The sequence below is a fragment of the Nocardioides humilatus genome (assembly GCF_008373755.1).
Classification (GTDB): domain Bacteria; phylum Actinomycetota; class Actinomycetes; order Propionibacteriales; family Nocardioidaceae; genus Nocardioides; species Nocardioides humilatus.
In genome coordinates this window covers 568744-683845 of the sequence record NZ_VUJV01000003.1, presented here as the reverse complement: position 1 = coordinate 683845, position 115102 = coordinate 568744, and the positions used below count along the sequence as shown (strand labels likewise).

The following is a 115102-nucleotide window of genomic DNA, read 5'->3' as shown; positions in this document are numbered from 1 at the left end:
GCGGACTCGACCGTCCCACGGATCGCCTCGAGCGTCTCGCGCATGCCCGCGCGCTGGATCTCGGTGTAGCTGTCGACGCCGCCCATGAAGCCCTCGGACAGCTCGTAGGAGAGGTCGGAGATCCCGTCGGGGACCTCGCGGCGCTGGGTCAGCAGGGTGCGACCGTCGGGCAGGGGAGCGAGGGCGAAGCTCCAGATCACCCAGTTGTCCTCGATGCGGAAGGCCATCTCCTTCTCGACCTCGAACCGGACGACCTTCGCGCGCGTGGTCCACTCCAGCTCGCCGTACTTGTTGCGGTTGGTGAACTCGGTGCCGAGCTCGACGACCTCGGCCCCGTGGCGGAGCCGGACCGAGGTGACCTGGGGGCTCCACTCGGGCATCCGGCGCGGATCGCTCACGGCCGCCCACACCGTCGATGGCGGAGCGTCGAGCTCGATGGAGTCCTCCAGCGCAGCAGCGGTGTGCATCGACATCTCCATCTATGCGTTCGATCGGTCGTGAATATGGCGACCTTAGAGGGCCGTGACAAGCGTGTCCAGGGCCCTACTCTGTGCGGGTGCCCCAGCGGATCCAGGTCGGCGGGTTGAGCGTCGCCGCAGAGCTGCACGCGTTCGTGCGTGACGAAGCGCTGCCCGGATCCGGCATCGACGAGGGCGCGTTCTGGGCCGGTTTCGAGGCGATCCTGGCCGACCTCGCCCCGCGCAACCGCGCCCTGCTCGCGCGTCGTGACGAGCTCCAGCAGCAGCTCGACCAGTGGCACACCGACCACCCCGGTCCCATCGCTGACCAGGCGGCCTACGTCGCCATGCTCCGCGACATCGGCTACCTCGTCGACGCGCCCGACCCGTTCGCGATCGCGACCACCGACGTCGATGCCGAGGTGGCGCTGCAGGCGGGCCCGCAGCTCGTCGTACCAGTGCTGAACCCGCGCTTCGCCGTCAACGCCGCCAATGCCCGTTGGGGCTCGCTCTACGACGCGCTCTACGGGACCGACGTGATCCCCGAGGCCGACGGCCGGGAGCGCGGCACGACCTACAACCCGACGCGGGGCGCCGAGGTCATCAGGCGGGCGCGACGGTTCCTCGACGACCACTTCCCGCTGGCCGTGGGCAGCCACGCTGACGCGCGGCAGTACGCCGTCGAGGATGCCGCGCTGGTCGTGACGACCTCGGGCGGGCGGACGACCTTGGCCGATGCCGGCGCCTACGTCGGGCACCGCGGCGACCCCGCCGATCCCGAGGCGGTGCTGCTCGTCCACCACGGCCTGCACGTCGAGATCCAGGTCGACCGCGCGCACGCCATCGGCAAGGACGACCCGGCCGGGGTGAAGGACCTCCTGGTCGAGTCTGCGATCTCCACGATCATGGACCTCGAGGACTCCATCGCCGCTGTCGACACCGCCGACAAGGTCGCCGCCTACCGCAACTGGCTCCTCCTCAACCGCGGCACGCTCAGTGCCGAGGTGGCCAAGGGCGGGCGCACCTTCACCCGCACTCTCGCGCCCGACCGCACTTACACGATCGACCGCGGCGAGCTCGTGCTCCCCGGCCGATCCCTCCTCTTCGTCCGCCAGGTGGGTCACCTGATGACCACCGATGCCGTGCTCGACGCGGCGGGCGAGGAGATCCCCGAAGGCATCCTCGATGCGGTCGTCACGGCCCTCGGCAGTCTCGTGGACCTCCAGGGTCGCGGCGACCTGGGCAACTCGCGGACCGGATCGATGTATGCCGTGAAGCCGAAGATGCACGGCCCCGACGAGGTCGCCTTCACCGACGACCTCTTCGCGCGCTGCGAGGACCTCCTCGGGTTGGCCCGCGGCACCATCAAACTCGGCATCATGGACGAGGAGCGGCGTACCTCGGCCAACCTCGCGGCTTGCATCCACGCCGCCCGCGGCCGGGTCGCCTTCATCAACACCGGCTTCCTCGACCGCACCGGCGACGAGCTGCACACCTCGATGCTCGGCGGCCCGATGGTCCGCAAGGGGGCGATGAAGACCCAGCCGTGGATCCAGGCCTACGAAGACCGGTCCGTGGTGATCGGCCTGGCCTGCGGCCTGCGCGGGCGCGCGCAGATCGGCAAGGGCATGTGGGCGATGCCCGACGAGATGGCGGCGATGCTCGAGCAGAAGATCGGCCATCCGCGCGCCGGCGCCTCGTGCGCCTGGGTGCCCTCGCCGACCGCGGCGACCCTGCATGCGATCCACTACCACCAGGTCGACGTCGCGGCCCGCCAGGAGGAGCTCACCGGTGTTGCCCCCACGCCTGTGGAGCAGCTTCTCGCGGTGCCCTTCGCCGACGATCCGCGCTGGTCCGACGACGAACGTCGCGCCGAGCTCGACAACAACGTGCAGGGCATCTTGGGCTACGTGAAGCGGTGGATCGACGAGGGCATCGGCTGCTCCAAGGTGCCCGACGTCACCGGCACCGAGCTGATGGAGGACCGCGCCACGTGCCGCATCTCCAGCCAGCACGTCGCCAACTGGCTGCGCCACGGCATCGTCACCGCCGCGGAGGTCGAGGAGGCGCTGCGGCGGATGGCCGATGTGGTCGACACGCAGCAGGCGGGCCCGGGCTACGAGCCGATGGCTCCGTCCTACGACGGCCAGGCCTTCGGGGCCGCCCGCGACCTGATCTTCGAAGGCCTCGCGCAGCCATCGGGCTACACCGAACCGATCCTCCACCGGCGCAGGCGGGCCAAGAAGCTCGAGCAGGCCCCGTGACGACCCCCGAGGACCTCGCAGGTCAGCTGCTCGGCGCGCTCGACGAACGACTGGCGCCGGTCGACGCCGAGCTGGCTGCCGACTACCCCGGCGACCGGCCCGGTCGCCAGCCGGTGCACACGGTCTACGTGCCGGCCGACCGCTACCGCGCCGACCTCGTGCCTGCCTACGGCGCGGCCGCCCTCGCGCTGATCGACGAGCACCCCGACCGCTTCCGACGCATCGTCGGCACCGGCGACCTCGTCGCCCGGGTGCGCGCCAAGCTCGCCGCCGAACCGGTCGAGGACCTCCGCATCGACTTCGAGGACGGCTACGTCGGGCACACCGATGCCGACGAGGACGCCGACGTCGCGCGAGCGGCGGGTGCGCTCGCGAAGAGCCAGCGGACCGGGAGCGCGGCGCCCTACGGCGGCATCCGCGTCAAGTGCTTCGAGGCCGCGACCCGGAGCCGGTCGGCGCGCACCCTGACCACCTTCGTCGCGACGCTGCTCGACGACGGCGGCTCGCTCGAGGGCTGGGTCGTGACCCTGCCCAAGGTCACCCGGGTCGAGCAGGTCGAGGCGATGGTCGAGGCGTGCGGGACCCTCGAGGAGGGGCTCGGCCTGCCGGGCGGGGCGCTCGCCTTCGAGGTCCAGATCGAGACGCCGCAGTCGATCCTCGGCGCCGACGGTGCGGCGACCGTCGCTCGGATCATCCACGCCGGCGGTGACCGGCTCACCGGCCTGCACTACGGCACCTACGACTACTCGGCGGCGGCGGGGATCGCGGCCGAGCAGCAGTCGCTCGAGCACCCCGTGGCCGACCACGCCAAGCTGGTCATGCAGGCGGCTGCGGCGGGCACCGGCGTACGCCTGAGCGACGGCTCGACCAACGTCCTGCCCGTCGGGAGCGCCGACGAGATCGACGCGGCCTGGGCGCTGCACCATCGGCTCGTCACGCGATCCCTCGAGCGCGGCCTCTACCAGGGCTGGGACCTGCACCCCGGGCAGCTGCCGACCCGCTACGCCGCCACCTTCGCGTTCTACCGCGGCGGCCTGGCCCGCGCGCTCACCCGGCTCTCCGACTACACCCAGCAGCAGATGGGCGGGATCGCGGATGAGCCCGCCACGGCTCGAGCGTTGGCCGGCTACCTGCTGCGCGGCGTGCAGAGCGGCGCGGTCGACGCGACCGAGGTCGAGGCGGGCGCCGGCCTCGACCTGGAGCAGCTCACCGCCCTGGCCAGCCCCCGGCGCAGCTGATGGCTGCTGCGACTCAGCTCGACGTGGTCCTGCGGGCTCGTGGCGCCATCATCGGCGGCGCCGAGGTCGCCGCGTGCGTCGGTGTGCTGGGGGAGCGGATCGCGGTCATCACGCCCTACGACGATCCGCCCGCGGCGGTCCGCACCGTCGACCTGGCCGACGACGAGGTGCTGCTCCCGGGCCTGGTCGACACCCACGTGCACGTCAACGAGCCCGGCCGCACCGAGTGGGAGGGCTTCGCCAGCGCCACCACCGCCGCTGCGGCCGGCGGAGTCACGACCCTCCTCGACATGCCGCTCAACTCGATCCCGCCGACGACCACCGTCGAGCACCTCGACGTCAAGCGCCGGGCTGCCGAGGGTCAGGTCCGGATCGACGTCGGCTTCTGGGGCGGCGCGGTCCCGGGCAACGTGCCCGACCTCGGCCCGCTCCACGAGGCCGGGGTCTTCGGCTTCAAGTGCTTCCTGCTCGACTCGGGGGTGCCGGAGTTCGGCGCCCTGGAGGGGGAGGCGTTCACGGCCGCGATGGCGCAGACGGCTCGCCTCGGTGCCCTGATGATCGTGCACGCCGAGGCAGCCGAGCTGCTCGACGAAGGTGCCCTCGACGGTCGCCGGTACGCCGGCTTCCTCGCCTCGCGCCCGCGCGCCGCCGAGGACGCCGCCATCGCCGCGGTCGTCGAGGCCGCCAGGGGGAGCGGAGCGCGGGCGCACATCGTGCACCTGAGCAGCTCCGACGCCGTACCCCTGTTGCGCGCAGCGCGCGCCGACGGCGTCGACATCTCTGTCGAGACGTGCCCGCACTACCTGACCTTCGCGGCCGAGGAGATCGCTGACGGGGCAACGGCGCTGAAGTGCTGCCCGCCGATCCGGGAGGCCGCCAACCGTGAGCTGCTCTGGGCTGCCCTGGTCGACGGCGACATCGACTTCGTCGTGTCCGACCACTCGCCCTGCACGCCCGATCTCAAGGAACGTGGGGGCGGTGACTTCGGCGCGGCCTGGGGTGGCATCGCGTCGGTGCAGCTGGGACTCCCGGCCGTCTGGACGGGCGCCCGGGCGCGCGGCCTCGGACTGGCCGACGTGGTGCGCTGGATGGCGACGGCTCCCGCCGATCGGGTCGGCCTCGCCCACAAGGGCCGGATCGAGGTCGGGGCGGACGCCGACCTGGTGCGCTTCGCGCCGGAGGAGGAGCTGACCGTCGACGTCGCGCACCTCCACCATCGCAACCCGGTCTCCGCCTACGCGGGTCGACGGCTGCGGGGCGTCGTCAGGGAAACCTGGCTTCGGGGTACGCCAGTTGGCCCGGGGGTGCAGGATGCTCCGCGAGGACGACTGCTGAGGAGAGGCGAGCGATGAGCTACCACGTGCCGCGGGGCGGACTGCCCCCGCAGACGGCGCTCACCACTGACCGCGCCCGTTTCACCGAGGCCTACGCGGTCATCCCCGCGCGCACCCTGAGCGACATCACCGCCTCCGCCCTGCCGCACTGGCAACGCACCCGGTTGTGGGTGCTCGCCCGACCGCTCTCGGGCTTCGCCGAGACCTTCAGCCAGTACGTCGTCGAGGTCGCCCCCGGTGGTGGCTCCGAGCGTCCGGACGACACCCCCGACGCCGAGGCGGTGCTGTTCGTCGTCGACGGGTCGCTGATCCTGACCGTCGAGGGGGCCGAGCACCCGTTGACCGGCGGCTCCTACGTCTACCTGCCGCCGGGCGCCGGGTGGGGACTGCGCAACGTCAGCGACGCGACCGCGACCTTCCACTGGATCCGCAAGGCCTACCAGCGCGTCGACGGCGTCGAGGTGCCCGAGGTCGTCATCACCCGCGACCAGGACGTCGCGCCCCAGCCGATGCCCGACACCGGCGGCGCCTGGTCGACCACGCGGTTCGTCGACCCGACCGACGTGCGCCACGACATGCACGTCAACATCGTCACCTTCGAGCCCGGCGGCACGATCCCCTTCCCGGAGACCCACGTCATGGAGCACGGGCTCTACGTGCTCGAGGGGAAGGCCGTCTACCTCCTCAACCAGGACTGGGTCGAGGTCGAGGCCGGCGACTTCATGTGGCTGCGGGCCTTCTGCCCCCAGGCCTGCTACGCCGGCGGGCCCGGGCGGTTCCGCTACCTGCTCTACAAGGACGTCAACCGGCACCCGAGGCTGACCGTCTAGCCCGGTTGTTACCGATCCGTAACCTACGTCACATCCAGGTCGTTTGCCCTGCGTGCGTCACCTACGGCTGCCTGCCCTCTTCGCGTTCCTGCTGACCCTCGTCGCCCTGGTCCCGACCGGCGCGAGCACCGCGGCAGCCGATCCGACCTACACGGTCACGACGTTGCACTTCAAGACCGTCGTCGGCCCCAAGGACAAGGTGTGCGACGTCGTCGGCGACCTCTACGTGCCGACCACGGCGTCCTCGACCGACCGGGTGCCGGCCGTGCTGACGACCAACGGCTTCGGCGGCTCGAAGGACGACCAGGCCGGGATGGGCAAGGCCTTCGCGGCGCGTGGCTACGTGGTGCTGTCCTACTCCGGCCTCGGGTTCGGCGGCTCCGGCTGCAAGATCACCCTCGACGACCCCGACTGGGACGGCCGGGCGGCGAGCCAGCTGGTCAGCTACCTCGGCGGCGACCCGGGCATCGCGTTTCTCGACGCTGACCACACCCAGCCCGCCCCGACGTTGGACGTGGTCCAGCTCGACGACCGCGATCACGACGGCCAGGCCCGCTCGAACGACCCGCGGGTCGGCACCCTCGGCGGGTCCTACGGCGGCGGCTTCCAGTTCGCGGTCGCTTCCGTCGACGCGCGGGTCGACACGCTCGTCCCGCTCATCACCTGGAACGACCTCAGCTACAGCCTCGACCCCAACAACACCGACCAGGCCTCCGGTGTCTCGTCGGTCCGTCCGGGTGCGGCCAAGACCAACTGGGCGCTCGGCTTCTCCCTGCTCGGCCTGACCGGCGATGCCCAGAACCAGCAGGTGCCGCCCGATGCGACGCCCTGCCCCAACTTCGCCGACTTCGTGTGCCCCGCCCTGGTCTATGCGGGTGCCACCGGCTACCTCTCGCCCCAGCACGTCGCGAAGCTGCGGCACGCCTCAGTCGGGTCCTACCTCGACAAGATCAAGGTGCCCGTCCTGCTGATCCAGGGCGAGAACGACACCCTCTTCAACCTCAACGAGGCGATCGCCACCTACAAGGCGCTCCAGCGTCGCCACGTCGAGACCAAGATGATCTGGCAGTCGTGGGGCCACTCCGGCGGCGCCGCCCCGGGAGAGATCGACCTGGGCAACCCCGACCCCACGCAGCAGTACGAGACCGGCCGGATTCTCGACTGGCTCGACCACTACCTGCTGGACTCGCCGGTCAGCACCGGCCCCGAGTTCGCCTACTACCGCCACTGGAGCACCTACAGCGGCAATGCCGCTCCTGCCTACGCGACCTCGACGAGCTTCCCGGTCGGGGCCAAGAAGGTGTTCCGGCTCTCCGGCGCGGGCGACCTGGTCACCGGTCTGATCACGACGGCGGGCTCGCAGTCGTTCGTCACCCCGCCTGCAGGGGCGCCTACGGAGATCGACACGCTCGACGTGCTGGGCGGCTACGTCGGCGAGCCGGTCAGCGAGGTCTCCGACGTGCCTGGGACCTTCGCCACCTGGCAGACGCCGATCCTGTCGAGCAAGCTCGACGTCGTCGGCCAGCCCGTGGTCAAGGTCAAGGTCGACGCCCCGACCGCGGCGGTCACGCAGAAGTCGGGTCCCGCCGGGATGCTCGTCCTCTTCGTCAAGGTCGCCGACGTCGGCCCCGACGGCAAGGCCCACCTGATCAACGGGCTCGAGGCGCCCGTGCGCATCCCCGATGTGACCAAGCCGTTCACGGTGACACTCCCGGCGATCGTGCATCGCTTCGACCAGGGTCACCGGCTCCGGCTCATCGTCTCCGGCGGCTCGATCAACTACCGCGGCGGGCTCACGCCGGTCCCGGTCACGATCGCCTCGGGCACGGCCCAGAAGCTCACCCTGCCCGTCACGCCCTGATCTCCCCGCCTGATCTCCCGGCGCGTGCAACCAACCGGTCTGCCCGCGCGTCATAGGGGTATTGGGGGGTGCACTGGGGAAGTCATCTCGGCTCAGGAGGTCCCGGTGACCAAGTCGTCGGATTCGCATCACGGGTTGCTGGACCACGTCCACCACGTCAAGGTCCTCATCGCGTGGATGACGCGGAGGCTGGCTCGACTCTGAGTGCGCTTTCCGGGTGCCGACAGGTGCTGTGCGACGTACTCTCCACCGTATGGATCTGCCGCAGGCCACCGTCAACGGTGAGACCCGCAGCCTCTCGGGTGCCGCACCTCCGACGACGGCCCTCGACTGGTTGCGCGGCCTCGGTCTGACCGGCGCCAAGGAGGGCTGCGCGGAGGGCGAGTGCGGTGCCTGCTCCGTGCTCCTCGCCCGTCCGGGCGTCGACTCCCCGACCGAGTGGACCGCGGTCAACGCCTGCCTGCTCCCGGCAGCCGCGCTGTCCGGCCAGGAGGTCGTGACCGCCGAGGGGCTCGGCGACCCCGATGCGCTGCACCCCGTCCAGCAGGAGATGGCCCAGCGCGGCGGGTCGCAGTGCGGCTACTGCACGCCGGGGTTCGTCTGCAGCATGGCGGCCGAGTACTACCGCGCCGGCCGCTGCGCGGACGGCGAGTTCGACCTCCACGCTCTGTCCGGCAACCTGTGCCGCTGCACCGGCTACCGCCCGATCGTCGAGGCAGCGCAGGCGCTCGGCGCGCCGCCGGCCGGCGACCACCTCTCCCTCCGTACGACGGCGCCCCCGCCCTCCGCGACCGCGACCCGGCTGCCGGGCTACCTGCGCCCGGCCGACCTGGCCGAGGCGCTCGCCGCGCTCGCCGAGCCCGGCGCCGTGCCGCTCGCGGGCTCGACCGACCTCGGGGTGGAAGCCAACCTGCGCGGGTCGCGCCCCGAACTGCTCGTGGCCATCGACCACCTCGACGAGCTGCGCACGCTGAGCATCGGGAGCGACGTGATCGAGGTCGGCGCCGCGCTGTCGCTGACCGAGATCGAGCGACGTCTGGCAGGGGCGGTGCCGCTGCTCGAGGACGCCCTTCCGCAGTTCGCCTCGCGCCTGATCCGCAACGGCGCGACCATCGGCGGCAACCTCGGCACCGCATCGCCGATCGGTGACCTGCCGCCGGCGCTGCTGGCACTCGACGCCTCGGTGGTGCTGGTGTCGGCAGCGGGCGAGCGCACGGTCCCGCTGGTCGACTACTTCACCGGCTACCGCGAGACCGTCCTCGCCGAGGGCGAGCTGATCGCCCGGGTGCGGATCCCGCTGCCCCTCGCTCCGGTCACCGCCTTCCACAAGATCGCGAAGCGGCGTTTCGACGACATCTCCTCGGTCGCCGTGGCGTTCGCCCTCGAGATCACCGACGGTGTCGTCGCTCGTGCGGGCATCGGGCTCGGCGGGGTGGCGGCGACGCCGATCCGCGCGACCGCCGCCGAGGCGGCGCTCGTCGGCCAGCCCTGGACCGCCGAGGTGGTCGCTGCGGCCGCCGAGGTGCTCGCCAGCACCGGCACCCCGATCGACGACCACCGGGCGAGCGCGGACTACCGGCGCGCGACCCTCGGCACGTCCCTCGAGAAGCTCTTCGCCGAGGTCGGTGCCTCATGAGTCGCCTCAGCGAACGTCCGGTGCCCGCCGACGTGGGGGTCGCGCGGCCGCACGAGTCGGCCGGCCTCCACGTGACCGGTCGCGCGCTCTACACCGACGACGTCGCGGCACGCACGCCCGGCGTCCTCCACGCGCACCCGGTCTGCGCCCCGCACGCCCACGCGTTGGTGACCCGGCTCGACCCGAAGCCGGCCTACGACGTCGACGGGGTCGTGCGGGTGCTCACGGCCGACGACGTGCCGGGCGTCAACGACGCGGGCACCAAGCACGACGAGCCGCTCTTCCCGGGCGAGGTGATGTTCCACGGCCACGCGGTCGCGTGGGTGCTCGGGGAGACCCTCGAGGCCGCCCGCATCGGCGCGGCAGCCGTCGAGGTCGACTACGAGCCGCTGCCGGCGATCCTCACCGTGGTCGAGGCGATCGAGCAGGAGAGCTTCCAGGGAGCTCAGCCGCGGATGGAGCGCGGTGACGTCGCCACCGGCTTTGCCGCCGCGACGCACGCCTTCGAGGGCGAGATCGACTTCGCCGGCCAGGAGCACTTCTACCTCGAGACCCACGCCTCGCTCGCGCACATCGACGACGACGGCCAGGTCTTCGTGCAGTGCAGCACCCAGCACCCGACCGAGACCCAGGACATCGTCGCCCACGTGCTGGGGCTGGCGAGCCACCAGGTCACGGTCCAGTGCCTGCGGATGGGTGGCGGCTTCGGTGGCAAGGAGATGCAGCCGCACGGCTTCGCGGCGGTCGCCGCCCTCGGGGCGCGACTGACCGGGCGACCGGTCCGGGTGCGGCTCACCCGCCAGCAGGACATGACGATGAGCGGCAAGCGGCACGGCTTCCACGCGACCTGGCGGGTCGGCTTCGACGATGACGGCCTGCTGCAGGCGCTCGAGGCGACGCTGACCTCGGACGGCGGCTGGAGTCTCGACCTCTCCGAGCCGGTGCTCTCGCGCGCCCTGTGCCACATCGACAACGCCTACTGGATCCCGCACTTCCGCGTCGACGGCCGGGTCGCCCGCACCCACAAGACCTCGCAGACCGCCTTCCGTGGGTTCGGTGGTCCCCAGGGGATGCTCGTGATCGAGGACGTCCTGGGCCGCTGCGCTCCGCTCCTCGGCATCGACCCCGTGGAGCTGCGGCGACGCAACTTCTACGTGGAGGGTCAGGCGACGCCGTACGGACAACCGGTGCGGCACGCCGAGCGGCTCACCCGGGCCTGGGACCAGGTGGTCACGACGGGCGACGTCGTGGAGCGGCGCGCGGAGATCGCGCTGGCCAACGCCGCCGACCCCGACCGCAAGCGGGGCCTGGCGATCACGCCGGTGAAGTTCGGGATCTCCTTCAACTTCACCTCGTTCAACCAGGCCGGTGCGCTCGTGCACGTCTACAAGGACGGCTCGGTGCTCATCAACCACGGTGGCACCGAGATGGGCCAGGGGCTGCACACGAAGATGCTGCAGGTCGCGGCGACGGCGCTGGGGCTGCCGATCGAGCGGGTCCGCCTCGCCCCGACGCGCACCGACAAGGTGCCCAACACCTCGGCGACCGCGGCCAGCTCGGGCGCCGACCTCAATGGCGCCGCGGTCAAGGACGCGTGCGACCAGATCCTGGCTCGCCTGCTGCCGGTGCGCGAGCAACTCGGACCGACGGCGATGTGGGACGACGTCGTGCGGACGGCGTACTTCGACCGCATCCAGCTCTGGGCCGCCGGGTTCTACAAGACCGAGGGGCTCTTCTGGGACGGGCGCGCGATGCGCGGCGAGCCGTTCAAGTACTTCGCCTACGGCGTCGCCGCTGCCGAGGTCTCCGTCGACCGTTTCACCGGGGCCTACGAGGTCGACCGGGTCGACATCGTGCACGACGTGGGCGACAGCCTCTCGCCGCTGGTCGACATCGGCCAGATCGAGGGCGGCTTCCTCCAGGGAGTCGGCTGGCTGACCCTGGAGGACCTGCGGTGGGACACCTCCGACGGACCGGGCCGCGGTCGGCTCGCGACCCAGGCGGCATCGACCTACAAGCTGCCCAGCCTCTCGGAGATGCCGGCCGACCTTCGGGTCGCGCTGCTCGAGCGGGCCACCGAGGACGGCGCCGTCTACGGCTCGAAGGCCGTCGGCGAACCGCCCCTCATGCTCGCCTTCGCCGTGCGCGAGGCGCTCCGCGACGCGGTGGCCGCCTTCCGGCCCGCGGGGGAGTCGGTCGAGCTCGCCTCGCCGGCCACGCCGGAGGCCGTCTTCTGGGCGATCCGAGGAGGTCGGGGCTGATGGACTGGCTGCAGGCGCTTCAGCACTGCCGGGAGCGGCGCATCGCGTGTGTGCTGGTGACCGTGACGGACGTGCGCGGTCACGCGCCGCGCGAGGCCGGCGCCAAGCTCGTCGTCACCGAGGACGAGACGTGGGGGAGCGTGGGCGGCGGCAACCTCGAGGAGGCGGCCGTACGACGGGCCCGGGGCCTGCTGCGCGGGCTCGCCCTCACCGGTGCAGCTGCTCCGGTCACCGAGCACCACACGCTCTCGGACAAGGCGCCCGCCGAGCACGGGGTGCAGTGCTGCGGCGGTGAGGTGACCCTGCTGCTCGAGCCGCTCCCGGTGCGGCCGTCCGTCGCGATCTTCGGGATGGGTCATGTCGGCCTGGAGATCGCGCTGCTGCTGAGCCGCCACGAGGTCGAGCTGCACCTGGTCGACTCCCGTGCCGACCAGCTGGAGGCCACCCGGTTGGCGCCGGTGCTTGCCGGACCCGCTTCGGTCGCGGTGCACCAGGTGCCTGTCCTCCCGGAGCTGGTGGTCGCCGAGCTGCCCGCCGGCACCCACGTCCTTGTCCTCACCCACGACCACGCCGAGGACCTCGCGATCCTCGACGCGCTGCTGCGCTCCGAGGTGCCCGCCTCGATCGGCCTCATCGGGTCGAGCGCGAAGTGGACCCGTTTCCAGGCCAAGCTCGCCGACCTGGGTCACGCTCCCGAGGCGGTCGCGCGGGTGCGCACGCCGATCGGTGATCCGGCGCTGACCGGGGTGCCCGGCAAGCAGCCGGCCGCGATTGCGGTGTCCGTCACAGTCGAGGTCCTGAGCCTGATCGGGGCGACTTCGGTCAGTACGCTCGAGCGGTGACTTCTGGCCTCACCGCTACCCGTCCCGACTCCGAGTTCGACCGCGACATCGCGGTCGCGCGCTCCGGCGACGGCTTCGCGGGCACCTTCTCGGACGGCTGGCGGGTCGGCGGCGGCATCAACGGCGGCTTCCAGCTCTCCCTGCTCGGCAACGCCATCCGCGCCGCGCTGCCGGCCCATCCCGACCCGATCGCAGTCAGCGCCTACTACATCACCCCTGCCGTGGCCGGACCGGTCACGGTCGCCGTACGCCCGCAACGGGTGGGGGGTCGCACGGCCACTGTCGCGGCCGACCTCGTGCAGGGCGAGGACACCCGACTGACGGTGCTGGCGACCTACGGCGACCTCGACGCGTTCCCCACCGACGACGTCCGTACGACGGCCGAGCCGATCGACCTCCCGCCGCGCGACCAGTGCGTGCCCAACACGATGGCGCCCGACGAGGTCAAGCAGATGGCGCCCTTTACGCAGCGCTTCGAGATGCTCTTCCACCCCGACGAGGTCGGCTGGGCCGTCGGCAAGCCGAGCGGCATCGGCCAGATCAGCGCCTGGTTCCGGCTCGCCGACGGCCGCGAGCCCGACCCGCTCGCCCTGCTCATGGCCGTCGACGCGCTGCCGCCGGTCACCTTCGACCTCGGCCTGCCGGGCTGGGCGCCGACCGTCGAGCTCAGCGCCCACGTGCGCGCCAAGCCCGCCCCCGGCTGGCTGCGCCTGCGCCACCGCACCCGCAACGTCGCCGGCGGGATGTTCGAGGAGGACTGCGAGGTCTGGGACTCCACCGACCGCCTCGTCGCCCAGTCCCGCCAACTGGCCCTGCTGCCGCGCTGACGCGGGCCGTCAGACGGCGACGGTGTTGATGCCGGGCGTCTCGTCGGCGCGGGTGAACTCGACGAACTCCGCGTCCTCGTCGATGCGGACGTTGTGTCCGGGGCGGATGTAGTAGGCCTCGCCGGCTGCGATCGTCTCGTCGGGGCCGTCGTTGTAGCGCACGGTGACGCTGCCCTGGAGGCAGTAGCCCCAGTGCGGCTCGCTGCACGCGCCGCCGGGCAGGTCGGCGAACATCGGGCCGGTGTCGAGACCGGCCTTCCACTGCTCGAGAGCGACGTACATGCCGCCCGCTTCAGCGCGGTGCTGGTGGCCGAGCCCGTCGAGCTCGATCGCCAGGTCGGTGTTGTCCCGGGTGAAGCTGCCCATGGTCCTTCTCCTTGCTCGCCGGACCGCTGGTCGGTCCGCTGAACGGGGAACGTAGGCCTTGAACCGCAGTGCAATGTCAAGCACTTGACCTTGCACCCGGGTTCAAGGTCTACCGTGGGCAGATGCGGATCTCCGCGCTCGCCGACCAGGTCGGGGTGGCCACCTCCACGGTGCGCTACTACGAGCGGATCGGCCTGCTCACCGGCCCGTCCCGGACCGCCTCGGGCTACCGCGACTACAGCGACGACGACGCGGCCCGGCTGCTCTTCGTGACCCGGGCCCGGCGGATGGGTCTGAGCTGCGACCAGATCAGCTCGCTGCTCGGCATCTGGGCCGGCACCCAGTGCGCCACCGCGGCCGTGCGGGTCGGTGAGCTGATCGAGGAGAAGCAGGTGGAGATCGCCGAGCGGATCGCGGAGCTCCAGCGCTTCGCCGCTCAGCTCGGCGAGGTGCAGGCCACGCTGCTCGCCGAGCCGTCACCGGAGGCCTGCCGTGCCGACCTGAGCTGCTGTGTGCCCGAGTCGCCCGGCCAGGTCGTCATCGACCTGGTGCCGCGCCCGCACTTCGCCTAGCAGGACAGGGCTCAGTAGCGGATGCGGTCGTCCTTGCTGAGCCACGCCTGGAACGGCGCGAAGCCGTCGGGAAGCGGGTGGGCAGTGACCGTCATCGCCCACTCGGAACGAGGGGTGCTGAAGAGCTCGTAGAACGCCCGGTCATCGAATCCACCGCGAGCGGCGTCGTCGCGGTCGGCGGCGAACACCACGCGGTCCAGGCGCGCCCAGAGGGCCGCGGAGACACAGAGGGGGCAGGGTTCGCACGAGGTGAAGAGAGTGCAGCCGGCGAGGGAGAAGTCGCCGATCGAGGCGCAGGCCGCGCGGATCGCGACGACCTCGGCGTGGGCGGTGGGGTCGATGTCGCGGGTGACCCTGTTCTGGCCGCTGGAGACCAGCTCGTCGCCGCGCACGATGACCGCACCGAAGGGCCCGCCGCCGCTGGCCACGTTAGCGGTGGCGAGCTCCACGGCTCGGGCGAGCCAAGCGTCGTCGCCGGCGTTCTGGGGGTCGCTCATCACTCCACCTCGCCCATCCGCTCGTAGGTCTCGGAGATCGTGCGCACCCGGCGGCTGCCGGCGCGGCCACAGGCGCCGAGTACGGCGTCGGCCAGCACGCTGACGAGCGCCATCGGGGCCGCGTAGCTGTCGAACGCCAGGGAGTGCTGCAGCGGGCACTCCAGCCAGATCGAGGCCGCCGAGGCGTGCGCCACTGCGGTCGGGTCACCGACGAGGATGACCGAGGCGCCCGTGGTGCCGGCCTCGGCGAGGAAGTCAGCGAAGCCCTTCGGGCGGCGGCGGAAGCCCACCACGACGACCACGTCGTCGGGTCCCAGCCCGGCGAGCTCCTCACCCAGCGTCTGTCCGGCCACGGGGCCGATCGTGACGTCGGCCCGGGCCTGGACGAGCTGTTCGCGGAGGTGGAGCGCGACCGGATAGCTGTTGCGCCAACCGATGACGAGCACCCGTCGCGCCATCGCAATCAGGCCGGCGACCTCGGGGATGCGCGGGTGCTCGATCGCTCGCAGGATCGCGGTCTGCTCGATCGCGGCGAGCGCCTCGGCGTTGGGTGCACCGTCGACGCGGCGGGGCTCGCCCGCGCTGCGCAGCGCGCGGAGGTGCTCGCGGACCTCGTCGAAGTCCTCGAAGCCGAGGCTCCGGAAGAGCCGACTCATCGTGGCGCGGCTGACTCCCGCAAGGTCGGCGAGCTCGGCGGCGCGATAGGTCGCCAGGTCGTCGAGGTGCTCGAGCAGGGTCGCTGCGGCCCGTCGTTCCTGCGGCGTCAGCGCGTCGTGGCGGTCAGCGATCCGCTCGTCGATCCTCATGCTCATGCCCCGATCCCGGCCCAGGCGCGCGGATCGACAGGTGCGTCGCCGCGGCCGACGGTCGCCGAGATCAGTCCGTAAGGCCGATCAGCGGCGAAGAAGACCTCGCCGGGGTTGTCGAGACCGAGCGGCTCGAGGTCCACGAGGAAGTGGTGCTTGTTGGGGCAGGCGACCTTGATCTCGGCGATCTCGGGCACCGCGTCGAGGGCGGCCGTGGCCATCGCGTGGATCGTCTGCTGCAGGGCGAGGCTGTGCGTGGTCGCGAAGGCACCGGTCATCGCCGCGTGCACCGCCGCGTAGGCCGCGTCGTGGTCGACGTCGAGGCCGGCATAACGCCAGGTCGCCGTCACGCTGGTGGCGAGGATCCGGTCGTGGGTCTCGGCCAGGGTCGTGAAGCGGTCGCGCGGGAACCCGTGGAACTCGCTTCCCGTGCTCTTCAGCACGACGAGGTCGGTGAGGCCGGCGAGGACGAAGGTCTCGTCGCCGTACGTCTGGACCCAGGCGGTGCGGGTCTCCTGGCCGGACCGGACGAACGAGTGCCCGTTGGCGGGCAGCCGCTCCCAGCGATAGCTCTCGGCTGCGAACCAGGTGCCGGTCACCCAGGGCTGTGCGCGCCAGTGCTCCGCGAGCACGAGCAGGAACGCCTCGGGGGACCGCACGCCGTGCTCCCTGGCCAGCGCGTAGACCGAGTTCTTCTGGGTGTCGGTCGCATGGACGTGGCTGTTGTCGCCCTCGGTGTAGGCCGTCGCGAAGTCGCCTCGCAGCTGCGTGGTGACGTTGAGGTCGTGGAGCACGTGGGTGTCGGTCGAGCGGTCCACGTTGACCAGGCGCACCTCCGCCTTGCCGTGCTGCAGGTCGGAGAGCGTGTAGTCAGCCATCAGGAGCCCCGGTAGGTGGTGTAGGCGAACGGGCTGAGCAACAGCGCCACGTGGTAGTGCGGCTCGTCGTCGGCGACCGAGAAGGAGAGGTTGACGGCGGGGAAGAAGGTCTCGCGACCCTGCTCCTCGAACCACTGGCCGGTGCCGAAGAGGAGCTCGTGGTGGCCGGCCGGCACGTCGACCTCGAACCGCGCGCGGCCGTCGACGCCGGTGGACGCCGCGCCGAGCTGGGCCCCGTCGGCCCCGCGCAGGATCACGACCACGCCGGCTGCGGGTTGTCCCAGCGCAGCGTCGAGGACGTGAGTGGAAACGGTGCTCATGCGAACAGATCCTTCACCCGCAGGACCGCGATGTCCTGGAGTTGGCCCACCATGACGTCGTATTCCTCTTCGGGGTCGTTCTGGAGGCGCTCCCGGAGGAGTGCGAGCAGCTGCGGCCCGGTGCGTCCTTTGGCGCGCACCAGGTAGATCCGCCCGAACTTCTCCTCGTAGGCCACGTTGCCCTCGCGCAGTGCCTCGGCGAGCGCGGTGTCTGCCGGATCGACGCCAGCCTGCTCGCGGCTGGACGCGCCAGCACCGGCCTCGCTGCCGGTCGGTCGCTCCCCGATCCGAGGGTGATGGGAGAGCGCCTGGTCGACGTCGACCGGGCTCCAGTCGGCGGCGAGGAGCTCGGCCGCGGCGATCACGGCACCCGAGTCCGGGTAGGGGCGGCCGCCGACGACCGACGCGACCCAGGGGTCGATGTCGGCGCAGGCGCGCAGCAGCGCGTCGGCCTCGGCCAGGGGCAGCGCGTTGAACGCCTCGATGTCCACGGCTCAGATATACCGCGTCGCCCGCAACAGGCGGGTCCGATCCATGCCGAAGACCCACCGCAGGCCGGGGTGCTCGCTCACCGACCAGACCAGGTCCTGCGCGGGCCAGTGGACCAGGTCCTCGGGTCCGGGTGGCGTCGCCCACTTCCGGGTGCGGAACTCGCCGGGTCGTCCGACGTGCATCCAGCCGTAGCGATGGGGGCCGTGCGACGACGTCACGAAGGCCGTGCCGTCGACCACCGCGATGCCCTGCATCCGGGTCAGGCCGTCCTCGTCGTCGAGGATCGGCCGCGAGATGCCGTCCTCGCCCGTCGCGAGCAGGCCGGTGGCGGGGTCAGTCGCGAACCGCGCTATTCGCCGGGTCTGCTTGCTGTTGCCGTATTCACCGACAACCAGGCTCGGCGGCTCGGTGCCGCGGTCGAGCGTCATGAAGGAGTAGCGCAGCCGCTGCAGGCCTTCGTCGGTCGTCGCGCGGTAGGCGAAGCGCACCGGCAGCACGTAGTCGTGGCCGTAGGTCTCCATCCCGGCGGCCGCGGGCACGCGCAGCAGGTCGTCGGTGCGGCAGGTGAAGAACCCGCGGCCGGTGGCGCCGATGTGCAGGTAGGGACCGTGCCAGACGATTCCGCCGGCGTGGGCTCGCAGCGGGGTGAGGCCGGGGACCCCGTCGGTGACGGTCGGCTCGACCAAGAGCACGTGGCGGTAGCGCAGGGCCTCCAGGTCGATGAAGCTGACGCGGCAGCCCTCCTCCTTCTTCTTGGAGTACCACGACGTCACGATCACGTCGCGCTCCACGTCGGTCTGCACCGACGTACTGATGCCCTGCGGCCACCACCGGATGTCCCGGCGGTCGCGGCGCTCCCAGGTCAGCGCCCGGTCGACGGCGAAGCCGAGCATCCGCGGGTGAGGAGCAAACGTACGGCGCATCCGCCGATCCAGGTCGCCGAGCAGTCCGGCCATCCCGACCCGCCCGCCGGCGTACTGCCCCAGCACGCCGGCGAGGGCGTCGATCTCGGCGACGTTCTCCTCGCTGCGGGTGAGGTGCACGCCGTACGGCGGAGAAGGCGTCTGATCCACGACGAACACCGTAACGGGCTACCAGGCCTCCACGGTCAGTCCGTCGACCCGGCTGAACTCGCGAACGTTGCGCGTCACGAGCACGTCGCCGCCCCAGAGAGGAACCGCGATGGCGAGCAGCGATTTCGGCAATTGCAGGCTTAAAGGGGAAGACGTTCCTGAGCGTCCGGCTGCTCGCGGTCTGTCATGAAGTCGTCGGTGACGCCGACCCTGTGGATCAAGAAATGGTCGATCCTGTGATCTCTGGCTGCCATGTCGCCTCCCTTTACCCACGCTCAGGATATTCGGCTGGGTGCGCGATCATGGAAACGTGAGGGGCATCTTCTTCGGCGAGGACGACGCGCGGGCGGCCGCGCTGGCGCTGACGCGCGGCGGGTTCGAGGCGACGGTCAGCCGGGAGCGGCTGGCGGGCGAGGATGACGATGAGGACCACCCGTGGGCGCTCGTCACCGACGCGCCGATGATCCAGCTAGAGATGCTCGTCGAGACCTACGACGGATGGCTGGACCTCGACGACGAGAGCCCCGCGCCGACGGTCGTACCGCCCCTCCCGCTGCCCGACCAGCCGAAGCGGATCAAGCGCGAACCCTAGGACTCCTCCGGGCCGCATACGCCCGGGCCGCCACCGCGGCGCTCGGCGCGGATCGCGACGGCTGCGCTGCCCTCGAGGTCCTCGTCGATCACCACGCGGTCGTCGTCCTGCTCGAGGTCGTAGTCGCCGAGCTCGTCGTAGGGCTTGCGGGTCACCGGGTCGATGCCGTCGTCGAGGAGCATCTCCCGTGCGTCGAGGTCGTCCTTCGCGTCATCCTCGCTCGCGAACTGCAGCGCGAGGCGTACGTCGGCATCGTCGGACACGAACAGGGCGCGGGCCTCGGGCCGACCGAGGTCGGCGTAGGCACTGCGCTGGTCCTGCGGCACACCCCGATCGTTGGTCAGGCAGACGGCGAACCCGGCGCGCGTGAGCCAGGCGACCTCAGGGTCGTCGTCAGCAGCGTCGAGCAGGTCGTCGAACCCGCCGTCGTCAGCGAGCGAGTCGTCATCGTCGCCGATGACCGCCGCGACGTCCTCGAGCGAGGCGGCGTCGGGAGCGCCCGCGACGACCTGTTCGTCCTCGTCGATCAAGACGTTGAGCAGGAGCGGCACCGGGTAGGGGCTGTCCTCGGCGACCGAGGAGGGCTCGATCGAGAAGAGGTCGCGACCGTCGACCCGGTCCTTGGTGTAGCCGTGCGCCTCGAGGTCGTCGGCCAAGGCGTCCAGGTCGGTGTCGTCCTCGACCTTCCAGACCGCAGCCGTCTGCTCGGAGTCGCCCGGCTCGCCCCAGGCCGCCCACGCCTCCCACTCCACGTCGCCCTGGTTGAACCGGGCGTCCTCCATCGTCTCGGCGTAGCGACCGAGCTCGCTGGGGTCGAGGTCATCGGCGACGTCGGCGTCGGTGAACAGCACCTGGAAGGTGTCGGCAGGGAGGTACTCGAACGACTTCTCGATGCTCGACTCGCCGCCGAGGAGGTCGATGAGAGCGCATCCGCTGAGCAGCGGCGCCACCGCCACGGTCAGCGCGAGCGCACTGTGACGAAGCCGACGACCGAGGAGCATGGGCACCATCATTACGCTGCTCGGTATGAGTGAGAACGCGGCCCACCGACTGCTGCTCGTCCACGCCCACCCGGACGACGAGTCGATCGGCCAGGGCGCGACCATGGCCAAGTACGTCGCCGAGGGGCGCGGGGTCACGCTGGTGACCTGTACGGCGGGTGAGATGGGCGAGATCCTGGTGCCCGAGCTCGAGCACCTGGCCGCCGACAAGGAGGACGGCCTCGGCGAGCACCGCCGCGGCGAGCTCGACGCGGCGATGCGTGAGCTGGGCGTGACCGACCACCGCTTCCTCGGCGGCTTCGGCACCTACCGCGACTCCGGCATGAAGTGGCACGACGACGGTCACGCGATCGCCGCCGACGAGATCCACGACAACGCGTTCTGGCACGCCGACCTGACCCAGGCGGCCGACCACCTGATCGCGGTCATCCGCGAGGTGCGGCCCCAGGTGATGGTCACCTACGACGAGTTCGGCGGCTACGGCCACCCCGACCACATCCAGGCCCACCGCGTCGCGATGTACGCCGCCCAGCTGGCTGCGGCGCCGTCGTACCGTCGCGACCTCGGGGAGGCCTGGGACATCGCGAAGATCTACTGGGGTGCGATGTCGGAGAGCCGGATCCGCGAGGGCCTGCGCCGGCTGCGCGACGAGGGCGACACGACGACGTTCGAGGGCATGGACCCCGACGGCCAGCTGCCGCCCTTCTTCCGGCCCGACGAGGACATCACCGCCGAGGTCGACGCCGGTGCCTACCTCGAGCAGAAGATGGCCGCCCTCAAGGCGCACGCCACCCAGATCACCGCCGACGGTCCGTTCTTCGCGCTCGCCAACAACGAGGGCCAGCTGGTCTGGGGCCGTGAGCTCTACCGACTCGTCAAGGGTGTCCCCGGCGAGGTCGGTGACCACGGGTGGGAGACCGACCTGTTCGCGGGAGTCCCGGCCGGGTGAGCCGAGCTCGAGCGGGACGGCTCGCCGTCGCGGCGGCCGCCCTCGTCGGGGGTGCGCTCGCGGCGACGGCGACTGTGCTGCTCCACTCCTACGCCTGGGGCCTCGCGCTCGGGGTCGCCACGGCCGTGGCGCTCCTCGCTGCGATCCCTGGTGGGTGGTGGCGTCGGCTGCCGTTTGCGGTCGGGTGGTGCCTGACGGTTATCTACTTCACCAGCGAGCGCCCGGAGGGCGACCTGCTGATCCAGGCCGACCTCGAGGGCTACCTGCTGCTCGGCGGGGCCGTCGTCGTACTGTGCGGCGGGGTGGTCGGGCTGGTCGATCGACGGGCCTCGAGCGGCGTTGTGGCCGAAAGCGAAGCACCTACTTCTTAGGATGGCGCGCGTGACGTTGATCGACGGGGCCGATACGGGCAAGACCAAGCGCGAACGCGCGGGCGGCTGGTTCGTGCTGCTCGTGCTCGTGGTGCTCGCGGTGCTGGGTGGTGCGGGCTATGCCGCAGCCCACCAGGTCGCCGGCGACAAGGTGCCGCTCGGCACGTCGGTCTCCGGGATCGACATCGGCGGCCTGACCCGCTCCGAGGCCATCTCCGAGCTCCGTGAGGAGTTCGAGGCGCGGGCGGCGAAGCCGATCCACGTGAAGGTCGCGGGCGGTCGCAGCGTCGACGTGCGTCCCGACGAGATCGGGGTGACGATCGACTACGCCGGCACGGTCGACGCGGCCGGGGCCGAGGACAGCTGGCGCCCCGACCGGCAGTGGGACTACTTCACCGGCGGCGACGACGTCGACGCCCTGGTCCACGTCGACGAGACGCTCCTCTCCGACCAGCTCGCCGACCTCACTGAGGGCCTCGGCGTGCCGCCGAAGGACGGAGAGGTCCACTTCGCCAAGGACGGCGTCTCCGTCGTCAACCCGGTGGCCGGAGAGGCGGTCGATCCTGAGGCCGCCCAGGAGGCGATCACCGCTGCCTTCCTCGAGCAGGACGACGAGGTCGAGCTGACGGTCACGACGGCCGAGCCCGACATCGACGACGCCGACATCCAGCAGGCCCTCGACGACTTCGCCAACCCGGCGATGTCGGCGTCGGTGACGCTGGTCTTCGGTGAGTCCGACGTGCACCTCCAGCCGCGGCAGTATGCGACGGCGCTGTCGATGGTGCCTGAGGACGGCGTCTTGGTGCCCCAGGTCGACGAGCGCCGGATCACCCGTCTGGTCAAGGACGCGACGACGAGCGGCAAGCCGGTCGACGCGCGGATCGAGCTGGTCGACGGCAAGCCGAAGGTGATCCCGGCCAAGCCGGGGGTGAAGTTCGAGCCGGCCACGGTCGTCGCGGCGTTCACCGACCTGCTCGTCGCGCCCGAGGGCGAGCGCGAGGGCGACGTCGAGGCGACGGTGCGCGAGGCCGCCTTCTCCACGGCCGACGCTCGAGCCCTCGGCATCAAGAAGAAGGTCTCGGAGTTCGTGACCTACTTCCCCTACGCCGAATACCGCAACGTCAACATCGGCCGTGCCGCCGAGCTCATCGACGGCACCGTGCTCAAGCCGGGGGAGGTCTTCTCGCTCAACGACACCGTCGGTGAGCGGACCGCCGAGAACGGTTTCACCATCGGCTACATCATCTCGAACGGCGTGCTCGTGAAGGACTACGGCGGCGGCGTCTCGCAGATGGCGACGACCACCTTCAACGCGATGTTCTTCGCCGGGCTGGAGGACATCGAGCACAAGCCGCACTCGTTCTTCATCGACCGCTACCCGGAGGGCCGCGAGGCCACCGTGGCCTGGCCGACCGTCGACCTGAGCTTCCGCAACGACACCGACTACGGCGTGCTCATCCACGCCGACGTGCAGCCGGGCAGCTACTCCGCCCAGGGAGTCGTCACCGTGCAGATGTTCTCCACGAAGGTCTGGGACATCGAGTCCGAGACCAGCGGTCGCTACAACTACCGAGCCCCCGCCACCCGGCACCTCCAGACACCGGACTGCGAGCCGTTCACGGGCTACTCGGGGTTCGACGTCGACGTGGCCCGGATCTTCCGGGTCCACGGCGAGGACGAGGTCGACCACACCGAGGAGTTCCACACCTCCTACACCGCGGCGGACAGCGTGGTGTGCGGCCCGCCGCCGAAGCAGGACCAGCCCTAGGACTAAGGGCCCGACCGATCCCGTACCGCTCAACCTGGCGCTCTCGCAGCCGATTTTCATGTTCATCGGCTGAGCCATGGAGGGCTGCCATGTTGATCCGCGCTGCAATCGTGCCCCCGGAGGAGGCTCTGGAGGAGCTGTGGGTCGCCACGCGCGCGCTCCGCATGGTTCCGGGGGTGGACGCTGTGCCCACCGACAAGCTGGACATTCCGATCACCTCGTTCGGCAACCTGATCCCGCCCGACTGCGTCCGGTTGGCGGACAAGCTGCGAGGAGCGGTCGAGGGCGCGATGGGGCCGATGGTGTGGTTCCAGGGCCTGCGGCTGGAGGAGAACGCCACGATCGTGCTGGGCCTCGCCGGCGACGTCGATCCGATCGCCGACCTCGCGCGCTACGTCCCGGAGGCAGCAGAGACGTTGGGGCTCTACGTGGATCGCCGGCGGTTCCGTCCTCAGATCAAGTTCGCGTCGGTCGATCCCGAAATGCAGGTAGCGATGCTGCGACCGGCCTGGGGGGCGGTTGCGGACTGGACCGGGACGCCTTGGGCGGTTCCGGGCCTGTCGCTGCTGCGGACGCGGTGGTCGGGGTCGCAGAGCTTCCCGGAGGAGTACGACCTGATCGAGATGGCCTGGCCCGATCAGGCCGACGCGAGCGCGTAGACCGCCACACCGAGGAAGGCGCCGACCGCCAGCAGTACCGCGTCGGTCAGCCACCACCAGAGGCTCGTGGTGCGCCCCTCCTTGCGGAACGCCACCCATATCGCGACCCAGGCCGGTGCTGCCATGCCCCAGAACATGATCCCGCAGACGATGAACCCGACGTTGACGTCGCCGCCGAAGCCGAACTCGAGGAAGTTCCAGCCCAGCGAGGTGAAGAGCAGCGCCCACAGGGGGAGGATCAGCGCGGGAGCGCCGATGCTCGACCCGACGCCGGCGCCCACGAACATGGCGATCAGCATCGCCGGGATCGCGATCGCGATCAGCCACGACCCGTCGGGACAGGGAGTGACCACCGCGTAGGTGTTGCTGCTCCCACAACTGCCGCCGACCCCCGCGACCGCGCGCATGGCGAGGAAGGCCCACGCCAGGCCCATCCCGATGACGAGCGCGCACACGAAGGTCACCGCGATGCCGACGTACGGCGTCTTCTGTTCGAGCCTGGACTCCGACCGTGCTTCCACGGCGCTCACCGTAGAGCCGGCAGGAGCGCGATGCCGGTCGTTCCGGTAGAGTGAGAACACGTTCTAGTTTTCCTCGAAGGGGCGCGGATGACGACCTCCACTCCGGTGATCGCCGGCTGGTTCACGACCGGCGACGACCCGCGACTCCTCGCGTCGCGGTGCACGACCTGCGGCACGCTCGTCTTCCCGCCGCCCCCGGCGGACGCGGCGAGCTTCTGCCGCAACCCGGTGTGCGACGGCGACGACCACGAGCCGGCCGAGCTGTCCCGGACGGGCCGCGTGTGGTCCTACACCGACGCGCAGTACCAACCGCCGGCGCCGTACGTCCCGGCCACCGACCCGTTCGAGCCCTTCGCGCTCGCCGCCGTCGAGCTGCCCGAGGGCCTGGTGATCCTCGGCCAGGTCGCCGACGGCTACGGCGTGGGTGACCTGAGCGTCGGCGCCGAGGTGGAGCTGGTCGTCGAGGCGCTGCACACCGACGAGTCGGGTGACCGGACCATCTGGCGCTGGAAACCTGTGATCGAGCTGGGCGAGGAGACCGAGCAGTGAGCTCCAACGACAAGGCGATCGCCGTTGCTGGTGTCGGCATGCACCCCTGGGGCAAGTGGGGCAAGCCCTTCGTCGAGTACGGCGTCCACGCCGCCCGCGCCGCGCTGAGCGACGCCGGTGTCGCGTGGTCCGACGTCGACTTCGTCGTCGGTGGCGAGACCGTGCGCAACGGCTATGCCGGCTACGTCGCGGGCTCGACCTTCGCCTCCGCGCTCGGGTGGAACGGCGCGCGGATCGCGACGTCGTACGCCGCCTGCGCCACCGGCGCCCAGGCGCTCGACACCGCCCGCGCGCGCATCCTCGCCGGGTTGTCCGAGGTCGCCCTCGTCGTCGGCGCCGACACCACGCCGAAGGGCTTCCTTGCGCCGAATGCGGGGGAGCGCTGGACCGACCCCGACTGGCTGCGCTTCAAGCTGCTCGGGATGACCAACCCGGCCTACTTCGCGCTGTACGCCCGTCGCCGCATGGACCTCTACGGCGCGACCAGCGAGGACTTCGCGAAGGTCAAGGTCAAGAACGCCCGGCACGGCCTCGAGAACCCCTACGCGCGGTTCCGCAAGGAGGCCACGGTGGCCGATGTCCTGGCGTCGCCGATCGTGTCCGACCCGCTGCACCTCCTCGACATCTGCGCGACCTCCGATGGTGCTGCCGCCGTCGTGCTGACCTCGGTCGATTACGCCCGCAAGCACGGCCTCGGCGGTGCCGGAGGCCCGGTGCGTGTGGAGGCGGTGTCGACCGTGACGCCGACCTTCCCCAACACCGTCATCGACATGCCGCTGCTGGCGACCGACCACGCTGCGGCCGGTGCACCGGAGCGGACCTTCAAGGAGTCGATCGCCCACGCCGCCTACGAGGAGGCGGGCATCAGCCCCGAGGACGTCGACGTGGCCGAGGTCTACGACCTGTCGACCGCGCTCGAGCTGGACTGGATCGAGGACCTCGGGCTGTGCAAGCGCGGCGAGGCCGAGGTCCTGCTCCGCGCCGGCGACACCACCCTCGGCGGCCGGATCCCGGTCAACCCGTCCGGTGGCCTGGCCTGCTTCGGCGAGGCCGTGCCCGCCCAGGCGCTGGCTCAGGTCTGTGAGCTCACCTGGCAGCTCCGTGGCCAGGCGACGGGTCGCCAGGTCGAGGGCGCCAAGGTCGGCATCACCGCCAACCAGGGCCTCTTCGGCCACGGCTCGTCGGTGCTGCTCGCCCGCTGACCCGTCAGGAGACCGGCGGGACGACCCGCCACACGACGTAGCGGCCGGGGAGACCCTTGAGCTCCAGCGGCTCGGTGGGGTCGACGAGGGAGACCGACGCGTCGTCCTCCAGGTGGTCGCGTACGGCGTCGCTGCACAGCACCTCGCCGCCCGACGCGAGGTCGGCGACCCGGGCTGCCAGGGCGACGTTCTCGCCGAAGTAGTCGCCGTCCTTGGCGACCACCTGCCCGGTGTGGATGCCGATCCGGACGCGGACCTTGCCGTGGCGGCGCAGGAGCTCCGAGGGGCGACGAAGGTCGCTCTGGATGGCGACGGCGGCCCGGCAGGCGGCCTCGGCGTCGCGGAAGGCGACCATGAAGCCGTCACCGGCGGTCTTCACGACCTGGCCGCGGTACTGCGTGATCCGGCCCCGCAGCACCTGGTCGTGCGCCTCGAGCACCCGGACCCAGTCCTTGTCGCCCATGCGGGCGTTGAGCTGGGTGGAGTTCTCGATGTCGGAGAAGAAGATCGTGACCGTGCCGTCGGGGGCGGCCATGTGGACGATCTCGGCCTGCTCCTCGTTGGCCCAGGCGCTGAGGTCCTCGATGGTGCTCTGGATCATGCCGGTGATGCCCTGCTCGCGGACCTTGCTCGCCGTACGGATCATCCGGCTGATCGCGCGCTCGGTCGTGTTCTGGGCCGGCGGCGGGCGCAGGGCGGTCGCCAGGTCGGCCTCGAGCTGCTCCACGTGCTCGAGGTGCCCGGCGATCTCGGCGTCCTTGCGGCGCAGGGCAGCCACCAGCGCGACCACGACGCAGGCCAAGATCGCGCAGAGAACCCCCAAGACGATCGCCACGTCCGCCACTTTAGGGGGTGCTGAGGGTTGGCACGCTGAGTAACTTGGCCGTGTGACCTCTCTCTCCTCCGCGTCGCCCGCACCGTCGGGCAGCCCCTCCCTCAGCACCGTCGGGGAGCTGCGGGCGTCCGGCCATGTGCACAAGTCGCTGCGCACCGAGATCCGTGACAACCTGCTCGCCCGGCTCGCCGCGGGGGAGGACCCCTGGCCAGGCCTGCACGGCTTCCAGGACACCGTCATCCCGCAGCTGGAGCGGGCGTTGCTCGCCGGCCACGACGTCGTGCTGCTCGGCGAGCGCGGGCAGGGCAAGACCCGGCTGCTCCGCACGATGGTCGGCCTGCTCGACGAGTGGACGCCGGTCATCAGCGGGTCCGAGCTCGGCGAGCACCCCTTCGAACCGATCACCCACGCGTCCAAGGCGGCGGCGGCGACCTACGGCGACGACCTGCGGATCTCGTGGCAGCACCGGTCCGAGCGCTACGCAGAGAAGCTCGCCACGCCCGACACCTCGGTCGCCGACCTCATCGGTGACGTCGACCCGATGAAGGTCGCGGAGGGCCGGTCGCTCGGTGATCCCGAGACCATCCACTTCGGCCTGATCCCGCGCAGCCACCGCGGCATCGTGGCGATCAACGAGCTGCCCGACCTCGCCGAGCGCATCCAGGTCGCGATGCTCAACGTGATGGAGGAGCGCGACATCCAGATCCGCGGCTACGTCCTGCGGCTGCCCCTCGACGTGCTCGTCGTCGCGTCGGCCAACCCCGAGGACTACACCAACCGCGGCCGCATCATCACGCCGCTGAAGGACCGCTTCGGCGCCGAGATCCGCACCCATTACCCCTCGGAGCTGGCAGCCGAGATGGCGGTGGTCCGTCAGGAAGCGCATCTCGTTGCCGACGTACCGGAGCCGCTCCTGGAGGTGCTCGCCCGCTTCACCCGCAACCTGCGCGAGTCCACTGCGGTCGACCAGCGCTCGGGCGTCTCGGCACGGTTCGCGATCGCCGGGGCCGAGACCATCGCAGCCTCGGCCCTGCGCCGCGCGACGATCCTCGGTGAGGACGCCGCGGTCGCCCGGGTCGTCGATCTCGAGACGGCCGTCGACGTGCTCGGCGGGAAGATCGAGTTCGAGTCGGGGGAGGAGGGCCGGGAGGCCGAGATCCTCACCCACCTGGTGCGCACCGCGACCGCCGAGACGGTCCGCGAGCACTTCCGCGGCCTCGACTTCGCGCTGCTCGTCGAGGCGATCGAGGAGGGCTCGACCGTGACGACCGGCGCTGCGGTGTCGGCGCGCGACGTGCTGGCCGGCCTGCCGGTGCTGGGGGAGTCCGAGCTCTACGACCAGGTCTGCGAGCGCCTGTACGGCGAGGGTGGCGGCGATTCCGACGGCCAGCGCGCCTGCGCCATCGAGCTCGCCCTGGAGGGCCTCTTCCTCGCCCGCAAGATCGGCAAGGACACCGATGGCTCGGAGACGATCTATGGGTAGGTCCGCATGAGCCGCTACCGCCGCTACGACGGCGGCGACCCGCTCGCTCCGCCGGTCGACATCGCCGAGGCCCTCGACGCCATCGGCGAGGACGTCATGGCCGGCTACAGCCCCGAGCGCGCGATGCAGGAGTTCCTGCGGCGGGGTGGCAAGGACGGGGACGGTCTCGACGACCTCGCCCGCCGGGTGGCCGAGCGGCGGCGCGAGATCCTGCAGCGGCACAACCTCGACGGCACGTTGCAAGAGGTGCGCGAGCTCCTCGACAAAGCGGTGCTCGAGGAGCGCAAGCAGCTCGCGCGTGACGCGATGATGGACGACGGCGACCGCGCGTTCCGTGAGATGCGGCTCGACAACCTCTCGCCCTCGACCGCTGCCGCGGTCACCGAGCTGTCCGACTACGACTGGCAGTCCCCCGAGGCTGCGGCCGCCTACGAGCAGATCAAGGACCTGCTCGGGCGCGAGCTGCTCGACCAGCGTTTCGCGGGCATGAAGCAGGCGCTCGAGGGTGCGACCGACGAGGACCGCGCGGCGATCCAGGAGATGCTGTCCGACCTCAACGAGCTGCTCGAGAAGCACGCCGCGGGTGCGGACACTCCTGAGGACTTCCAGCAGTTCATGGACAAGCACGGCGACTTCTTCCCGGAGAACCCGCAGAACATCGACGAGCTCATCGACGCGATGGCGCAACGGTCGGCTGCCGCGCAGCGGATGCTCAACTCGATGACCCCCGAGCAGCGCGCGGAGCTCATGCAGCTCTCGGCGCAGGCCTTCGGCTCACCCCAGCTCATGGAGCAGCTCGCCCGTCTCGACGGCAACCTGCAGTCCATGCGTCCGGGCGAGGACTGGGGCGGCTCGGAGCGGTTCCAGGGCGACCAGGGAGTCGGTCTCGGCGATGGCACCGGCATGCTCCAGGACCTCGCCGACCTCGACTCGCTCGCCGACCAGCTCTCCCAGTCTTACGGAGGCGCCCGGCTCGACGACGTCGACCTCGACAAGCTGGCCCGCCAGCTCGGTGACCAGGCCGCGGTCGACGCGCGTCGGCTGCAGGAGCTCGAACGAGCACTGCGCAAGACCGGGACGATGGAGCGCGGCTTCGACGGCGAGCTCCGGCTGACGCCGAAGGCGATGCGTCAGCTCGGCAAGGCCCTGCTTCGTGATGTCGCCCAGCGGCTCTCCGGCCGGCAGGGCCAGCGCGAGCTGCGTCAGGCCGGCGCGGCCGGCGACCTGTCGGGTGCCACGCGGCAGTGGGAGTTCGGCGACACCGAGCCGTGGGACATCCCGCGCACGATCCTCAACGGCGTGCTGCGTCGGTCCGGGGACCCGTCGGGGCCGCGGCTCTCGATCGAGGACGTCGAGGTCGCCGAGACCGAGGCGCGAACCCAGGCGGCGGTCGCCCTCTGCGTCGACACGTCGTTCTCGATGGCGATGGACGGGCGATGGGTGCCGATGAAGCGCACCGCCCTCGCGCTCCACACCCTGATCGGCACCCGCTTCCGCGGCGACTCGCTCGAGCTGATCGGCTTCGGTCGGCATGCCGAGGTGATGGAGATCGAGCAGCTCACCGCCCTCGATGCGCGATGGGCGAAGGGCACCAACCTCCACCACGCCCTGCTGCTCGCCAACCGGCACTTCCGCAAGCACCCCAACGCCCAGCCGGTCTTGCTGATCGTCACCGACGGCGAGCCGACCTCCCACCTCGAGCCCGACGGTCAGGTCTACTTCAACTACCCGCCCCACCCGATGACGATCGCGCTCGCCGTACGAGAGCTCGACAACGCCCGTCGCCTCGGCGCCCAGACCACCTTCTTCCGCCTCGGCGACGACCCCGGCCTGGCCCGCTTCATCGACTCGATGGCCCACCGCGCCGACGGCACGGTCATCGCCCCCGAGACCGACGACCTCGGCGCCGCCGTCGTCGGCTCCTACCTCGGCTCGCGGTCCCGCTTCAGCCGCGGCTCCTACGGCGACTGGTTCGGTGGCCGGGGGTTCTGGGTCGGCTGACGCCGCTAACGCTGCGGTCGTCATTGCCAGCGAGGTCCATAGCCCGCGCTGGCAATGACGACCTCGGGGCCTGTGGAGGGCTTCGTCGTCGCCCCGTCGATTTCGGCACGCTGTCAGGGTGCGTGACGAGAGATGGCGGGGGCTTGCGGCCCAGCAGGCAGGCCTCGTCACGCGTGCTCAGCTACGGGAGCTCGGGATTGAGCGGTGGACGGTCAACCATCGGATCGCTACGGAGCGCTGGGCCGAACCGAGTTCGACGGTCGTCGCAACGACGACGGGGGCGCTTACGCGACGACAACTGATGTGGCTCGGGGTCCTTCACGCCGGAGGGGAGTCGTTGGTCGGCGACTTGAGCGCGGCTGAGGTGCACGGGCTGAGGAATTGGCATCGCGACGATGTCGTCGTCTGGACCCGCCGTGGGCTCGACGTCGGCGATGAGCCGTTGCCTGGGATCAGGTTCGTCGAGACCCGCCGCCCGTTGCACCTCATGCGAAATCGGCAGTCGGTGCTGCCGTTGGCCCGGTTGGAGCCGGCTGTCCTGCGTTTCGCTGCCTACCAGCGCTCGACGCGCACCGCCGAAGGAGTTCTTGCGGCAGTGGTCCAGCAGCAACTGACCAACCCGGCGGCGCTCCTCGACTGGGTGGATCTCATGCAGCCGCTGCGGTGGTCGAAACGCTTCAAGCGTGCCCTCGGCGAGATCGCCGGCGGGGCGCAGTCGACGGCCGAGATCGATGTGCGGCGCATGTGTCGCTCGTTCGGCCTCGCGATGCCGGTGCGGCAGACCAAGAGACGCGATGCGTCTGGCCGGTGGCGATATACGGACAACGATTGGAAGCGGCCTGACGGCCGCACGGTCGTGCTCGAGGTCGACGGCGCGTTCCATATGGACGTCGATCATTGGGAGGACGACCTGGCTCGTCAGCGCGCGCTGACGACGCCAGATCGCATGATCGTTCGGTGCACCGCGCGAGAGCTGCGAGATGAGCCCTGGGCCGTTGCTCGCGACCTCAAGGCTCTCGGGGTCCCGGCAGCCGCCTGACAATGGGGTCGTCATTGCCAGCGGGGCCGATAGACCGCGGTGGCAATGACGACCGCGATCGTCAGGGGTGGAGCACGGCCGCGAGCTCCTCGATGCCGTCGATGAGCCGGGTGCCGGGGCGGGCCCAGGAGGCGTTGGCGTCCACGGCGTGCACCCGTACGCCGGCAGGGAGCAACCCGCGTCCGACGAGCTCGTCCGCCAGCCCCTGCGAGGCGGCGCGGTCGTAGCCGCAGGGGGCGACGACGACCAGGTCGGGGCGAGCGGCGGTGACGTCGTCCCAGGTGACGCGGACCGACTTCTCGCCGGCGGTGCCGAGGACGCACTCGCCGCCGGCGAGCTCGATCATCTCGGGGATCCAGTGGCCGGGGGCGAACGGCGGGTCGGTCCACTCGAGCAGCACGACCCGAGGACGCGGCCGGTCCGCGACCCGCGCGACGACGGCGGCGAGGCGCTCGCGCTGATCGCCGACCAGCGCGACGGCTTCGGCCTCGCGGCCGGTCGCTCGTCCGAGCACCTCGATCGACTCGAGCACCTCGTCCAGGGTGTGCGGGTCGCAGGTGAGCACCTCGGCGGAGCAGCCCAGGTGGGCGAGCGCGTCGTCCACGACGGAGACGTCGACGGCGCAGACGGCGCAGAGGTCCTGGGTGACGACCAGGTCGGCGTCCAGTCCGCTGAGCGCGCCGGCGTCGAGGTGGTAGAGGTCGTCGCCCCGGTGCATCGCCTCCACGACGTATGCGTCGATCTCCGGCGGCGTCAGGCCCTCCGGCATCGCCGACGTCGAGACGATGCGGCGTTCGCGCGCCTCGGCGGGGTGGTCGCACTCGAACGTCACCCCGACGACGTCGTCGCCGGCGCCGATCGCGAAGAGGATCTCCGTGGTGGAGGGGAGCAACGAGACGATCCGCACGACCCTGACAATAGGCGCGATGTCCGATCCGTCCGTGACCGTCCTCCTGCTGCTGGGACTCGCCGCCCTGGCCGCGGGCTTCGTCGACGCCGTGGTCGGCGGGGGCGGGCTGATCCAGCTCCCCGCGCTGCTCATCGGACTCCCGGGCGCGACGCCGGTCCAGATCCTCGCGACCAACAAGACAGCGTCGATCTGCGGCACCTCGGCCGCCGCGACGACCTACTACCGCCGGGTCCGGCCCGATCCCCGAACCTTCGGCCCGCTCATGGTCTGTGCCCTCGTCGGGTCGTTCCTGGGCGCGCTGGTCGCCTCGCACATCCCGCGCGAGGCGTTCGAGCCGATCGTGCTGGTGGTCCTCGTGGTCCTGGGGGCGTACGTCGTCCTGCAGCCCGAGCTCGGCGAGGAGACCCTGCTGCGGTTCGCCGGGCGCCAGCACCTGGTCGCAGCGATGGGGGTCGGGGGAGTGATCGGCTTCTACGACGGAGCGCTCGGCCCCGGCACGGGCAGCTTCCTCGTCTTCGCCCTGGTCGGGCTGCTCGGCTACGACTTCCTCGAGGCCTCAGCCAAGGCCCGGCTGGCCAACTGGGCCACCAACCTCGGCGCCCTGCTGCTCTTCATCCCGACCGGCGCCGTGCTCTGGAAGGTGGGTCTCCTGATGGGCGCCTGCAACCTCGCGGGCGGCTACCTCGGGGCCCGGACCGCCGTCGAGAAGGGCTCGAGGTTCGTCCGGGCGTTCTTCATCGTCGTCGTTTCGGCATTCATCGTCCGGATCGGCGGCGACGTCATCGGGGTCTGGTAGCGCCTATCGTGACGGGGTGAGCATCCCCGTCGAGATCGGTGACCTGGCGAGTGCCCTCGACCGGTGCGGCAGCGGCTACCTGCTGACGACCTCGGACGGGCGGGTGAAGGTGGTCATCGTGCATCCGGTCGCCGCAGACGGCGTCCTCGAGCTCGCTTCGCCGGGGACGGGCACGCTGGCCAACCTCGCGGTCAACCCGATCGTGACGCTCGTCTTCCCGCCGCTCGAGCAGGGCGGTCACAGCCTCTTGGTCGACGGCACTGCCACGGTCCGGGGCGACGACGTGGTGGTCGAGCCGAGCAGCGCCGTGCTCCACCGGCGGGCCCCATGAGCCAGATGAGCCCGTCCTGGATCACCGTGTTCCTGGACTTCGCGTCCGACGGCTTCGAGGAGGGCGTCGGGTTCTGGGCGGCCGTGACCGGCTACGACGTCAGTGCGTCTCGCGGCGACACCGACCAGTTCGCGACGCTTCTCCCCGCCAACGGCGACGCGTTCTTGCGCGTGCAGCGGCTCGACGAGGGCACCGACCGGATCCACCTCGACCTGCACACGCCCGACCCGCGTGCGGCGGCCGATGCGGCGGCGGGACTCGGCGCGAGCGTCGTGGCAGAGGAGGGCCTCGGCTACGTCGTGCTCCGCTCGCCCGGCGGCCTCACGTTCTGCTTCGTGCCCCACGCGGCGGCCACCCGCCCAGGTCCGACCGCCTGGCCGGGTGGGCAGTCGTCGTTGATCGACCAGGTGTGCATCGACGTGCCGTCGTCGTCGTACGAGCGGGAGTGTGAGTTCTGGCGTGACCTCACCGGCTGGGAGCCGCGGGCCTCGGCGGTCTCGACCGACTTCTCGTCCTTGCTCCGCCCCGACGGTCAGCCGTTCCGGATCCTGCTCCAGCGGCTCGGCGAGGAGGCCGGACCGACGCGCGCCCACCTGGACTGGGCGACGACCGATCGCGCGGCCGAGACCGAGCGGCACGTCGCCCTCGGGGCGCGGGTGGTCGACACTCGTCCGGTGTGGACGGTCCTCGCCGACCCCAACGGTCGCGCCTACTGCCTGACCGACCGCGACCCCGAAACCGGGATGCTCGGCTGAGGTCGGCCCGCTACGGTCGCGGCATGGATCCCGACGGTCGTAACCACCCCCCGCTCGCCGGCGACGAGGTCACCACTCTCCGCGCCTTCCTCGACTACCACCGCGACACCCTGCGCTGGAAGGTCGAGGGACTCACCCAGGCCCAGCAGGCGCAACGCCTCGAGCCGAGCACGATGACGCTCGGCGGGATGATGAAGCACCTCGCGCTGGTCGAGTCGAGCTGGTTCGAGGTGGTGCTCGGCGGCGGCGACTACATGCCGCCCTTCGACGGCATCGACTGGGAGAAGGACCAGGACTGGGACTGGGACAGTGCCGTCGAGGACACCCCCGAGCAGCTGCGCGCGCTCTTCGACGAGGCCGTCACCCGCGCCGACCGGGTGATCGACGAGGCGGTAGCGAGCCCGAGTGGCCTCGACACGCTCTCGGCTCGGCCGAGCCGCCGGAGCGGCAACCCCTACAGCCTGCGCTGGATCCTGCTCCACATGATCGAGGAGTACGCACGCCACAACGGTCACGCCGACCTGATCCGCGAGTCGATCGACGGTCTCACCGGCGACTGACGCTGTCAGTCTCCGCTGTAGGTGAAGGCGACCTCACGGGTGTCGCCCGCGTTGATGGTGCCGAGGTTGTAGGTCGCCTTCGCCATCATGTCCTCCGGGCCGGTGACCGACACCCCGGCAAGGGGGGCGCACGAGTCGTGGTTGTCCGGGAAGAAGCCGACCGACGTCACGACCGGGCGGCCACGGGACGTGCCGGTCAAGGTCAGTGCGCTGCCCGGGTTGTCGAAGACGATGGCCGAGCGTCGGGTGCTGAGCCCGAAGTCGTTGTGGATGTCGAAGACCTCGCCGATGAGGTCGATGTCGCCGAGGCGGGACAGCTTGACGCCAGCGAGATCCCCGCCGCTCGTGTTTGTCACCGACATGGTGATCGTGACGATCCGCGATGCCGACGCGCTGAACTTCTGCTTCAGGCTGAAGCGCCCGTCGGTGGTCGTGCGCGTGATGGTGAGGGGGAAGGTGTTGGCGCCACCGGGTTGCGCGATGGTCGGATCGTTGAACCCCGTCTCGCCCAGGACCGAGGCGTCGAAGCCACTCACTCCGCCGGCCGTGCTGCAGAGGGCATATCCCTCGACGAAGGCGCCGCTGCGGATCAGCTCGAACGGCCCGCCCCCGACCACGCCTACCTTGAACTCGACCATGTTGCCGTCGGACGTGAAGCAGGTCTCGAACAAGGTGCTGCCCGAGCTGAAGGTGTGCGTCGACGAGCACGCGCCACCGCTGTCGATCGACGGTCCGCCCTGGTCGGTGCCACCGCCGCCGCCTCCCGGGTCGAGCACGGGCACGGCTCGGGCTCCGGAGGGCGCCGCCGCGGGCGTGAAGACCAGCGCGGCCACGGCCAGCGCGGGGATGAGGATTCGTCGCAACATGGTGCCTCCTCGGGGAGCGCGAGGTTTTACAGACCTCCCGCCACGGTCCTCCGGGGGCCAGCGAGCGTCAATCCGCCGAACGGATGATCAGACGCCCGCGAACCCTGGGAGGAACTCCTCCATGATCGCCCGGAACGGCGCCTCCGCCTCAAGTTGGCTCATGACACCGACGCCGCCCAGCCAGGTGCGGTGGATGAGGAGGTACGACGGCGGCAGGTTGAGCTTGATCGAGACCGTGTAGGTCGGGTCCTTGGGGTTGTTGAGGCGCTGGAACTGCTCGCGCATCCACGCCCGCGAGAAGCGGAACCGCTCGGTCTGCGTCGGCTCGACGAAGGGCGAGAGGTAGTCCATGAGGATCTGCGGGTCCATCCGGATCTTGTCCTTGAGGAAGCCCTCCTCGCGCAGGCCGGCAATCAGGCCGTCGCCGTCGCCAGCGGCGCAGAGCCGGACGAAGCGGCCGAGCGGTGCGGGGAGTCCGCCCTCGGGCAGCCGCGCGACCGCGCCGTAGTCGAGGACGCCGAGCCGGCCTGGTGAGCCGTCGGCGTTGGGGATGATCCGGTAGTTGCCCGGGTGCGGGTCAGCGTGGAGCAGGCCGGTGCGAGCCGGCCCGGAGAAGAGGAACCGGACGTAGAGCTCGCCGTAGTGGTCGCGCTCCTCCGCGGTGCCCTCGGTGATGATCGTCGCCAGGGATGACGCCGACTCCAGCCACTCGGTGACGAGCACGCGGGGGCCGACGGCGACCACCTCGGGCACCACGATGTCGGGGTCGTCGCGGAAGGCCTCCGCGAAGGTCCGCTGCGCGTCCGCTTCGAGGGGATAGTCGAGCTCCTCCTTCGCGCGTGCCTGGATCTCCTCGATCAGCGGCTTGATGTCGACGCCGGGGATCAGGGGAGCCAGCGTGCGGGCCGCGCGAGCCAGGGTCTTCAGGTCGGACTCGAGGGCGGCGCCGGCGTCGGGGTACTGCACCTTCACCGCGACCTCCCGCGACTGACCCGTCTCCGGGTCGTGCCAGCGGCCCTTGTGGACCTGGCCGATGGACGCGGCCGCGGTCGGCCCGCCGTCGAGCCACACCAGCTTGGTCTTCCAGTCGGCGCCGAGGTCGGCGGCAATGACGTCGCGCACCGTCTGGGTCGGCATCGGCGGCGCCGAGTCCTGCAGCTTCGTGAGGTTCTCGCGGTAGGGCGCGGCCATCTCCTCGGGCAGCGCCGCCTCGAGGATCGAGAGGGCCTGGCCGAACTTCATCGCTCCGCCCTTGAGCTCGCCCAACGTGCGGAAGAGCTGCTCGGCCGTGCGCTGCTGGATCTCGCTCATCACCGTCTCGGCGGGCTTGCCGCCGAGACGCTTGCCGAAGCCGAGCGCGGTGCGCCCGGCGTAGCCCAGCGGGAGTGCAGCGAGTCGCGCCGTGCGTGCGGCGGCGGTCCGTGGGAGATCGGCCATGGCTCTATTGTCCCCCGCTCAGCTCAGGCACAGACAGAACGGGTGCCCGGCAGGGTCGAGGAACACCCGGAACGACGTGCCCGGCTGGGTCTCGGAAAGGGTGGCGCCGAGCTCGACCACCGCCGCCCCGCCGGTGTCGAGGTCGTCGACCACCACGTCGAGGTGCATCTGCTGCGGTGAGTCCTGCCCGGGCCAGATCGGCGCTCGGTAGCCGTCGACCGTTTGGAACGAGATGCAACCCGAGCCGTCAGCCGGCTTGATGTCGACCCAGTCCTGGTCGGCATCGGCTGACTGCACCTCCCAGCCGAGCAGCGCTGCGTAGAAGTCGGCGAGCGCCGCGGCGTCGGGGCAGTCGATGACGAAGGTCGGGAAGCGTGCAATGGCCATGCCCACGACGCTAGGCGACGCCTCCGACACGGCATCGCTGGTCAGGCGAGGATGCACGCGCCGCCCGTCTCGCAGTCGACGATGATCAGCGCGAAGAGGCCCAGGTAGAGCCACAGCAGGACGCCCACCAGCAGTCCGGCGAGGTTCGCCAGCCAACCCCACGTCGTCCGGGTGCGGAACAGCAGGACGACCAGGCCGATCAGCCCGACCGTCAGGAATCCGTGCAGCCAGATGAGGCTGGCGGTCACCGATGAGGCCCAGAGGAGGAACGCTGTGACGGCGCCGAGGGCCGCAGCCAGCGGAAGGGAGTACGCGCGCACGCTCGCCACACCGCACACAACAGCGATGCCGAGCGGGGTCCACCACAGGTCCTCGGAGGATCCGAGGAGCGGCAGCGACGCGAGCCCGTAGGCGAACAGGACGGGGACGGCCATGAGCGCCCACGCCGCCCACCCGTCACGGGCCCGGCCCTCGTCCTGCCAGAAGGGTGCACGTCCGCAGAATCCAGCGACCACCAGGCAGAGCAGCCCGAGAGCCACAAGCGCCAGGAGCAGGAGGTAGACCGCGTCGGGCGGGAAATCATCACCGGTCAATGCCGTGGTGACGGCATAGATCAGACCGGAGGCGACGACGAGACTGGTGCCTGACCTCGTGATCGTTCGGACGAACGGGCGGATCGGCTCGGATGCCACGGCAGGACCGCTCATCGGTAGGGCGTGACCGAGCCGACCACGGCCCGCTCCTCCTGCTGGTCGCGCACGCACTTGGCGAGCGCGAAGGAGGAGTTGACGAGGAACAGGGCGCCGAGCCCGAGGAACGCTCGAACCCAGGGATCGGCCGGGATGAAGTAGATCCCGCCGATCATGAACAGCATGGCCGCGCCGAACGAGATCGCCGACTGCAGGTAGAACGCGTAGGTCATCTTGGTCATGACCCCAGGGTCAGACCTGCGCGCGACGGGCGCCTGAGTCGCCGTACTCAGCTGGTGGGGAACGGGATACCCGTGTTGGCGTGGCAGCGGTAGCCGTAGGGGTTCTTGTGGAGGTACTGCTGGTGGTGCGGCTCGGCGTACCAGTAGTCCCCGGCCGGCTCGATCTCGGTGGTGATCTCGCCATAGCCACGGCGGGTGATCTCGTCGCCGTAGATCTTCGTCAGCTCGCGCGCAGTCTGCTCCTGCTCAGGTGAGGTGAAGTAGATCGCGGAGCGGTACTGCGTGCCGACGTCGTTGCCCTGGCGCATGCCCTGGGTCGGGTCGTGGACCTCGAAGAACTGCTTGACCAGGTCGGCGAAGGAGACCCGGTCGGGGTCGAAGACGATGCGGACGGCCTCGGTGTGGCCGGTGCGGCCGCTGCAGACCTCTTCGTACGTCGGGTGGGGGGTCACGCCGCCCGCGTAGCCCACCGACGTCGACCACACACCCGGGATCTGCCAGTAGATCTCCTCGGCACCCCAGAAGCAGCCGAGTCCGAAGACGGCGACCTCGAGGCCGTCGGGGACGTCGTCGGTGACCAGCGGTGCGTTGAGCACCTCGTGCTTCTCGGGAAGCGGGAAGGCGGGGGTGGAGCGGCCGGCGAGCGCCTCGGCGGGGTCGACCATCTCGGTCTTGCGGCGGGAGAACATGCCTACCAGTCTGCCCAGGGGCGCAAGCGTTACACCGCTCCGTGCGCGGCGCACCAGGCGTCGCGCTTCTCGGGGTGAGGCGTGGTGAAGAACTGCCGGATCCCGAGCGCCTGCAGCGCGGCGTAGGTCTCGATCTGCTTCTCGACGAGGTTGCGCTGGGCGCCTGTCCGCGCGAGGGACAACAGCTCCGCGTGACGCCACACCATCTCCCGCCACCCGCGCATGATCACACCGGCGATGGTCTCCTCGACGGTGCCCGCGTCGATGTCGTCGAAGGACGGGTCGAAGCGCGCGGCCTCCTCGGCGAAGACGGGCATGTAGAGCGAGTCGAGTCGTTGGTTGTAGCGGTTGTGGTCGGCCTTGTGGCTGGTGCCGTCGGGCGCGGTCAGGCCCACCTTTGCCAGCACGTAGGGGAAGTCGCGGTTGATGTGGGCGTTCATCGACAGCAGGAAGTTGCCGAGCCCTGTCATGGCGTGGTCGTCCTCGGCCTTGAGGGCGATCTTCCACGCGGCCGGGATCTTGGGGCGGCGGCCGGCCTCCCAGTCGCTGGTGGTCTTGAAGTAGAGGTCGGCGAAGACGGTGTCGACGCGGTTGAGCCACTTCGCGTCGGCGAAGTAGCCGGACCGCACCGCGTTGCTGACGTTCTCGGTGACCCGGAGGTAGGCGAGGGAGAAGATCGCGCTGTGGGAGCAGGTGGCCACGAGGCCGTCGAGCCGCGTGCGCATCCGGGCCATCACCTCGTCGATGCAGGTGCTGCTGCCCGACTTGCAGAGGTCGCCGGCGTAGTCGGCGCCCGGGATGGGCAGCGGCGGTAGCAGCCCGATCAGGATGTCCAGCGGCGGGAGGACCAGACCGCGGATCGGATCGGGATCGGGCACCGGGTCGTCGGCCGCTGCCGGTCGGAGTGGTGAGACCGCCAGCACGAGGGCGAGCAGGAGTCCGAGAGCGGCGCGGGCCAAGGTGATCACATCTGTATTCAACGTGACGAGGTGCCGTCGCGCTACGGCCCTCACAGGGATCGCACAGCAGCGCGCGAGACCGATCACAGCCGACCTCGGTGTCATCGGTGGCATGGTGGACCGCATGCACGACGACCCGTTCGACCGCGGCTTCGCCGCTGACCTCGATGCCCTCCGCGCACAGCGAGGACGCCGAGCCGTGCTCGGCCTGGTGGGTGGGGGAGCGGCGGTCGCCGGGGGCGCCGTACTCCTCGGAGGTGGCGGGGCAAGTGCTGTGGCCCGTGCCGCGCTCGGCGCCTGCGCGGCCGAGATCCCCGCGGAGACCGGCGGTCCCTTCCCGGCCGACGGCACCAACGGGCCCAACGTGCTCGACGACGAAGGCGTCGTACGGCGCGACATCCGCGGCAGCTTCGCCGGCGCGACCGGCCGCGCCCGAGGCGTCCCGCTCCGGCTGGTGCTGACGCTCCAGGACACCGCGACCTGCGCGCCGGTCTCCGGGCTGGCGGTCTACGCCTGGCACTGCGACCAGCTCGGCCGCTACTCGGTCTACAGCGACGGTGCGACGGAGGCGAACTTCCTGCGCGGGGTGCAGGTCAGCAACGATCGCGGCCGGTTGCGCTTCCGCACGATCTTTCCCGGCTGCTACCCGGGCCGCTGGCCGCACGTGCACTTCGAGGTCTACTCCAGCCTCGCCGACGCCACCGGCGGCAGCGACCCGGTGGTGACCTCCCAGCTCGCCTTCCCGCGCCGGCAGTCGATGCGCGTCTACCGCAACGACGACCGCTACGTCGGCTCGGAGGCCAACCTCAACCGGATCTCGATCGGCACCGACGGGGTCTTCGGCGAGGACGACGGCGAGCGCCAACTGGCGACCATGTCCGGCAACCTCTCCGACGGTCTGACCGCGCGACTCGTAGTGCCCGTCGACGTGTGACGAGGTCTAATCGACGAGCACCTCAACCAGCCGGTCGTCCTCGATGTAGAACAGCGGTGGGCAGGGCGGAACCCTCCGACCTCCGTCGGATCTCGCGACAGCGTTGTAGAGAAGTTGTCCAAGCCTCAGTTCTGGATTCCGCTGCCATGCACTTCGAATCGTATCCAGGACCAGGTCCATCTGATCAGTGTTCCGCATGAAACAATGGTAGTTCGGGGCGTCCGGATCGAACGATTGGATTTCGCTGAGTAGGCTCGCCGGGGTGAGCCAAGAGCATCGCCAGAAGAGTGGTTTCGAGACCCGCGCCATCCATGCGGGCTACGAGCCGGACCCCACGACCGGGGCGGTCATCCCGCCCATCTATGCGACCTCCACCTACAAGCAGGACGGGGTGGGAGGCCTGCGCGGCGGCTATGAGTACAGCCGCAGCGCCAACCCCACCCGCACCGCGCTCGAGGGCGCGATCGCGGCGCTGGAGGAGGGGGAGCGCGGCTTCGCGTTCTCCTCCGGCCTCGCCGCTGAGGACACCCTTCTCCGGGCGCTGTGCCGACCCGGAGACCACGCGGTCATCCCCGACGACGCCTACGGCGGCACCTTCCGCCTCTTCGACAAGGTCGCGGTGCCGTGGGGCCTGACCCACAGCCCCGCGCCGGTCGACGACCTCGACGCCGTCCGCGCCGCGATCCGTCCCGGCGTCACCAAGCTGGTCTGGATCGAGACCCCGACCAACCCGATGCTCTCCATCGGTGACATCGAGGCCCTCGCGGCCGTCGCCCACGAGGGCGGAGCGCTGCTCGTCGTCGACAACACGTTCGCGTCGCCGTACCTCCAGCAGCCGCTCACCCTTGGCGCCGACGTTGTCGTGCACAGCACGACCAAGTACGTCGGCGGGCACTCCGACGTCGTTGGCGGGGCCCTCGTCGTGCGGGACCAGGAGGTCGCCGAGAAGGTCGGCTTCCACCAGAACGCGATGGGTGCGGTGCCGGGGCCGTTCGACTGCTTCCTGACCCACCGCGGCATCAAGACGCTCGCGGTGCGCATGGACCGCCACTGCGACAACGCCGAGCGCGTCGCTGACTTCCTGACCAGCCACCCGAAGGTCGGCACGGTCATCTATCCGGGCCTGGAGACCCACCCGGGACACGAGGTCGCGCAGCGCCAGATGAAGCGCTTCGGCGGCATGATCTCCTTCCGCTGCACCGACGGCGAGGCAGCGGCGCTGAAGGTGTGCGAGCGAGCCGAGGTCTTCACCCTCGGCGAGTCGCTGGGCGGGGTCGAGTCGTTGATCGAGCACCCCGGCCGGATGACCCACGCCAGCGTCGCGGGCACCGACCTCGAGGTGCCGGCCGACCTGGTCCGGCTCAGCGTGGGCATCGAGAGCGTCGACGACCTGATCGCGGACCTGGAGCAGGCACTTGACTGAAGGTGGCTCCGGCCCCTCGGACACCGTGATCTGCGTCGACGTCGGCTCCACCTTCACCAAGGCCCTCCTGGTCGACCTCGGGTCGGCCGAGGTGCTGGCGACGGCGCAGCGGCCTTCGCTGGCGACCGGTGACGTGATGGACGCGGTCGACGGCTGCCGGGCCGACCTCGCCGAGATCGACGCCCGGGCGGTGGACGCGGACGTGCTCGCCTGCTCGAGCGCCGGGGGCGGGCTGCGCGTCGCGGTGGTCGGGCACGAGGCGTTGGTGACCGCGGAGGCGGGCCGACGGGTGGCCCTGTCGAGCGGCGGCAAGGTAGTCGGGGTCATCCCCACCGCGGGCGAGTCTGCGGAGGGGGTTTCGAGGCTCCTCGCTGCGCTCGTCGCACCTCAACCACCGGAGTCGCCGCCGGATCTGATCCTTCTGGCGGGCGGCACCGACGGTGGGAACCGCGAGGCCGTCGTCGCGGCGGCCCGAGCCATCGCTGCGTCCGACTTCACGGGCCCCGTCGTGGTCGCCGGCAACGTCGATGCCCACGCCGAGATCGCCGAGATCCTGGCTGGCCAGCCGCACGTGCTCGCCGACAACGCGGTGCCGCGCATCGGCGTGCTCGCGCCGGAGAGCGCGCGGGCCGCCGTACGGGCGCAGTTTCTCCAGCACGTGATCGCGGGCAAGGGGTTGAGTGCGCGGTCCGAGCAGTTCGCGCGACTCGTCCAGGGGCCGACCCCCGACATCGTGCTCGCCGGTGTCGAGCTGCTCGCTCACGGCATCGATGACGAGCGGCCGGGCATCGGCGACGTCGTGGTCGTCGACATCGGCGGCGCGACCACCGACGTCTACTCGGTGGTCACCCTCGACGCCGAGCGCTCTGACGACGGGCTCGCGCACGAGGTCGTCGCCCCGACCTCGGCCACGCGCACCGTCGAGGCCGACCTCGGCATGCGCGAGTCGGCCGGCCTGCCGCCGTCCTACGTCCCGAGCACCGACGCGGAGTTCGCCGCTGACGAGGAGATCGCGCGCGCGGCCGCCGCGTCCGCCTCCCGACGGCACGCCGGTCGCTCGCGCGTCGTCCTCTCGCCTGACGGGCGCGTGGTCGAGCGCACAGGGGTCGACTTGCGCGAGGTGGCGCTGGTCGTCGGCAGCGGCGGCGTCCTCCGGCACGGGCGGCCCGGGGTCGCCCAACGGGTGCTCGGCGACCTCGTGACGACGGCCGACCCGGAGGGGTGGCAGCTGCCCGAGCGGGCGCGGATCGTGGTCGACCAGGACTATCTGCTGGCCGCAGTCGGCCTGCTCTCCGGCGCCCACCCCAACGTCGCCTATCGACTTGCCACCGCGCTCGCTACGGTGACGACGTGACCGACGACGTGAGGGACGACGAGGCACCGAAGGAGCTCGGGGAGGAGCTCGCCGGGGACCACGAGGAGGGCCACGAGGAGGACCACCGGCACCGCCCGAGGTTCACCCGCCGCCGCCGAGTCGACGAGGGCGAGGATCCTGACGAGGACGCCGTCGCGACCGTGCTCCAGCGGTTCGCCCACCAGTGGGCGCTCGCGCGTGAGGAGCGCCGCGGTGGTCCGGCGCCGCTGCTGACCGGCCCGTCGCGCACCGGCCGCGCCGAGGTCCCCTGGGGGCTCGACCTGGCCGCAGCCTGGGCCTGGCGACTGCTCATCATCGCCGCGGCCGGTTACCTGGTCATGTGGCTCGCCGGCTACTTCGCCGTCGTCACGATCCCTATCGCGGTGGCGCTGCTGTTCAGCGCGCTCTCCTGGCCGATGGTGCACCTGCTGATCCGGCTGAAGATCCCGAAGGGCCTGGCGGCCGGGCTCGTGGTCCTCGGTGGCATCACCGCCGTCGCCGCCCTGCTGACGTTCGCCGGTCAGCAGGTCGCCACGGGGGCCGAGGACCTCGCTGACCAGACGGTGAAGGGGCTCGAGGAGATCCGGACGTGGCTGCGCGACGGCCCGGTCAACGCGAGCGACTCCCAGATCAACGACTGGATCAAGAGCGCGCAGGACATGATCACCGAGCGCTCGAAGGACGGGGAGGTCCTGGGGCGGGTGACCGAGGTCGGCTCCGCGCTCGGCCACGTCGTCGCCGGCTTCTTCATCACCCTCTTCGCGACCTACTTCTTCCTCGCCGACGGCGACCGCATCTGGGCCTGGATCGTCCGGCTCGCCCCCCGCGGCGCGCGCGAGCGGGTCGACAGCTCCGGCAAGGTCGCGTGGCTGTCGCTGGTGCAGTTCGTGCGGGCCACGGTGATCGTCGCGGCCGTCGATGCGATCGGCATCATGATCGGCGCCGCCATCCTCAAGGTCCCGTTCGTGCTGGCCATCGGCGTGCTGGTCTTCTTGGGCGCGTTCGTCCCGGTGATCGGTGCCACCATCGCCGGCTCGGTGGCCGTGCTGGTCGCGCTCGTCGACCAGGGACCGGTGACCGCACTGATCATGGCGGGGGTCCTGATCGGCGTGCAGCAGCTCGAGGGCCACGTGCTCCAGCCGTTCCTCCTCGGCCGCTGGGTCCAGCTCCACCCGCTGGGCGTGATCCTGGCGATCGCAGGCGGCGTGCTCGTCGCAGGCGTGGTGGGCGCGCTGGTCGCCGTACCTCTCGCCGCCGCGGCCAACGCCGTCGTCCTCCACCTCGCCGAGCTGTCGCAGATGTCGCTCGCCGAGGCCGAGGAGGCGCTCGATGACGACATCATCCATCCAGAGGGAGCGACGCATGACTGAGCCGACGGACGCGAAGGCGCCGACCGTCACGCTGGCTGACATCGAGGACGCGCGGCCGCTGGTCGACGCGGTGGCCGTGCCGACGCCCATGCTCGAGTCGCGATGGCTCTCCGGGGTGGCAGGGGTGCCCGTCTACCTCAAGTGCGAGAACCTTCAGCGCACCGGCTCCTTCAAGGTCCGCGGCGCCGCGGTCCGCATCGCTCGGCTGTCCGACGACGAGCGGGCCCGAGGCGTCGTCGCCGCGTCGGCCGGCAACCACGCGCAGGGAGTGGCGCTCGCCGCCCAGCAGCACGGCATCCCGGCGACCGTCTTCATGCCCGATGGCGCCCCGATCCCGAAGGTCCGCGCGACGGAGGGTTACGGCGCCGAGGTGCGCTTCGTGAAGGGTGTCCTCGAGGACGCGCTCGCCGCCGCGCGGGAGTTCGAGGCGGAGACCGGGGCGGTGCTGATCCACCCCTTCGACCACACCGACATCGTCGCGGGCCAGGGCACCCTCGGCCTGGAGATCCTCGAGCAGATCCCCGAGGCAGCGACGGTCATCGTGCCGACCGGTGGTGGCGGGCTGCTGTGCGGCGTCGCGATCGCGGTCAAGGCCGCGCGCCCCGACGTACGGGTCGTGGGGGTGCAGGCGGCTGGCGCCGCAGCGTTCCCGCCCTCCCTCGCCGAGGGCCGTCCGATCCGGCTCCCGCAGATGGCCACGATGGCCGACGGCATCGCGGTCGGCCTGCCGGGCGACCTCACCTTCCGCCTGGTCCAGGAGTACGTCGACGAGCTGATCACCGTCTCCGAGGAAGCCCTGTCACGGGCCCTCCTCGCCCTCGTCGAGCGCGAGAAGCTGGTCGTCGAGCCCGCCGGCGCGGCCGCGGCGGCCGCCCTGTGCGAGGAGCCGGGCCGCTTCACCGGGCCCGTGGTCGTCGTGTTGTCGGGCGGCAACATCGACCCGCTCCTGCTCGGCAAGGTGATCCGGCACGGCATGGCTGCCGGGCGGCGCTACCTCAACCTGCAAGTCACGCTCGCCGACATTCCGGGCGGTCTCGCCCAGCTGCTCACCCAGATCGGTGAGGCGGGGGCCAACGTCATCGAGGTCGCTCACGAGCGGATCTCGCCGAGCCTGCTGCTCGACGAGGTCGACGTGCACCTCCAGCTGGAGACGCGGGGCGAGCCGCACGCCGAGGCGGTCATCGACCGCCTCCGCGAGCACGGCTACACGGTCATCGACCGCGGCTGAGCCTGCTCAGCCGACGTAGGGCTTGGCGTCGAGGATGACGACCGTCTGCGGCTTGCCGTTGACCTCGTAGGTCACCGTCTCGCCCTTCGAGTGACCGTTGATCGCCGCGCCGAGGGGCGACTGCGGGGTGTAGACCTTGAGGCCGTCCGGCTCGACGTCACGCGCGCCGAGCAGCAGGAAGGTCACCGCCTCGTCGTCGTCATCGCCCTCGAACTTGAAGGTGACGACCATGCCGGGCTCGACCACGCCGTCGTCGGGAGGGGTCTCGCCGACCTCGGCCTTGCGCAGCATGTCCTCGAGCTGACGGATCCGGAGCTCGATGCGACCCTGCTCGTCCTTGGCCGCGTGGTAGCCGCCGTTCTCCTTGAGGTCGCCCTCGTCCCGCGCCGCACTGATCTTGGCGACGATGTCCGCGCGCTGGGGCCCCTTGAGGTCCTCGAGCTCTGCCTGGAGCTTGTCGTAGGCATCCTGGGTCAGCCAGATCGTCTGGTCGGTCTGCGTCATCGGGTACTCCTGGATAAACGGATATGCGGAACTTCTGATGGTCGTGCTGCCGTGGTCCGGATCGTCTCGCCCGCTCTGGCGCCCCGGCTCGTCCGGTCGGGCGCCGGCGCGAGGCCGGACAGGCCTACGAGTTTACCCACTCGGGCCGGTTTCGGCGGATTTCCTGCAGGTGACTAGCGCGGACGCAGTTGGCCCTCGGCGGTGCAGCCGACGCTTTCCACGGCGGTCGCCCGGCGCTCGGTCCGGATCGTCACGGTGGTGTCGATGCTGTCACCGGAGCCGTCCTGGGAGGGCTCGAAGGTCTCCTCGCCGACGACGGTCTTGTCGTGCGCGATCGCCCGCACCGTGCAGTGCGCCTCGACCGGGTCGTCGCCCCACTTCACCCGGATCACGGCGGTCGCCTCGTGGTCGTCGACGATCTCGGAGGTGATGAGCTCCGAGGACACCGTCGGGTCGGACTGGGCGAGGGTGATCCAGGTCCACAGGACGGCCAGGCTGCCCACCACGACGACCACGACGCCGAGCAGGAAGTACTTCCGCCAGACCGGGGGAGCGCCGTACCGCTCGGCCATGGAACCGGCCGGGGAACCGGCTGGGGAATGGTGCGGAGCGCTCACCGGTTCATGCTCCCATGGCCCTCAGTCCTACGATCTCGGGCATGCCTGTGGCACCTCGAAGCGGCCTGCGTCTGATGCACGTCCACGCTCACCCTGACGACGAGTCGAGCAAGGGAGCCGCGTCGACGGCCCGCTACGTCGCGGAGGGTGTCGACGTCCACGTCGTGACCTGCACCGGAGGCGAGCGCGGCTCGATCCTCAACCCCAAGATGGACCGGCCCGGGATCCTCGAGAACATCCACGAGATCCGCCGTCAGGAGATGGAGCGGGCGCGCGACATCCTGGGCGTCACCCAGGACTGGCTCGGCTTCATCGACTCCGGCTGGCCCGAGGGCGACCCCAAGCCGCCGCTGCCCGAGGGCTGCTTCGGGCTGGTGCCGATCGACGAGGCGGCCGCGCCGCTGATCCGGCTGGTGCGCAGCTTCAAGCCGCAGGTGATGACGACCTACGACGAGAACGGCGGCTACCCGCACCCCGACCACATCAAGTGCCACGAGATCTCGGTCTATGCGTTCGAGAAGGCCGCGGATCCGACCTACGCCCCTGAGCTGGGTGAGGCCTGGCAGGTCAGCAAGCTCTACTACCACCACACCTTCAGCTACGGCCGGATCAAGGCGCTGCACGACGCGATGCTCGAGCACGACCTCGAGTCCCCGTGGACCGAGCGCCTCGAGAACTGGTCGCGCGACCCCGAGTGGGAGAAGCGGGTGACCACGAAGGTCCCGTGCGGCGACTACTTCGGCGTACGCGACCAGGCGCTGCTTGCCCACGCGACCCAGATCGACCCCGACGGCTTCTGGTTCGCGATCCCGCGCGAGCTCCAGGTGAGTGTGTGGCCGACCGAGGACTACGAGCTGGTCACCAGCCACGTGCCGACCGAGCTCCCTGAGGACGACCTCTTCGCGGGCGTCGAGGGGTGAGTGGGACACTGGTCCCATGACTGCCGCTTGGATCCTGGCCGCGCCCGACGACAACGACGTCGTGGCGGGTCCCATCGGATTCGTCGTCTTCATCGCGCTGCTGATCGCGGTCGCGCTGCTCGGCTGGAGCCTCACCAAGCACCTCAAGAAGGTGCACCAGGCCGCTGAGGAGGGCGTCTACGGCGAGCCCGAGGCTGCTGCCTCCGAGGTGGCGGCTTCAGAGGCTGCCGAGACCGAGGGTCACGACAGCAAGTAGCCGGCGATCAGCGCGACCATCTCGTCGAGGAGCTGGTCGCGGGTGAGGTCGGGCCGGTCGAGCACCCAGCGCACAGCGAGGTTCTCGATCGCCAGCACCATGATCCACGCGGCGGCGGCTGCGTCAGGCCGGTGGTTGATCTCGGGGCGCGCCCCGAGATAGGCGGCCGCGAGGTGGCGCACCTGGCGCTCGACCTGGGTCAGCCGCGCGTGGGTGCGGCCGAGGGGCAGCTCCTCGTAGACCACGCGGAGCAGCGCGGGGTCGCGCTCGAGCGCCGCCAGCAGCGCGTCGGCGGTGTCGCGCACCATCGCGGGTCCGAGCTCGGTGATGCGGTCGCTGAGGGCGGCGGCGACGAGCTCGGAGGTCTCGTCGACGTAGCGGTCGACGACGACCGCGACGATCGAGGCCTTGTCGGGGAAGTACTGGTAGAGCGAGCCCGGGCTCACGTCCGCCGCGGCAGCGACCCGGTTGGTCGAGAAGGTGTCGTAGCCGTCCTCGACCAGCACCTGGCGGCCCGCTTCGACGATGCGCTCGACCATCTGTCGGGAGCGTTCCTGGCGCGGCTGTTTCCTCATGATGCGAATGGTATGCGAGCCCTGGCTCGCGTTAAGATCGAGCATGACCGCACAGCAGATCGACCCCGCGTCGACGGGCCCGATCGGGGCCTATCCGCAGCGCTACCGCGAGGCCGAGGCGCGCGGCGTGCGCCTGGGTCGCCCGCTCCGCCTGATGGGGCGGGTGCGCGACGTCGACGAGGAGCTGATGGATCGCGTCGGTCGCGCGTTCGGTGAGCGCGACGAGCCCGGCGCGCTGCTCGCTGACGCGATCCGGATGCGAGCGGGGCAGCCGGGGCGGGTCACCATGCAGCAGTTCCGGACCGCGCTCGCCGAGGGGATCGCCGCCGTACCCGATGCGCCGCAGGCGCTCACCTCCTTCTTCGCCGAGGTCGGCGACACCCCCGACTGGGTCGACTTCGCGTTGGTCGACCAGGGCGCCGCGGTGGCGCGGCGGTTCGGCCAGAACGCCGCCGACGTCCTCACCCAGCTGGCCCTCATCGGCGGCTACCGCTTCGGCGGCCCGGCCGACCTGTTGGTGGCGACCGGCGGCCTGGTCGGCGACAGCACCCGCCGTCGTCTCGGGGAGACCCAGAAGTGGGTCGTCGAGCTGTTCCGCGACGGAGCCCTGCGCCCGCCGGTGGACGGCGGTCCGGGCAGCGAGGCCTGGCGGCTGACCGTCCACGTGCGAGCGATGCACGCGTTGGTCAACGCGACCTTCGAGCCGACCTGGGACTCGGCGCGCTGGGGACTGCCGATCAACCAGGCCGATCAGGCCTCGACGCTGATGCTCTTCGACGGCGTACTCATCGTCGGTTGCCGCGGCCTCGGCGTCAGGGTCACGCGCAAGGAGTCGCGGGCCCTCATGCACCTGTGGAAGTACGTCGGCTGGCTGATGGGCGTCGACGCCGACTTCCTCGTCGACAGCGAGTGGGAGCGGCACCGACAGGCCTACCACGTGCTGCTCGCGCAGGCCGACATCTCCGAGGCCGGCCCGCAGCTCGCGCAGGCGATCGTGCACGCCCAGCGCGAGCGCCACTACCGCGGCTGGCCGCAGCGGCTGCAGTGGCTGCGCGCCCGCTACGAGACCGAGCGGCTGCTGAGCATGCTCACGACCTTCCTCGGCCCGACCAGCATGCGCGAGCTCGGTCTACCGATGCGACCCCCGTGGGCGCACGCCTACCTCTTCGGCCTCAACACCTTCCGCTACCGCGTCCTCGCCCGCAGCGCGTGGGGTCGCGACCGCCTCGAGGCGTGGGGTGACCGGGTGAGCCAAGACCTCCTCGACAGCTACTTCCGCACCGAGCGCCAGAGCGTGGGCGAGCTCAAGACCTGACTTCGCGGGATGTCGGTGGGGTGTGGCAGATTTCGGGCCGTGCCTGAGCGTCCCGATGTGCCCCTTGCGTGGGTCGAGCGTCTGCGGGAGGTGCTCGACGTGTTTCCCGAGTGCCACGAGGAGACGGCGTGGACGGGGGTGCGGTGGCGGGTCGGGCAGGCCACCGTGGCGCACATCTTCGGCGGGGAGGACCAGCTCTTCCGCATCACGTTCCGGGCCGAGCCCGACGAGGTGATGGCGTTCCAGCACCTCGGGGCGCCCTACTTCAAGGGCGAGTGGGGTGGCAACGTCGTCGGGATGCTCGTCGACGACGACACCGACTGGGACGAGCTGGCCGAGCTACTCACCGACTCCTACTGCATCCAGGCGCCGCAGCGCCTCGCGGAGACGGTCGAGCGCCCGTCGGCCTGAGGCCTACGAGTAGGTGTAGAAGCCGCGCCCGGTCTTCCGGCCGAGCAGTCCGGCCGACACCATCCGCTGCAGCAGCGGCGGGGGAGCGTAGAGCGGCTCCTTGAACTCCTCGTAGAGCGACTCCGCGACGGCCTTGGTCGTGTCGAGGCCGATCAGGTCGGCGAGGGCGAGCGGCCCCTGCGGGTGGGCGGCGCCGAGGACGAGGCCGTGGTCGATGTCCTCCGCGGTGGCAAAACCCGACTCCATCATCCGGATCGCGGAGAGGATGAACGGGATCAGCAGTGCGTTGACGACGAAGCCCGCCCGGTCCTGGCAGAGGATCGCCTGCTTGTTGAGCCCCTCCTCGACGAAGGCGCGCGACCGGGCGGTCGTCTCTTCAGAGGTCATCAGGCTCGGGACCAGCTCGACGAGCTTGAGCACCGGCACCGGGTTGAAGAAGTGGATGCCGAGCACCTGCTGCGGCCGCGACGTCGCGACGGCGAGCTTCATGATCGGGATCGAGGAGGTGTTGGACGCCAGGATCGTGTCGGCGTTGACGATCTTGTCGAGCTTGGCGAACAGCTCGACCTTGGCCTCTTCGGCCTCGATGATCGCCTCGATCACCAGGTCGCGGTCGGCGAGCGCCTCGAGGTCGGTCACGAACCGCACCCGAGCGAGTACGGCGTCGGGGTTGTCGAGCTTGCCCCGCTCGGCCGCGCGTCGCAGCGACTTCTCGATCCGGGTGCGCGCCGCCTCGGCGGCGGGCTCATTGGCCTCCGCCACGATCACGTCGCGCCCTGCGCGGGCACACACCTCCGCGATGCCCGATCCCATCAGGCCGCCACCGACCACACCGATCCGTTCCATGCGCTTCCTTCTCTCTTTCGCTCCGTCCCCGTTCGTCACGCTAGGCGCTCGGGTCGGTCGGCGCATGGCTGGTTCCTACAGAAGTTGAGGCGAATTCCTGACTCCACCCGCTTGTCTTACGCCGAGCCTCCAGGTCATCAACCATTCCCTCACTTTCTGGAGGATCCGATGAACGTCTGGAGCTCGAACCGCTTCCAACTCGCTCTGACTTGCGGTGCTGCGCTGTGGGAGCTGCCGGACGCGCCGCTCGTGGAGCCTCAAGCCGCCGAGATCGAGCTCGACGTCGTGGCCGAGGCCGAGCAGGGATGAGCGTCGGCGTCGTCCTCGAACAGGGCGGCGCCGAACTGCGTGCGGGACTCGGCCTGGCCTGGGACGATCCCCCCATGGCTCGAGTGCGCAGCCGGCAGATGGTCGGGCGCGACCGCGACCTCGCGACCCTGCTTGACCTAGCCGAGGCTGTCCGCACCGGTGAGCCGCGGCTCGCGCTGGTCATGGGCGAGGCCGGCATCGGCAAGACTCGGCTGACGCAGGAGTTCGCGGAGCGCCTCAGTGACGCGCTCGTGCTGACAGGTCATGGCGTCGACCTCGCGACCGGTGAGCTGCCGTTCGGGGTGGTGGCAGACACGCTGGCGGACCTCGTGCGGCAGCGCGGCGTCGAGGCGCTCACGGCCGACGAGCGGGCTTTGCTCGGGCCGTTGCTTCCGGGAGCCGTCCCTGCGGCGACGGACCCGGCGCGGGTCCTGGCGGGCGCCGTTTCCCTCTTCAACCGGCTCGCCGGAGCCGGTCTTGTGTGTTGGGTCGTCGAAGATCTCCAGTGGTCCGACGAAGCCTCCCGTGACCTGGTCAGCGTGCTCGGCCGCCGCGAGTCGGGGCAGCTGTTGGTGATCGCAACCGTGCGCACCGGCGGGCTGGCCGATCAACGTCCCGGGTCGGGGTTCGCGGCGTACCTCGATGGACTGACCCGGCTGCCTGCCGCCGAGACGGTGACGCTGGAGCGGCTCGGAGCCGACGACGTACGGCGTCAGCTTGCCGACCTCGTGGATGACCTGCTGCCGCCAGATGCCGTACGGCTGATCCTCGACGTGGGGGACGGTGTGCCGTTCGTCGTCGAGGAGCTCGCCGCGGCGCGCGGCCGGCCCGGCCTGACCAACGTGGCCGCCGTGGCAGAGGCGCGCCTCGGTGCGCTGTCGAGCGGTGCGCGTCGGCTCGTCGAGGCGGCCGCAGTCGGCGACGGTCAGCTCGTCTGGCCGCTTCTCGAGGCGGTGGTCGAACTCGCTCCGGAGGAGCTGGACGAGGCGCTGCTCGGTGCTGTCAGGGCGGGCATCCTCGAGGAGACACCAGGACGGGAGGGTGTCCGATTCCGGCACGCGCTCCTGCGCGACGCTGCCGACCGTGCCATCCCGCCGGCCGCGCGCCGCGGGTGGCACCGGCGCTGGGCGGAGGCCCTCGGCGCCGGGCCCGGCATCATCCCGGGTGATGCGGCTCTGATGGCCGTGGCAAACCACTGGCGCAGTGCCGGCGAGCCGGAACAGGAGGCACTCGCAGCCTTTGCTGCAACCGAGTCGGCACGGTGGACCGGAGGCGGCGTGCAGGAGCTCGGGTACTGGGAGCGGGTCGTTGAGCTCTGGCCGCAGGCGGGGGTGGCGCTGGAGGCGGCCGGTTGCACTCGCCACCTCGCCGTGGCCTGGGTGCTCCGACTCGCTACGTCCCTGGAAGGGGCGCGGGCCATCGAGCTTCTCGACCGGCTGGAGCGGTCGGCGGGTGACGAGCTGGAGAGGCACGCCGTCGCGATGAGGCGACACACCGCCGTGCGGGCGAAGACCTTCGATGCCCTGGCCGGCACCCCGCAGCGACACAGTGAACTGGCGCGGACCTTTCGAGAGGCGCTTCCCGATCCGCTCGCCATCGACTCCCTGTCGGTGTTGGCGCACTTCACCCCTGCTGATGATTCGTGGGGCAGCGAGGTTCTGCAGGAGATGCGCGACCTCTCACACGCCCGTGGTGACGACCGTTCGGCTCTCATCAATGCCGGACGTCAGGCGTGGCGGTTCTTCAGCAACGGAGAGGCCGACAGGGCGGTCGAGCACATCGAAGCCGCTATCGAATCGGCCCGCGATGTCAGCACGACCGAGCAGTGGGCCGTCGACGGCAACCTCATCTGGACCTTGATCTCCGCGGGTCGCTACGCAGAGGCTGAGTCGGCGATCGCGCGTGCGATCGGGCGGGTGCCCGATCCCGTCGCCGCGGGGGTGAACTTCGAGCACATCGTCGAGAACGCAGCGTCGTGCTGGATCAACACGGGCCAGTGGACACGAGCCGAAGCCCTCATCCGGCGTGCGCGACCGTACTGGGGCACAGGCCCGCGTTCCTCGGAGGTGCGGCTGGCTGAGCTCGAGCTGCTCAGAGCCGGACGTCTGACCGATCCGGAGGGGTGGCTGGCCGCTATCGACCAGCCACCAGTGCCGTCCGGGGCGTCTCCGCGTTGGATCGCCGAGACCGTCGCATGGCACGCGGCGGCTGAGGGCGACTTTCTCCGATTTCGCGAGTTGCTCGCTCCTACCTGGCGCGACGCTGTTGCCGAGGCCTCCGACGAGCTGTGGAGCCCGTCGCTCGCGGCCCTGCGGATCGAGGTAGACGCCGTGGCGAGGCGCGGGGGCGTGGCGGACCGAGCAGCCGTTGAGCACGTCGCAGCGATCTCGACGGTTCTGAAGAAGCTCTATCGTTTCGGTGACCTCGGGACCGCCTGGGACGCGGAGGTGAACGCACAGCTCGCTCGTTTCCGGGGTGAACCGTCTCGGTTCCACTTCGAGGCTGCGGTCCGCGCATGGGACCAGGTGGGCCATCCCTACGACGGAGCGGTCGCCCGCCTGGGCCTTGCCGAAGCCGAGGTCGCCGACGATCGTGAGGCTGCTCGGAGGCACGCCGAGGAGGCGCTCGCGGCGGCCCGCGAGCTCGGCGCCGGACCGCTCCGGGACGATGCCGAGGCGTTCCTCAAGCGCTATCGCCTCGCGAGCAGGACGGTGGAGACGCCGGGCAAGCCGGGCGCGTTGACCGCGCGCGAACTGGAGGTCCTGGAGGTGCTGGCCGAGGGGCGCACTAACGAGCAGATCGCGAGCATGCTCTACATGTCGCCGAAGACTGCGAGCGTCCATGTCTCACGGATCCTGGCCAAGCTCGGGGCGGAGAACCGCACTGAGGCGGTCGCGGTCGCACGTCGCATCGGCCTGCTCTGACCCTGCCGCAAGATCGGGCGAATTGCTGACGCCGTCAGCACCTCTTACGTCGACCGTCGGGTTCATCAGCACTTCCCACTCCCTGGAGGACCCCGATGAACACGATGAAGAAGCTCGCCGCGATCAGCCTGGTCACCGCCGCGCTTGCCGCTCCCGCAGACCTGACCGCATCCGCGCGACCGGCTCGCGCGACAGGCCTGCCTGCTGCCGCAAAGGGCTGTGTGCCGGCGATGATCGACAACTTCATGACCGGCGCCTATCGCTCGCCCGACCTGACGACGGGCTCGGTCACCAACACCGAGTCGGGCGCGATGCTGGGCGGTCGGCGTACGACCAGGTTCCAGGTCGCCGGCAATCCCTTCGGGTTCCCGTCGACGGCGGTGGTCGCGCCCGGCGACAAGTCCCTGCTCGCCGTCTCGTCCGGCTACAAGGGGCCGACCGCGTTGGCCGTCTTCTACGGTCTGAGGTCGGAGGCACACCCGGAGGTACTGCGGGCCGACCTCTCCTGCTTCAAGCGGTTCGAGGTCAACTTCGTGGCCAACGACCTGCCCCTCAACATCAATGTCGAGGTGAAGTCCGCCAGCAGCCCGACGGTCTACCAGTGCGGAGTCAACACCGAGGCTGGGCAGACCAACGGCTTCCGTCTCGAGTTCCCGTTCGACTGCTTCGTGACCAATGACCCGGCGCACCCGCCGGTGGACTGGACCCGGATCGACCGGGTGCTGCTCCTCATCCAGAGCGCCAGCGCCATGGCCGCCAACGACTACGCGATCAACTTCTTCCGGTTGGCCTCCTGACGCGGGCTGTCGAGGCAGCGCCCCGGGACTTGCACACCGTCCCGGGGCGTTGCACAATCATTACCGACCGATAGGTCAGTAATGCGGGAAGGATCCCTGGTGACGGCGGCAGCGGACGAAGATCTTGCGGCGGGCTTCGACGCCACCATTGCCGCCGGCGACCGGATCGAGCCACGCGACTGGATGCCTGAGGGCTACCGGAAGACGCTCGTACGTCAGATCGCCCAGCACGCGCACTCCGAGATCATCGGCATGCAGCCGGAGGGCAACTGGATCACCCGCGCTCCGTCCCTGCGACGCAAGGCGATCCTGCTCGCGAAGGTCCAGGACGAGGCCGGCCACGGGCTCTACCTCTACTCGGCGTGCGAGACCCTCGGCGTCTCCCGGCGCGACCTGATGGAGCAACTGATCAGCGGTGCGCAGAAGTACTCCTCGATCTTCAACTACCCGACGCTGAGCTATGCCGACGTCGGCACCATCGGCTGGCTCGTCGACGGCGCCGCGATCTGCAACCAGGTGCCGTTGTGCCGCACCTCCTACGGCCCCTACGGCCGCGCGATGATCCGGATCTGCAAGGAGGAGTCCTTCCACCAGCGCCAGGGCTATGAGCTCTTGGCGACGATGATGCGCGGCACCGACGAGCAGCGGGCGATGGTGCAGGAGTCGGTCGATCGGTTCTGGAAGCCGGCGCTGATGATGTTCGGCCCGCCTGATGCCGACTCGCCCAACACCCAGCAGTCGATGGACTGGGGCATCAAGCGCCACACCAACGACGAGCTCCGCGCGCGGTTCATCGAGATGTCGGCTCCGCAGGCCGCGGCGCTCGGCGTGACGCTGCCGGGCAACGACCTGGACTGGGACGAGTTCTGGCGGATCGTGAAGGGCGGCGGACCGTGCAACGCGCAGCGGATCGCCCACCGGAAGAAGGCCCACGACGACGGTGCCTGGGTCAGGGAAGCAGCGACGGCGTATGCGAGGAGCCCGCGATGACCAACAGTGACTGGCCGCTCTACGAGGTCTTCGTGCGCAGCAAGCGCGGCCTCAACCACGTGCACGTGGGCTCGCTCCACGCGCCCGACGACGCGATGGCGCTGCGTCACGCGCGCGACGTCTACACGCGCCGCAGCGAGGGCGTGAGCATCTGGGTCGTGCGCTCCGACACGATCACCGCGTCGAGCCCGGGGGAGAAGGACCCGCTCTTCGCGCCGAGCGGCGACAAGGTCTACCGCCACCCGACCTTCTACGACATCCCCGACAACGTCCCCCACATGTGATGAACGACGACCACGATTCCGCCTACGCCGGCCTGCTCGTCGATGACGCCCACTGGGCCTTCGGCGAGGCGGCCCACGACGACCCGCTGGCGGGCATGGACACGAGCATCCCCGCGGGGGTGGACGCGACCGAGCTGGCGTCGTACTGCCTCGAGCTCGGCGACGACGCCCTCGTCCTCGCCCACCGCCTCTCGGAGTGGTGCGGTCGCGCGCCGGACCTGGAGGAGGACATCGCGCTCTCCAACATCGCGCTCGACCTGCTCGGCCAGGCGCGGCTGCTGCTGACCCGAGCGGCGACGGCCGACCCCTCCGTGGTGCCGCCGCTGCCGGACGGCTCGCCCGTGCCGCCGGAGGACGCTCTGGCGTTCTTCCGCGACGACCACCAGTTCCGCAACACCAACCTGGTCGAGCTGCCCAACGGGGACTTCGCCGAGACGATCTGCCGGGTGTTGGTGTGGGCCACCTACCGGCTCGCGCTGTTCGAGCGGCTCGCAGCCCACCCTGACGGCGTGGTGCGCGCGGTCGCCGCGAAGGGGGTCAAGGAGCTGGCCTATCACCGCGACTTCGCCGCCCAGTGGTTCGTCACGCTCGCCCGCGGCACCGAGGAGTCGCGCCGCCGGCTCCACACCGGACTGGCCCAGGTCTGGGGCTACCGCCACCAGCGTGGGGAGGATGCCGTGGCCGAGGCGGTGCTCGCCGAGGTGCTCGCCGCTGCAGGCGTCGCGGCTCCAGACGTAGGTCCGGTCGCAACCTCGTCGCACACCGAGCACCTCAGCCGGATGCTCGCCGAGATGCAGGTCGTCGCCCGTGCTCACCCGAGGGGCCGGTGGTGAGGGCCGCGGCGGAGGTCGCGGCCGAGGTCGTCGACCCGGAGCTGCCGATGTTGACCCTTGCCGACCTCGGGGTGCTGCGCTCGGTCGAGACCGAGGGCGACGCGGTGGTCGTGACCATCACCCCGACCTACTCCGGCTGCCCGGCGACCGCCGCCATGCGCGACGACCTGGTGCACCGCCTCCGGCGGGAGGGGTACGACGACGTGCGGGTCGCCATCGCCCTGCATCCCGCGTGGACGACCGACTGGATCACCGAGGGCGGTCGGCGTGCGCTCGCCGCGGCCGGCATCTCGCCCCCGGGGCCTGCGCGCACCGGACCGGTGCCGCTCACCGTCACGCCGGTCCGCCGGCAGCTGACCTGCACCCGCTGCGCCAGCAGTGACGTCGAGCTCACCTCCGAGTTCGGTCCGACGGCCTGCACCGCGCTCTACCGCTGTCGGTCGTGCGGCGAGCCGTTCGAGCACGTGAAGGAGATCTGAGTGAGCGCCGGGGCAACGCAGGTCGCGGAGGCGCGCACCACCTTCCACCCGCTCGCGGTGGCAGCGGTGGAGCGGCTGACCGACGATGCCGCGGCGGTGTCGTTCGTCGTACCTCCCGAGCTAGCCGAGGCCTACGCCTTCGCGCCCGGCCAAGCGGTGGTGCTGCGCCGCACGATCGAGGGGGTCGAGCACCGGCGGCACTACTCGATCTGCGCGCCGGCCGGCGCGCCGCTCCGTATCGGCGTGCGCGAGGTGCCGGACGGCCTCTTCTCGCGGTGGCTCGTGCACGACCTGCGACCCGGCGACCTGGTCGAGGTGGCGACGCCGACGGGAAGCTTCCACGCAGACCCGGAGGAGGGCGGGCGGCACCTCTGCATCGCGGCCGGTTCGGGTATCACCCCGATGCTGTCGATCGCGACCTCGGTGCTGGCCACGCCGAGCAGCCAGGTGACGCTGCTCTACGGCAACCGCACCACGTCGACGGTGATGTTCGCCGACGAGCTCTCGGACCTGAAGAACGTCCACCCGGCGCGCTTCGAGCTGGTCCACGTGTTGTCGCGGGAGCCGCGCGACGTCGAGCTCTTCACGGGCCGGCTCGACGCCGAGCGGCTGCGTCGCATCCTGACGACACTGGTGCCGATCGACGTCGACCACGTCTGGCTGTGCGGGCCGTTCGCGATGCTGGCCGACGCCCGAGCCGTGCTTGGCGAGCTCGGGATCCCGGCCGACCGCGTGCACGTCGAGCTCTTCTACGTCGACGAACCGCCGCCGCCCGTCCACCACGCCGACCGCGTCGTGGAGGGGATCACGAGCGAGGTGGCGGTCATGCTCGACGGTCGGCTCACCACGACCGCCGTACCTCGCGACCGACGCATCCTCGACGCCGTCCAGGAGGTGCGCAGCGACCTGCCGTTCGCCTGCAAGGGCGGCGTCTGCGGCACCTGCCGCGCCCGCGTGGTCGAGGGCGAGGTCGAGATGGTGCGCAACTACGCGCTCGAGCCCGACGAGGTCGAGCGCGGTTTCGTGCTCACCTGCCAGAGCCTGCCGGTCAGCGATCGCGTGGGTGTCGACTTCGATGCGTGACGGATCAGCGCAACAGGCCCTCGAAGGCCAGCGCCGCCAACGCGTCGGCGAGGTGCTCGGCGCTCTCGTCGTGTCCGGGGCGCACCCACTCGACGAGCGAGTTGACCATGCCGAAGAGCAACCGGCTCAGCAGGTCGGGAGCGATGTCGTCGCGCAGCTCCCCGTCGGCCGCGGCCGCGCGGACCATCGCCGCCAGTCGGTCGTCGAGCGCGCGGCGTCGCGCCAACGCGTCCTGCTCCGCGGCGCTGTTGCCGTGCACCCGCAGCAGCAGCGTGACGGCCGGAAGGTGCTCGACGAGCACGACGACGCTCGTCCGCACCGCCGTGCGCAACCGCTCCGTCGCGGTCAGGCCGCTCGCGGCCTCGATCCGGTCGAGTGCCTCGGTCAGGGCGCCGAGCGCCTCGTCGAGGGCCTGCTGGAGGAGGTGCTCCTTGCTCGGCACGTGGTGGTAGATCGCCGACTTCGACAGGCCGAGCTCGCTGGCCAGGTCGCCGATGCTCGTGCCGTCGTAGCCCTTCTGGTTGAAGAGCTCGATCGCCCGGCGCAGCACGGTGGCCTGGTCATAGCCTGGCCGTCCGCGCCGCGGCGCAGCCTGCTCGTCCAACGGTGCCCCCCATCTGTGCCCGTCCACCCGCACACATTCCCACGACCCCCAGGGAGTCAGCCATGACCGACGCACCGGTGTTGATCGATCGCTTGGCCGACAGCACAGGCGCGGTCGCGATCGTGACCCTCAACCGGCCCGACCGCCGCAACGCGCTCACCGTCGACCTGAAGGAGGCGCTGGTCGCCGCCCTCGCCGAGGTCGCGGGCGATGAGAGCGTGCGCGCGGTGGTGCTCGCCGGTTCGGGCCCGGCCTTCTGCGTCGGCCAGGACCTGGGCGAGCACGCGGCCGCACTCGACGCGGACGCGACCACCGCCTTCGACACGGTTGCCGCGCACTACGCGCCGATCGTCACGTCGCTGGCGACGATGCCGAAGCCGGTAGTGGCGGCGGTCAACGGCACGTGCGTGGGAGCCGGGCTGGGCTTCGCCCTCGCGTGCGACCTGCGGGTCTTCGCGGCCGGCACGACGCTCGGTACGGCGTTCTCGGCGATCGGCCTCACCTGCGACTCCGGCCTCGCCGGCACGCTCCCGCGGGCGGTGGGCGAGGCCAAGGCGCGCGAGCTCGTGCTGCTCGGTCGCAACTTCACCCCCGAGGAGGCCGTCGGCTGGGGGATCAGCGGCGAGATCGTCCCCGCTGAAGAGGTGCTCGCGGCCGCGACCAAGATCGCCACCCGGCTGGCCGCCGGGCCCACCCTCGCCTACGCCGAGTCGAAGCGGCTGCTCGCCTCCGGTATCGACCGTCCCCTTGCCGACACCCTGGCCGCCGAGGGCGACGCCCAGGCCCGGTGCGGTCGGACGCAGGACCACGCGGGCGCCGTACGGGCGTTCCTCGACCGGGACCGGCCGACCTTCTCCGGCCGCTAGCGCTAGTCCTTCGGGACTAGTCGGGACCGCACGCTCTCCCGTTGGGGGCGCCTGCGCAGTTGACTACCTTCGAGGAAGACCTACCCCCCGAGGTCGCCACGACGGTCGATCCGTCGATGCAACGACGGACGGGAGGCCGGCGCCATGACCATTGCACTCGAGGCACCCTCGGACCTGATGGCCGTGCTGCGGCCGCGCACGCGGGGCTGGGTCCACGCGGGGCTCACCCCGGTCGTCGCCATCGTCGGTCTCGTCCTCGTCCTGGCGGCCGACGGCGGTTCAGAGCGCGCAGCGATCGCCGTCTTCGGCGGGTCGTCCCTGCTCCTCTTCGCCGTCTCGGCGGTCTACAACCTCAAGCCGTGGGAAGGTGCGCTCGGCACCTGGCTGCAGCGGCTCGACCACGCCAACATCTACGTGCTCATCGCCGGCTCCTATACGCCTTTCGCCGTGCTGCTGCTGTCCGGAGCGGCGAGCGTGACCATGCTCGTCCTGGCTTGGTCGGGCGCCACGATCGGAGCGGTGTTCCGGCTCGGCTTCCCCCGCGCGCCGCGGTGGGCGACGACCGGTTCTTACCTCGCGCTCGGGTGGGTCGCGATCGCCTTCACGCCCCAGCTCCTCGGCTCGGGCCGGCCGGCAGCACTGGCGCTGCTGCTGGCCGGCGGGGTCCTCTACTCCGTCGGAGCCGTCGTCTACGCCCGTCGCCGGCCGGACCCGTGGCCGGCCTGGTTCGGCTTCCACGAGGTCTTCCACTGCTTCACCGCCGCAGGATTCGTCGCCCACTGCGCCGGGGTGTTCCTGCTCCACGGCGCGTGATCGGGCACCATGCCAACGTGACGACCGACGTGAACAAGACGCTGCTGCGCCCCTGGCCGACCGTGACCGACGGCGCCCTGGACGTGGCCGGCCGGCCGGTACGGGTGCTGCGCGCGCCCGGCCGGGGACCGTCGGCCGACCGCCCGCAACTGCTCGTGCACGGGCTGGGCGGCTCGTCCGTGACCTGGATCGAGGTGATCGAGGGCCTTGCCGAGCAGGGCCCGGTGGTCGCGCTCGACCTCCCCGGCTTCGGCCGTACGCCCGCCGGTGAGGACGCGATCACCATCGACGGCTACGTCGCCTTCGTGCTCGCGGTCGCCGACACGCTCGGCTGGGACTCGTTCACCCTCCACGGCAACTCGATGGGCGGCCTGATCTCCACCCTCCTCGCGGCCGAGCATCCCGACCGCGTCGACCAGCTGGTCCTGGTCTCACCTGCGCTGCCGCCGCGGACGCCGCTCGGCTTCCTCTGCCCGAGTCGCCCCACCATCGACCAGATGGTGCCGATCGCCCTGTCCTCGCTCAGCGCGCTCGCGCTCGGCGTCGTCGGTCTGGCCGGCCCCGGCCTCACTGCGCGTCGCAACCGCGCGATGCTCGGGCTGATCTACTCCGATCCCGAGGGCATCGACCGCGCCGTGCTCGACCTGATGGCGGCCGACTTCGCTGAGGACATCGAGGGGGTGGATCGCCGGCGCACACTCCTGGCCGCGACCCGCTCGATCTCCGCGCTGTGGGCCGATCCGCGCAGGGTCTGGCGAGCGGTCCACGCCGTCGAGGCGCCCACGCTGCTGCTCGGCGGCACCCACGATGCGCTCGTGCCCGCGAAGGTCCTGCGCTCGGTCCTCGCAGCGCGCCGCGATTGGGTGGGCCACGTCCTCGACGACCGGCGCCACGCGCTGATGATGGAGGATGCCGAGACCTACCTGAGGCTGTTCGACGGCTGGTCGGCCGACGCCGCGGCGTAGCGCCTGAACCCACCGACTGGCCCGGACGGACTATTTTCCCGGCCCGCCGCGCGCCCCTAGTCTCGATGGTCCGTGCTCCCGTCTCGGCACAGCAGACTAGGTCCACTCGATGTCGGTTCTTGCCCCTTCATCCCTGCGAGGCCGGGCTGCGGTCGCGCTCGCCGGAGTCCTCGCCACGACCGGCGTCGTCGCCCTCGACGTCGTCTCGGCCGCGGCCGAGCTGCCACCTCAGTGCCAGCAAGTCGTCGCGGAGGTGACCTGCACCTTCACCGGGGCACCGGGCAGCACCTTCACGCTGCCCGTCCCCGATGAGGTGACGAGCATCCACGTGCACGCCGTCGGTGAGGTCGGCGAAGCGAGCGTGGACCAGAGCGGTCTGACCGACTCCAGGCCCGGCGGGCGCCCGGCCGTGATCGACGCTGACATCCCGACCGCGGTCGGCGACAGCTTCTCCATCGAGTTCCGCGACGACGGGGGAGCGGCGACCGGCGGTGGCGGGGACGGCGGCGGCTCGACCGTCGTCACGCAGGTCGGTGGCGGGCCCGTTCTTCTCCAGGCCGCTGGTGGTGGCGGCGCAGGCGGCTTCTTCACCAGTCAGGGAGCCGCTGGTTCGCGCGGCGGCCACGCCGGAGCGGCCGGAGCGTCGTCGGCGGGCAACGACGGCCCCGGCCAGGCACAGGGCGGTCGGCCCGGTGGGAGCTCGAGCGGCGGCGCCGGGGGCATGGGCGGAACGGTGACATGCACCTTCGTGCCCGACGAGAGCTTCGGCCCCGGGTCTCCCGGAGGGGCCACGGGAGGTGACGGTGCGGACTCGACGTACGGCGGCGGCGGTGGTGGCGGTGGCTACTTCGGTGGTGGCGGTGGGGGCGGCGGCGGCCGGCACAGCGCATGTCCCAACCGGATGAATGCTGGCGGCGGTGGCGGCGGCTCCAGCATCGTCCCCGCGGGCGGCACGTTGACGGTCCCGGCGACCGTCGATTCCAGGCTCGTCGTGATCACCTACACACTCGAGCCGCGCGCCGAGCACGACCCGGCTGCGCTCGTCTTCGGCACCGAGGACGTCGGTCGGACCGGCACCAGCCAGACCGTGGTCGTGACCAACGACGGCGTAGGGCCGCTGGCCTTCGGCGGGGCCGCGATCACCGGCCCGGGAGCCTCGAGCTTCGCGACCACGAGCGACGCCTGCAGCCACCAGCAGGTGCCCGTCGGCGAGTCCTGCTCGGTGGTGGTCCAGTTCCGGCCGCAGGCCCTGGGGGCGCTGTCAGCGACCCTCACGCTCCCGGACAACGCTTCCGCGACACCCGACGACGTGAGCCTGTCCGGCACGGGTCGGGCTCCCGCCGACCTGAAGATCCTCGGTGCGGGGTCGGTCTACACCGGGCAGGGCCATCTCGTCACCCGCGGCGTCACCGAGTCCGGGAAGCTGCGGACCTACAAGGTGGGCATCCTCAACGAGGACACCGTGGCCCGCTCCTTCAAGGTGCGCCTGACCCAGTCGGGTGCGACGGCGACGGCCAGCCTCTGGACGACCGGGGCGGGCGCGCACGAGCTGCCGGTCGACGGCGGGGACTACGTGACCCCGGCCATCGCTCCCGGGAAGGCGGGGGCCTACCTGCTCAAGGTCACGCCCACCGCCGTCGGCCAGACGACCTCGAGGGTCGACGTGGACCTGCTCACCGACCTCGGCGTCCTCATCGAGGGCATCGACACCGAGACGAACACGGCTGCACCTTCTGCCGGAACCACGGGCTACGAGCTCTTCGTCAAGAACGGGTCCCAGCCCTCCATCGGCGGGCCCGTGTCGGGACAGACGATGACGGGGCCGGCGCTCAAGGTCGGGCAGAAGGCCACCTACAGCCTCCGACTGCAAAACGACGGCGCCGGTTCGGGACCGATCGGCCTGCACGTCTGGGACCTGTCGGCCTGTCCCGCGTTCACGACGACCGTGAAGGTCGGCAGCACCGACATCACAGCCGCCGCGATGGCAGGGACCTATTACACGCCGGTGCTGGCCCCGAGCAAGCACAAGACGGTCGTGGTCACCGTGAAGCGCGTCAGCATCGGTTGTGGTGCGACGAACCTCCTGGCCCGGTCCCTCGACAGCGGAGGGCCGGTGCGGTCGTCGTACCTGCTCACCAACGCGGCCTACGACGCAGCGACCGACTGAGCGGGATCGGCGCCGCGGCGGAGCGCCGGTCCGAGCCATCGCCGGACGAGGGCCCGCAGCTGATCCTCTGACCGTGGCGGGTCTGCGGGGTACTGCAGGAAGGACCCGAACAACCGCATCAGGATCTCGGCGAGGTCCTCGAGCTCGTCGTCGACGACGCCGATCTCGGTCCAGTCGACGGGGATCCGGCGCAGGATCCCGGCGCCGACCTCGACGGCCATCGGCGAGGTGACGTCGCGGCTGAAGACCTCGGTCTCCCCGGCCATGAAGAGAGCCCCGATGTGGGGTTCCTCCGGGATCGCCTGCAGGGCGAAGACGATCGACTCGATCGCCGCCTCCGCGGGAGTGCTGAAGGTCGCGAGGTGTCGCTCCATCCGGTCGACGAAGTCCTCGAGCCCTGCCTGGGCCACGGCGCCGAGGAGCTCGGCCAGGTTGGCGTAATAGCGGTAGACGGTCTGGCGCGTGACGCCGAGCTCGCTCGCCACGTCGGACAGCGTCGTCTTGGCGGGCCCGAACCTCGCCAGGCACGCCTCTGCGGCCGCGACGATCCGCTCGCGCGCCTCGTCCTCGGTCCGTGGCGGCCTGCCTTGCCAACCGTGATGACCCACCGCGCTCAGCCCACCTCGACCGTTCGCGGGGTGGAGGTCCGGCGCCGTACGCCGTGCAGTGCGCCCAGGACGGCGGCGGCGCCGAGGAAGCAGGCGATCGTGTAGAGCCCGCTGCCGATCGGGGTGCCGTCACTCGTGATGCCACCGTCGGCGTCGAAGAACGCCGGGAGTGCCGTCAGCCAGAGTGCCGCCATCCCGGCAAGGTAGACGACCGGGTAGATCCGCGCGAAGGCGGTCATCGGCTCGGGTGTCGCCGAGCCCCGTCGCCGGACGTGGTCGACGAGGATCCACGCTCCCGCTGCCCAGACCAGGGCGAGCTCGATCCCGAGGACCCAGGCCTGGGCGGTGATGTTGGGGGTCTCGCCGCCGAACACGCCCGACGGAATGCCGAAGAGCGCCATCGACGGCGGGGTGAGTACGCCGGCCACCGCGATCCGCCACCCGAGCGACCACCCGCGCCGCGGGCCGCCGTCCGGGGCGCGGGAACCCACCAGCTTGATCGCGAGGAAGGTCATCACACCGAACGAGACCGATGCGAAGAGCAGCATGCTCGTCATCGGCACGGATGCCAGCGTGGGGTGGTTGACGTCGATGTTGGCGTCGTTCCACCCCCACCACTTCAGCTGTGGCCCGAGCTGGTCGAAGATCTCGTAGAAGACCTGGCAGACGAAGGCGACCAGGATCGACCCGACGAGTGCGCCGCGGTCACGGAACACCCCCATCACGCGAACGACCTCGTAGACGAGCTGGCTGAGGGCCGGGTAGATCGCGATGATGTAGAGCGGGAGCCGGTCCCACATGAACTGCACCGTGAAGATGTTGTGGGCGAAGATGAAGCCGTACTGCTTGTCCAGCCCGAACCACTCCGGGAAGTAGAGCGGTGGCTCGGTGACGAAGAGGTAGATCAGCGACGCGCACCAGATCGCGATGTTGATCGGGTCGCCCGCGCGCAGCCGTCGCAGGGCGTGCACCAGGGCGAACACCGCGCCGCCGATGATGACCAGCTCGAGGACCGGCATGGTCCCGTTGGCGAGGTCGAACGGGTTGTGGAAGGAGACGACCGGGCTCACGTCGTGGCAGTCGAACCCGAGGGCCTTCGTGACCTGCTCCGCGGCCTTCTCGCACGACGTGCTCATCGGGTGCCTGCCATCTCGATCGGGTGGTCCACGGCCTCGGGCGTCCAGTCGGTGTCCGGAGGATCCTGCTGCGCGTCGAAGCCGAACGGGACGGTGCGGCGGCCGAGCATCGTTCTCACCTGGTGGCGCACCAGTCCGCCCAGAACTCGGGGATTCTTCATCATGTCGGCCATCGACTCGTCGAGGTTGAAGACGCGCCCGAAGTGCTCGTCGATGACCGCGTCCTCGCGGGCTGCGCCCGTGATGAGGTTGAACGCCTGCCAGGCCATCGCTGCAACGATCTTGCGCTGCCAGGCCGGCAGCGTCTCGGTGCCGGTGGCGCACTCGTAGCCTCGGTCGCGGGCCATGGCCATGCCCCACGGGACCTTGAGCCCCTTGCGCTGCTCGGCGAGGAACCGCTTGAAGAACCGCTGGTCCAGAGGCTGCCCGGAGGCTGCGGCCTCGTCGAGGTGCGCGCGCAGGATCAGCGCCGAGCCGGACGCCGCGCTGATGCCCTGGGCGTAGAACGGATTGAACGCGCAGATCGCGTCGCCGATGAAGACGATGCCTGACGGGACCTGGGGGAGCTTGTCGTAGCGGCGCCACTTGTTGCCGGTCGAGCGGGTCAGGTGCACCTCCGAGACCGGGTCGCAGGCCGCCATCGCCTCGGCAAACAGCGGCGCCCGAACCCGCTCGGCGGAGGCGACGAAGTCGTCCGTCGTACGGGGCATGTCGATGCCCCACGACCCCATGCACGCGATCGTCCGGCCGCCCTCGATGGGGAAGAAATTGACGAGGAACTCGTGCTCGGGCGGGTGCTCGCCCTTGTGCTGAGTCGGCATGATCACCAGGTGCTGCCACCACCAGGCGGCAGGGCGGGCCTCGGGAGCCGGCAGGTCGTACCACCGCGACGTGTAGGTGACCTTGGCGTCCAGTGTCTGCACCGGCGTCTCGGCCCAGCCGGCGGCCACGAGCCAGTCGGACACCGACGAGCCGCGGCCCAACGCATCGACGACCAGGTCGGCGTCGATCCGCTCGTCACCGACTTTGTCGCTGGAGAAGGCGACGCCGGTGACCCGCCCCTGCGCGCCGCCACCGTCGGCCGTCTCGATGCCGCGCACGGAGACGCCCTCGCGGATCACGACGTTGCTGAGCTCGCGCACCTTGTCGCGGAGCACCCGCTCGATCAGGATCCGCGAGCTGTAGACCATCGTCATCGACGACTTCTTGCGCGAGGCCCAACCGGTGCGCTCGAGGTAGGCCGCGTCCATCGACGGCATCAGGTGCAGGCCGCCGGCCGCGATCAGGTCGTCCTCGAAGCCGGGGAACAGCTCACCGATCGCGCGACGCCCCGAGTTGAGCAGGAAGTGCGGGTGCTTGCTCTGCGGTACGCCGCGCCGGTGCTCGGCGTCGGCTGGCAGCTCGTCGCGCTCGAGGACGAGGACCTCCTCGAAGTGAGGCGCGAGAGCACCCGCGGCGCACAGGCCCGCCATGCTCCCGCCGAGGACGACAGCCGTCTTACCCAGACTCATCGGATCTCCATTCATTCATACAAAGTGTGGATGAATGTATGGTTGGCCTGATTCGTTGTCAACGGGCGGCGAGCTTGCGCTGCCGATCGACGAACTTGATCGACGCACGCTGGGTGAAGCCGGGGGCGACGCGCTGGAGACGATGCGCGATGCGGGCCTGGACCGGCTCGATCACGAGCGCCTCATCGGCAGCGACGGCCGCGAGCACGCGCGCGGCGAGCGCGTCGGGGTCGACCGGCTTGCGCACGCCCTGGCCCTTGAGGAAGTAGTCGCGCCCGCGGATCTTGCCGAACTCGCCCTTGTCGAGGATCGGGGTGTTGACGGCGGCCGGGCAGATCGCGGTCACGCCGACGTGGTGGGCCGCGGCCTCCGACCGCAGCGCGAGGGAGAGGCCGACGACCGCGTGCTTGGTCATGACGTACGACGTCAGCAACCCGGCCGCCATCAGCCCGCCCATCGACGCGGTGTTGACGATGTGGCCGCCGTCCTGGCGGATCAGCTGTGGGTAGGCCGCAGCGACGCCGTGCACGACGCCGCGGATGTTGACGTCGATGATCGAGTCCCACTGGGCGAGGGTCAGGTCCTGGGTCTCACCGATGAGGCTGATGCCGGCGTTGTTGAACATCAGGTCGAGACGGCCGTGCTCGGCGACCACGTCGTCGACCAGTGCCTGGACGGCGCCGGCGTCGGTGACGTCGAGCTTGACGCCGTCGGCCGGCGGCTCGAGGTCGGCGGCGATCGCCGTCGCTCCCGCTGCCCGCAGCGCCTTGACGAGGGCGGCCCCGATGCCGGATCCGCCTCCGGTCACGACAGCGACCTTGCCGTCGTACCAACCCTGGGGGTGTGCCTTCGCCCTGCTCATGCGAAGGCCTTCATCACGAGTCCGTGCAGGTCGGGGTAGCGCTGGAGGTGTGCTCCGCCGTTGATGTCGATGTTCTCGCCGGTGATCCAGGCGGCGTCGTCGGAGAGCAGGAAGCGCAGCAGCGCGGCGATCTCCGCGGGCTCGCCGCTGCGGGCGAGCGGGGTGTTGTCGAGGTAGGCGTCGCGCACGCCGGGGATGTCCATCGCGGGCGCGGTGAGCGGGGTGACGACGAGGCCGGGGGAGACCGCGTTGACGCGGACCCGCCGCGGTCCGAGCTCGAGGGCGGCGACCTGGGTGAGCATCACCAGGCCCGCCTTCGCGGAGCAGTACGCCGCCATGCCCGTGCCCGGCTGGCGGGCGTTGAGCGACGAGAGGGACACGAGCGCACCGCCATCGGTGATGCGGGCGCCGCCGTGCTTGAGCACGAGGAACGCGCCGGTCAGGCACACGTCGATCACCCGACGGAACTCCGCCGCGTCGTGCTCGACGATCTGGCTCAGCGTGCTGACGCCGGCGCAGTTGACGACGCCGGTGAAGCCGCCGTGCGTGGTGACGACCTTGTCGAAAAGGGCGGCGACCGACGCCTCGTCGGCGACGTCGACCCGCACGGCTGCAGGGTCGTCGGCAGGGGGATTGAGGTCGGCGACGACGACGGTGTGGCCGTGGGCGCGGAGGTCCTGGGCGGTGGCCTCGCCGATGCCGGAGGCGCCGCCGATCACGACGGTGACGGGGGATTGACGCTCGTCAGAATTGATTGACACGTGTCAAACGTAGCCCATACGGTGGGTCATGTGAACCCCACCACAGCGATCATCGGCGCCGGCATCAGCGGCCTCACGACCGGCAAGATGCTGACCGACTACGGCGTGCCCTACACGTGCTTCGAGTCCTCTGACCGCATCGGCGGCAACTGGGCGTTCGGCAACCCCAACGGGCACAGCAGCGCCTACCGCTCGCTGCACATCGACACCTCGAAGGAGCGCCTCTCCTTCCGCGACTTCCCGATGCCGGACAGCTACCCGGACTTCCCGCACCACACGCAGATCAAGGACTACCTCGAGTCCTACGCCGAGGCCTTCGACCTCAAGCCGCGCATCGAGTTCGAGAACGGCGTCGCCCGCGCGACGCGCCTCGAGAGCGGCGGCTGGGAGATCCTCGACCAGGCCGGTGACACCCGACGCTTCGACCACCTGGTCGTCGCCAACGGCCACCACTGGGACCCGCGCTTCCCCGACTTCCCCGGTGAGTTCACCGGGGTGGCGATCCACTCGCACCACTACATCGACCCCCGCACGCCGGTCGACTTCTTCGGCAAGCGGATCCTCGTGGTGGGGCTGGGCAACAGCGCAGCCGACATCGCGGTCGAGCTGTCCTCGAAGTCGCTGCAGACCAAGGTGACGCTGTCGACCCGCAGCGGCGCCTGGATCGTGCCGAAGTACGTCTACGGCAAGCCCGCCGACACGATGTACCGCACGACGCCGTACCTTCCGCTCGCCTGGCAGCGCAAGATCATGCAGAAGGCGCAGTTCATGAACGGCTCCAACGGCGCGCTCTACGGCCTGCCCGAGCCCAACCACAAGTTCTTCGAGGCGCACCCGACGCAGTCGGTCGAGCTGCCGCTACGGCTCGGGTCCGGCGACGTCACGCCGAAGCCCAACATCACCCGGCTCGGCGGGGAGACCGTCCACTTCGACGACGGCACCAGCGACGACTTCGACGTCATCGTGTGGGCGACGGGCTACAACATCACGTTCCCGTTCTTCGAACCGGACTTCCTCAGCGCGCCCGACAACCACTTCCCGCTCTTCAAGCGGATGTACAAGCCCGGCATCGACGACCTCACCTTCATCGGCTTCGCGCAGTCGACCCCGACGCTCTTCCCGTTCGTCGAGTCGCAGGCCCGGCTGGCTGCCGCCCACCTGGTCGGCGCCTACGCGCTGCCGCCGATCGCCGATATGGAGCGGGTGATCAAGGAGGACGAGGCCAAGTACGTCGGCCACGTGCTCAAGACGCCGCGCCACACCCAGCAGGTCGACTACTTCATCTACGAGCACGACATCCGGGCTCGCGAGATTCCCGCCGGTCGTCAGCGCGCGGTTGCGCGGGCGGCGGGGCGATGAGCACGGGCGACGCGATGAGCACGGGCGACGCGATGAGCAGCGGCGACTGGGACCGTCTGGTCGATCGCCGCGGTCCCAACCGCGGCGACGCCCGTCGCGACGCGCTGCTGCAGGCCTTCGACGGGCTGCTGCGCGAGCAGACCCTCGACGAGATCAACGTCGCGGAGATCTCGCGGCGCGCAGGGGTCACCCGGTCGGCGTTCTACTTCTACTTCGAGAGCAAGGCGCTGGCCGTCATGGCTCTCATGCAGGACCTCTACGACGACGCGCTCGACGCCAACGAGCTGCTCATCAAGGCGGAGGGCACTCCTGAAGGGCGGTTCCGCGCGGCGATCACCAAGCTCTTCGACTCCGTCGACACCAGTCCGCACACCTACCGCGCCCTGCTCGAGGCGCGGGCGTCGAGCGCGACCGTCCGCGAGATGTGGGACGCGGGTCGGGCCGACTTCGCCCGCATCATCGCCGGGATGATCGAGACCGAGCGCGCCGCCGGTCGGGCGACCGACGGGCCCGACGCCGGCGCGGTCGCCGCGGTCCTGCTCGATCTCAACGACCACGCGCTCGAGCGGCACTCGCTCGGCTCCGGCCCCGCGCGCGACCTCCACATCGAGTCGCTGGCCTTCATCTGGCTGCGCACCATCTACGGGAGCTCCTCATGAACCTTCAGACCCTGACCTTCGTCTCCGAGGGCACCACCTGCGAGGCGACGCACTACGTCGCCGCCGACGACTCGCTCGCCACTTCTGCGGGCCGACCGGTCGTCGTCATGGCGCACGGGCTCGGCGGCACACGTGACTCGGGCCTCGAGCCGTTCGCCCGTGGCTTCGCCGCCGCGGGTCTCGACGTGCTCGCGTTCGACTACCGCGGCTTCGGTGGCAGCGCGGGCTTCCCGAGGCAGACCGTCTCGCTCGAAGGTCAGCTGGCCGACTTCCGTGCGGCGATGAAGGCGGCCGCTGCGCTGCCCGGCGTCGACCCGACGCGGATCGTGCTGTGGGGCGTCTCCCTCGCCGGTGGCCACGTCCTTCGGGCAGCGGCGGACCGCACCGACGTCGCCGCCGTGGTCTCGGTCGTGCCGATGGTCGATGGCATCGCCGCAGCGGTCCACGCGACCGCCACCCACACCAAGAGCGAGCTGCTGCGCGCCACCGCCCGCGGCATCCGCGGCCGGGTGTCGGCGCGAGCCGGACGCGGCTCGGTGATGATGCCGATCGTCGCGCGCCCCGGCGAGATCGGCGCGATGACGCTGCCCGGTGCGCTCGAGGACTACCTGGCGATCGCCGGACCGACCTGGCGCAACGAGATCGCCGCCGACGTGGCGCTCGAGCTCGGCTCCCGCAAGCCGCAGGCCGACGCCGCGCGCATCACGTGCCCCCTGCTCGTGCAGATCGCCGACTTCGACCAGAGCGCGCCGCCGTACGCCTCGGCGAAAGCAGCGTTCAAGGGCAAGGCCGAGGTGCGGCACTACCCGTGCGACCACTTCGACATCTTCGAGGGCAAGCCGTGGCACGAGCCCGCGCTCGCGCACGCGGTGTCCTTCCTGGTGCGCCACCTGACGCCCTCCGCCACCGACACTGCCGCCGCTCCGGCGCTGGAGGTCATCGATGCCTGAGACCGTGCAGCAGCTGGTCCGTGCGCTGGCGGACAGCTCGGCCGTGGGCCTTGCGTTCGAGGACGACCGATGGACCTGGGCCGAGACCGTCGGCGACGCCGCGGCTCGAGCGCGGGTGGTGCGCTCGTGGGCTGATCCGGAGCGACCGCTGCACGTCGGCGTACTCATGGAGAACACGCCGGAGATGGTCCGCGCCCTCCTGGCCGGCGCCGTCGGCGGGCACGTCACGGCTGGCATCAACGCGACGCGTCGCGGAGCGGCACTGGCCGCCGACGTACGACGGGCGGACTGCCAGGTCCTGCTGACCGATGCCGAGCACCTGCCTCTGCTCGACGGTCTCGACCTGGGTGGCGCTCGGGTGGTCGACACCGACGGCGAGGAGTGGGCATCGCTCTGCGCGGGTGCGGCGCGCGAGGTCGACGGCTTCCCCGAGGTCGGCGCGATGGACACGTTCATGCTGATCTTCACCTCGGGCACGAGCGGTGACCCGAAGGCGGTGCAGGTCAGCAACTTCATGGTGGTGATGGCGGGCAGCGTCTTGGCCGACAAGTACGCGCTCACCCCCGCCGACGTCTGTTACTGCGCGATGCCGCTCTTCCACTCCAACGCGGTCATGTCGTCGTTTGCGCCGGCCCTGTGCGGCGGTGCGGCGATCGCGCTCGCGCGGAAGTTCAGCGCGACCGGTTTCCTTTCGGACGTCCGAAAGTACGGCGCCACCTACATGAACTATGTCGGCAAGCCGCTCGCCTACGTCCTCGCGACGCCCGAGCTGCCCGACGACGCCGACAACCCGCTGCGGGTCGCCTTCGGCAACGAGGCTTCTGACCGCGACATCGAGGAGTTCGGACGTCGCTTCGGCTGCACCGTGTGGGATGGCTTCGGCTCGACCGAGACCGCGGTCATCATCACCCGCACCGACGACACCCCGGCCGGCTCGATCGGCCAGCCCTTCGAGGGCGTGGCCGTCTACGACCGGGAAACTCGCACCGAGTGCCCGCGCGCGGTCTTCGACGGCACCGGCGCGGTGACCAACCTCGACGAGTGCGTCGGCGAGCTGGTCAACACCCAGGGCGCGGGCTTCTTCAGCGGCTACTACAACGACGAGGCGGCGACCGCCGCGCGACTCGATGGCGGGATGTACTGGTCCGGCGACCTCGGCTACCGCGACGAGGCCGGCTTCATCTACCTCGCCGGCCGCACCGACGACTGGCTGCGCGTCGACGGCGAGAACCTCGCCGCCGCCCCGATCGAGGCGCTGCTCCTGCGACACCCCTCGATCAGCCAGGCGTGCGTCTACGCCGTACCCGATGCCAACGTGGGGGACCAGTTGATGGTGACGCTGGTGCTGCGCGACGACGCCAAGCTGGAGGCGGTCGACTTCGAGGCGTTCCTCGCCGCACAGCCCGACCTGTCGCCCAAAGCCTGGCCGCGCTACGTGCGCCTTGCCGACGAGGTGCCGACCACGGCCACCAACAAGGTGCTCAAGCGCGCGTTGCGTGCTGAGGGCCTGGACACAGCGGACCCGGTCTGGGAGCGCGAGGAGCGGGGCACGGGCTACGTCCAGAGATGAGTCCTCCGGGCCATGTGCCTAGTCCGGATGGGCGGTTCCGTGTCGTGGACCCGGCGAGCATGCTGAGGGGTGGTCGGGTCCCGGGCTGACCGTTCAAGGTCAGGAGCGTGGCGTGGGGCCGACAAGAAGACTTTTGGGTGTGTCGCTGGTGGTGGCGTGCGGCGCTTTGGCCGCGCTCGCTCCAAGCGTGGCTCGTGCGGACGGGGAGGCGGACACCACCCCGCCGACCGTCCAGGGCGTGCCCGACCGGGATCCCGACAGCGGGTTCTGGATCGGGGACGAGGGGCGTTGGTACACCGACGACGTCACCATCTCCTGGCGGGTCACCGATGCCGATCCGAGCTCCGGGATCGTGTCGAGGCCGGCGGCCCAGGTGATCTCGGACGAGGGTGTTCATCGCGTGGTCTCGGACGAGGCGTGCGACGCCGCCGGCAACTGTGCGACCGGGGCCGTCACCGTCGGGATCGACAAGACCGGGCCGATCGTCGAGCTGTTCCCGCGGCCCAACGATGAGGGTTGGTACACCGCACCGACGACGGTGACGTTGTTGTGCAGGGACCTCCTCTCGGGCATCGTCACCTGTGCCAACCCAGTGGCGCTGACGGGGGGTGACTCCCACGTCTCCGGGACCGTTGCCGACGTTGCGGGCAACACGACTCCCTACGAGCTGAAGTTGGATGCCACCCTTCCGGACTCCTGGGTCCACCTCCCGTACTGCATCGAGGGTCAGCGCGTGTGTGCAGGGTCGCTCTACGCCGAGTTCGGCGCGGCCGATTCCGAAGGCAGCTCCGGGGTGAAGGAGATCCACTACCGGATCGAGGGTGACGGCGCGGCCGAAGAAATCTCAGGCGTGCTCCCCCCGAACGACGGCTGGGACATGAGCGGGATCTGGGCGGCCCTCAATCCGGAGGGCGGGACCGTCAAGTTGACGCACTGGGCAGTCGACCGTGCAGGAAACGTAGGGACGCCGAGGGTTGGGTATGCGACGGTCGACGCGAAGGCGCCGACCATCCGCGCCATCGTTCACCCGGCGCCGAATGCGGCTGGCTGGAACAACACGACCGTCATGGTGGCATTCGATTGTCGGGACGAGTCCTACGGCCATTGGTGCGTCCCACGGTTCCCTGACTGGGTCTACGTCGACCAGGACACGCCGGGCAGGACGGTCACGGGAAACGCCGGCGACCCGTTCGGTCACCGGTCAAGTCTCAGTTTGGTCATCAAACGGGACACGCAAGCTCCGACTGCGACGATCAGCCGCAAGGAGGGCCGGAGCGTGAGCGGCACCGCGGGCGACACGTTGTCCGGGGTCAAGACGGTCACGGTCACGATGTCGACGTCGGGACTGCTGTCGAACTACACGAAGACCGACACCGTCACCTGTGACGGCGGCACCTCGTGCACCTGGTCGGTCACGCTGCCCCGCAGCCTGCTGACCAAGTGGCACATCGTCGCGGTGGCGACCGACGTCGCGGACAACGCGAGCGCTCCCGTGCGCAGGACCTTCGGACCGCTTGAGTAGCCGCACCAGGACCGCGGCCGGTCCCACCGTCTATTGCCGGAGGACGATGAACAGGCCCTCGGCGGTGACGGTCGTGCCGTCCTCGTCGGCGATGTGGCCGGTGATGAAGATCTTGCGACCCTCAGTCCGCTGGATCTCGGCCTCGACGTGCAGCCGGCCGAGCTTGGTCGGGCGGAGGTAGCGCAGGCTGATCGTCCCCGTCGCGGCGACGGTCTCGATGCTGCCTCGGCTCGCGACCTCGCCGAGGATCTGGTCGAGCACCAGGGCGCAGTAGCCGCCGTGCACGTGTCCGGGCGGTCCTTCGTACGCCGCTCCGAGCTCCACGTCGATCCGGGCGCTCGTCGGGCCGGTGTGCTCGACCACCAGCGGCGGCGCGAGAGGGTTGCGGATCCCGTTGCCCAGGTTGTCCCACGGGATGCTCTCGCCCTCAGGGGTCAGGGCCATGCCCTGGCGCGTCGACGCAGGATGCGCGCGCAGGAGCTCGGCCGCGGCGTCGATCTGGGCCTTGGCCTGGTCGACCACCTGGTTGTCAGCGTCGACGTGCAGAGCCGCGTCGATGAGCTCGCGGATCGACTGCGTGAGCGGCTCGTAACGAGCGCGCAGGGACGCCACTTCGTCGCTCGACATCTCCGCGAAGTCCCACATGGGGCGACCCTAGAGCAGCAGCTCGAACCCTGGGCTGCCGTAGATCTCTCCGATGGCTCGTCCCCCGGGATCTCGGAGGATCTCGATGTCCCTGGTGCCGAGCCGGGTGACCGAGCGGGCGAGGCCGTGGGGAGAGATCCACCGGTAGGCGCCCAAGCCGATCTGGCGGCATTCGTAGGTGAGGTGGGTCTTGGCGCGGTGGTGGCGTCGCGTCAGTGGGCCGTCGTTGTGGTCGCCGGTCTGACCGGGTGGACCTTTCGGGTCGTACGGCGTCGGGTGGTCGTGGTCCAGCCGAGCAGTGCTGCGGCTGGTGGAGTGCGGGAATACGTCGCCGCCGGTGCGGAGGAGGGTGCGCTGCTTGACCGCCGCTGGGTGCTCGTAGCTGTTGACCGCCTTCACGGTGCTGAGGTCGATCACCGGCTGTACGACGACGTCGCGGCCCTCGAACAGCTCGGGCAGCTGCGCGGCGAGGACGGGACCGTAGTCCTCGACGCGGGCCACGCCCGGGACCTGACCGCAGAGGACCTTGTCGGTCACGAAGATCGTGATCGTGGCGGGCTTGCGCTTGCGCCGCGGCTTGACGGGCTCCGGCTCGGGGTCGACGGAAGGGTCGGGGTCGATCGAGCTGAGGAAGGCTGCCGCCTGGTGCGGGTTGGTCATCAGCATCTCGAACGCCTGCAGGCGGCAGTCGGCGAACGACGGCCGATCGCCGTCAGCGTCGGTCTCGGTGTTGTCGAAGATGACCTCCGCGAGGTCGTCGACGTTCTCGTCGGCCCGCACACCGGTGCCGGCCGAGACCTTGGCGGTGATCCGGCGCGTGGCGGGTTCGCCGTCGTCGTCGGTGATCTCTCCCGGACGCACCCGGTTGAGCCACACGCCCGTGCTCCTGGCGTCTTCCTCGAGCTTGGCGCGGTGCAGGTCGGGATCGGCCTCGATGACCTTGGCCTCGGCGAGCTCGATGAGCCGGCCGGGGGACTGGTGCACCGCGGCGGCGACTGCGGCATCCACCAACCCGACCCGGTCGTTGCTCAGCTTGCGCGTCAGCCGCACGATCTTGCGCCACAGCCACTGGTCGATCTCGAGCCGCAGGACGGCTGCGCCGAGCAAGGGCATCCGGTGCCGCAGGTCGAGGGCGTCTGCGGCGAAGTTGGAGGTCGAGACCTCGCCCGCGCGCCGTGCCATCGCGAGCTCGGCGAAGGACAGGTCGGCAACCTTCGGGGTGCCGTCGCCGCCGATCTGACGCAGGTAGTTGCCACCCTTTCTCTTGGGGGCTGCGCCCGGCTCGGCCTGCGGGTCGCCGGAATGGAGGTCGCACCAGTGCAGGACGAGCTCCATGTCCTCGACGTCGCCAGCTCGTCGGGCGCGCACGCGCGACTCGACCGCGGCCAGGGTGGCCGTCGAGTCGAGAGAGGTGAGGTCGTCGTACGTCATGTTCGTCATACAACACGAAGGGTCCGACACAACCCCTTCGCACGCCACCGCCGGAGGTCGAGCCTGTGGACAAGGCCGCGCTGGACCCTGGCGCGTCGGCTCCCGGAGGAGTAAGCAGGTACTACCGGCAGGGCCGGTCCAGGCACTGCCTCGTCCCGAGAGGAGCGGGCCGTGCACGCACGTTCCATCACCTTCCACGGAAGGGCCGAGAAGATCGGCGCAGGCATCGCCTTCGTCGAGCACGAAGCGGTGCCCATGCTCGACGCGATGCCGGGCTGCCGAGGGATCTCGATGCTGGTCGATCGCAGGACCGGGCAGTGCATCGTCACCAGCTCCTGGGACACCCCCGCGGCGATGAGTGCCAGCGACGAGCCACTCCGGCCGCTCCGTGATCGCGGTCGCGACATCCTGGGCGGCTCCATGCAGGTCGACGAGTGGGAGGTTGCGGCCATGCGTCGCTCCCACCACGGAGAATGCTGCCGGGTGAGCTGGCTCCAGGGTGACCTCGACGCCATGACGGAGACGTTCCGCGTCGCGATCCTCTTGATGCTCGGAGAGACCTCGGGATTCTGCAGCGCGAGCCTGCTCGTGGACCGGGCCTCCGGACTGGCGTGCGCCACCACGGCCTGGGAGACCCGCGCTGCGATGCACGCGAGTCGCGACACGGCCAACGACCTGCGCAGCAGGATGGCGAGGGAGTCGGGCGGCATGGTCGTGGACGTCCACGAGTTCGACCTGGCCTACGCCCACCTGCACATCCCGCAGATGGCCTGACCGGAGGCAGAGCCCGGTCGGCGGGTGGGGGATCATGGCCGGGTGAACCGCCTCGCCGCTGCCACGAGCCCCTACCTCCAGCAGCACAAGGACAACCCCGTCGACTGGTGGGAGTGGAGCCCGGAGGCCTTCGCTGAGGCGCGCAGTCGCAACGTCCCGGTCCTGCTGAGCGTCGGCTACGCCGCCTGCCACTGGTGCCACGTCATGGCACACGAGTCCTTCGAGGACGAGGCCACGGCGGCCTTCATGAACGAGCACTACGTCAACATCAAGGTCGACCGCGAGGAGCGGCCCGACGTCGACGCGGTCTACATGCAGGCGACGACGGCGATGACCGGCCACGGCGGCTGGCCGATGACGGTGGTGCTCGACCACGAGGGCGCGCCCTTCTTCGCCGGCACCTACTTCCCGCCGCAGCCGCGGCACGGCCAGCCGGCCTTCACCCAGGTGCTGCAGGCGCTGAGCGAGGCGTGGCACGACCGCCCCGAAGAGGTACGACGAGTGGCCGGTCAGCTGCGCGAGCACCTCGCCGCCTCGGGCGACCTGCCGACCGGCTCGCTGTCGGCCGAGCTCCTGGACGCCGCGGTCGAGAAGCTGGCCGAGGAGTTCGACCCGATGGCGGGCGGCTTCGGCAACGCACCCAAGTTCCCGCCGACGATGGTGCTGGAGTTCCTGCGGAGGTACGGGTCCAACCAGGCCCGCCACATGGTGGCTCGTACGGCGGCGGCGATGGCCGGGGGAGGCATGTACGACCAGCTCGGCGGCGGGTTCGCCCGCTACGCCGTCGACCGCGGCTGGGTCGTGCCGCACTTCGAGAAGATGCTCTACGACAACGCCCAGCTCATCGGCTTCTACGCGCGTCTCGGCACCGAGACCGGCGATCGGGTCGCACGGGAGTCCGCCGACTTCCTGCTGCGCGAGCTGCGCACCGCGGAGGGTGGTTTCGCCTCTGCTCTCGACGCCGACAGCCCCGACCCCGTGACGGGCAAGAGCGAGGAGGGTGCGTTCTACGCCTGGACGCCCGCTCAGCTCACCGAGGCGCTGGGCGAGTCCCGCGGGGCCTGGGCGGCCGACCTGTTCGCCGTCACCGCGGAGGGCACGTTCGAGCACGGCACCTCCACGCTCCAGCTGCGCCACTTCCCGGCCGACAGCCACGAGCGCGCCCGCCTGTCCGAGGTGCGCGCGCGCCTCCTCGACGTGCGCGCCCTGCGTCCGCGGCCCGGCCGGGACGACAAGGTCGTCGCCGCCTGGAACGGCCTCGCGATCAGCGGGTTGTGCGACGCCGGCCTCCTCCTCGGTGAGCAGCAGTACGTCGACGCGGCCCTCGCCGCCGCCGACCTGCTGGTCCGCCTCCACCTGCCCGGCGACGGCTCGATCCTGCGCGTCTCGCGCGACGGTGTGGTCGGCCCGCACGCTGGTGTCCTCGAGGACTACGGCTGCGTCGCGTCGGGATTCCTCTCTCTCGTCCAGGCCACCGGTGATGCCCGCTGGCTCACCCTGGCGACCGGCCTGCTCGACCACGCGCTTGCCGGCTTCCGGGCGCCCGACGGCGGCTTCTACGACACCCACGACGACGCCGAGACCCTCGTCGCGCGCCCGCGCGATCCCGGCGACAACGCTTCGCCGAGCGGCTTCAGCAGCGTGATCCACGCGCTCGTGACCGCCCACGCGCTGACCGGCGAGGGCCGCTACCGCGACGCCGCGGAGGAGGCGCTCGCGACGGTCGCGCAGCTCGCCGAGCGTGCCCCGCGCTTCGCGGGCTGGTCCCTGGCCGCGGCCCACACGATGCTCGACGGCCCGCTCGAGGTCGCGGTCGTCGGCCCGTCCGGCTCCGATCGGGACGCCCTCGCTGCGCGCGCCCGACGGCTGCCCGGCGCGGTGGTCGTCGTCGCGGACGGGCCGCGTGACGACGTACCCCTCCTGACCGGGCGCACCGCCGTCGACGGTCAGGCGGCGGCCTACGCGTGCCGGGGGTTCGTGTGCGAACGGCCGGTGACCTCGCCGGACCAGCTCGGATGACCCTCGGATGACCCCTCGGACGACTCGGTCTCGCGCCGAGCGCTGGCGCTGGGGCGTGGTGCTGCTCGCGTGCGCCGCAGCCTTCGGCGCGGTCGTTGTCGGTAACGCCGGGGGCCCGACCGGCCTGCTCCGCGTCTTCGGCATCGGCGAGGAACCGCTGGGCGACCCCGCCGACGTACCTCCCGGCGGCACCTATGCCTTCATCCAGCACCAGCCCGGCGACGCCGACGAACCCGTCGCGTGGGACCCGTGCGAGGAGATCCACTACGAGATCAACCCCGACGGATCACCCTGGGACGCCGACGACACCGAGGAGTTCGTCGCGGGCGCGGTCGAGGTGGTCGCGCACTACACCGGCCTCCGTTTCGTGTACGACGGCCGCACCGATCGACGCCCCGAGTGGGACCGCGCGTTCGTGCCCTCCCTCGGGGTCAAGGACCCCGTGCTCGTCTCGTGGGCGACCGAGGACGAGGTGCGCCAGCTCGAGGACGACGTCGCGGGCGTCGGCGGCGCGGTCGCCGCACCCGCGGGCGGCGGCGACTGGGAGCGCTACGTGACGGGCGGCATCACGCTGGACGCCGACGCGTTCGACGAGCTCGACACCTTCTTCGGCGACGACAGCGAGGCGCGGGCGATCATGCTGCACGAGCTCGGGCACCTCGTGGGGCTGGGCCACGTGCGCTCCAGCGACGAGCTGATGTTCTCCGACAACCTCGGCCGGACCGACTTCGGCACCGGCGACCTCAACGGTCTGGTCAGGCTCGGGAGAGGTCGCTGCGTGTGAGTCGCTTGGCGGAGTACATCTCGGCGTCGGCGACCAACAGGGCATCCTGAAGCCGGTCGGCCTGGTCGAGCGTGGCGGTGCCGACGCTGCCGCGGTTGCCGATCGCGGTCGCGAGGCGGTCGAGCAGGGTCGCCGCAGGGAGGCCGGGAGCGAAGACGGCGAACTCGTCGCCACCCATCCGGCCCACGACGTCGTCAGGGCGCACGGCGGCGCGCAGGGTGTCGGCCACGCTGACGATCAGTCGGTCACCGGCGCTGTGGCCCTCGACGTCGTTGACGAGCTTGAGCCCGTTGATGTCGACGAAGGCAACGGCGCCGGGCGAGAAGACGCTGGTGACGAACTCGGTGAAGCCGCGGCGGTTGAGGAGCCCGGTCAGCTCGTCGGTCTGCGAGAGGCGGTAGGCCTCCTGCGCCATCGCGACCTCCTGCTCGAGCTCCTGGTGGATCGATACCTTTTCGAGGGCGAGCGAGGTCGCGTCGGCGAGTGCGCGGAGAAGTGAGATCTCCTCGTCGCTGGCGTCGTGGTTGTCGGCCCAGTAGGCGCCGATCGCGCCGACCGGAGCCATGGTCCGGATCGGGGTCATGACCAGGCTCTTCACGAACGTCGGCCGGTAGGCCTCGTGCGGGATCCGCTCGTCGACGTAGATGTCGGGGATGACGACGTGCTCGCGGTGGAGCATCGCCCAGCCGCTGATGCACGCCTCCAGTGGGAAGCGGAGCCCCTTCCACAGAGGCTCGATCGCGTCCTCGTCGGCGTAGTAGCAAAGGTCGCCGTCACGAAGGACGAACGTGGCCCCGTCGCAGCCGGCCAGGTCGCGGGCCGCGGTGCGTGCGATCTCCTGGACCTCGTTGAGGCGTGTGGCGAGCGACAGCTCCTGCACAGCGTGCAGCAGACGCTCAAGCCCAATCGTGGTGTTCCCTCCCATACGTCAAGGTTAGGACGAAGAGGCAAGGAATGACTCATCTTGTGCATTTGTGCCCAATTTTCGGGACTCAAGACCCAGGGCGATCGGGACTTGCGCCTCAGGCGCCGGCTGAGCGCCGGACCTCGTTGAGCACAGTGATCTTCTGCCAGATCTTGCGGCTCAGCGACGTCGTCAGGGTCTCGATCGTCGACACCGTGTCGAGCACCACCGCATCGCGTGACTCCTCGGCGCACAGGGCCGCGGTCTTGCCGATCATGCTGAGCAGCTCCGAGCAGTAGTCGAGGTAGTGCTCGAGCTCCTCGAACGTCAGGCCCAGCGTCGGGCTGACGGCGGTCGGGGTGAAGGTCGCCCGGAGTCGCTCGGGGTCCTTGTTGAGCTGGTGCATGTCGACGATGTGGGCGAGCGAGCGCAGCTCGTGGAGCAGGGTGAGCGACTCGGCACGCCGCAGCCGCTCGGGCACCGTGTAGAGGAACCAGATCGCGATCGCCGCGAACACCACGTCGTTGACGCCGCTCTCGAGCAGCGAGAGCCACTCGACACCGTGCTCGGGTCCGTCCTGCACCGCGGAGCGGAAGGCGAGGACGAGCAGCACCACGGTCGCCGCCGTGACCGCGACGATCAGCACCCGCGACAGCACCCGCACGATGCTGATCCGGTTGCGGTTGATCTCCGAGCTGGTGACCACCTCGCCGGCCAGGATGAGCAGGTCGCCCGAGACCCCGTAGAGCCCGCGCGTGGGGAAGCGTGCACCGATCCGGGCGCGCAGCTCCTCGAGCGTCGCGAGGACCGGCGCCGCCTCGAGTCGTTCGAGTGCGATGGCCACGGCCGCAGCCTAGGACCAGCGGGGCCCGGTTGCCTCGAAGTCGAGCCTCGTAGCATGGGGACGTGACCGGTCCGCTCCTCCAGTGCGACCACTGGGATCGCCAGGAGTGCCGGTCGTGCAGCTGGATCGAGAGGCCCTACGACGACCAGCTGGCAGCCAAGCAGCAGCTCACCCGCCAGCAGTTGCGTGCAGCTCTCGGCGAGCGCCCCGAGCCCGAGTGGCTCCCGCCCGTGCCGAGCGCGCCGGCCGGCTTCCGGACCAAGGCGAAGATGGTCGTCGGCGGCACCGCCGAGGCCCCGACGCTCGGGCTGTGGACCCAGCAGCAGGGGTACGTCGACATCCGCGACTGTGCGCTGCACACGCCGGCGATCCGGGCAGCTCTCCCGGTGCTGGCCGACTTCGTCACGCGGGCGGGGCTGACGCCGTACGACGTCCCGACGCGCAGCGGCGAGCTCAAGCACGCCCTGGTGACCGAGTCGCCGGCCGGCGAGCTGATGGTGCGCTGGGTGCTGCGCTCGACCGAGGCGGAGAGCCGGATCCGCAAGCACCTCGCTGCCCTGCTCGAGGAGCTGCCGACGTTGCGGGTCGTGACCCTCAACGTGCAGCCCGCCCACGCGGCGGTCATCGAGGGGGAGCGCGAGCTCGTGCTCACCGAGCAGGCGACCTTGCCGATGGAGGTCAACGGGCTGACGCTCCACCTCGGGCCACGGAGCTTCTTCCAGACCAACACCGAGGTGGCGGCGGCGCTCTACCGGACTGCGACCGCGTGGGTCGACGAGGTGGCCCCGACGACGGTGCACGACCTCTACTGCGGCGTGGGCGGCTTCGCGCTGCACCTCGCCGCCCCCGGTCGCACGGTGACCGGCATCGAGATCAGCGCCGAGGCGATCGCCGCGGCCGACCGCGGACGCATCGACGCGGGTCTGTCCGTCGATCAGGTGCGGTTCGTCGCCGGTGACGCGACGGCGGCGCTGCTCGACGATCGTCCCGACCTGGTCGTCGTCAACCCGCCGCGGCGCGGGCTCGGGCCCGACCTGGCCGCGCGGCTCGAGGACGCCGGCCCGCCGACGGTCCTCTACTCCAGCTGCAACCCGGAGACCCTGGCCCGCGACCTCGCGGTGCTGCGGTCCTACGTCCCCGTGCGGGCGCAGGTGCTCGACATGTTTCCCCAGACGTCGCACCTCGAGGTGCTGGTGCTGTTGTCGCGGAGGGGACCTCAGCGCAGCGAGTAGGTCGCGAGCGAGACGCCCACGTAGTGCGCGGTGAACGCGAGGATCGTGAAGGAGTGGAACACCTCGTGGAAGCCGAACCAGCGCGGCGAGGGGTTGGGCCACTGGAAGCCGTAGACGAGGCCGCCGACCGTGTAGAGCGCTCCGCCGACGGCGATCATCACGAAGGTCGCGATGCCGACGCCGACGCCCAGCGCCAGCGCACCGTCGAAGAATGCCGGGATGAAGAACAGCGCGGCCCATCCCATCGCGATGTAGATCGGGGCGGAGAGCCACCGCGGCGCGTTGGGCCAGCAGACCTTGAAGAGGATGCCGAGAACCGCCGCCGTCCACACCGTCGACAGGAGCAGGACCCGGTTGGTGCCGTCGAGCAGGATCAGGCTGAACGGCGTGTAGGAACCGGCGATCAGCAAGAAGATGTTGGAGTGGTCGAACCGGTTGAGGATCCGCCAGGTCCGCGGTGACCAGGTGCCGCGGTGGTAGATCGCGGAGACACCGAAGAGCAGGATCGCGCTGCCGGCGTAGAGCGCCGAGCCGATGCGCGTCGTCGCCGTGGGCGAGAGGCAGATGAGCACGATGCCGGCCGCGATGATTAGCGGCGTCGAGCCGGCGTGGAGCCAGCCGCGGAGCTTCGGCTTGACCTCGCGGGCCTTCTCGATGGCCCGGTCGGAGATCTCTTCCAGACCTGCGCGGACACGCTCGTTGGCGTTGCTCAGTGCCTGGTTCATGACGTAAGGCTATCGGGCCGCCCGAGCGGCCACTCTGCCTACGTCCAGGCCTACGCCTGGGTAGCGACCGGGTAGCCCTCGGAGGGCTGCACGATGACGAAGCCCTGGCCGTTGAACGCGACCTGGAAGGCCTCGCCCGAACCGCGACCGATGAGCGCACCGGCGGAGACCGACGACTTGATGCTCGTCTGCAGCTCGACCGACCACGCGACGAGCGCGTTGGCGTCGGCGAAGGTCGGCGCCTCAGCGGCGTTGAGGACGACCGGGTCGCCATCGGTCGTGATCGCGACCCAGCCGCTGCCGCGCAGCGTCGTGTTGAAGAGACCGCCGGCCGCGATGCTGCCGCCCTTGACCCGCTCGACGTTCCAGTCGAGGGAGGCCGAGAAGGCCAGCACGTTCTTCCCGTTGACCGACAGGCCCGCGTTGTTGAGGTGGAGGATGTGCACGTTGTGCGCCACGTCGGCGAGGAACACGTCGCCCTGGCCCTCGACCCGCATCAGGCTCAGGCCCTCGCCGGTGAAGGCCTTCTTCAGGAACTTCGCCGCACCGCCGCCCTGGAAGGCGAAATTGACGTTGCCCTGGTAGGCCACCATCGAGCCCTGCTTGGCCATGAACGGCTCGGCGATGCGGACCCGCAGCAGCTTGGCGTTCTGCCGCGAGGGGCCGACGCCGGCGTCCACCTCCGAGTAGCGGCCGTCGACGAGCTCGCCGGACAGGCCACCCGGCATCGCGACCGGCATCGCTGCGGGCATCGCTGCCGGCATCGCGGCGGGGGCCGGCTCGTAGGCCATGGGGGCCGGAGCAGCGGCCGGAGCGGGTTCCCAGGCCGGGGGAGCCTCGGCCATGGGTGCAGCCTCCGCCATCGGCGCAGCCTCGGCCATGGGCGCAGCCTCGGCAGCCGGAGCCTCGATCCACGGCGACTCCGCGACGGGCGCGGCCTCGACGGGAGCGGCCTCGACGGGTGCGGCCTCCATCGGCGGGGGCGAGCCGACGACCCGCGTCTCCATCATGAAGGCGTCGTCGGCGGGCGACTCCTCGAGCGCTCCGTCCGGCCGGTCGGTGGGAGTCTCCACGACCTCGGCGGCGTGGGCGCCGCCGGTCTGGGCGGTCGGCTCCTCGGGCGCGTTGAGGGGGGACACCGACACGTTGCCGGCATCGGAGACGTGCTCGGTCCACTGGGAGCCGTCCCAGTAGCGAAGCTCGTGTCGACCAGTCGGGTCCGGGTGCCAGGCTGCGGCGGTCATCGTCGGTTCCTCTCGAAGTTCAGGTCTATCGCTGCGGCCATCGTGGCAGCCCGCGCAACCTGCTGGAAGGACCCGCCCAGGATCCGCCTCATGGCGAGCAACCGAGCCGGTTACGATCGGCGGGTGGTCGACTGGAAGCGGGGCGCGCGCCGAGTGCTCTATCCCGCCTACGAGCGCCGCGTCGTGCGCCGGATGCCCGACAACTTGCCCAAGCACGTCGGGGTGATGCTCGACGGCAACCGCAGGTGGGCGAAGGCCGTTGGTCGCGACACTGCTCACGGCCACCGCGCGGGCGCCGCCAACATCGAGCCGCTGCTGACGTGGTGCGAGGAGATCGGCATCGAGGTGGTCACGCTGTGGCTGCTCTCGACCGACAACCTGCATCGGCCGGCCAAGGAGCTCGAGCAGCTCCTCGAGATCATCGAGGACGCCGTCGACAGCCTCGCCGACCAGCGCCGCTGGCGCCTCAACCCGGTGGGCGCGCTCGACCTGTTGCCCGATCGGACGGCCGCTCGGCTCAAGACGGCGGCGGAGGCCACCGCCGACGTCGACGGGATGATCGTCAACGTCGCGGTCGGCTACGGCGGGCGGCGGGAGATCGCCGACGCCGTACGTTCGCTCCTGCAGGAGCACGCCGCCAAGGGCACCTCGCTCGAGGAGCTCGCCCAGATCATCGATGTCGAGCACATCTCCGACCACCTCTACACCAAGGGCCAGCCCGACCCCGACCTCGTGATCCGTACGTCGGGGGAGCAGCGGCTCGGCGGCTTCCTGCTGTGGCAGAGCGCCAAGTCGGAGTTCTACTTCTGTGAGGCCTACTGGCCCGACTTCCGCCGCGTCGACTTCCTGCGCGCGATCCGTGCCTACGCCCTGCGCGAGCGGCGTCACGGGGCTTGAGTAGCCTCGCCGGGTGACCACGCCCAGCAAGCCTGCCAAGCCGATCACCGCTCTGACGGTCACCGCGACCGAGCCCCTGGGGCCCGCGATGCTGCGGCTGCGGTTCTCTGGTGATCTCGCGGCCTTCGCGGGCTTCGATGGGACCGACCGCTACGTCAAGCTGCTCTTCACCCCCGACGGATCTCCGGACCTGACCCAGCTCGGCGAGGGCGAGCGTCCCTCGGTGCGGAGCTACACCGTGCTCGAGCTCGACGTCGAGGCCGGCACCTTCGCGATCGACTTCGCTCTCCACGGCAGCGGCTTCGCCATGCGCTGGGCGCGCGACGTGGAGGTCGGCGCCACGATCACTGTCCAGGGGCCTGGCGAGGGCTACGCGCCCGACCCGGCCGCCGACTGGTACCTCCTGGCCGGCGACGACGCCGCGATCCCCGCGATCCGCCAGGCCGTCGACGCCCTGCCCGCTGACGCCGAGGGCTACGTCGTTCTCCAGGTCGGCACAGCGTCCGAGGAGCTGCCGTTCTCCGCCCCCACCGGGGTGGAGGTGCGCTGGCTGCACCGCGATCAGGCGGCGGGGCTGCCGGACGCCGTACGAGCGCTGCCGTGGCGCGACGGACGCGTCGACGTCTTCGTCCACGGAGAGGCGCAGGCCGTGATGCAGGAGATCCGGCCCTACCTCGCCTCCCAGGGCGTCGACGCGCGGGCGTCGTCGATCTCCGGATACTGGAAAGCCGGCCTCGTCGACGAGGAGTTCCGTCTCTGGAAGAAGGAGCTCGCCGCCGCCGAGGCGAGCTGATCGGAACCATTCGCCAGGTCCGACGCGTCAGAGAGGCATGATCACCCGTAGGGACACCCTCCGTCTGGCCGTGCTGGCGGCTCTCGCCTCACCGATGCTCACGGCGTGTGGTTCGGACGACCCGAAGAAGCAGGGTGGAGGTGGCGCCGTGGCGGGACGACTCGAGCTGGTCAGCAGCGACAGGGACCGGATGCCCGGCGATCCGGGCGCGATCCCCGGGGTGGTTGCGGCGATGCAGCGCTTCGCGGGCGGCCTGTACGGCGGCCTGCCTGCCGAGGGCAACCTGATCGTGTCGCCCTACTCCGTCGCGGTCGCGCTCGGCATGACCCTCACCGGCGCCGGCGGCGCCACCGCCGAGGAGATGCGCGCGGTGCTCGGCGCGGATGACCGTTTCCACGCCGGGCTCAACGCGCTGACTGCCCATGTGGAGGCGCTGGCCGGTCGGCAGGAGCGGGCTGACGGCAGCAAGGCCGAGATCGACCTGGCGGCGGCCAACCAGCTCTTCGGACAGGCGGGCGTTCGGTGGGAGCAGCCGTTTCTCGACCTGCTCGCCGAGGACTACGGCGCCGGCCTACGCACGGTCGACTTCGAGACCGCGACGGAGGACGCCCGGGTCCTCATCAACGACTGGGTCGAGAAGCAGACCCACGACCGCATCGAGGACCTCATCCCGGCGGGGGTGCTCGACGTGATGACCCGGCTGGTGCTCGTCAACGCGATCTACCTGAAGGCGCCCTGGGAGACGCCGTTCACCAAGGAGCTGACGACGCAGGCTCCGTTCCACCGCGTCGGCGGCAGCACCGTCGAGGTGGAGATGATGGCGGGCGCCGCGACCTCAGGGCCGCTCACCAAGGGAGACGGCTGGCAGGCGACGAGGCTGCCCTACGCGGGCAACCAGCTCGCGATGACCGTCGTGCTGCCCGACGAGGGCCGTTTCGCCGAGGTCGAGTCGCAGTTCGCCGACGGAGCACTCGCCGACGCGATGACGGGCGGACGGCCGACCGGGATCGACGTACGACTGCCGAGGTGGAAGCACCGCACGGCTGCGTCGCTCAAGGAAGTCCTGGTCGACCTCGGGATGCCGACCGCGTTCGCGCCTGGCGCCGCCGACTTCCGTCCGATGACCGAGGCGGATCTCGACCTCTACATCTCAGCGGTGCTCCACCAGGGCTTCATCGCCGTCGACGAGGAGGGCACCGAGGCCGCGGCGGCGACCGCGGTCGTCATCTCGGACACGAGCGCGATGATCGCCGAGCCGTTCGTCGTCGACCGGCCGTTCCTCTACGTCATCCACGACGTCGAGCACGGCACGCCGCTCTTCCTGGGCCGGGTCCTCGACCCGACCCAGGAAGGCTGAGCGTCAGTCGTCGTAGGCGGCGACCTCCGAGGTGTCCATGTAGGTGCAGCCGCCGTAGTCGAACGGGCAGCCGCTCCAGTCGGGCACCTGCGGCGAGAGCATGACGTACTTGATCGCGCCGACGTTGTCGACCGGGGTGTCGAGCGGCAGGTCGACCAGAAGGCCACGGTCATCGACCGTGAACTCGCCCTCGGCGACCGGGGAGCCCCACGGACCGGCCGGCGTCGCGGCGGCGTAGATCTCGTAGCCGGCCGTCGACGAGCTGCCCGGGTCACCACACGTGTTGGACGGGTCGACCGCCAACGAGGTGAGGGTGATCGTCTCCGGCAGCTCGATCACGATCTCCTTCGGGATGACGAGATCCGGGTCGGTGCCCGGCGTGCCGTCGTCGTCGAAGGTCGTGCTGCCCCAACCGGTGCCCTGGGAGAGGTCGATCGCGAACTCCGGGCCGCACGCGGGCGTGTAGTCCGGTCCGGTGAAGCTGGCGATGCTCGCCCCACCGCTCGCCGAGGCCCAGTCACGCCGCAGCGACGCGTTGAAGATCGCCTTCTCGTGCTCGACGACCGTCACCGCGTCCGACGCGGGCTCGAATCCCTCGGCCGAGGCCACGACCTTGGGCCACGTGCCGGGCGGCACCTGGCTGATCTTGTAGACACCGGCGGCGTCGGTCACGGCCGAGAGCTCGCTGTGACCGGCGATCTCGACGACCGCACCCTCGATCGGGTTGTTGTCGCCGTCGGTGATGGTGCCGCCGATCCGACCCTTCAGTCCGCCGGCGGGCGGCGGGGTGTTGAAGTCGGCCACCGGTGCGTTGTCCGCGCCGCCCGCCGACCCGGCGTAGAAGCCCATGCCGCGCTCGGCGAAGTGCGCCCACAGGGCGTCGGCGTGGACGCCGCCGTAGATCACCTTGTCGGCTCGCAGGATCGCGTCGCGCATGTCGAGGAGCGACGGGTCGTCGGCCGAGAGGCGCATGCCCTCGGTGACGATGGCCATCGTCACCTCGTGGCCGAGATCGGTGCGGATGTCGAACAGGGTCTGCCCCCACACCTCACCGACGTCGTGGACCTCGTTGCCGATCTGGCCGTCGCCCACGTCGTCGAAGGTGTAGCCACCGTCGCCGCCCTCGTACTGCACGCAGTTGGGGGCGGCCTCGCCGACGCCGCAGTCGATCGCCTCGCTGCGGGTGATGCCCGCGTGGTTCTTGGCGAGGTAGAGGTCGAGCGTCAGCTCACCGGGCGCCGACGTGTCGGTGGTGAACCCCTTGGTGAGCAGGTAGTCGAAGGCGTAGAAGTCGCTCCACCCCTCGCCCATGCCGTTGCCCTGGTAGCTGTTGAGGGTCGAGAAGTTGTCGGAGTCGACCACCAGCCGGTTGGACACGCCGTGGGTGAACTCGTGGCCGAGCGTCAGGAAGTCGTCGCTCGAGCTGGCCGCGAGGTAGGGCGCGTAGTTGAGGTACATCTGCATCGTCGGCTTGGTGCCGTCGGGCGGAGTGTTGAAGTTGGCGTTGTTGACGTGGTCACCGTCGGGGAAGCCGTTGTCCGTGTTGGCACCGTCGAGGCCGTTGAGGTCGACCGGGTCGCCGTCCTTGCGGGTGAAGTTGCCGCTGCTGCGGTCGAAGCCGAACGGCTCCTTCGTCAGCCACTTCGCGAACTTGCTGATGAGGTAGAGACCCTGGATCGCGTCCTGGGCCATATTGGTCTTCCAGGACCGCGCCTTGCTCGGGTCCCACGTGCAGACGTAGCGCTGGGTGCAGCTGAGCTCGCCCTGGGCCGTCTTGAACGGCTGGAGCATCAGCTGGCGAGCCTCACGACGCGAGCCGGGGACCTGGCTGGTCTCGTTGGGCTGACGCACGTTGTCGTCGTTGAGGTCGGCCCACACCGTGGCGTACTTGCCCTTGGGGAAGTTGGCCTTGCGGAGCTGGAAGCCGAGCTTGATCAGGTTGACGTGGTGGATCTCGCCACCCGAGTCGGTGCCCGAGGCGCCGGGGTAGTTCTCGTGGACGAACGCGTCACCCGAGCCCTCGAACGCCATGGTCGAGCGCCGGAAGAGGGTGACGCCGGTGCGTCCGTCGATGACGTGGACGTACGCCGCCGTGGAGCCGGGCTGCGTGTAGGTCAGCCAGGCCGCGCGGAGACCGCCGGGGGTCAGGAACCAGACCCGCTCGGCGCTGGAACCCGGACGCAGGTCCGGGCGGGCGAGACGCGCGTCGGCGACCGCCTTCTTGATCGCCGTGCTGCGGCCGATCGTGGCCGAGGGTGCGCGACCGGCGAGCATGCCGAGCCGGGCGACCGGAGCGCCCTGGACCGCGATCAGGCGACCCGCCTTGTCGACGTGGGCGCGCAGGCCGTTGCCGAAGACGCGGGTCCCGCCGACCTGCTGGGCGAAGTAGACGTGGGTGATGCGGTGGAGGTCCCGGTATTCACGAACCTTCACGAAGGTGCGGAGATCGGCACGATCGAGACCGAAGGCGGCGAGGTGGTCGCTCACGTAACGCAGGGCGATGGAGCTGGCCGAACGGCTGCTCGGTCCGGTGAGGGGAGCCCGGGCGGCGACCTCGGCAGGGGTGCCGGTCAGCGGGTCGATGTCGATGGAGGCGCCGGCGCCGAGGTCGGCGCTGAGGCGCGCCACGGCCTTGCCGTTGGTGCGGACCTGGCGTCGGTCGGCTCGCGCGAGCCGGTCGCCCGAGATCTGGCGGACGTCGTAGTTGCCGAGCCGCTCAGGTCCCCCCGAACGCGCGGACTGCTTTGTCGGAGCGGGGGCCGCTGGGGCCGCTCCTTCCGAAGCGCCGGGTACTGCCACGCCGGCGACCGCGATCGCGGTCACCGCCCAGGCAGCGAGCCAGCTCTTCCGGCTCCGGGGTCGTAATGCCGACGATTTCATCGTCCCTCCACAAGGGTCCAGTACAGCTTTGCGGGGCCGGCGGTGGCCGGCCTTCGCACCCTAAGCGCACGGAGCCCCTGGGCGGGAGGGTCTGGAGGAATCCGATCCTGTCAGTCGAGAACCGGGTCGTAGGAGGCGTTGGCGAGCAGGAACGACGAGCGGACCACCGTGCTGCCGTTGAGGGACTCGACCTGCAACAGCTTCTTCGCGCAGCCGCCCGCGACCCGCTTGATCGTGATCTTCACGTCCTTGTACTTGCCCGGGTTGAGGGGGGCGGTGAGGAACGTGCCGGCGAGGACCTCGGTGGTGACCACGGCCGTCCCGGCCTTCGCGGAGACCGTGAATGAACCGGTGCAACCGTCCAGGTCGGTGAGTCGGAGCCCGATCTGCTGGGGCGCTGCACTGTTGTTCTTCAGCCGCACCTTGAACAGGGCTGACTTGTCCACGTTGAGCGCCGGCCCGGTGACGGTCTGACCGCTGACCGGTCCGCCGATCAGCTTCTGCGAGCCCTGCCCGGCGAACAGCTCGAAGCCGGTCGTGCCGTTGACCGGCGCCATCGTGTTGGTCTCGGTCGCGATCGACTCGATGACGTCGTCGTCGGCCGAGAGCAGCGCGACATCGACGCCCGCGATGACCTGGCCGGGCACCGTCGGAGTGACCCGCAGCTCGAAGTTCATCGTCTTGCCCGGCAGGATCGTCGGGGTCACGAAGTAGCCGGAACCGTCGGTGGTGAGCAGCTCCGTGCCGCCGGTCGTGACGAACATCTGGGCGGTGGCTGCCGCGCCGGACGGGGTCAACCGGAACTTGAAGGAAGCGGGCTGGGAGTCCTCGTTGACGACCCCGACCTTGTACTTCATCAGGTCACCGCTGGACTCCACGGTGCGCGTGACCAGGTGGTTCTTTCCGGTGTAGAGCGTGCCGAAGCCGCGGATCTTCAGGTCGGACTTGGGCACGCTGGTTCCGGACAGGGTGACCGTCGTGGGATCTCCAGCGTCGGTCGCGATCGAGAGCACGGCGTTCTTGTCCCCGAGGGTGCTCGGGGAGAAGCGCACGTCGACGTCGCACGAGCTCGCCGGTGCGACCGTGGTGTGGGCGCAGTCTTGGGTGCCGATCACGAACTGGCTCGCGTCGGGTCCGGTCAGCGTGACGTCACCGACGACGAGGCCGGTGTTGCCGACGTTCGACAGCTCCAGCGTCGTCGTACTGCTGGAGGTGTTGCGGTCCACGGTGCCGAAGTCGACGTCGTCGTCCGAGATCTGCGGCACTGGGAAGATGCCGGTGCCGCCCAGGGAGACCACCACGGACCCACCCACCGCGTTGTGCGCGACGGACAGGCCGGCCGGGCGCGCCCCGCGGGCACTCGGGGAGAAGGTGACGGTGATGTCGCAGGACTCGCCAGGTGCGACATCCTGCGCCTCGCACTGGTCGTCGGTGATCGTGTAGTCGGCCTGGTTGGCCCCGGTGATGTTCGTCGCGCCCACCTCGAGGTCGGCGGTGCCGACGTTGGAGATCGTGACGGTCTCGGGACCGCTCGTGGTGCCGACACGCACCTCGCCGAACGCGACCGCTTCGACGGAAGCCATGGCGATCGGCGCGAGGCCCACACCGGTGAGGGAGACCACGGCCGGGGAGCCGGTGCCGTTGTGCGCCAGGCTCACGGTCGCGGACTGGATGGTGCCCCCCGCGGGGTTGAAGCGCACCCGGATCGTGCAGGAGCCTCCGCCCGGCGCCAGGGTGGCGCCGTTGCACGTGCTGCTCATCAGGTCGAAGCTGTTCGGGTCACCGCCCCCGAAGGTCGGCGTGCCGAGCTCGAGAGGTCCGGAGCTCGTGTTGGAGATGGTGACCGTGGTCGGGCTGGTCGGGTGACCGACGGCAACGAACCCGAAGTCGCGGAACGGCGGGTTGACCGACGCGGTCGCCTCGGTGGCCGTGCCGGCCAGGGTGATCTCCATGGGCGGCCCGGCGTCGGTCGACAGGGTCAGCGTCGCGGACCTGGGTCCCGTAGCCGTCGGGGCCATCCGCACGGTGATCAGGCAGCTGCCTCCGGGCGCGAGCTCGGAGTCGGAGCAGGCGTCGTTGGCGACGACGAAGTCGCCGGCGTTGGTGCCGGTGAGGGTCGTTGTGTCGATCGAGAGGCCGGCGTCACCGGTGTTGGTCACGGTGGTCGTGAGAGGCGCGGAGGTCACGCCGACCGGCTGCGTGCCGAACGCCAGCGAACTGTCGTCGACGCTGACAGCGGACCGCACGCCATTGCCCGTGAGGGCGACGGTCTTGGTCGCGGCCGATCCGGGGAGCTGGAGCGTGGCGGTGCGAGTCCCGCGCGCGGACGGCGTGAAGCGCAGGAACAGGTCGCAGGTGCCGTTGACGGCAACGGCGACGGCAGCCGCACAGCTTCCGCCGACGATGGCGTAGTCACCTGCGTCGGTGCCGGTGACCGCCGGGGCGCCGAGCGTCATCGGTCCGCTGCCGGTATTGGTCACCGTCACGATCTGGCTGGCGCTCGTCGCGCCGACCAGGTGGGTCCCGTAGTCGAGCGTCGACGCCGAGGTGGTCGTCACGCCGCCGGTCGCGATGCCGGTCATTCCGATCGCCTGCTGCCCGGCGGACGTCGAGATCTCGAGGATGGCCGCCTTCAGGCCCATCGCCGTCGGGCTGAACCGGAAGGTGACGGTGCACTGCTGGGTCGCGGCGAGCACCGCCCCGTTGCAGGTGGTGCCCTGGATCGCGAACTGGCTGGCCGAAGGACCGATGATGACGGGGGCGATCACGGTGAGCGACGCCGGTCCGGGGTTGGTCACGGTCTGCGTCATCGTCGCCGAGTTGGCGCCCACCACCGTCGGCGGGAACTGGTGGCGGACGTTGGGGCTGAAGGTGAGTCCTGCGGGAGCTGTCGTGCCGTTTCCGCTGAGCGGCACTGCCCTGGTGGTGCCGTTGCTGTTGATGGCCAGGTTGGCCGCCCGAGAGCCGGTCACATCGGGACGGAACATGACACGGAGGGTGCACTGCTCCGAGGGGGCAAGGGTCGAGGCGCAGCCGTAGTCGACGGTGAAGTTGTTGGCGTTGGCTCCCGTGATCACGAAGGCGTTCATCGTGAGGACGAGCGGTGCGTTGCCCGTGTTGGTGATGGTGACCGAGAACGGTGCGCTCGAGGTCAGGATCGGTTGGTCACCGAACGGGATCGACGCTGCGGACATCGTGGGGACCGGGGCGGCGGCAGCCGCCGTACCGCTCAACGGGACGGTCCTGTCGGACTGGCCCGAGGCCTTGAGGGTGAGGAGGGCCGATCGCGCGCCGGGCGCACCGGTGGGGCGGAACGTCACCCGCACAGTGCAGGTCGAGGTGCCGATGAGCTCGACCAGCGCACAGCTGTCGTTGATCTCGAACTGGTCGGCGTTGGTGCCGCTGAGGGTCGCGCTCGTCCAGGGAATCTGGCCGATTCCCGTGTTGGAGACGGTGACGCCGAGGCTGGCCGACGAGCCGATCAAGGTGCTGCCGTAGCTCAGGGTCGCCGGCGCGATCGACAACGTCGGCGCGCTGGTCGAGGCGGAAAGGGCGACCGTCGCCGGCGCGCCCGCGTCGCTCGCGACGCTCAGGGTGGCCGTCTTCGAGCCGGTGCTCGTCGGCCGGAAGCGCACGGTGATAGCGCAGGAGTCCCCGGACGGGACCTGACCGGCGAGAGCGCAGTCGTCCTGGATGATCGCGAACTGGCTGGCGTTGGCCCCGGAGATCGTCGCCTCGTTGGTGTCGAGCGGAAGGTCGCCGGTGCTGTTGACGGTGATCTGCCGCGTCGCCGTGGAGCCGACGGCGGTCGGGTCGAACGCGCCCGACCCTGCGAGGTCGATGGCCGACGTCAGGGTGCTACCGGACAGCGTCACGCTCTGCGTGCCCGCGGTCGTGGGGATCTTCATGGTCGCCGACCGTGAGCCGAGGCTTCCGGTGGCGAAGTGGACATCGATCGTGCAGCTCTCGTCGAGTGCCAGTGTGATCGAGCCGGCGCTTCCGCCTCCGCACGTCTCGCTCGGCCAGAAGGTGCCCTTGTCGGCTCCGACGATCGCGGGCGACCCCACCACGAGGTTCTCGGTCCCCGTGTTGTAGACGGTGACCGTCTGGGTCTCCGGCGTCGGACCCGGCGTGACCGGGCCGAAGCTCATCGCCGCGGTCGACAGCTGCACATCGACGGTGGCCGACGCTGGCGCTGCAGCGAGGGCACTGGCACCAGAGACGACGAGCAGGAGGGCGACCAGGCGAGCGGTCGTGGAGCCGGGGCGTGCACGCATGGGCCCGACGCTATGACAGCCGACGCGTCAGGGCAGGCGTATCGCCAAAGGTTTGCTCCGTGGGGCCCGGTAGCCTCTCCCCACGTGACACTCGCCGGACTCGCTGATCTCGTCCTCACCGATCCGGCTCTCGCGACCGCGCTCGCCGACGCGGCTGACGGGCGGTTGCCCGCCCACGAGCTGACCGGCCCCGAGCCACTCCGGCCGTTCCTCGTCGCGGGCCTCGCCCGGGCGGGTCGGCCGGTCCTCGCCGTCACCGCCACGACCCGCGAGGCCGAGCAGCTCGTCGTCGAGCTCGGCGACCTGCTCGACCCCGAGACGGTCGCCTACTACCCGAGCTGGGAGACGCTGCCGCACGAGCGGCTCAGCCCGCGCAGCGACACCGTCGGTCGCCGGCTCGCGGTGCTCCGTCGGCTGTGCCACCCCGGCACGGACCCGGGCACCGGGCCGCTGTCGGTGGTCGTCGCCCCGGTCCGCTCGTTGCTGCAGCCCCAGGTGAAGGGTCTCGGCGACCTGGCCCCTGTCGAGATCGCGGCGGGGGAGTCCGCCGACCTCGACGACGTGGTGGCCGGACTGGTCGGTGCGGCCTACTCGCGGGTCGACCTGGTCGAGCGCCGCGGTGAATTCGCCGTGCGCGGCGGCATCGTCGACGTCTTCCCGCCCACCGAGGAGCATCCGCTGCGGGTGGAGTTCTGGGGCGACGACGTCGAGGAAATCCGCTCCTTCGCGGTCGCCGACCAGCGCACCATCGCGTCGCAGCCGCGGCTCTGGGCTCCGCCGTGCCGCGAGCTGCTGCTCACCGACGAGGTGCGTGGCCGGGCGGCCGACCTGGGCCGCCAGCACCCCGAGCTCCGCGAGATCACCGACAAGCTCGCCGAGGGCATCGCCGTGGAGGGCATGGAGGCGCTGATCCCCGTGCTCGTCGACGAGCTCGAGCTGCTGGTCGACCTGATGCCCGAGGGCAGCCAGGTCCTGGTGCTCGACCCCGAGCGTGCCCGGGCCCGGGCCCACGACCTCGTCGCGACGAGTGAGGAGTTCCTCGGCGCCTCCTGGGCAGCGGCGGCGGGCGGTGGTCAGGCGCCGATCGACCTGCAGGCGGCGTCGTACAGGGAACTGGCCGACGTGCGGCAGCACGCCCTCGGCCGGACCCAGTCCTGGTGGACCTACTCGCCCTTCGGCATCGACGAGGAGGGCGGCGAGGGCGGCGAGGGTGCCGGCCTGATCCGGGCGCGCGCCGCCGAGCCCTACCGCGGCGACGTCGAGAAGGCGTTCACGGAGATCGCCCAGTGGCGGGCCGCCGGCCGGACCGTCGTCGTCCTCCACGCCGGACACGGCCCGGCGCAGCGCATGGTCGAGGCGCTCGGCGAGCGCGACGTACCGGCCCGGCTCGTCGACGACCTGCCGGCGGGCACCCATCTCGACCCCGCCGTCGTCACCGTCACCTGCGGCAACCTCGCCCACGGTCTCGTCGATGACGCGACCGGCCTCGTCGTCCTCACCGGCGAGGACATCGTCGGCCAGAAGGCGTCGACGCGAGACATGCGCGCGATGCCGACGCGGCGCAAGCGCCAGATCGACCCGCTCGAGCTCAAGCCCGGCGACTACGTCGTCCACGAGCAGCACGGCGTCGGCCGCTTCCGCGAGATGCGGCAGCGGGAGATCAAGGGCGTCACCCGTGAATACCTGATCCTCGAGTACGGCGCCTCCAAGCGCGGCGCTCCGCCTGACCAGCTCATGGTGCCGGCCGATGCGCTGGACCAGGTGACCCGCTACGTCGGAGGCGAGCAGCCCAGCCTCGACCGGCTCGGTGGCGGTGACTGGACCAAGCGCAAGAACCGCGCTCGCAAGGCGGTCCGCGAGATCGCCGCGGAGCTGATCAAGCTCTACGCCGCGCGCCAGGCGACGAAGGGGCACGCGTTCGGGCCCGACAGCCCGTGGCAGCGCGAGCTCGAGGACGCCTTCCCGTTCCACGAGACCCCCGACCAGCTGAGCACCGTCGACGAGGTCAAGGCCGACATGGAGCGGACGGTCCCGATGGACCGGCTGATCTGTGGCGATGTCGGCTACGGGAAGACCGAGATCGCGGTGCGCGCGGCGTTCAAGGCGGTGCAGGACGGCAAGCAGGTCGCGGTGCTCGTGCCGACGACGCTGCTGGTCACCCAGCACCTCAGCACGTTCTCCGAGCGGATGAGCGGCTTCCCGGTCCTCCTCAAGGGGCTGAGCCGCTTCCAGACCGACAAGGAGGCCGCCGAGGTGCTCGCCGGCCTCGCCGACGGCACCGTCGACGTCGTGGTCGGCACCCACCGGCTGCTCAGTCCCGACACCCGCTTCAAGGATCTCGGCCTGATCATCGTTGACGAGGAGCAGCGGTTCGGCGTTGAGCACAAGGAGCAGATGAAGCGGCTCCGCACGAGCGTCGACGTGCTCAGCATGAGCGCCACGCCGATCCCGCGGACGCTCGAGATGGCGATCACCGGCATCCGTGAGATGTCGACGATCACCACCCCGCCGGAGGAGCGGCACCCGGTCCTCACCTACGTGGGTGGCTACGAGGACCGACAGGTCGTCGCCGCCGTACGTCGTGAGCTGTTGCGCGACGGCCAGGTCTTCTACATCCACAACCGGGTGCAGTCGATCGAGAAGGCCGCGGCCAAGATCCGCGAGCTGGTGCCCGAGGCCCGGGTCGCGACGGCCCACGGACAGATGGGGGAGCACCAGCTCGAGCAGGTGATGCTCGACTTCTGGGAGAAGCGCTTCGACGTGCTGGTCTGCACGACCATCGTGGAGTCCGGGCTCGACGTGTCCAACGCCAACACGATGATCATCGAGCGGGCCGACACCCTCGGCCTCAGCCAGCTGCACCAGCTGCGCGGCCGGGTCGGCCGCAGCCGTGAGCGCGCCTATGCCTACTTCCTCTACCCGACCGAGAAGCCGCTGACCGAGACCGCCCACGAGCGGCTCGCGACCCTCGCGCAGCACAGCGACCTCGGTGGCGGCATGGCGATCGCGATGAAGGACCTCGAGATCCGCGGCGCCGGAAACCTGCTCGGCGGCGAGCAGTCGGGCCACATCGCCGACGTCGGCTTCGACCTCTACGTCCGCTTGGTCGGCGAGGCCGTCCGCGACTTCCGCGACGACGCTCCTGAGGTGCTCGACGAGGTGCGCATCGAGTTGCCGGTCGACGCCCACCTGCCGCACGACTACATCCCGAGCGAGCGGCTGCGGCTGGAGATGTACAAGCGCCTGGCCGAGGTCCGGTCCGACGCCGACGTCGACGAGATCAACGAGGAGCTCGTCGACCGGTACGGCGAACCGCCCATGCCCGTCGTCGCCCTCATGCTCGTGGCGCGCTTCCGCGCCCGCGCGCGGCAGGCGGGGCTGAAGGAGATCACGATCCAGGGCAAGTTCGTCCGCTTCGCGCCGACCGTCCTCCCGGACTCCAAGCAGGTGCGGCTCCAGCGGATGTATCCCAAGTCGATCATCAAGACGCAGCTCGAGACGATCCTCGTCCCGCGTCCGGGGACGCCGGGTGCGACCGGTCATCCGATCGAGGGGGTCGCCCTGCTTGAATGGGCGCGCGTCGTCATCGATGCGGTGATCGACCCGAATGACTGATCAGTTTTGAGCTAGGGGAGTCGAGCGTGAAGAAGGTCGGACGGACCCTCGGTGTGGTCGCGGCTGTCGTCGGCGTTGCCGTGACCGCCGCCGGTTGCGGCGACAACGTTATCGGCAGCGACGGTCCGCGGCCCGGCATCGCGGCCGAGGTCGAGGACTCCCAGATCACGCTCGACGAGCTGGCCTCGGTGGTCGACGGGCTCTGCACGCTGCAGGAGGCCGACCCGGCCGCGGCCGCGACCAGCCGCGCCTACGCGCAGTCGCAGATCCTCCAGGCGTGGGTGGGTGCCCTCGTCGACGAGGAATACGCCGACGACAACGACCTCGACATCACCGCGCCCGCCTCGGGTCTCAAGGACGCGCCCGGCTGGGCCGACGTCGACGAGGACGACCAGGACGCCCTCGAGGACTACGTCAACGCCTTCGTCTACGCGAGTGCCGTCACCGAGCAGATCGGCCAGGGCGAGGGGCCCGACCCGGCCGACTACGCGATCTCGATCAACCCCAAGTTCGACGTCATGATCAGCGCTACGGGATTCGTCCCGGCGGGCGCCCAGCTCTCCGTGCCGGTGAGCAAGGAGGCCAAGATCGACACCGCGGCGCCCTCGCCCGAGTCGCTCCAGGACCTCTCCAACGACGAGATCTGCGGCGTCCGTCCGGCACCGACGTCGCCGGAGTCGGCGCTCCCCATCCCGCAGGGCTGACCCGCCGTGCCGGCGCCGGCGGAGGACGCACTCGCCGAGTTCGTCAGCGTGATGCGCCGCCTGCGCGCCGAGTGCCCCTGGAAGCAGGAGCAGACCCACCGCTCGCTCGCGCGCTACCTCCTCGAGGAGACCCACGAGACCCTCGAGGCGATCGACTCCGGGGATGTCCAGCACCTCCGTGAGGAGCTGGGCGACCTGCTCCTCCAGGTGGTCTTCCACGCCGTGATCGCCGAGCAGGCGGGCGAGTTCGACCTCGACGACGTCGCTCGCGACATCACCGACAAGATGCGCCGCCGCAACCCGCACGTCTACGGCCCCGACGCCGGTGCCGAGGGCGTCTCCCACGACGCCGCGTCGGTCACCGAGGTCTGGGAGTCGGTCAAGGCGCAGGAGAAGCAGCGCGACCAGGTGACCGACGGGCTGCCGCCCGGGCTCCCCGCCCTGCTCTACGCCGACAAGGTGATCGACCGGCTCGAGCGGGCAGGGGATGCGTCCTTGGTTTCGAGGCTCGCTTCGCTCGCACCTCAACCAGCGGAACTGGGTGACCGGCTGCTCGCGCTGGTCGCGGAGGCCCGCGCGGACGGGGTCGATCCGGAGCAGGCCCTGCGCGACGCCGTACGACGGCTGCTCTGAGCTGCCCGAACTGCCCTGAGCAGAAATAACTCGACAACTTTTTACTGTTCGCCGGACGGGCGTCGGTTTCCGGGTGACGATGCCGAACATGCGTTCCCTCCGCCCTCTGGTGGCCACGTCGATCCTCGCCGTCGCCGCTTCCCTTGCCGCACTTCCGTCGGGCTCCGCCACAGCCGACACCGCCAAGCCGCCCGCGCGGCACCAGATCCAGACCAAGAAGGTCGACCGGGACGCCGCGGCGCGCAGCGCTGCCGCCGCGGTCGTGTCGGCCAAGGCGCCGCAGCTCTTCCTGAGCCGCTACGACAAGGTGAAGGCGGCCTCGACGCTGCGGTCGGGACCGCTGCGGTTCGTGCCCTACACGCGGACCTACAAGGGACTCCCCGTCGATGGCGGTGACTTCGTCGTCGTCGTCGACAAGGGCGGCAACGTCGTCTACACGAGCGTCGCGCAGACGGGGAAGGTCAGGTTGACCGACGTCAGCCCGTCGATCACCTCGTCCGCGGCGCGCTCGACGTCGGCCGGCAAGGTCGACCGGGCCCAGCTGAGCCGGAGCACGCTCGTCGTGCTGCAGCGCGGCAGCCGGTCGAGCCTGGCGTGGAAGACCACGGCCACCGGGCTGCGCAAGGGTGCGCCGTCGCGCCTCGACGTCTACGTCGACGCCACGAGCGGCAAGGTGCTCCAGACCCTGGAGAACGTCGCGGACGGTGAGGGCCACGCGGCCTACTCCGGTCCGGACCCGGTGACGATCGGCACGACCCACCCCGGAGCGGTCTACTCGATGACCACGCCCGGCACGCCGTCGCTGGTCTGCCAGGACTCCGCGACCAACGTGACCTTCACCGGCCCCGACGACGTCTGGGGCAACGGGGTCGCCACCAACAAGGAGACCGGCTGCGTCGACGCCCTCTACGCCGCGCAGCAGCAGAAGTTGATGCTCAAGGGCTGGCTCGGCCGCGACGGCATGAACGGCGCGGGCGGCTGGCTGCCGATCCGGGTCGGCCTCAACGACCTCAACGCCTTCTACGACGGCTACGAGATCCAGATCGGCCACAACAACGCCAACCAGTGGATCAGCTCGCTCGACGTGGTGGCCCACGAGTTCGGCCACGGCATCGACGACTTCACCCCGGGCGGCATCTCGCGCAACGGCACGCAGGAGTTCGTCGGCGACACCTTCGGGGCGTCGACCGAGTACTACGACAACCAGCCGGCTCCTTATGACCAGCGCGACTTCCTCGTCGGTGAGGAGATCAACCTGGTCGGCTCCGGTCCGATCCGGAACATGTACAACCCGTCGCTCGTCAACGGTGACCCCAACTGCTACTCGGCCTCGGTCGACAACATGGAGGTCCACGCGGCCGCGGGCCCGGGCAACCACTGGTTCTACCTGGCCGCCATCGGCAGCAACGCCGCCGGCCAGCCGGTCAGCCCGCGGTGTGCGGGTGCGCCCGCCGTCACCGGCATCGGCGTCTCCAAGACGATGAAGATCATGTACACCGCGATGCTGATGAAGACGACCGCGTCGTCGTACAAGCAGTACCGGGCCTGGACCCTCACGGCTGCGCGCCACCTCTACGGCCAGAGCTCCTGCACGGAGTTCAACCGGGTCAAGGCCGCATGGAACGCGGTGTCCGTGCCGGCGCTCGCCGGTGAGGCCACCTGCACGGTCGGTCAGGCGTCGGTGTCGATCACCAACGCCACGTCGCGGACGTTCAACGCCAACACGACGATCGCGCCGTTCACGATGACTGCCAGCGGCGGCTCCTCGCCGTACTCCTGGTCGGCCACGGGTCTGCCCACCGGGCTGTCGATCAGCCCGACGACCGGTCAGATCTCCGGCACCCTCGGCCTCGCCTCGGGCGGCAGCTACGTCGTGCAGGTGACGGCGACGGACACGGCTGCGCGGGTCGGTACGGCGTGGTTCACGTTGAAGGTCAACAGCCCCACGACGGCGAGCTGCACCGGTCAGCGCCTCGGCAACCCCGGTTTCGAGAACGCGATCCCGGTGCCGTGGGTGATGAGCGCCGGATCGATCTACGCCGACGGCAGCCAGCACGGCGGCACGAAGTACGCCTGGATGGGTGGCTGGGGTGACGACGTCACCGAGGTCGCGTCGCAGCAGGTGAAGATCCCGGCCGGCTGCAAGGCCACGCTGACCTTCTGGGTGAAGATCTCGACCGAGGAGTCGGGCTCGACGGCCTTCGACAAATACACCGTCAAGGCCAACAACTTCACCCTGAAGTCGCTCAGCAACGTCAACGCCAACAACACCTGGACGCTGCAGACGGCGATCGTGCCGGCCGCGTTCGCGGGTGCCAACGTGACGTTCTCCTTCACCAGTGACGAGGACAGCTCGCTGGCGACGAGCTTCCGGCTCGACGATGTGGCTCTGACCATCAGCACGCCCTAGCGGCTGCTGGCCCCAGACCCGGAAGGGGTCGCGCACCTCCCCCCAGGGTGCACGGCCCCTTCCGGCCATTTCGTGAGCTTTCAACTGGGCTGGACCACCGGCAAATTTGTCCGACGGGAGTGGGCATTCGGCAGCGCGAATGCCCCCGGACTGTGACGATTCGAGCATGATCGCCACACGCTCCCTCGTGGCATCGACGATCGTCGCCGTTGCCGCGTCTCTGACTCTGCTGCCCACTGGTCCGGCCCAGGCCGGCGACCCCAGCGTCCCGCCGTCACCGGTCACCTCGACTCAGGCCAGTGCGCCCCGCCACGACGGTGCCGGCGCCCTCGCGGCGGCGGAAGCGGTCGTCGCGGGCCGGGCCCACCAGCTCTACCTGTCGCGCCACGACCGGACCGTCCCGGGCAAGGTGCTGCGCTCGGGTCCGCTCCGGTTCGTGCCCTACGAGCGCACCTATCGCGGGCTGCCCGTCGTCGGCGGTGACTTCGTGGTCGTCGTACGCAAGGGAGCCGTGGTCTACACGAGCGTGGCGCAGACCGGGAAGGTCCGCCTCTCCGACGTGACCGCCCGCGTGCCTGCGTCGAGGGCCCGCGCGACGACTGCCGGCAAGGTGCGCGGCGCGCAGCTCGGCCGCAGCCAGCTGGTCGTGCTCCAGCGCGGCAAGAAGTCCGACCTCGCGTGGCGGACGACCGCAGTCGGACGGCGTGCGGGTGAGGCCTCCCGTCTCGACGTGTACGTCGACGCCCGCTCCGGTCGCGTGCTGAAGACCACCGAGCACGTGCTCGCCGGCACCGGCCACGCCAACTGGTCCGGGCCCGACCCGGTCGACGTCAAGACGCTGCACGTCGGTGCGACCTTCTCGATGGCGACGCCCGGGGCGACCACGCTGTCCTGCCAGAACATCGCCAGCCCAGGGGTCAACCTCTCCGGTGCCGACGACGACTGGGGCAATGGCAACGGGCTCAACATCGAGACCGGCTGTGTCGACGCGCTCTACGCCGCGCAGCAGGAGAAGCTCATGCTGAAGGGCTGGCTCGGCCGCGACGGCATGAACGCGTCCAACGGCTGGCTGCCGATCCGCGTCGGCCTCAACGACCAGAACGCCTTCTACGACGGCACCCAGGTGCAGATCGGTCACAACACCTCGGGGGAGTGGGTGGGCTCGCTCGACATCGTCGGCCATGAGTTCGGCCACGGCATCGACGACCACACCCCGGGCGGGCTGTCCGGCAGCAACACATCTGAGTTCGTGGCGGACGTTTTCGGCACCGCCACGGAGTTCTTCGACAACCAGCCGGTCGCGTTCGACGAGCCCGACTTCCTGATCGGTGAGGAGGTCAACCTCAGCGGCTCGGGCGAGATCCGCAACATGATCAACCCGGCGCTCGAGGGCGACCCGGCCTGCTGGTCGCCGATCGTCGACGACACCAGCAACAGCGGCACCGAGGTGCACGCAGCAGCGGGGCCGGGCGACCACTGGTTCTACCTGGCAGCGATCGGCAGCAACGCCGCCGGCATGCCGGTCAGTCCGACGTGCGACGGCGCGCCTGTGACGGGTATCGGTGTTCAGAAGCTGGTGAAGGTCTTCTACACGGCGATGCTGATGAAGACGACGGCGTCGTCCTACAAGAAGTACCGGGCGTGGACCCTCGTTGCTGCGCGGAATCTCTACGGCCAGTCGTCCTGCCTCGAGTTCACCCGCATCAAGCAGGCGTGGGACGCGGTCTCCGTGCCCGCCGAGGCCGGCGAGGCGACCTGCGCGATGGGCCAGCCGGCTGTGCGGGTCACCAACGCCAACGTCACGAAGGTGGTCACCGCCGGAGCGGCGATCACGCCCTTCTCCATGACGGCCGCCGGTGGCAGCGGTGTCTACAACTGGTCGGCCTCCGGTCTGCCGTCCGGGCTGACGATCAACGCCAGCAGTGGGCAGGTGTCCGGAACCCCGGCGTCGAACACCCCCGGCAGCTACACCGTGGCCGTCACCGCGACCGACACCATGGCTCGGGTCGGGACCGGCTGGTTCAACATCACCGTGAACCCGTCGGCGTCCAACGTCTGCAGCGGTGACCGGATCGGCAACGGCGGCTACGAGAACCAGACGCACGCGCCGTGGACCATGCCGCTGTGGGAGTACGTCCGGAACCTTCCGTCCGTCGCGCGGACCGGCCCGGGCAGCGCGTGGATGAATGGTGCTGGCACGACCCACACCGAGCTCGCGACGCAGCAGGTGCGGCTGCCCTCGGGCGCGTGCCGGGCGACGCTGACCTTCTACGTGTGGTCGCTGACGACGGAGACCAGCACCACCACGGTCTTCGACAAGCTCGACGTCAAGGTCAACAACTTCCTGATGCTGACGCGGACCAACCTCGACGCCGACAAGTGCAACCCGAACTGCCCCGCGAAGAACTACGTGAAGGTCACCAAGGTGATCCCCGCGGCGTTCCTCGGCAAGACCGTGACCCTGTCGTTCTTCGGCCAGGAGGACTCCTCGCTCTGGACCAACTGGCACATCGACGACGTCGCGGTGACCATCACGCCCGCGCCCTAGCGCTGGCCCGAGACCCCGGGAGGGGCTGCGCGTCCCCCACAGACGCGCGGCTCCTCTCGGCCCTTGCCCTGGAACCGTCCGTGCTCCGGCGACGTCTGAGGTGACATGAAGACCCGGCTGCTCTCCCTGATCCCCGTCGCACTGCTCGCGGCCACGACCTTGACCGCGTGCGGCTCTGACGACAAGAGCGCGCACGGCAACGACGTGGCCGGGGGACCGTCCGAACCGAGCTTCACCTTCACCAAGGATCTTGGCTGCGGCTTCGGCTTCGCCAAGGTCGACGACGAGGGCGAGAACCTGCTGTCGATCTACCACGACTTCGACGGTCCGAAGGTCGACTCGACCGTCACCTTCCCCGACAAGGGCTGGACCGCGACCGTCACGGTGGGGACGCATCTCGACGCCAACTGGTGCAACGACGTCATCGAGGACCCGCAGGCCGAGGTCGCCGAGACCTGGGAGATCGTCGAGGGCACGCTGGTCTTCGAGGGGGAGGTGCCGACGTTCGAGTTCGACGGCTCCGGCAACGACCAGCCGGTCCGGGCGCAGCTGACCAACGCGATCGTGGAGAACGAGGACGGCGAGCAGGTCGAGCTCGGAGACATCGCGCTGACCAACACCTCCTTCGGCTTCCTTGCCGGCTGACGGGGAGCGGGGGCGGTCCGTCAGGATGGGGGCATGAGCCTCGGACTGCTGGCCGCTGTGATCGGCATCGGCGTCGCCGTCCTCTCCCTCGTCTCCCTCGTCGTCTTCCTGGTGTGGGTGGTGCGGTCGAGCCGTCGGGTCGCCGACGAGATGCGGTCGTCCCACTCCGATGCGGTCCTGGGGCCGGAGCGCGCGACCTACCGCGGTGGCACCGGCTCCTTCTCCCGGGTCTCCAACTCCTGCTGGCTGGTGCTGACCGAGGACCAGCTCGTCGTGCGGACACTCATCGGCAAGGGCTTCACCGTGCCGGTCAGCACGATCAAGCGGACCCGGGTGGAGAAGTCCTACAACGGCAGCCGGGACCTCTATCCGGTGCTGGTGCTCGAGACGACGCGGGGCGAGGTCGGGCTCACCGTCGCCGAGGTCGGGGCATGGGAGGCCGCGCTCGCTAGGGCGTGAGGATCGTGAACGACCGGGTCGCCGGCGTCGCGTCCTTCTGCGCCGAGGAGTCGATCGCCCGCACCTTGAAGGTGTAGCTCCCGGGCGCGAGCGTGAAGGTCTTCGGCGACGTGCAGGGGACGTACGGCGTCGCGACCGTGCACTCGAACTTCGCTCCGGACTCGTTGGAGTGGAAGGTGAAGGTCGGCGTGGTGTCCGCGGTGTCACCGCTCGGCCCGCTGTCGATCGTGGTGGTGGGCGCCGGGTCGGTCGTCCAGTGGAAGCGGGCGACGAAGAGCTGGGGGTCGGCGCCCTGGCCGACCTCGCCGGCGACGACCAGCTTGCCGTCGGTCTGCCGGGCGATGCCGTAGATCTCGTCGCTCGTCCCGAGGTTGGTGCGGACCTTGCCGTCGCCGCCGAAGCTGGTGTTGAGGGAGCCGCTCTGGTTGTAGCGGAGCAGGCCGAGGTCGAAGGGGCCACCGAGCTTGTCGGTGCGGACCCTGCCGACCACGACGATCCGCCCGTCGGGCTGGACCAGCACGTCCTCGGCCCAGTCGTCGGTGCCGCCGAAGCCGGTGGTGATCTTGCCGTCGCCGTCCCAGTCGTCGTCGGCCAGGCCGACGGCGTTGAGGCGGGCTACGGCGAAGTCGGACGGGCCGTCGTCGGGGTCGCTCGGCCCCGCGAGGACGATCTTGCCGTCGGACTGGATCGCGACCGCTCGGGCTTCGTCGGAGTCCCCGAAGCCGATGCTCGCCTTGCCGTCGAAGTTGAAGCTCGCGTCGAGGCCGCCGCTGGTGGTGTAACGGGCGACCGCGAAGTCGTAGTCGTACTCACCGTCGGCGTCGGTGCGGCCCGCCACGACGATGCGCCCGTCGCTCTGGACCGCGACGTCGAGGGCGGCGTCGTTCTCGCCGCCGAAGCCGGTGGTGGTCCTGCCGTTGCTGCTGAACGTGCTGTCGAGCGCGCCGCTGCTCGTGAGCCGGGTGACGTAGAAGTCGCCGTCGAGCTTGACCAGCCCGTCGCCGACGATGACGATCCGGCCGTTCGGAGCGATCGCTACGGCGTCTGCGCCGTCGCGGAAGCCGAGGTCGAGCACTGACTTCCCGTCGCCGCGGAAGGTGGTGTCGAGGTCGCCGCTCGAGGTGAGCCGGGCGACGGCGGTGTCGTAGTAGTCGCTGAGGCCGGCGATGTGGGTCCGGCCGACCACCATGATGCGACCGTCCGACTGGATCGCCACGTCGTTGAGCTCGGTCGGGTGGCCGAAGTCGATGTTGACCCGGCCGTCCCCTCCTCCAAACGAGGTGTCGAGCGTGCCGTCGGTGCGGTAGCGGTAGACCCACGCCCAGTAGCCGCTGTAGCCAACGACGACGATCCGGCCGTTCGACTGGAGCGCGACCGCCCTCCCGGAGACGCCGACCGCCGGGTCCTTCGTGACCCCGTTGGTGCCGAAGCTCCGGTCGAGGTCACCTCCTGCGGCCGCGCTCGCCACCGGCGTCGGCGTCGAGAGGAGGCCGGCGAGGAGCAGGACTACGGCGAGCGGGCGTTTCATGCGGAGCCTTCGACCTCTCGAGTGTCGCACCGGGCCGCGGCCACGGACAGGGGGCATGTGAAAAGGTCGGTTCCCACATGGCGGTGGGTCGTCGTACTGTCCCCGCATGCGGCGATCGGCTCTCGGTTCACTCCTGCTTGCTCTCACGCTGGTCGCCAGCGGACTGACCAGCAACCTCGCGTCGCCACCCACGGCCTCAGCGGTCACCTCGCTCGAGCGACCGCCGAAGGGTGCCAACGACTGGACCTGCCGGCCGAGCGCCGAGCACCCGCGTCCCGTCGTACTCGTCCACGGCCTCGGCGCCAACATGGGCATGAACTGGGGCTACCTGTCTCCGCGGCTCAAGGAGCGGGGCTACTGCGTCTTCGCCCTCACCTACGGACTGCACCCCCTCGCGGTGCCGTTCGGCGCGCCGGGCGGGACGATCAAGATCGAGGACAGCGCCCGCGAGCTGAAGACGTTCATCGACCGGGTGCTGGCGGCGACCGGCTCCTCCCAGGTCGACCTGGTCGGTCACTCCGAGGGCACGTTCATGCCGCAGTACTACCTGAAGTTCCTCGGCGGTGCCCCGAAGGTGAAGCGCTACGTCGCCTACACGCCGCTCTACGCCGGCACCAAGATCCTCGGCATCCCCGCGATCCGTGACGCCGGCGAGAAGGCCGGTCTCGCGCAGCCGATCATCAACCTGATCAGCGCCTTCTGTGGCTCCTGCACCCAGTTCCTCGCCGGCTCACCGATGCAGAAGAAGCTCGCCGAGGGCGGCGCCGCAGCGCCCGGTGTCGAATACACGACCGTCATGAGCAAGTACGACGAGCTGGTGATCCCCTACACCAGCGGCTACCTCCCGGGGCAGCGCAACTACGTCCTGCAGGACCTGTGCCCGATGGACCTCTCCGAGCACCTCGCGATGGCCTTCGACGCGGTCGCCGCCCAGATCGCCTTCAACGCGCTCGACCCGGAGCACGCGCAGCCGATCACCTGCTGATGCTCGTAGGGCTAGCCCTGTTGCCACGGTGGGCGATGCGGCGAAGACTGCGCTCGGGGAGGACGCACACCTAAGGCGCGGCTCATGAAGGCATCCGCTCGTCGGTCTCGAAGGATCCTCGCTGTCCTGGTGGCCGGCGCCGTGCTCGCGGCCCTGACCGTCACGGGCAGCATCGTCTCGGCCCAGGCGGCCAACGGCACGCTGAGCGGCACCGTCACCGAGGCCGGCACCGGCACGCCGATCGGCGACGTGACGGTCGAGGCGTTCTGCTGGGCGGTCAGTGGCCAGGACCCGGGGGAGTCCTGCGGGACGACCCAGACGGCACCCGACGGGACCTACTCGCTGTCGCTCGCCGCGGGTGTCTACAAGGTGTCCTTCGACGACGTACCGGCCCACGCGCGGCAGTTCTACGGCGGCGGCACCGACATCGGCGACCCCGGCTCGACCCAGGTCACGGTCCCGAGCGGAGGCAGTGCGACCGGCATCAACGTGGCGCTCGTGGCGCTGCGGACGATCAGCGGCACGGTGACCGGCACGGGCACGCCCGTCGGTGACATCAACGTGACGGCCTACCAGCACTCCGCCGGTCCGACTCCGTCCTGGGACCCGGCCGGAGACGCCCTGACCGAGGACGATGGCACCTACGCGCTCCTCGTGCCGGACGGCACCTACCGGGTCGGATTCTCCGACGCACACGGTCCCTTCCGCACCGAGTTCTTCGACGACGCGGACGCCGTCGAAGCAGCTGACGACGTGGTCGTGGCAGGCGACGTCGGCGACATCGACGCCGACCTCGCCCGCAACCACGCCGTCACCGGTGGCGTGACCCTCGACGGCATCAACATGCCCGCGGTCAACGTGACCGCCTATCAGGAGGACGCGACGGCCCCCGGCGGTTGGGCGGCGGTGAAGGTCACCGAGACCGGGGCCGACGGCCGCTACGCCCTCTATCTGGACGACGGGACCTACCGGATCCAGTTCCAGACCTGGCAGGGGCGGTTCCCGCCCGTCTACTACCCGGGCGTGGACACGATCGACCTCGCATCCGACGTGGTCATGGCCGGCGCGGACGTGCCCGACATCAGCGTGGCGATCACCAGCGGGCCGGTCGACACGGGTCCGGCCATCACCGGCACCGTGACGGAGGCCGATGGCGGTGCGCCCGTCGCGAACCTGAGCGTCGCGGCCTGGCGCTTCGACGTGGGCTTCGGAGCCTGGGTGCAGGTGAAGGTGCGATTGACGGGGCCCGACGGGACCTACGCGCTCTACGTGCCGGAGGGCACCTACCGCATCGGTGTCAGCGACTTCGCCCACCGCTATCAACCGGTCTTCTATGACGGCGCGGACACCATCGACGACGCCACCGACGTGGTGCAGGTGACCGCGGGCGTCACCGGCATCGACATCGAGGTCGTGGAGAACAACAAGATCGCCGGCACCGTGACCGGCGACGAGCTGCCGGGCAGCCCGCCGGGTCCGCCGCCGACCCAGGTCAACGCCTGGCAGTGGGACCCCGTCGTACTGGACTGGGTGGTCGCGGGCGAGGCGTTCAACGGGCCTGACGGGCACTACGAGCTCTACGTGCCGGACGGGACCTACCGGATCGGCTTCACCCCCTTCGCCTACGGTTACGAGCAACCCCACTTCTACGACGGGGTCGACAACGTGGGCGAGGCGACGGACGTCGTGCTCGACGGTGCCGACGTGACCGGCATCGACGCGCACCTGGTGGCGGCGAACGGAGAACCGCCTCCCACTTGGTCCCGGACGGCCACGCTGTCCGACGACGGCGCGGACGGTGGAGACCCGCAGGTCGCCGTGAGCCCGTGGGGCACCGCTCTCGCCGTCTGGGTCGACCGGGGGAGCGGCCGGGTCAAGGCGAGCACTCACCCGAAGGCCGGTTCCTGGAAGAAGCCGTTCTTCATCTCGCCCTCAGGCCAGGACGCGTTCGACCCGCGGGTGGCGATCGGTCCGCGGGGCAGGTACGTCGTCGCGTGGCGCCGTTGGGACGGCGGTCACTATCGGATCGATGCCGTGACCCGGACCGCGACGACCCCTTGGTCGGAATCCGTGACGTTGTCCGGTGCGAGTGCCGACGCGTGGGACCCGCAGGTCGCCGTCGGGCGCGACCGCGCGGTCGTCGTGTGGCGCAGCGCCGAGCCAGGAGGCTCCGAGGTGCAGGCGAGCACGCGCGGAACGACCGACTGGTCGGCGCCACAGACGCTGTCGGGCGACGCCGATGCGTGGGACCCGCAGGTCGCGGTCGCCGGCGACGGCACCGGGGCCGTCGTGTGGTCGCGGACGGGTCGCGCGCACGACCGGGTGCAGGTCATCCGGTTGTCGAGGCGCGGGGCGTGGTCGGAGGTCCGGACCCTGTCGGCGCGGAGCCGGGACGCGGAGGAGCCGCAGGTCGCGGCGACGGCGCGTGGCGCGGCGGCCGTGGTCTGGCGAGGCAGTGACGGCACCGACGAGCGGATCCAGGCTGTCCGACACGGGAAGACGGGTCGCTGGTCGCGGCCGGCGACGCTCTCTGCCGCGGACCGGGACGCTCACGACCCCCAGGTCGTGATGGACGCCAGCGGTGCGGTGACCGCGGTCTGGGCGCTCCGGACCGGGAGCAACCACCGGGTCGAGGCCTCCACCCGGCTGTCGGATCGACGGTGGTCGACGCCCGCGAAGCTGTCGGAGGGTGGCTGGGACGCTACCGCTCCTCAGGTCGCGGCCAGCCCGGACGGCCGGACGACGGTCGTCTGGCTGCAGGCCGAGGGCGGTCAGCTCCTCGCCGCGATCTCGAACCGGGGCTGGACCTGGTCGAACCCGACCTCGCTCTACGGGGACGGCGTGGCCATCTCCGGGCCCGATGTCGCCGCAGGGCCCGAGGGCACAGTCGCGGCGGTCTGGACGAACCGGTTCAACGACTTCGACCGGGTGCGGGGCGCCGTCCGCTTCGATCCCGGCGGGTCCGACCACTGCATCGACACCTTCGGTGTGGACCTCAACATCGTCTTCGCCGTGCCGGACCCGTTCGTGGAGTACGTGTGTCGAGAGATCGATGCTGGCACCCGGTGGCGGCCGCTGACGTTCTGGATCGTGAACACCGCCTTCGAGGAAGTGCCGCCGGGCTTCGTGCCGGCCGGAGCCACGCCGATCGAGGACCTCGCGGCCAAGCTGCAGTCCGTCACGGTGGTCACCGACCGCGGCACCGCGGCCGAACGCACCGCGGTGCTCTCAGCCGCCGACGTGCTGCGTACCGACCGGACCTACGCCGACTACGACCCGTCCTCGGAGCCGCTGCCGATCGGCGCGACCTTGCCGCTGATGAAACCGCTGCCACCGGGCAAGCACACCGTCCAGGTCAGGTGGCACCTCAGCGCCCAGCACTGTGACGGGTTGGGCTCCGTCGAGGCCGAGAACTGCCTGCCGGCAGGGGATCTTCTCTGGGCGACGCGAGCTTTCAAGGTGAGGAGGGGGTGATCGTGGTGATGCAGCCTGATCGACCGAACTGGACGCGGCGCGGCTTCCTGGGACTCGCCGGGATCAGCGCCGCCGGTGCCGCGTCGGCCACGTGGCTGCCGGTGCCGGCCTCGGCATCGAGCGACCCCGACGTCGTACGCGGCGATGCGGCGCACGCCTGGCTCCGGGCCGTCTACGACCGTGTGTGGCACGAAGGAGTCGGTACGCCGACGGGCGCCGCGCGGATCTACTGCGCAGTGGCGGTCGGGCTGTATGAGTCCGTCGCTCCCTTCTCGGACAACCTGCGCAGCCTCGTGGGGCAGTTGACCGACCTCCGTCCGCTCCCGCAGCCGCCGCGCGGCCGAACCGATCCCGCGTGTGTCATCGCCAGTGCGCTCCGCACGCTCACCGACTACCTGTTCCGTGGCGCACCGTCGGGCCCGACCGACCCGATCGCCGCCGTCTACGACCGCCAGGTCCGGCTCCGCCGGGCTGCCGGAGTGCCGGCCGGTGTGGTCAGCGCGTCGCTCGACCACGGCTCCCGCGTCGGGCGTGACCTGGTCGCGTGGGTGTCGAGCGACGGCTACGCGGGGTCGCTGCGGCCCTACACGCCGCCGATCGGACCGTCGCGCTGGCGCCCGAGCCCGCCCAACTACGGCGAGCCGATCGGGGCCTACTTCTCCGAGGTCCGGCCGATGGTGCTGCAGCGGGCCGACGAGGTGAAGCCGGTTCGCTACGTGCCCTTCTCCACCGCGGAGGGCTCGGCCTTCTGGGACCAGGCCAACGCGACCTACCAGACCGGGCTGGCATTGACCCAGGCCCAGCGCGAGACCGCGATGTTCTGGCGGGACAACCCGCACACCTCGGGGCTCCCGTCGGGGCACTGGATGCAGATCACCCGCCAGGTGTGCGAGCAGCGCAGGCTCTCGCTGGCGCGGTCGGTCGAGGCCTACGCCCGGGTGGGCGTCGCCCTGCACGACGCCTTCCTGAACTGTTGGACCTGGAAGTACCGCTACAACCTGATCCGCCCCGTCGACTACGTCCACGACCACATCGATCCCAGTTGGGCGACCTGGGTGGCCACCCCGCCCTTCCCCGAGTACACCTCCGGCCACTCCGTCGCCTCCGCAGCCGCGGCCACCGTGCTCACCGACCTGCTGGGTCCGATCCGCTTCACCGACGTCAACACCATCCCCGAGTGGGGCACCCGCGTCTTCCGCAACTTCCGCGTCGCGGCGGAAGAAGCGGCGATCTCGAGGCAGTACGGCGGCATCCACTACCCCATGGCGATCCAGTTCGGGATGGACCAGGGCGACGCCATCGGGACGCTCGTCGTCAACCGCCTCCAGACCTCCGTCTGACATG

Annotated in this window: 105 protein-coding genes (1 of these 105 cut by a window edge); 67 read left to right on the top strand and 38 right to left on the bottom strand. The window is 70.5% G+C overall.

The features are described from left to right. Positions 1 to 467 carry the 5' portion of an SRPBCC family protein gene (locus F0U44_RS11130; protein WP_223163653.1) on the bottom strand. Its footprint begins 7 nt before the window's first position, so the window shows 467 of its 474 coding nt (coding positions 1-467); the start codon lies at positions 465 to 467; its stop codon lies off the left edge, out of view. A gap of 89 nt (positions 468 to 556) precedes the next feature. On the opposite strand from F0U44_RS11130, the gene F0U44_RS11125 reads away from it, so the two are divergent. The 9 genes from F0U44_RS11125 (at position 557) to F0U44_RS11085 (ending at position 13551) form a co-directional block, all read left to right on the top strand. After that, positions 557 to 2722 carry a malate synthase G gene (locus F0U44_RS11125; protein WP_149728348.1) on the top strand — a complete coding sequence of 722 codons (2166 nt, stop codon included), beginning with the start codon at positions 557 to 559 and terminating at the stop codon, positions 2720 to 2722. After that, complete coding sequence (locus F0U44_RS11120; RefSeq protein WP_149728347.1) at positions 2719 to 3960, top strand: DUF6986 family protein; 1242 nt, start codon at positions 2719 to 2721, stop codon at positions 3958 to 3960. The genes F0U44_RS11125 and F0U44_RS11120 overlap by 4 nt, the downstream gene beginning before the upstream one ends. Then, a complete protein-coding gene (allB, locus tag F0U44_RS11115; RefSeq protein ID WP_149728346.1) occupies positions 3960 to 5312 on the top strand; it encodes an allantoinase AllB in 1353 nt (450 codons plus the stop codon). Before F0U44_RS11120 ends, allB begins: the two co-directional genes overlap by 1 nt. Next, positions 5309 to 6124: a bifunctional allantoicase/(S)-ureidoglycine aminohydrolase gene (locus F0U44_RS11110; RefSeq protein ID WP_149728345.1), complete on the top strand. Its 816-nt coding sequence runs from the start codon at positions 5309 to 5311 to the stop codon at positions 6122 to 6124. The genes allB and F0U44_RS11110 overlap by 4 nt, the downstream gene beginning before the upstream one ends. A 52-nt stretch (positions 6125 to 6176) precedes the next feature. Further along, positions 6177 to 7985 (top strand): CocE/NonD family hydrolase, encoded by a 1809-nt coding sequence (locus F0U44_RS11105; RefSeq protein ID WP_246160422.1) that lies wholly within the window; start codon positions 6177 to 6179, stop codon positions 7983 to 7985. Positions 7986 to 8238: 253 nt separating this feature from the next. Continuing rightward, entirely contained in the window at positions 8239 to 9621 is a 1383-nt protein-coding gene (locus F0U44_RS11100) for a xanthine dehydrogenase small subunit (RefSeq protein ID WP_149728344.1), read from the top strand. After that, positions 9618 to 11882 carry a xanthine dehydrogenase molybdopterin binding subunit gene (gene xdhB, locus F0U44_RS11095; protein WP_149728343.1) on the top strand — a complete coding sequence of 755 codons (2265 nt, stop codon included), beginning with the start codon at positions 9618 to 9620 and terminating at the stop codon, positions 11880 to 11882. The genes F0U44_RS11100 and xdhB overlap by 4 nt, the downstream gene beginning before the upstream one ends. Beyond that, entirely contained in the window at positions 11882 to 12724 is an 843-nt protein-coding gene (gene xdhC / locus F0U44_RS11090) for a xanthine dehydrogenase accessory protein XdhC (RefSeq protein WP_149728342.1), read from the top strand. Before xdhB ends, xdhC begins: the two co-directional genes overlap by 1 nt. Further along, positions 12721 to 13551, top strand: coding sequence for a thioesterase family protein (locus F0U44_RS11085; RefSeq protein ID WP_149728341.1), 831 nt, complete (start codon positions 12721 to 12723; stop codon positions 13549 to 13551). The genes xdhC and F0U44_RS11085 overlap by 4 nt, the downstream gene beginning before the upstream one ends. A 9-nt stretch (positions 13552 to 13560) precedes the next feature. On the opposite strand, the gene F0U44_RS11080 is transcribed toward F0U44_RS11085, so the two are convergent. Further along, positions 13561 to 13917, bottom strand: coding sequence for a cupin domain-containing protein (locus F0U44_RS11080; RefSeq protein ID WP_149728340.1), 357 nt, complete (start codon positions 13915 to 13917; stop codon positions 13561 to 13563). A gap of 122 nt (positions 13918 to 14039) precedes the next feature. Here F0U44_RS11080 and F0U44_RS11075 point away from each other — a divergent pair, with 122 nt between their 5' ends. Further along, positions 14040 to 14489, top strand: a complete 450-nt coding sequence (locus tag F0U44_RS11075) for a MerR family transcriptional regulator (protein WP_149728339.1) — start codon at positions 14040 to 14042, stop codon at positions 14487 to 14489. Positions 14490 to 14500: 11 nt separating this feature from the next. Here the strand turns inward: F0U44_RS11075 and F0U44_RS11070 are convergent, their stop codons facing one another. The 6 genes from F0U44_RS11070 to F0U44_RS11045 are packed head-to-tail and all read right to left on the bottom strand — an operon-like array spanning position 14501 to position 18555. Next, a complete protein-coding gene (locus F0U44_RS11070; protein ID WP_149728338.1) occupies positions 14501 to 14986 on the bottom strand; it encodes a nucleoside deaminase in 486 nt (161 codons plus the stop codon). Beyond that, positions 14986 to 15798 (bottom strand): MurR/RpiR family transcriptional regulator, encoded by an 813-nt coding sequence (locus F0U44_RS11065; protein WP_223163651.1) that lies wholly within the window; start codon positions 15796 to 15798, stop codon positions 14986 to 14988. The genes F0U44_RS11070 and F0U44_RS11065 overlap by 1 nt, the downstream gene beginning before the upstream one ends. Continuing rightward, positions 15795 to 16670 (bottom strand): factor-independent urate hydroxylase, encoded by an 876-nt coding sequence (pucL, locus tag F0U44_RS11060; RefSeq protein ID WP_149728337.1) that lies wholly within the window; start codon positions 16668 to 16670, stop codon positions 15795 to 15797. The genes F0U44_RS11065 and pucL overlap by 4 nt, the downstream gene beginning before the upstream one ends. Further along, positions 16670 to 16990, bottom strand: a complete 321-nt coding sequence (uraH, locus tag F0U44_RS11055; RefSeq protein WP_149728336.1) for a hydroxyisourate hydrolase — start codon at positions 16988 to 16990, stop codon at positions 16670 to 16672. The genes pucL and uraH overlap by 1 nt, the downstream gene beginning before the upstream one ends. After that, complete coding sequence (uraD, locus tag F0U44_RS11050) at positions 16987 to 17481, bottom strand: 2-oxo-4-hydroxy-4-carboxy-5-ureidoimidazoline decarboxylase (protein ID WP_149728335.1); 495 nt, start codon at positions 17479 to 17481, stop codon at positions 16987 to 16989. The genes uraH and uraD overlap by 4 nt, the downstream gene beginning before the upstream one ends. Positions 17482 to 17484: 3 nt before the next feature. Further along, positions 17485 to 18555, bottom strand: coding sequence for a hypothetical protein (locus F0U44_RS11045; RefSeq protein ID WP_149728334.1), 1071 nt, complete (start codon positions 18553 to 18555; stop codon positions 17485 to 17487). 310 nt (positions 18556 to 18865) lie between these two features. Here F0U44_RS11045 and F0U44_RS11040 point away from each other — a divergent pair, with 310 nt between their 5' ends. Then, positions 18866 to 19147: a hypothetical protein gene (locus F0U44_RS11040; protein WP_149728333.1), complete on the top strand. Its 282-nt coding sequence runs from the start codon at positions 18866 to 18868 to the stop codon at positions 19145 to 19147. Here F0U44_RS11040 and F0U44_RS11035 read toward each other — a convergent pair. Beyond that, a complete protein-coding gene (locus F0U44_RS11035; RefSeq protein ID WP_149728332.1) occupies positions 19144 to 20148 on the bottom strand; it encodes a hypothetical protein in 1005 nt (334 codons plus the stop codon). The two genes, F0U44_RS11040 and F0U44_RS11035, sit on opposite strands and share 4 nt — an antisense overlap. Positions 20149 to 20173: 25 nt before the next feature. Here F0U44_RS11035 and mshB point away from each other — a divergent pair, with 25 nt between their 5' ends. The 4 genes from mshB (at position 20174) to F0U44_RS11015 (ending at position 23895) form a co-directional block, all read left to right on the top strand. After that, positions 20174 to 21097, top strand: a complete 924-nt coding sequence (gene mshB / locus F0U44_RS11030; protein WP_149728331.1) for an N-acetyl-1-D-myo-inositol-2-amino-2-deoxy-alpha-D-glucopyranoside deacetylase — start codon at positions 20174 to 20176, stop codon at positions 21095 to 21097. Next, positions 21094 to 21468, top strand: a complete 375-nt coding sequence (locus tag F0U44_RS11025) for a DUF6113 family protein (protein WP_149728330.1) — start codon at positions 21094 to 21096, stop codon at positions 21466 to 21468. Before mshB ends, F0U44_RS11025 begins: the two co-directional genes overlap by 4 nt. Positions 21469 to 21478: 10 nt before the next feature. After that, the gene (locus tag F0U44_RS11020) at positions 21479 to 23236 is read left to right on the top strand and encodes a VanW family protein (RefSeq protein WP_188113432.1); all 1758 of its coding nucleotides are present in this window, start codon (positions 21479 to 21481) and stop codon (positions 23234 to 23236) included. Between the two features lie 89 nt (positions 23237 to 23325). Then, positions 23326 to 23895, top strand: a complete 570-nt coding sequence (locus tag F0U44_RS11015; protein WP_149728328.1) for a 2'-5' RNA ligase family protein — start codon at positions 23326 to 23328, stop codon at positions 23893 to 23895. Here the strand turns inward: F0U44_RS11015 and F0U44_RS11010 are convergent. Next, positions 23874 to 24416, bottom strand: coding sequence for a hypothetical protein (locus F0U44_RS11010; RefSeq protein WP_149728327.1), 543 nt, complete (start codon positions 24414 to 24416; stop codon positions 23874 to 23876). The genes F0U44_RS11015 and F0U44_RS11010 overlap by 22 nt on opposite strands. Positions 24417 to 24503: 87 nt before the next feature. Here F0U44_RS11010 and F0U44_RS11005 point away from each other — a divergent pair, with 87 nt between their 5' ends. Beyond that, positions 24504 to 24965 carry a Zn-ribbon domain-containing OB-fold protein gene (locus F0U44_RS11005; protein ID WP_149728326.1) on the top strand — a complete coding sequence of 154 codons (462 nt, stop codon included), beginning with the start codon at positions 24504 to 24506 and terminating at the stop codon, positions 24963 to 24965. Further along, positions 24962 to 26167: a lipid-transfer protein gene (locus tag F0U44_RS11000; protein WP_246160421.1), complete on the top strand. Its 1206-nt coding sequence runs from the start codon at positions 24962 to 24964 to the stop codon at positions 26165 to 26167. Before F0U44_RS11005 ends, F0U44_RS11000 begins: the two co-directional genes overlap by 4 nt. A 4-nt stretch (positions 26168 to 26171) precedes the next feature. Here F0U44_RS11000 and F0U44_RS10995 read toward each other — a convergent pair whose 3' ends face one another. Then, a complete protein-coding gene (locus tag F0U44_RS10995; protein ID WP_149728324.1) occupies positions 26172 to 27002 on the bottom strand; it encodes an adenylate/guanylate cyclase domain-containing protein in 831 nt (276 codons plus the stop codon). 52 nt (positions 27003 to 27054) lie between these two features. Here F0U44_RS10995 and F0U44_RS10990 point away from each other — a divergent pair, with 52 nt between their 5' ends. The 3 genes from F0U44_RS10990 to F0U44_RS10980 all read left to right on the top strand — a co-directional run bounded on the left by F0U44_RS10990 (position 27055) and on the right by F0U44_RS10980 (position 31525). After that, entirely contained in the window at positions 27055 to 28485 is a 1431-nt protein-coding gene (locus F0U44_RS10990; RefSeq protein ID WP_149728323.1) for a MoxR family ATPase, read from the top strand. A 6-nt stretch (positions 28486 to 28491) separates the two neighbouring features. Continuing rightward, complete coding sequence (locus tag F0U44_RS10985; RefSeq protein ID WP_149728322.1) at positions 28492 to 30486, top strand: vWA domain-containing protein; 1995 nt, start codon at positions 28492 to 28494, stop codon at positions 30484 to 30486. 118 nt (positions 30487 to 30604) lie between these two features. Beyond that, positions 30605 to 31525, top strand: a complete 921-nt coding sequence (locus tag F0U44_RS10980) for a putative endonuclease domain-containing protein (RefSeq protein WP_149728321.1) — start codon at positions 30605 to 30607, stop codon at positions 31523 to 31525. 61 nt (positions 31526 to 31586) lie between these two features. Here the strand turns inward: F0U44_RS10980 and F0U44_RS10975 are convergent, their stop codons facing one another. Continuing rightward, entirely contained in the window at positions 31587 to 32432 is an 846-nt protein-coding gene (locus F0U44_RS10975) for a cobalamin-binding protein (protein WP_149728320.1), read from the bottom strand. Between the two features lie 19 nt (positions 32433 to 32451). Between F0U44_RS10975 and F0U44_RS10970 the strand changes: the two genes are divergently transcribed. Genes F0U44_RS10970 through F0U44_RS10955 form a run of 4 tightly spaced genes read left to right on the top strand, consistent with a single transcriptional unit; the run spans position 32452 to position 34877 of the window. Then, positions 32452 to 33231 carry a sulfite exporter TauE/SafE family protein gene (locus tag F0U44_RS10970; protein ID WP_149728319.1) on the top strand — a complete coding sequence of 260 codons (780 nt, stop codon included), beginning with the start codon at positions 32452 to 32454 and terminating at the stop codon, positions 33229 to 33231. Between the two features lie 16 nt (positions 33232 to 33247). Further along, entirely contained in the window at positions 33248 to 33562 is a 315-nt protein-coding gene (locus F0U44_RS10965) for a pyridoxamine 5'-phosphate oxidase family protein (protein ID WP_149728318.1), read from the top strand. Further along, complete coding sequence (locus tag F0U44_RS10960; RefSeq protein ID WP_223163650.1) at positions 33559 to 34317, top strand: VOC family protein; 759 nt, start codon at positions 33559 to 33561, stop codon at positions 34315 to 34317. The genes F0U44_RS10965 and F0U44_RS10960 overlap by 4 nt, the downstream gene beginning before the upstream one ends. 23 nt (positions 34318 to 34340) lie before the next feature. Beyond that, the gene (locus tag F0U44_RS10955; RefSeq protein WP_149728317.1) at positions 34341 to 34877 is read left to right on the top strand and encodes a DinB family protein; all 537 of its coding nucleotides are present in this window, start codon (positions 34341 to 34343) and stop codon (positions 34875 to 34877) included. A 5-nt stretch (positions 34878 to 34882) separates the two neighbouring features. Here F0U44_RS10955 and F0U44_RS10950 read toward each other — a convergent pair whose 3' ends face one another. The 7 genes from F0U44_RS10950 to F0U44_RS10920 form a co-directional block, all read right to left on the bottom strand. Next, complete coding sequence (locus F0U44_RS10950; RefSeq protein ID WP_149728316.1) at positions 34883 to 35743, bottom strand: hypothetical protein; 861 nt, start codon at positions 35741 to 35743, stop codon at positions 34883 to 34885. An 87-nt stretch (positions 35744 to 35830) separates the two neighbouring features. Beyond that, complete coding sequence (locus F0U44_RS10945; protein ID WP_149728315.1) at positions 35831 to 37180, bottom strand: ABC1 kinase family protein; 1350 nt, start codon at positions 37178 to 37180, stop codon at positions 35831 to 35833. 18 nt (positions 37181 to 37198) lie between these two features. Then, complete coding sequence (locus F0U44_RS10940; RefSeq protein WP_149728314.1) at positions 37199 to 37567, bottom strand: VOC family protein; 369 nt, start codon at positions 37565 to 37567, stop codon at positions 37199 to 37201. 41 nt (positions 37568 to 37608) lie between these two features. Further along, positions 37609 to 38259 (bottom strand): hypothetical protein, encoded by a 651-nt coding sequence (locus F0U44_RS10935; RefSeq protein ID WP_149728313.1) that lies wholly within the window; start codon positions 38257 to 38259, stop codon positions 37609 to 37611. A gap of 11 nt (positions 38260 to 38270) precedes the next feature. Beyond that, a complete protein-coding gene (locus tag F0U44_RS10930; RefSeq protein WP_149728312.1) occupies positions 38271 to 38498 on the bottom strand; it encodes a YiaA/YiaB family inner membrane protein in 228 nt (75 codons plus the stop codon). A 47-nt stretch (positions 38499 to 38545) separates the two neighbouring features. Then, complete coding sequence (gene msrA, locus F0U44_RS10925) at positions 38546 to 39187, bottom strand: peptide-methionine (S)-S-oxide reductase MsrA (RefSeq protein WP_149728311.1); 642 nt, start codon at positions 39185 to 39187, stop codon at positions 38546 to 38548. Positions 39188 to 39216: 29 nt separating this feature from the next. After that, positions 39217 to 40155: a DUF5995 family protein gene (locus tag F0U44_RS10920; RefSeq protein WP_246160420.1), complete on the bottom strand. Its 939-nt coding sequence runs from the start codon at positions 40153 to 40155 to the stop codon at positions 39217 to 39219. 115 nt (positions 40156 to 40270) lie between these two features. On the opposite strand from F0U44_RS10920, the gene F0U44_RS10915 reads away from it, so the two are divergent. The 5 genes from F0U44_RS10915 to ilvA all read left to right on the top strand — a co-directional run bounded on the left by F0U44_RS10915 (position 40271) and on the right by ilvA (position 46455). Beyond that, positions 40271 to 41080 (top strand): dioxygenase family protein, encoded by an 810-nt coding sequence (locus F0U44_RS10915; RefSeq protein ID WP_223163648.1) that lies wholly within the window; start codon positions 40271 to 40273, stop codon positions 41078 to 41080. A 262-nt stretch (positions 41081 to 41342) separates the two neighbouring features. Next, complete coding sequence (locus F0U44_RS10910; RefSeq protein WP_149728309.1) at positions 41343 to 42503, top strand: cystathionine gamma-synthase; 1161 nt, start codon at positions 41343 to 41345, stop codon at positions 42501 to 42503. Continuing rightward, positions 42496 to 43857: a glutamate mutase L gene (locus tag F0U44_RS10905; protein ID WP_223163647.1), complete on the top strand. Its 1362-nt coding sequence runs from the start codon at positions 42496 to 42498 to the stop codon at positions 43855 to 43857. Before F0U44_RS10910 ends, F0U44_RS10905 begins: the two co-directional genes overlap by 8 nt. After that, positions 43854 to 45227, top strand: coding sequence for an AI-2E family transporter (locus F0U44_RS10900; protein ID WP_246160419.1), 1374 nt, complete (start codon positions 43854 to 43856; stop codon positions 45225 to 45227). The genes F0U44_RS10905 and F0U44_RS10900 overlap by 4 nt, the downstream gene beginning before the upstream one ends. Continuing rightward, positions 45220 to 46455, top strand: coding sequence for a threonine ammonia-lyase (ilvA, locus tag F0U44_RS10895; RefSeq protein WP_223163646.1), 1236 nt, complete (start codon positions 45220 to 45222; stop codon positions 46453 to 46455). Before F0U44_RS10900 ends, ilvA begins: the two co-directional genes overlap by 8 nt. 6 nt (positions 46456 to 46461) lie before the next feature. Here ilvA and greA read toward each other — a convergent pair whose 3' ends face one another. Beyond that, on the bottom strand, positions 46462 to 46959 hold the full coding sequence (greA, locus tag F0U44_RS10890) for a transcription elongation factor GreA (RefSeq protein ID WP_149728307.1): 498 nt from the start codon (positions 46957 to 46959) through the stop codon (positions 46462 to 46464). Between the two features lie 173 nt (positions 46960 to 47132). Next, positions 47133 to 47576, bottom strand: coding sequence for a DUF4307 domain-containing protein (locus F0U44_RS10885; RefSeq protein WP_149728306.1), 444 nt, complete (start codon positions 47574 to 47576; stop codon positions 47133 to 47135). Positions 47577 to 47617: 41 nt separating this feature from the next. Here F0U44_RS10885 and mca point away from each other — a divergent pair, with 41 nt between their 5' ends. Continuing rightward, positions 47618 to 48496, top strand: a complete 879-nt coding sequence (gene mca / locus F0U44_RS10880) for a mycothiol conjugate amidase Mca (RefSeq protein ID WP_188113430.1) — start codon at positions 47618 to 47620, stop codon at positions 48494 to 48496. A 16-nt stretch (positions 48497 to 48512) separates the two neighbouring features. Continuing rightward, positions 48513 to 48752, top strand: a complete 240-nt coding sequence (locus F0U44_RS10875) for a hypothetical protein (protein ID WP_149728304.1) — start codon at positions 48513 to 48515, stop codon at positions 48750 to 48752. Here F0U44_RS10875 and F0U44_RS10870 read toward each other — a convergent pair. Further along, positions 48737 to 49327: a TetR/AcrR family transcriptional regulator gene (locus F0U44_RS10870; RefSeq protein ID WP_223163645.1), complete on the bottom strand. Its 591-nt coding sequence runs from the start codon at positions 49325 to 49327 to the stop codon at positions 48737 to 48739. The two genes, F0U44_RS10875 and F0U44_RS10870, sit on opposite strands and share 16 nt — an antisense overlap. 43 nt (positions 49328 to 49370) lie before the next feature. On the opposite strand from F0U44_RS10870, the gene F0U44_RS10865 reads away from it, so the two are divergent. Both F0U44_RS10865 and F0U44_RS10860 read left to right on the top strand, forming a co-directional pair. Beyond that, a complete protein-coding gene (locus F0U44_RS10865) occupies positions 49371 to 50642 on the top strand; it encodes an oxygenase MpaB family protein (RefSeq protein WP_149728303.1) in 1272 nt (423 codons plus the stop codon). Between the two features lie 39 nt (positions 50643 to 50681). Beyond that, entirely contained in the window at positions 50682 to 51053 is a 372-nt protein-coding gene (locus tag F0U44_RS10860) for an MmcQ/YjbR family DNA-binding protein (RefSeq protein WP_149728302.1), read from the top strand. Positions 51054 to 51056: 3 nt separating this feature from the next. Here the strand turns inward: F0U44_RS10860 and F0U44_RS10855 are convergent, their stop codons facing one another. After that, a complete protein-coding gene (locus F0U44_RS10855) occupies positions 51057 to 51899 on the bottom strand; it encodes a 3-hydroxybutyryl-CoA dehydrogenase (RefSeq protein ID WP_149728301.1) in 843 nt (280 codons plus the stop codon). Between the two features lie 168 nt (positions 51900 to 52067). Here F0U44_RS10855 and F0U44_RS23005 point away from each other — a divergent pair, with 168 nt between their 5' ends. The 8 genes from F0U44_RS23005 to paaE all read left to right on the top strand — a co-directional run bounded on the left by F0U44_RS23005 (position 52068) and on the right by paaE (position 59598). Continuing rightward, complete coding sequence (locus F0U44_RS23005) at positions 52068 to 52208, top strand: hypothetical protein (RefSeq protein ID WP_188113429.1); 141 nt, start codon at positions 52068 to 52070, stop codon at positions 52206 to 52208. Further along, complete coding sequence (locus F0U44_RS10850) at positions 52205 to 55132, top strand: helix-turn-helix transcriptional regulator (RefSeq protein ID WP_149728300.1); 2928 nt, start codon at positions 52205 to 52207, stop codon at positions 55130 to 55132. Before F0U44_RS23005 ends, F0U44_RS10850 begins: the two co-directional genes overlap by 4 nt. A 95-nt stretch (positions 55133 to 55227) precedes the next feature. Next, positions 55228 to 55929, top strand: a complete 702-nt coding sequence (locus F0U44_RS10845; protein ID WP_149728299.1) for a hypothetical protein — start codon at positions 55228 to 55230, stop codon at positions 55927 to 55929. A 99-nt stretch (positions 55930 to 56028) separates the two neighbouring features. Further along, the gene (gene paaA / locus F0U44_RS10840; RefSeq protein ID WP_246160417.1) at positions 56029 to 56919 is read left to right on the top strand and encodes a 1,2-phenylacetyl-CoA epoxidase subunit PaaA; all 891 of its coding nucleotides are present in this window, start codon (positions 56029 to 56031) and stop codon (positions 56917 to 56919) included. Continuing rightward, positions 56916 to 57203: a 1,2-phenylacetyl-CoA epoxidase subunit PaaB gene (gene paaB / locus F0U44_RS10835; protein ID WP_149728297.1), complete on the top strand. Its 288-nt coding sequence runs from the start codon at positions 56916 to 56918 to the stop codon at positions 57201 to 57203. Before paaA ends, paaB begins: the two co-directional genes overlap by 4 nt. Continuing rightward, entirely contained in the window at positions 57203 to 58036 is an 834-nt protein-coding gene (gene paaC / locus F0U44_RS10830; RefSeq protein ID WP_149728296.1) for a 1,2-phenylacetyl-CoA epoxidase subunit PaaC, read from the top strand. Before paaB ends, paaC begins: the two co-directional genes overlap by 1 nt. After that, positions 58033 to 58515 (top strand): 1,2-phenylacetyl-CoA epoxidase subunit PaaD, encoded by a 483-nt coding sequence (gene paaD, locus F0U44_RS10825; protein ID WP_149728295.1) that lies wholly within the window; start codon positions 58033 to 58035, stop codon positions 58513 to 58515. The genes paaC and paaD overlap by 4 nt, the downstream gene beginning before the upstream one ends. Next, positions 58516 to 59598, top strand: coding sequence for a 1,2-phenylacetyl-CoA epoxidase subunit PaaE (gene paaE / locus F0U44_RS10820; RefSeq protein WP_149728294.1), 1083 nt, complete (start codon positions 58516 to 58518; stop codon positions 59596 to 59598). Between the two features lie 4 nt (positions 59599 to 59602). On the opposite strand, the gene F0U44_RS10815 is transcribed toward paaE, so the two are convergent. After that, positions 59603 to 60202, bottom strand: a complete 600-nt coding sequence (locus F0U44_RS10815; RefSeq protein WP_149728293.1) for a TetR/AcrR family transcriptional regulator — start codon at positions 60200 to 60202, stop codon at positions 59603 to 59605. Between the two features lie 62 nt (positions 60203 to 60264). Here F0U44_RS10815 and F0U44_RS10810 point away from each other — a divergent pair, with 62 nt between their 5' ends. The 4 genes from F0U44_RS10810 to F0U44_RS23725 all read left to right on the top strand — a co-directional run bounded on the left by F0U44_RS10810 (position 60265) and on the right by F0U44_RS23725 (position 65013). Further along, the gene (locus tag F0U44_RS10810; RefSeq protein ID WP_149728292.1) at positions 60265 to 61068 is read left to right on the top strand and encodes an enoyl-CoA hydratase/isomerase family protein; all 804 of its coding nucleotides are present in this window, start codon (positions 60265 to 60267) and stop codon (positions 61066 to 61068) included. 144 nt (positions 61069 to 61212) lie between these two features. After that, complete coding sequence (gene trhA / locus F0U44_RS10805; RefSeq protein ID WP_149728291.1) at positions 61213 to 61881, top strand: PAQR family membrane homeostasis protein TrhA; 669 nt, start codon at positions 61213 to 61215, stop codon at positions 61879 to 61881. A gap of 17 nt (positions 61882 to 61898) precedes the next feature. Then, a complete protein-coding gene (locus F0U44_RS10800) occupies positions 61899 to 62846 on the top strand; it encodes an alpha/beta fold hydrolase (RefSeq protein WP_188113428.1) in 948 nt (315 codons plus the stop codon). A gap of 109 nt (positions 62847 to 62955) precedes the next feature. Next, complete coding sequence (locus F0U44_RS23725; RefSeq protein ID WP_188113427.1) at positions 62956 to 65013, top strand: choice-of-anchor D domain-containing protein; 2058 nt, start codon at positions 62956 to 62958, stop codon at positions 65011 to 65013. Here F0U44_RS23725 and F0U44_RS10780 read toward each other — a convergent pair. Genes F0U44_RS10780 through F0U44_RS10760 form a run of 5 tightly spaced genes read right to left on the bottom strand, consistent with a single transcriptional unit; the run spans position 64992 to position 69891 of the window. After that, positions 64992 to 65621 (bottom strand): TetR/AcrR family transcriptional regulator, encoded by a 630-nt coding sequence (locus F0U44_RS10780; protein ID WP_149728287.1) that lies wholly within the window; start codon positions 65619 to 65621, stop codon positions 64992 to 64994. The two genes, F0U44_RS23725 and F0U44_RS10780, sit on opposite strands and share 22 nt — an antisense overlap. A 5-nt stretch (positions 65622 to 65626) precedes the next feature. Then, a complete protein-coding gene (locus F0U44_RS10775) occupies positions 65627 to 66757 on the bottom strand; it encodes a hypothetical protein (RefSeq protein WP_149728286.1) in 1131 nt (376 codons plus the stop codon). Then, positions 66754 to 68268, bottom strand: a complete 1515-nt coding sequence (locus tag F0U44_RS10770) for an FAD-dependent oxidoreductase (protein WP_149728285.1) — start codon at positions 68266 to 68268, stop codon at positions 66754 to 66756. Before F0U44_RS10770 ends, F0U44_RS10775 begins: the two co-directional genes overlap by 4 nt. A 58-nt stretch (positions 68269 to 68326) precedes the next feature. After that, positions 68327 to 69130: an SDR family oxidoreductase gene (locus tag F0U44_RS10765; RefSeq protein ID WP_149728284.1), complete on the bottom strand. Its 804-nt coding sequence runs from the start codon at positions 69128 to 69130 to the stop codon at positions 68327 to 68329. Further along, a complete protein-coding gene (locus F0U44_RS10760) occupies positions 69127 to 69891 on the bottom strand; it encodes an SDR family NAD(P)-dependent oxidoreductase (RefSeq protein ID WP_223163644.1) in 765 nt (254 codons plus the stop codon). Before F0U44_RS10760 ends, F0U44_RS10765 begins: the two co-directional genes overlap by 4 nt. Before the next feature lie 30 nt (positions 69892 to 69921). Between F0U44_RS10760 and F0U44_RS10755 the strand changes: the two genes are divergently transcribed. From F0U44_RS10755 to F0U44_RS10735, 5 genes are all read left to right on the top strand, one after another. Continuing rightward, entirely contained in the window at positions 69922 to 71250 is a 1329-nt protein-coding gene (locus F0U44_RS10755; protein ID WP_149728283.1) for a flavin-containing monooxygenase, read from the top strand. Next, positions 71247 to 71909, top strand: a complete 663-nt coding sequence (locus F0U44_RS10750; protein WP_223163643.1) for a TetR/AcrR family transcriptional regulator — start codon at positions 71247 to 71249, stop codon at positions 71907 to 71909. The genes F0U44_RS10755 and F0U44_RS10750 overlap by 4 nt, the downstream gene beginning before the upstream one ends. Next, on the top strand, positions 71906 to 72859 hold the full coding sequence (locus F0U44_RS10745; protein ID WP_149728282.1) for an alpha/beta hydrolase: 954 nt from the start codon (positions 71906 to 71908) through the stop codon (positions 72857 to 72859). The genes F0U44_RS10750 and F0U44_RS10745 overlap by 4 nt, the downstream gene beginning before the upstream one ends. Next, entirely contained in the window at positions 72852 to 74429 is a 1578-nt protein-coding gene (gene fadD1, locus F0U44_RS10740; protein ID WP_149728281.1) for a fatty-acid--CoA ligase FadD1, read from the top strand. The genes F0U44_RS10745 and fadD1 overlap by 8 nt, the downstream gene beginning before the upstream one ends. A 187-nt stretch (positions 74430 to 74616) precedes the next feature. After that, on the top strand, positions 74617 to 75951 hold the full coding sequence (locus F0U44_RS10735) for a hypothetical protein (RefSeq protein ID WP_149728280.1): 1335 nt from the start codon (positions 74617 to 74619) through the stop codon (positions 75949 to 75951). Between the two features lie 30 nt (positions 75952 to 75981). Here F0U44_RS10735 and F0U44_RS10730 read toward each other — a convergent pair whose 3' ends face one another. Together F0U44_RS10730 and F0U44_RS10725 are read right to left on the bottom strand one after the other, a co-directional pair. Beyond that, positions 75982 to 76596 (bottom strand): PaaI family thioesterase, encoded by a 615-nt coding sequence (locus F0U44_RS10730; RefSeq protein ID WP_149728279.1) that lies wholly within the window; start codon positions 76594 to 76596, stop codon positions 75982 to 75984. Positions 76597 to 76605: 9 nt separating this feature from the next. Next, positions 76606 to 78036, bottom strand: a complete 1431-nt coding sequence (locus tag F0U44_RS10725) for a hypothetical protein (RefSeq protein WP_223163642.1) — start codon at positions 78034 to 78036, stop codon at positions 76606 to 76608. A gap of 162 nt (positions 78037 to 78198) precedes the next feature. On the opposite strand from F0U44_RS10725, the gene F0U44_RS10720 reads away from it, so the two are divergent. Genes F0U44_RS10720 through F0U44_RS10710 form a run of 3 tightly spaced genes read left to right on the top strand, consistent with a single transcriptional unit; the run spans position 78199 to position 81604 of the window. Next, on the top strand, positions 78199 to 78801 hold the full coding sequence (locus F0U44_RS10720; RefSeq protein ID WP_149728277.1) for an antibiotic biosynthesis monooxygenase family protein: 603 nt from the start codon (positions 78199 to 78201) through the stop codon (positions 78799 to 78801). A 42-nt stretch (positions 78802 to 78843) separates the two neighbouring features. Beyond that, on the top strand, positions 78844 to 80820 hold the full coding sequence (locus tag F0U44_RS10715) for a thioredoxin domain-containing protein (RefSeq protein WP_149728276.1): 1977 nt from the start codon (positions 78844 to 78846) through the stop codon (positions 80818 to 80820). A 7-nt stretch (positions 80821 to 80827) separates the two neighbouring features. After that, the gene (locus F0U44_RS10710; RefSeq protein WP_149728275.1) at positions 80828 to 81604 is read left to right on the top strand and encodes a matrixin family metalloprotease; all 777 of its coding nucleotides are present in this window, start codon (positions 80828 to 80830) and stop codon (positions 81602 to 81604) included. Here F0U44_RS10710 and F0U44_RS10705 read toward each other — a convergent pair. After that, complete coding sequence (locus F0U44_RS10705; RefSeq protein ID WP_149728274.1) at positions 81576 to 82529, bottom strand: GGDEF domain-containing protein; 954 nt, start codon at positions 82527 to 82529, stop codon at positions 81576 to 81578. The genes F0U44_RS10710 and F0U44_RS10705 overlap by 29 nt on opposite strands. Before the next feature lie 97 nt (positions 82530 to 82626). Further along, entirely contained in the window at positions 82627 to 83352 is a 726-nt protein-coding gene (locus F0U44_RS10700; RefSeq protein ID WP_246160416.1) for a hypothetical protein, read from the bottom strand. A gap of 62 nt (positions 83353 to 83414) precedes the next feature. Between F0U44_RS10700 and rlmC the strand changes: the two genes are divergently transcribed. After that, a complete protein-coding gene (gene rlmC, locus F0U44_RS10695; protein WP_149728273.1) occupies positions 83415 to 84584 on the top strand; it encodes a 23S rRNA (uracil(747)-C(5))-methyltransferase RlmC in 1170 nt (389 codons plus the stop codon). Here rlmC and trhA (F0U44_RS10690) read toward each other — a convergent pair. Both trhA (F0U44_RS10690) and F0U44_RS10685 read right to left on the bottom strand, forming a co-directional pair. Beyond that, complete coding sequence (gene trhA / locus F0U44_RS10690) at positions 84569 to 85309, bottom strand: PAQR family membrane homeostasis protein TrhA (protein WP_149728272.1); 741 nt, start codon at positions 85307 to 85309, stop codon at positions 84569 to 84571. The genes rlmC and trhA (F0U44_RS10690) overlap by 16 nt on opposite strands. A gap of 50 nt (positions 85310 to 85359) precedes the next feature. Further along, on the bottom strand, positions 85360 to 86553 hold the full coding sequence (locus F0U44_RS10685; protein ID WP_149728271.1) for an AIM24 family protein: 1194 nt from the start codon (positions 86551 to 86553) through the stop codon (positions 85360 to 85362). A 123-nt stretch (positions 86554 to 86676) separates the two neighbouring features. Between F0U44_RS10685 and F0U44_RS10680 the strand changes: the two genes are divergently transcribed. The 3 genes from F0U44_RS10680 to F0U44_RS10670 are packed head-to-tail and all read left to right on the top strand — an operon-like array spanning position 86677 to position 89600. Continuing rightward, entirely contained in the window at positions 86677 to 87450 is a 774-nt protein-coding gene (locus tag F0U44_RS10680) for an isoprenyl transferase (protein WP_149729006.1), read from the top strand. Positions 87451 to 87463: 13 nt separating this feature from the next. Next, entirely contained in the window at positions 87464 to 88243 is a 780-nt protein-coding gene (locus tag F0U44_RS10675) for a siderophore-interacting protein (RefSeq protein WP_246160415.1), read from the top strand. Positions 88244 to 88280: 37 nt separating this feature from the next. Continuing rightward, a complete protein-coding gene (locus F0U44_RS10670; protein ID WP_149728270.1) occupies positions 88281 to 89600 on the top strand; it encodes a serpin family protein in 1320 nt (439 codons plus the stop codon). 3 nt (positions 89601 to 89603) lie between these two features. Here F0U44_RS10670 and F0U44_RS10665 read toward each other — a convergent pair whose 3' ends face one another. Further along, positions 89604 to 92423, bottom strand: a complete 2820-nt coding sequence (locus tag F0U44_RS10665; RefSeq protein ID WP_188113425.1) for a M36 family metallopeptidase — start codon at positions 92421 to 92423, stop codon at positions 89604 to 89606. 167 nt (positions 92424 to 92590) lie between these two features. Continuing rightward, complete coding sequence (locus tag F0U44_RS10660; RefSeq protein ID WP_149728268.1) at positions 92591 to 96757, bottom strand: choice-of-anchor D domain-containing protein; 4167 nt, start codon at positions 96755 to 96757, stop codon at positions 92591 to 92593. 84 nt (positions 96758 to 96841) lie between these two features. On the opposite strand from F0U44_RS10660, the gene mfd reads away from it, so the two are divergent. From mfd to F0U44_RS10625, 7 genes are all read left to right on the top strand, one after another. Then, positions 96842 to 100372 (top strand): transcription-repair coupling factor, encoded by a 3531-nt coding sequence (gene mfd, locus F0U44_RS10655; protein WP_149728267.1) that lies wholly within the window; start codon positions 96842 to 96844, stop codon positions 100370 to 100372. 26 nt (positions 100373 to 100398) lie between these two features. Beyond that, positions 100399 to 101076 carry a hypothetical protein gene (locus F0U44_RS10650; protein ID WP_149728266.1) on the top strand — a complete coding sequence of 226 codons (678 nt, stop codon included), beginning with the start codon at positions 100399 to 100401 and terminating at the stop codon, positions 101074 to 101076. Positions 101077 to 101082: 6 nt separating this feature from the next. Then, positions 101083 to 101709 (top strand): nucleoside triphosphate pyrophosphohydrolase, encoded by a 627-nt coding sequence (locus F0U44_RS10645; protein ID WP_246160414.1) that lies wholly within the window; start codon positions 101083 to 101085, stop codon positions 101707 to 101709. Positions 101710 to 101797: 88 nt separating this feature from the next. Beyond that, positions 101798 to 104119, top strand: coding sequence for a M4 family metallopeptidase (locus F0U44_RS10640; RefSeq protein WP_149728265.1), 2322 nt, complete (start codon positions 101798 to 101800; stop codon positions 104117 to 104119). Between the two features lie 166 nt (positions 104120 to 104285). Then, positions 104286 to 106667 (top strand): M4 family metallopeptidase, encoded by a 2382-nt coding sequence (locus F0U44_RS10635; protein WP_149728264.1) that lies wholly within the window; start codon positions 104286 to 104288, stop codon positions 106665 to 106667. Between the two features lie 105 nt (positions 106668 to 106772). After that, complete coding sequence (locus tag F0U44_RS10630; protein WP_149728263.1) at positions 106773 to 107312, top strand: hypothetical protein; 540 nt, start codon at positions 106773 to 106775, stop codon at positions 107310 to 107312. Positions 107313 to 107345: 33 nt separating this feature from the next. Beyond that, positions 107346 to 107771, top strand: coding sequence for a hypothetical protein (locus F0U44_RS10625; RefSeq protein ID WP_149728262.1), 426 nt, complete (start codon positions 107346 to 107348; stop codon positions 107769 to 107771). On the opposite strand, the gene F0U44_RS10620 is transcribed toward F0U44_RS10625, so the two are convergent. Next, positions 107761 to 109299 carry a hypothetical protein gene (locus F0U44_RS10620; protein WP_188113424.1) on the bottom strand — a complete coding sequence of 513 codons (1539 nt, stop codon included), beginning with the start codon at positions 109297 to 109299 and terminating at the stop codon, positions 107761 to 107763. The genes F0U44_RS10625 and F0U44_RS10620 overlap by 11 nt on opposite strands. Positions 109300 to 109405: 106 nt before the next feature. Between F0U44_RS10620 and F0U44_RS10615 the strand changes: the two genes are divergently transcribed. The 3 genes from F0U44_RS10615 (at position 109406) to F0U44_RS10605 (ending at position 115098) form a co-directional block, all read left to right on the top strand. Beyond that, positions 109406 to 110284, top strand: coding sequence for a lipase family alpha/beta hydrolase (locus F0U44_RS10615; RefSeq protein ID WP_149728260.1), 879 nt, complete (start codon positions 109406 to 109408; stop codon positions 110282 to 110284). A gap of 84 nt (positions 110285 to 110368) precedes the next feature. Next, positions 110369 to 113758: a collagen binding domain-containing protein gene (locus tag F0U44_RS10610; RefSeq protein ID WP_149728259.1), complete on the top strand. Its 3390-nt coding sequence runs from the start codon at positions 110369 to 110371 to the stop codon at positions 113756 to 113758. Positions 113759 to 113766: 8 nt separating this feature from the next. Beyond that, on the top strand, positions 113767 to 115098 hold the full coding sequence (locus F0U44_RS10605) for a vanadium-dependent haloperoxidase (RefSeq protein WP_246160478.1): 1332 nt from the start codon (positions 113767 to 113769) through the stop codon (positions 115096 to 115098). Positions 115099 to 115102: the final 4 nt, after the last annotated feature.

Bases quoted from the DNA above. Each gene is read 5' to 3' on its own strand.
- allB (WP_149728346.1), top strand. From the start codon at position 3,960: ATGGCTGCTGCGACTCAGCTCGACGTGGTCCTGCGGGCTCGTGGCGCC.
- F0U44_RS11110 (WP_149728345.1), top strand. From the start codon at position 5,309: ATGAGCTACCACGTGCCGCGGGGCGGACTGCCCCCGCAGACGGCGCTC.
- F0U44_RS11100 (WP_149728344.1), top strand. From the start codon at position 8,239: ATGGATCTGCCGCAGGCCACCGTCAACGGTGAGACCCGCAGCCTCTCG.
- xdhB (WP_149728343.1), top strand. From the start codon at position 9,618: ATGAGTCGCCTCAGCGAACGTCCGGTGCCCGCCGACGTGGGGGTCGCG.
- xdhC (WP_149728342.1), top strand. From the start codon at position 11,882: ATGGACTGGCTGCAGGCGCTTCAGCACTGCCGGGAGCGGCGCATCGCG.
- F0U44_RS11080 (WP_149728340.1), bottom strand. From the start codon at position 13,917: ATGGGCAGCTTCACCCGGGACAACACCGACCTGGCGATCGAGCTCGAC.
- F0U44_RS11075 (WP_149728339.1), top strand. From the start codon at position 14,040: ATGCGGATCTCCGCGCTCGCCGACCAGGTCGGGGTGGCCACCTCCACG.
- F0U44_RS11070 (WP_149728338.1), bottom strand. From the start codon at position 14,986: ATGAGCGACCCCCAGAACGCCGGCGACGACGCTTGGCTCGCCCGAGCC.
- F0U44_RS11065 (WP_223163651.1), bottom strand. From the start codon at position 15,798: ATGAGCATGAGGATCGACGAGCGGATCGCTGACCGCCACGACGCGCTG.
- pucL (WP_149728337.1), bottom strand. From the start codon at position 16,670: ATGGCTGACTACACGCTCTCCGACCTGCAGCACGGCAAGGCGGAGGTG.
- uraH (WP_149728336.1), bottom strand. From the start codon at position 16,990: ATGAGCACCGTTTCCACTCACGTCCTCGACGCTGCGCTGGGACAACCC.
- F0U44_RS11035 (WP_149728332.1), bottom strand. From the start codon at position 20,148: ATGCTCCTCGGTCGTCGGCTTCGTCACAGTGCGCTCGCGCTGACCGTG.
- mshB (WP_149728331.1), top strand. From the start codon at position 20,174: ATGAGTGAGAACGCGGCCCACCGACTGCTGCTCGTCCACGCCCACCCG.
- F0U44_RS11015 (WP_149728328.1), top strand. From the start codon at position 23,326: ATGTTGATCCGCGCTGCAATCGTGCCCCCGGAGGAGGCTCTGGAGGAG.
- F0U44_RS11005 (WP_149728326.1), top strand. From the start codon at position 24,504: ATGACGACCTCCACTCCGGTGATCGCCGGCTGGTTCACGACCGGCGAC.
- F0U44_RS10985 (WP_149728322.1), top strand. From the start codon at position 28,492: ATGAGCCGCTACCGCCGCTACGACGGCGGCGACCCGCTCGCTCCGCCG.
- F0U44_RS10970 (WP_149728319.1), top strand. From the start codon at position 32,452: ATGTCCGATCCGTCCGTGACCGTCCTCCTGCTGCTGGGACTCGCCGCC.
- F0U44_RS10960 (WP_223163650.1), top strand. From the start codon at position 33,559: ATGAGCCAGATGAGCCCGTCCTGGATCACCGTGTTCCTGGACTTCGCG.
- F0U44_RS10955 (WP_149728317.1), top strand. From the start codon at position 34,341: ATGGATCCCGACGGTCGTAACCACCCCCCGCTCGCCGGCGACGAGGTC.
- F0U44_RS10950 (WP_149728316.1), bottom strand. From the start codon at position 35,743: ATGTTGCGACGAATCCTCATCCCCGCGCTGGCCGTGGCCGCGCTGGTC.
- F0U44_RS10945 (WP_149728315.1), bottom strand. From the start codon at position 37,180: ATGGCCGATCTCCCACGGACCGCCGCCGCACGCACGGCGCGACTCGCT.
- F0U44_RS10940 (WP_149728314.1), bottom strand. From the start codon at position 37,567: ATGGCCATTGCACGCTTCCCGACCTTCGTCATCGACTGCCCCGACGCC.
- F0U44_RS10930 (WP_149728312.1), bottom strand. From the start codon at position 38,498: ATGACCAAGATGACCTACGCGTTCTACCTGCAGTCGGCGATCTCGTTC.
- msrA (WP_149728311.1), bottom strand. From the start codon at position 39,187: ATGTTCTCCCGCCGCAAGACCGAGATGGTCGACCCCGCCGAGGCGCTC.
- F0U44_RS10915 (WP_223163648.1), top strand. From the start codon at position 40,271: ATGCACGACGACCCGTTCGACCGCGGCTTCGCCGCTGACCTCGATGCC.
- ilvA (WP_223163646.1), top strand. From the start codon at position 45,220: ATGACTGAGCCGACGGACGCGAAGGCGCCGACCGTCACGCTGGCTGAC.
- greA (WP_149728307.1), bottom strand. From the start codon at position 46,959: ATGACGCAGACCGACCAGACGATCTGGCTGACCCAGGATGCCTACGAC.
- mca (WP_188113430.1), top strand. From the start codon at position 47,618: ATGCCTGTGGCACCTCGAAGCGGCCTGCGTCTGATGCACGTCCACGCT.
- F0U44_RS10875 (WP_149728304.1), top strand. From the start codon at position 48,513: ATGACTGCCGCTTGGATCCTGGCCGCGCCCGACGACAACGACGTCGTG.
- F0U44_RS10870 (WP_223163645.1), bottom strand. From the start codon at position 49,327: ATGAGGAAACAGCCGCGCCAGGAACGCTCCCGACAGATGGTCGAGCGC.
- F0U44_RS10865 (WP_149728303.1), top strand. From the start codon at position 49,371: ATGACCGCACAGCAGATCGACCCCGCGTCGACGGGCCCGATCGGGGCC.
- F0U44_RS10855 (WP_149728301.1), bottom strand. From the start codon at position 51,899: ATGGAACGGATCGGTGTGGTCGGTGGCGGCCTGATGGGATCGGGCATC.
- F0U44_RS23005 (WP_188113429.1), top strand. From the start codon at position 52,068: ATGAACGTCTGGAGCTCGAACCGCTTCCAACTCGCTCTGACTTGCGGT.
- F0U44_RS10850 (WP_149728300.1), top strand. From the start codon at position 52,205: ATGAGCGTCGGCGTCGTCCTCGAACAGGGCGGCGCCGAACTGCGTGCG.
- F0U44_RS10845 (WP_149728299.1), top strand. From the start codon at position 55,228: ATGAACACGATGAAGAAGCTCGCCGCGATCAGCCTGGTCACCGCCGCG.
- paaB (WP_149728297.1), top strand. From the start codon at position 56,916: ATGACCAACAGTGACTGGCCGCTCTACGAGGTCTTCGTGCGCAGCAAG.
- paaC (WP_149728296.1), top strand. From the start codon at position 57,203: ATGAACGACGACCACGATTCCGCCTACGCCGGCCTGCTCGTCGATGAC.
- F0U44_RS10810 (WP_149728292.1), top strand. From the start codon at position 60,265: ATGACCGACGCACCGGTGTTGATCGATCGCTTGGCCGACAGCACAGGC.
- trhA (WP_149728291.1), top strand. From the start codon at position 61,213: ATGACCATTGCACTCGAGGCACCCTCGGACCTGATGGCCGTGCTGCGG.
- F0U44_RS23725 (WP_188113427.1), top strand. From the start codon at position 62,956: ATGTCGGTTCTTGCCCCTTCATCCCTGCGAGGCCGGGCTGCGGTCGCG.
- F0U44_RS10775 (WP_149728286.1), bottom strand. From the start codon at position 66,757: ATGAGCACGTCGTGCGAGAAGGCCGCGGAGCAGGTCACGAAGGCCCTC.
- F0U44_RS10770 (WP_149728285.1), bottom strand. From the start codon at position 68,268: ATGAGTCTGGGTAAGACGGCTGTCGTCCTCGGCGGGAGCATGGCGGGC.
- F0U44_RS10765 (WP_149728284.1), bottom strand. From the start codon at position 69,130: ATGAGCAGGGCGAAGGCACACCCCCAGGGTTGGTACGACGGCAAGGTC.
- F0U44_RS10750 (WP_223163643.1), top strand. From the start codon at position 71,247: ATGAGCACGGGCGACGCGATGAGCACGGGCGACGCGATGAGCAGCGGC.
- F0U44_RS10745 (WP_149728282.1), top strand. From the start codon at position 71,906: ATGAACCTTCAGACCCTGACCTTCGTCTCCGAGGGCACCACCTGCGAG.
- fadD1 (WP_149728281.1), top strand. From the start codon at position 72,852: ATGCCTGAGACCGTGCAGCAGCTGGTCCGTGCGCTGGCGGACAGCTCG.
- F0U44_RS10730 (WP_149728279.1), bottom strand. From the start codon at position 76,596: ATGTGGGACTTCGCGGAGATGTCGAGCGACGAAGTGGCGTCCCTGCGC.
- F0U44_RS10725 (WP_223163642.1), bottom strand. From the start codon at position 78,036: ATGACGAACATGACGTACGACGACCTCACCTCTCTCGACTCGACGGCC.
- F0U44_RS10710 (WP_149728275.1), top strand. From the start codon at position 80,828: ATGACCCCTCGGACGACTCGGTCTCGCGCCGAGCGCTGGCGCTGGGGC.
- F0U44_RS10705 (WP_149728274.1), bottom strand. From the start codon at position 82,529: ATGGGAGGGAACACCACGATTGGGCTTGAGCGTCTGCTGCACGCTGTG.
- trhA (WP_149728272.1), bottom strand. From the start codon at position 85,309: ATGAACCAGGCACTGAGCAACGCCAACGAGCGTGTCCGCGCAGGTCTG.
- F0U44_RS10685 (WP_149728271.1), bottom strand. From the start codon at position 86,553: ATGACCGCCGCAGCCTGGCACCCGGACCCGACTGGTCGACACGAGCTT.
- F0U44_RS10670 (WP_149728270.1), top strand. From the start codon at position 88,281: ATGATCACCCGTAGGGACACCCTCCGTCTGGCCGTGCTGGCGGCTCTC.
- F0U44_RS10660 (WP_149728268.1), bottom strand. From the start codon at position 96,757: ATGCGTGCACGCCCCGGCTCCACGACCGCTCGCCTGGTCGCCCTCCTG.
- F0U44_RS10640 (WP_149728265.1), top strand. From the start codon at position 101,798: ATGCGTTCCCTCCGCCCTCTGGTGGCCACGTCGATCCTCGCCGTCGCC.
- F0U44_RS10635 (WP_149728264.1), top strand. From the start codon at position 104,286: ATGATCGCCACACGCTCCCTCGTGGCATCGACGATCGTCGCCGTTGCC.
- F0U44_RS10630 (WP_149728263.1), top strand. From the start codon at position 106,773: ATGAAGACCCGGCTGCTCTCCCTGATCCCCGTCGCACTGCTCGCGGCC.
- F0U44_RS10625 (WP_149728262.1), top strand. From the start codon at position 107,346: ATGAGCCTCGGACTGCTGGCCGCTGTGATCGGCATCGGCGTCGCCGTC.
- F0U44_RS10620 (WP_188113424.1), bottom strand. From the start codon at position 109,299: ATGAAACGCCCGCTCGCCGTAGTCCTGCTCCTCGCCGGCCTCCTCTCG.
- F0U44_RS10615 (WP_149728260.1), top strand. From the start codon at position 109,406: ATGCGGCGATCGGCTCTCGGTTCACTCCTGCTTGCTCTCACGCTGGTC.
- F0U44_RS10610 (WP_149728259.1), top strand. From the start codon at position 110,369: ATGAAGGCATCCGCTCGTCGGTCTCGAAGGATCCTCGCTGTCCTGGTG.
- F0U44_RS10605 (WP_246160478.1), top strand. From the start codon at position 113,767: ATGCAGCCTGATCGACCGAACTGGACGCGGCGCGGCTTCCTGGGACTC.